The following is a 115,343-nucleotide window of genomic DNA, read 5'->3' on the forward strand; positions in this document are numbered from 1 at the left end:
GTTGATAGGTTCGGTGTGGAAGCGCGGTAACGCGTGGAGCTGACGAATACTAATCGGTCGAGGACTTATCCACACACTCTTAGCAATCATGCGTATTCAGTTTTGAAGGAATAAATCCTTCAACGTTCCTCGGTAGCTCAGTTGGTAGAGCAATCGGCTGTTAACCGATCGGTCGGCGGTTCGAGTCCGTCCCGAGGAGCCATATATACGGAGAGTTACCCAAGAGGCCGAAGGGGACGGTTTGCTAAACCGTTAGTATGCGCAAGCGTAGCGAGGGTTCGAATCCCTCACTCTCCGCCATATGTTTTAATCTCATAGCTTCATGGCGGTGTAGCTCAGCTGGTTAGAGCGTTCGGTTCATACCCGAAAGGTCGGGGGTTCGATTCCCTCCGCCGCTACCATATTAATTGCGGTCGTGGTGGAATTGGCAGACACACCATCTTGAGGGGGTGGCGGGGCGACCCGTGCGAGTTCGAGTCTCGCCGACCGCACCATACTTCATAATCCTGGCCCGTTGGTGAAGCGGTTTAACACAGCAGCCTTTCACGCTGTCATTCAGGGGTTCGAATCCCCTACGGGTCACCTAGCAAAATGCTCTGCGTTAGCAGGGATCCTGGAGGCTTAGCTCAGCTGGGAGAGCATCTGCCTTACAAGCAGAGGGTCGGCGGTTCGATCCCGTCAGCCTCCACCATTAATATCAAAGGGCAAAGAAGGTCAGTTAAAAGCGTCACGTCCTGTGGCAACACTGACACTCAGTAGTCCTGACTATCGCGGGATGGAGCAGCTCGGTAGCTCGTCGGGCTCATAACCCGAAGGTCGCAGGTTCAAATCCTGCTCCCGCAACCAAATATGGAGCTGTGGTGAAGTTGGAGTTCACGCCGGTCTGTCACACCGGAGGTCGCGGGTTCGAGTCCCGTCAGCTCCGCCATTTTTCTTGAAGAATGGCGAAGATCAATCACAAATGGCTCGGTAGCTCAGTCGGTAGAGCAGAGGACTGAAAATCCTCGTGTCGGCGGTTCGATTCCGTCCCGAGCCACCATTAATTAAATTCAACAACGCCGGTATAGCTCAATTGGTAGAGCACCTGACTTGTAATCAGGGGGTTGTGGGTTCAAGTCCTATTGCCGGCACCACCATTGGGGTATAGCCAAGCGGTAAGGCAACGGACTTTGACTCCGTCATTCCTAGGTTCAAATCCTAGTACCCCAGCCATTTGCGAGCCATTAGCTCAGTTGGTAGAGCATCTGACTTTTAATCAGAGGGTCGAAGGTTCGAGTCCTTCATGGCTCACCAGTTTTTTAGCTGAAGAAGCAAAGCTGCGTGATAGTAACAGTAATGCCTTTTCTGTTCTAAGTAAAATGCGGGTGTGGCGGAATGGCAGACGCACCAGATTTAGGTTCTGGCGGGCAACCGTGGGGGTTCAAGTCCCTTCACCCGCACCATACTATGACAGAAAGCTTTGCCCTCAGTACAAACCTCATAAGATGTAACATGCGGACGTAGCTCAATTGGTAGAGCGTCGCCTTGCCAAGGCGAAGGTCGAGGGTTCGAGACCCTTCGTCCGCTCCATTTATTTGTGCCCTTAGCTCAGCTGGATAGAGCGTTTGACTACGAATCAAAAGGTCGGGAGTTCGAATCTCTCAGGGCACGCCATATATCATATGAAACCGAAGAGTAGGAATAGATCCTACTCTTTTTTTTATAATGACTTGTGTATTTTTGCAAATTTTAAGCATTTTTCCCTTGTATCTCCTATTTGCATCCATTACTTTAGAATTACACTGAAAGCATGGAGGAACAGCTGTTACAAACCTGCGGAAGAATATCATGGAACAGGAGTTGTATCAACATGAACCCTATCAAATTGGAACAAGTAAATCCTGCAATAGTCAGTTTAATCGATAATATAGAAAAAGTACTGATTGGGAAACGCTCTGTAATTGAGCTCATGGTAGCGGCTGTTCTTGCGAATGGTCACGTTTTGCTCGAAGATGTACCAGGCGTTGGGAAGACCATGATGGTACGTGCATTGTCCAAATCAATCAGCGGTGACTTTAAACGTATTCAATTTACCCCAGATTTGTTGCCAACGGATGTGACAGGGGTTGCTATCTTTAATCAAAAAAGTCTGGAGTTTGAGTTCCGTCAAGGGCCGATTTTTGCAAATGTCATTCTTGCAGACGAAATCAACCGGACTTCACCGAAAACACAATCCGCACTCTTGGAAGCCATGGAAGAGCGCTCGGTGACAATCGATGGTGCTACGTATCGATTAGCAGAGCCGTTTTTTGTGATGGCTACGCAAAACCCATTAGAGTATGAAGGGACCTTCCCATTACCTGAAGCTCAATTAGACCGATTCTTCATGCAAGTAAGCTTGGGATATCCAACGGTAGAGGAAGAAATGCGGATGCTGTCCAGATTCTCGGCAGCGAATCCATTGGAAGAGCTTCAGCCGGTTATGACTACTGCCGAGCTTGCGGAGCTTCAACGTGAGGTATCGACGGTCAAAGTATCGGAAGGTATAAAAGAATACATCGTGCGTCTATGTCATCGTACGCGTGAGCATCATCATATTTATCTAGGCGTGAGCCCGCGCGGTTCTCTTGCTCTTTTCCGGGCTGTTCAGGCGTTGGCCTTCGTTCGTGGACGTGACTATGTCATTCCAGATGACGTAAAGGAACTCGTTCCAGTAGTGTTTGCACACCGTATGATTGTGAAACCAGAAGCAAGACTGGAAGGAGCAACCGTCGATCGGGTGTTGGCTATGATCTTGTCTGAGACCCGTGTCCCGGTAAGCTAAGGCGGTGATTGCAGATGAGACAGCAAAGGTGGGGTAAGCTCAAGGCGATTGCATTAGTCCTGGTCACTTTTGTATTCGCAAAATTTCAAGGTGGCTTCTCAAGCTGGTTTCTTTTCTATAGTAGTTTGGTGTTTTTCCTGTATGAAATTGTCGCTTATGTACTCATGTTCACGAAGCTAGAAGTCGAGCGTGAACTAGATCGCAACCGTCTACAAGATGGGGAAGATGTCATTGTAACGATACGCCTGCGTCGGAGAATTTGGTTTCCACTCGGCTGGAATATGGTTATGGAGCCATTGCCGGCGAGGCTGGCTGGCGTGTATGAGCCGCATCGACAACTGATATTCCCGTGGTTCAAAAGGGAAGTCGAGTTTCGCTATGTCATACCCAATGTACCACGGGGATACTATCGTCTCGATGAATGTGTAGTGAGCGGCGGGGATTTTTTTGGATTTTTTGAGCGCCGCAAGGTTTATTCGATTTCGCAGGAGTTTCTCGTTTATCCAAAATACAAAGAGTTGACCCATTGGGCCCTGGGTGACGGTAGCTTCAGTGGGACGGTGCATGTTTCCCATCGACACTCTGACGACGTAGCAGCAGTACGCGGCGTAAGAGACTATCATCGGGGCGATCGGTTGAGCCAAATTCATTGGCGAGCTTCCGCACGGGGGACGGGTTTGAAAACGAAGGAATTTGAGCATCAGGCGATGAATCAGGCTGTCTTTTTCCTCGATGTGGAGAAGGCGAGCTACCATGGGAAGCCTGTGCACTTGTTCGAAACAGCGGTAAAGCTAGCCGCGAGTCTGATCGCTTATGCCAATCGGAATCAATACCATTATGGCCTCGTGTACAAGCAAGCAGATCGCATATCGATACCACCAGGTTTGTCCCATGCCCATTTCCTCAGAGTTTTTGATCAGTTAGCTCGTGTCGCACCAGAAGGACAAGAGTTATTTGCAAGAATTGTGGGAAGAGAAGCATTGGAGCAGTCCCAAGGTGTTACTTTGATTATTATTACACCGCATGTAGAAAAAACGTTGATCAGTCGTTTGATCACACTCGCTCAAAAAGGCAGACGGGTGCAGTTGTTTCTCATGCAGAACGAGTCAATGATTTCGCATGAACAAAAGCAAGCGTTGCAGTTGCTTGGCGCAAACAAAGTAACATGTACGTCTATCCACATGGATGATCAAGAGTGGAAACGGATTGGAGGTGCATAGACTCATGAGCGTTTGGAAGCGTCCAACGATTTGGGAATGGGTCTTGGCCCTTTTTCTGTTCCTGATGTTAAGAGAGTGGCTGATTCCTCTACAGACATTAACGGATACGGGCGTTCTGTGGCCGTTTTATGCGATTGTGGGTGGAGTCATTATCATTGACTTGTTGGTCCCTTATCGGTGGTTAACCTTGCCGATCAAGGCCCTGGGGCTAATGGTGCTTTTGCATGCTACTTTATTTGACAAACCGTTTTTTGACTCGGAATGGATTGGCGAATTATACGGGCAGATGATCCATGATCTTCCGTTAGCGTTTCAACAGGATTGGGCCAGCATGTCGATCTTGTCGCGGAATACGATGTTTGATCTCATCCTGGTGTTGTTAGCGACGATGTTAACGTACCTCGTGCTGGAACAACGGCAAGGTTTATGGTTTGTCTTTTTGACGGAACTGTATTTGGCTGTGCTGGATACGTTTCTCCCGTATGATGCCAGTGCAGGGGTTGTACGGACGCTGATTATTGGTTTCCTGATGCTGGCCATTAGCCATCTGATGAAGATGACGAACATCGCAACTCTGGCAGGGAAGAGAAGCCGAATGATGCTCAACTCGCTCCTGGCTTCGGTGTTGGTCATTATGGCTTGCATAGGCATCGGTTATGCTGCACCAAAGTCAGGACCGTCATGGCCTGATCCGATCGCCCTTTTAACAGGGAAAGGAAACGATACTCCTGTTGGCGTGATGAAAAAAGTAGGATACGACAACAACGATGAACGGTTGGGCGGCCCTTTCCTGCAAGATAACACACTCGTGTTTATTGCAAAGACGAACGAGCGTAGCTATTGGCGCGGTGACTCCAAGGACGTGTATACGGGAGTTGGCTGGGAAAAGGGCGATAGAGAGTATGAGTCAATCCTGGACCCGCAAACCTATACATGGGAGAATACCTTGTTCCAAGGACTTGAAACGAAGAAGATTCAAGCTACTTTAGAATTTAAAGGCCCGCAGCAATTTCCGACTGTCTTTTATCAAGGTCAGCTGAAAAAGGTGAGCAACTACGCTCCACCAGAGGCAACCGTTGTTTATGACAAAATGAATCAGCAACTCGAAGTACGGGCAGGAAAGATCAACTTGGTTCAGCTGAGTGAGAAAAACGGCCGGCCAGAGTACGGCCCCAATCCGCTTTTGCTCAAACTGAATCAATACAAGGTCGAGGCAGAAGTACCGATAGTCAGTGAAAAGGCCGTGACGAATGCGGGAACGAACTATCCGGATGATATCAAAGAGCGCTATTTGCAGGTGCCAGCTTCGGTGCCTCCGCGAGTAAGAGAGCTCGCTGCAACGATTACCAAGGATGCGAAGACTCCATATGACAAAGTGAGAGCGATCGAGAATTACTTGCGCTCAAGTGGAAAATATAAGTATGAAACGAAAGACGTTCCAGTCGCTGCTGAAGGTCAGGATTTTGTCGATCACTTCCTGTTTGACAGCCTTCGAGGGTACTGTGACCATTTTTCCACTTCGATGGCCGTTATGCTTAGAACCCTGGACATCCCGACACGTTGGGTCAAGGGCTTCGCACCAGGTGAACGAGTGGGAACGGATGCGTTTAACTACGAGACTGTAGAAGTGCGCAACAGGGATGCTCACTCGTGGGTAGAGGTATACTTCCCGGGGATTGGTTGGGTTCCTTTTGAAGCGACGAGTACATTCATGTCACCTGTTCGGTTTAATTATGATCTGGTCACGTCAAAGCCGGAGATCCCTGTTCCATTGCCAAACATGGCGAATCAAACGGACATCGATCGTGGAAATGGACGTTTCAATGAGCTGGAAGAGGGAGACAACCTAGCAGGTAGTGGGATTAAAATTCCATGGCAAGTAAACGCGGGATTGGCAGTAGTTGCTGTCGTGGCAGGAATTGTCGCGTGGCGTCGCAGACAAGACATCCAGCTATGGTGGATGCGTAGGCAGCTAAATCAAGAGCGAAGCAGTGAGTTCCCGGATCGGTACCATCTGCTGATGCGGATGATGGAGCGAGTCTACACGCGCAGACAGCCAGGAGAAACGTTGCGGGAGTACGTGGGCAGGATGACCCTGCCGGCAGACAAGCGACAAGACCTGCGCTATTTGACGGAGCTGTATGAACGTACCGTGTATGGCTACAAACAAATGGAACAAAATGCGAGAACAATAGCAGAGCAAATACTCGAACGGTTAATCCGTCAATTGAAGCCTTGAACAATGCCGTTCCATCTGCTAGAATGACGATCAATGAGACTCGTATAATGATCAGGAATAGGGCCTGAAAGTTTCTACCGCTAGACCGTAAATTTGGCGACTACGAGGAGAGCACATCGGATTTTTGTACATGCAAACCGCACATGTGTACACAAGCTGGGACGTTGCCTCCGTATTGTTTATCGGAGATAGCAGTCCCGGCTTTTTTGCAAATATGCGACAACTTCGCATGGCATGCCGACACTTGCACGTCCTGTATGTGACAGGAGAAGGGGGATATGATGGACAAGTCAATGGAAATGGTCGTCGTACTCGATTTCGGAGGCCAGTATAATCAGTTGATCGCGCGCCGTGTCCGCGATCTGGGTGTTTACAGTGAACTGATACCGTTCAATACACCTGTTGAAAAGATTAAAGAGATGAATCCAAAAGGGATTATTTTCTCTGGCGGACCTGCTAGCGTATACGAAGAGGGAGCACCAACTGTAGACCCGGCGATTTTTGATCTAGGCTTGCCTGTATTGGGTATTTGCTACGGGATGCAGTTGATGAGCCATTTGACGGGCGGAAAAGTAGAACGTGCGGGTAAACGCGAGTACGGAAAAGCTGAATTGCGTATGCAGCAAAAACACAGCTTGTACGACAAATGGGATACAAGCGAAATCGTGTGGATGAGCCACTCTGACAAAGTAGTGGAGCTCCCAACCGGATTTGTCATTGATGCGGTAAGCGACAGCTGCCCGGTAGCTGCGATCAGCAACCTTGAGCGCCAGCTGTACGGCGTACAGTTCCATCCAGAAGTCGTTCATACCCAAAAAGGAACTGAGTTCATTGGAAACTTCCTGTTCAACATTTGTGGATGTGAAGCGACTTGGAGCATGACGACGTTCATCGAGGACGAGCTGGTTCGCATTCGTGAAACAGTCGGCAACAAGCAAGTACTGTGTGCGTTGAGCGGCGGTGTGGATTCTTCCGTAGTAGCAGCGCTGATTCACAGAGCGATTGGCGATCAATTGACATGCATGTTCGTTGACCACGGTCTTCTGCGCCAAGGGGAAGCAGAAGGGGTAATGGAGACATTCGGTGAGAAATTCTCCATGAAAGTGATCAAGATCGATGCTCGCGAGCGTTTTATGAGCAAGCTCAAAGGTGTATCTGACCCAGAGCAAAAGCGCAAAATCATCGGTAACGAGTTCATTTATGTATTCGATGAGGAAGCAGCGAAGCTGACAGATATGGACTTCTTGGCACAAGGTACGCTGTACACCGATATCGTAGAGAGCGGAACAGCGACTGCACAAACGATCAAATCGCACCACAACGTAGGCGGTTTGCCAGAAGACATGAAGTTCACGTTGATTGAACCATTGAAAGCATTGTTCAAAGACGAAGTACGCAAACTGGGTACCGAGTTGGGCTTGCCAGATGAGATTGTTTGGCGTCAGCCATTCCCAGGACCAGGCCTCGGCATTCGTGTTTTGGGTGAAGTGACGGAAGAAAAACTGAAGATCGTTCGTGAATCCGATGCGATCTTGCGTGAGGAGATTGCCAAGGCAGGTCTTGATCGGGAAATTTGGCAGTACTTCACGGCTTTGCCAAACATGACGACCGTAGGTGTAATGGGAGACGTTCGTACGTATTCTTACACCGTAGGGATTCGTGCGGTAACGTCCATTGATGGTATGACTGCTGACTGGGCACGCATTCCGTGGGATGTATTGGAGAAAATCTCTGTGCGTATCGTGAATGAAGTAGACAATGTAAACCGCATTGTGTATGATGTAACGTCCAAACCACCAGCAACGATTGAGTGGGAATAGGAACAAAAAATGACTCTCTTTTATTTGCGTGATTTGCGAATAAAAGAGAGTTTTTTTATGATCAAGAATTATTTCGTTCCATACATCATGAGAAGCTTTCCATTTTCTTTTGCAAGAGCAATATAAATGACCCCGCCTAGCCATCCCGGAGGAAGCGTTCCTTCAATAATCCAAGCTTCTGCAATAGGGTTGTAGCTAATAGCGAAGGGAGTTTCCTCCAAAAACTGAGAATAGTGCTCCGCTAAATAGGAGAAGATTGCCGTTGCAACTGCATGTTCATCTATAAGCTCACCAAAAGCAAATTCATCTCCAAACCGATCTTGCTGGAGAAGAGTGTCACGATCAGCGAAATAGAGTTCAAACCTCCCAATTAAATTCTCATCATACAAATCACGTTCCACAAAGCCATATTCGATGACTTTTTCCTTTTGATGAACGTTGTGCTTGCTCTTTTTCTTATCGTCGACCTGTACGGTGATTCGATTGACTCGAAGCCGGTCACGTTCTCGTTCCTGCTCCGCTATTATTTTCTCCCAAGCATCCATATAGCTCATTTTGGATCTCCTCCATCTAGTTATGAAGTATAACACAGGCCTTCCAGGGAAATATCCGGATATTAAACTCTTTTTAAAAATGAATGTTCGTATTTTCGTTGACATTCCCTATGTCACCTGATACACTTCTCAATGTGAGCAGGTAATATAGGAAGGTTCGTATATTCTTGAGAATATGGCTCAAGAGTTTCTACATGGTCGCCGTTAACGACATGGCTACGAACAAAATGTCATCGGGATCTGATTTTGTTATTATATTTGGAATTATTCCCGAAGTGTTTTGTTTGACGGCCAGGCGCATGATAAGAGCGTCCGGGCCTTTTTTTTGTGAAAAACGCTCGACGTTTTTCGTTTACGGTCGGCAAAAAACAGTTAGACTATTTTTTGCAACAAGATTAGTATGGGGGGACTTATAGGTGCGGAAGTATTTCGAATTTGACAAGCTAGGCACCAATTACCGACGCGAAATCATCGCGGGTATCACTACTTTTTTGGCAATGGCATATATTTTGGCTGTCAATCCATTCATTCTCAGTGGTGCGGATCTGCCGCCAGATTTGAAAGCAAACTATCCTGCATTTGGGGCTGTCTTTACCGCAACGGCTTTGGCTGCTGCTCTCGGTACACTGTTAATGGGTATTTTTGGACGTTTGCCGATCGGTCAAGCTCCGGGAATGGGATTGAACGCATTTTTTACTTATACCGTCGTTCTGACGATGCAAATTCCTTGGCAACAGGCTTTGGCTGGCGTATTCCTTTCTTGTACGATCTTTTTGATTCTGTCCCTGACAGGGGTTCGTGAAGCGATCATCAAAGCGATTCCAAAAAGCTTGAAGTACGCAGTTTCGGCAGGGATTGGACTTTTTATCGCGTTTATCGGTTTGAAAAACGCAGGTATCATCGTAGCCAATGATGCCACCTTCGTAGCACTGGGACATCTGACCTTCTATCACGAGGGAATGAAGCCGGAAGCAATTTTGGCAGCGAAAAATGCATTGCTTGCTGTGTTTGGTCTGATCGTGACGGTCATTCTGCTTTCTCGCAAAGTCAATGCAGGTATCTTTATCGGGATGTTGATTACGGCGATTACCGGGATGTTTTTCGGACTGGTGAATTTGCCTGAGCAAGTCGTTTCTGCACCACCTAGCCTTGCTCCTACATTCGGTGCTGCGTTCGAATATCTCGGTAATCCATCCGCTTTGTTCACCGTGAACATGCTGATTGTTGTGTTGACATTCTTGTTTGTAGACTTTTTCGATGCCACAGGTACGCTCTTGGGTGTAGCGAGCCAAGCTGGATTGCTCCGCGAAGACGGCAACTTGCCACGTCCAGGAAAAGCACTCGCATCCGATGCAATTGCAGGTATGGCAGGTGCGGTACTCGGTACATCTACCACTACAGCTTACGTTGAGTCGACAGCAGGGGTAGCGGCAGGCGGGCGCTCTGGATTTACCGCAGTTGTCACAGGTATTATGTTCCTGCTGGCGTTGTTCTTCTCACCGCTTCTTGCGATTGTCACACCTGCGGTTACGGCACCAGCGCTCATTATCGTCGGTGTTCTGATGGCTTCTCACATCGCAAAAGTGGCATGGGATGACCTGGATGAAGCGTTCCCTGCGTTCCTGACGATTTTGTTGATGCCATTGACTTACAGTATTGCAACAGGTATTGCGACAGGCTTCATCGTTTATCCGGTGATGAAGGTAATGAAGGGCAAGGCTCGCGAAGTGCATCCCGCGATGTATGTGCTGTTCTTCGTCTTCCTGGCGTACTTTATCTGGTTGCGCGAATAGGATTATTTGGGAATGAGGCTCTTCGTCTACTGGACGGGGAGCTTTTTTTGCGCTATGATAGGAAAAATCTTTTTTCACGGAAGGATGGACCGATTCCCATGAAAGGTCTTAACATGTTCCTTCAACAGCATCACCACACGTAGAGCGTTTGTATCTTCGGAAATTTTTCCGCAGGTGCAAGCGCTTCTTGTGCTTCGTGCCTGCGGTGGTGTATTTAGGAAGCCATGCGGGCAGGAAGTTGCCTTGCATGGCTTTTTTGATTTTCTCTATCTGATAAAAGAAAGGATGTTCCTCATGGAAAACGAAGCATTAAAAACGGTAAAAGGGACAAAAGATTTCATGCCGCAGGAGCAAATGCAACGAAACTGGATACGAAGGACGCTTGAGGCTGTATTCGAGGCATACGGCTGCAAACCATTGGAAACGCCTATGCTGCAGCACTATGAATTGCTGGCATCCAAGTACGGCGGCGGGGATGAGATCTTGAAGGAAGTGTATCGCTTGAGCGACCAAGGAGATAGAGAGCTCGGTCTGCGCTATGACTTAACCGTTCCGTTGACGAAGGTAGTGGGGATGAATCCTGAGATGCGAATGCCGTTCAAGCGGTATGAGATCGGAAAAGTATTTCGGGACGGTCCAGTAAAAACCGGACGTTTGCGCGAATTTATTCAATGCGATGTCGATATCGTGGGAACAACATCGGTGCTGGCTGAAGCAGAATTGCTCAGTATGGCGTTTGAGGCATTCAAGCGGTTGGGGCTCGACGTGTACATTGAGGTCAACAACCGCAAGTTGTTATCTGGGGTGCTTCAGGAGCTGGGAGTTCCCGTAGAGCGGGCCGGGGATGTCATGCTGTCGCTGGATAAGCTCGAGAAAATCGGCGTGGACGGAGTGCGTGATGACTTGCGGGAAAGAAACGTCGAGGAGTCACTCGTTTTGGCGATTACCTCTTTCCTGCAAGAAGGGGTGATTACTCTGGATCTGTTGACAGAGCGCTTTACATCCCCGCTAGTTCAGGAAGGGATTCGGGAGCTCCGTGAAATGCTTGCCTATGTAACAGGAGCGGGTGTGGACGGGGAGCTTCGTTTCTCGCCATTTCTGGCAAGAGGCTTGGGGATCTACACAGGAATTGTGTATGAGATCTTTTTGCAGGATGGAAGTATAACGTCTAGTATCGGCAGTGGGGGACGTTACGATCAGATCATCGGTCGGCTTTTGGATGATGGAAGAGAGTATCCCGCTGTAGGGATTTCGTTTGGATTGGATGTCATTCTTGCAGCGCTGGCAAATCGCAACACGGAAGAACAAAAAGCTGCCGATGTGCTCGTCATTCCCCTCGGGACAGAAGCATCCAGTCTTGGTCTGGCCAATCGATTGCGCGATAGCGATATTAGAGTCGAGCTGGAGCTGACAGGTAGACGGCTGAAAAAAGCACTTGATTATGCAAACAAGGAAGGCTTTGCTTTTGCACTGATCTACGGGGAAAACGAAGTGAACAGCGGGCAGGTCGTCGTCCGAGATATGCGAGAGGGAACGGAACAGCCGGTTCCTTTGGAGTTGGTTGAAAAGTGGCTGTCCGACAAGCTGTCAGGGTAAAGAGGAAAGATAGTCTTTCTCTTCCATTTTTTGTACAGTAGAGAAAAGGGGGAGATGGCGTGAAGAAATGGGTCTCAATGGTTGGTGGTAGCTTATTGTTTTTGACGTGGATGTTGCCTGTAAATGCTGAGGAGGGTACTGCGCTTACGCGTAAACCGCTCTATCAGGCTGATGTGCGAATTGATCCAATCAAGAAAGAAGTGGCAGGAACCGTAACGATTACCTTTTGGCCAAAAGACCCTTCTCGTGCCTATCTCCATCTTTACCCGAATGTATTTACAGAAGAGCATCAAGGCATGCTATGGGAGGAACTTTTAGGCAATGGCCCAACGCTTGGAACATACACTAATAAAAAGCTAATGGTCGATGGTGTCGCGGTTGTCGGCAAAAAGACGAAAGACCTGAACATACTCGAAGTACCGCTAGAAGGACAGGCGGGGCTACGAAAGATTGTGATGGAGTTCGAGATGACTCTTCCGCGAAACGACGGCAGGATGTCGTACGATGACCAATCAATCTGGCTGGGGAACTGGCTCCCGGTTCTTGCGGTGTACGACAAGGAAGGATGGCATCTCGATTCGTACGAGCCTGTCGGTGATCCATTCTACAGTGAGAACGCAGATTATGAGGTAAACGTGACGCTGCCAAAAGACTATCAACTGGCGAGCACAGCGCCAGACAAGGCTGCGAAACAGGTTTCTACTGGTGAGGGAGAAAAGACGATACAGCTCGGTGCAGAAAACGTGAGGGATTTTGCCCTCGTTGTTATGGATGCCTCTTATCAGCGAACGGAAACGAAAGTGGGCGAAACAATCGTTCGAACATGGTGGCGGAAAACAGATGATCCGGCATCTGCTGAACAGATTCATGAAGCAGCAGCGAAGTCTCTCGCCTATTTTCATCATCAATTGGGTGCCTATCCATATACCGAATTCGATGTGGTAAGGACTGGTGGCGCGATTAACGGGATGGAGTATCCGGCATTGGTTTTTCTGGACGGGCGTCATTTCCTTTCTGGTGAAGAAACAGGTATCGTCACGGTTGTCCATGAGACGGCACACCAGTGGTTTTACGGCTTGCTCGGAAATAATCAGGTAAAGGAAGCATGGCTGGATGAGGGATTCACGGAGTACGTGACGCTCTCGTATTTATCTCAGCAAGACCCGCTGGTGGGAGCGGAACGGGTGCGCAGACGGCTGGAGCAGGGTACCTCTGTTCAGTATTACGTGGCAGAGGAACTGCGCTCTTGGCAAGCGCTGTCTGCATTTCCTGATAATCAGAGTTATAGCGATCTCGTTTATTCCCGTCCGTCCTCGATGCTGTGGCTGTTGCAGGGAGCCTGGGGAGAAGAAAGGGTACATGACGTGTTGAAGCAGTACGTCGAGAAGTACCGTTATCAGGTGGTGACCGGAAAGGAATGGGAAGCATTTTTATCTGAGATGGCGGGAGAAGATGCGGGCGCTTTCTTGGATTATTGGTTGAAAGTAGACATGTCCCAGCAGGAACAGGCAGCAGCTTGGCTGGAGCGCCAACGTCTCAAGCACCAGAAGAAGTAATCGAAGGCAGGGGATCACGATGTGGCGGAAGCATTGGGTGGTCATCGTGGCAGTAGGAGTCGTTTTGACTGTATTCTTGACCGTCCGGCCTTGGACAGGGAAGGCTGGCTTAGATGCTCACGAGATTGTGCCGATTGTTCACAGTCAGGCTGCAATCACTTACAAGGCCGATGTTCAGATCGATATGAACAACCACGTGGTGAAAGGCATGCTGACGGCTCGTTTTGTCCCAACAGATGACCAAGCTTTTTTTCATTTATACCCCAATGCTTTTTCAGCGAATGCCGCTCTCAGTGGAGAGAACTGGGAGTTTTTGCTGGGCAAACAGCGTGAGCCTGGTGGTATCAAGATAAGCGCTGTACGGGTAAACGGAAAAAGTGTTGGCGTACAGTATGCGGGAAAGGCGAATACGCTTTTACAAGTGCCTCTCCCTGGAAGAACATCGTCTGTCGAGACGGTGGTAGAGATGAATTTTCAGCTCGAGGTTCCTTATAACAACGGGCGAATGTCTTACCATGATCATGCGATGTGGCTGGGGAACTGGCTGCCGATTCTGGCGGTCAAGGATGCAGGAGGCTGGCGGCTTGATCCTTATTCCGCGATTGGCGATCCTTTTTACTCGGATGTGGCAAATTATCATTTGCGTGTGCAGTTATCAGAGGGGTACCAGCTTGCTACGAGCGGATTGGAGAGCGTGGCTGTCATCACCGAGACGAGACCGCAACGGCAAAAGATCTATGAGGTGGACGCATGGAACGTTCGGGATTTTGCTCTTGTCGTCATGGACGATACGTACCAACCCATATCTGGCAAGGTCGGAGAAACCATCGTACGTACATGGGTGCAGAAAAGCGATGACCCGCAAAACGTAAAACGAATACATGAGACTGCCAGAGAGTCCCTCGACTATTACGGAAAACAGTTCGGGGTGTATCCATATAAGGAATACGATGTTGTCAAGACAGGCGGCTTCTTTGGCGGAATGGAATACCCGAGTCTTGTCTTTATTGCCCAGGAGTATTTTGACCGTAGCGATGCCATGGGGGAAGCGGTCGTAGCGCATGAAACGGCACATCAATGGTTTTACGGGTTGGTTGGAAACGACGAGGTGCGAGAGGCTTGGCTGGATGAGGGACTGACGGATTATGCGACGATGGCATTTTTGCAGCAAAAGTCCCCTGTACGCTCACAGGCGTATATTCAGATGCGGCAAGGCCAAGCACGTGCAGCGGAAGGATATGCGAACCAAGGAGTCACTGCAAAGTCGTCCGTGGATGCTTTTCCAGACTGGAGGAGCTACAATGACCTCGTCTACGGACGAGCGGGTGCCATGTGGTGGAACTTGAAGGAAAAATGGGGAGTCGAACGACTGCATCAGATGTTGCGTCAATATGTACGGGATCATCAATACAAGCAGGCGAATGGGGAGCAAATCACAGCGTTATTGACTGCAGCTGCCGGGGCGGATGCCAGTCCCTATTTGGATTATTGGCTTCAGGTCCAGCTAGAGAAAGCCGAAGCGGCAAACAATTGGGTAGAAAAAGGCAAACACGAATAATTTTTGACCCATCATTTTTAAATGTTCGGAAACGAGGTTGACAGGCAAACTTTCTCCCTGCTACACTGAATACGTTGAGTGAAAACGAGTTCGAATAGCCCAGGCGATGAGAGCGGTGCGAAAAGCCGTTAGTCGGTTGGGTTTTCTTCTGATGTTACAAAACGTAGGGGGCGAATGGTTCATGCTACAGCCTTTGGTAGGAGTCATTATGGGCAGTACGTCAGACTGGGAAACAATGAAGGAAGCTTGCGCAATTTTAGACGAATTGCAGGTACCGTATGAAAAGAAGGTCGTGTCTGCACACAGAACGCCAGACTTGATGTTTACGTATGCCGAGACTGCTAAAAGTCGCGGCTTGGAAGTCATTATTGCGGGTGCGGGCGGGGCAGCTCATTTGCCAGGAATGGTGGCTGCCAAGACAGAGTTGCCTGTCATTGGCGTACCGGTAAAATCATCCAACTTGAATGGTCTTGACTCGCTTTTGTCGATTGTGCAAATGCCAGGGGGCGTGCCTGTGGCGACAGTTGCGATCGGAAAAGCTGGAGCCATCAATGCAGGGTTATTGGCTGCGCAAATTTTGGGGATCAAATATCCAGACGTACAAGAGCGGTTCGTGCAAAGACGTGATGATGTACGCAATAAGGTGCTGGAGGCTAGTGAACTCGAATGACAACCAAAGACCGTAAGCAAATCAAACCAGGATCGACCTTAGGAATACTCGGCGGAGGACAGCTTGGACGGATGATTGCTCTTGCGGGACGAGCTATGGGCTACCGCTTTGTCACAATGGACCCGACAGCAGACGCACCATGCGGCCAAACAGCTGATCGGCAAATTGTCGCCAGCTACGATGACGTAGAAGCAGCGATGCAGCTTGCCTCGGTCAGTGATGTCATCTCTTATGAATTTGAAAATGTCGATGCGCAGGTGGCTGAAGTGTTGGAGAGCCGCGCTTATGTACCGCAGGGAAGCCGACTTTTGCGTATCACCCAAAACCGAATTCGGGAAAAGACCGCTATTCGCGAGATCGGAATCCCGGTTGCTCCGTTTTGTGTCGTGAATAGCTTGGGAGATTTGCAGAACGCCGTGCGTGAATTGGGGCTGCCTGCTGTCATGAAGACAGCAACTGGTGGCTATGACGGAAAAGGACAATGGGTATTGAGAAGTGAGGCAGAGCTGGCGGAGGCGTATGAAACGTTGTCCAGAGCAGGTACAGAGCTGATCGTGGAACAATTTGTACCATTCCAAATGGAGCTGTCTGTGATTGCTGCACGCAATCCTGCGGGAGAACTGGCTGTTTTTCCTGTGTCAGAAAATATTCATCAGGAAAACATCCTGCACCTGAGCATTGTTCCAGCTCGTATTTCGGCTGAAGTAGCCGCTCGCGCGGAAGAAATTGCTCGCACGATTGTAGAAAAGCTGGATGTGGTCGGGCTCATTGCAGTTGAGCTTTTTTTGACTGAAGATGGTCAGCTGTATGTCAATGAATTGGCGCCGCGACCGCACAACTCCGGGCATTTTACCATGGATGCTTGTGTGACCTCGCAGTTTGAGCAGCATGTTCGGGCGGTTTGCAATTTGCCTTTGGGATCTACAGAGTTGCTCTCGAGCGTCGTGATGGTTAATATTTTGGGAGAGCATCTACAGCCTGTCATCGATCAGATCGACAAGCTACCGCGCACAGCCAAGCTCCATTTGTACGGAAAAGCAGAGAGTAAGGCCAAGCGAAAAATGGGGCATATCAACGTGCTCGCCCCTACTGTAGAAGAAGCGCTCACCCTGATTGATGAGCTGAAAATCTGGACGAATACATCGGAGGTATTATCATGATCGAACGTTATTCCCGACCGGAAATGCGCGCCATTTGGACGGAAGAAAACAAATTCAAAGCGTGGCTGGAAGTAGAAATTCTCGCGTGTGAAGCATGGTCCAAGCTGGGCGTCATTCCTGAGGAAGACGTGAAAAAGCTGTGGGATAAAGCTACTTTTGACATTAACAGAATCTATGAGATCGAAGAGGAGACACGCCATGATGTGGTGGCGTTTACCCGTGCGGTATCGGAAACCTTGGGCGAAGAAAAGAAGTGGGTGCATTACGGACTGACTTCTACCGATGTGGTGGATACTGCGCTGTCATACCTGCTGCGTCAGGCTAATGAGATTTTGGAGAAGGATATCGAAGACTTCATCGAGATTTTGGCAGACAAAGCTCGAGAGCACAAGGATACGGTTTGCATGGGCAGAACGCATGGTGTGCATGCGGAGCCTACGACTTTTGGCTTGAAGCTGGCCCTGTGGCATGAAGAAATGAAGCGCAACCTGGCGCGTTTTCAGGCTGCGAAAAAAGAAGTGGCGTACGGCAAAATCTCTGGCGCAGTTGGAACATACGCAAACATCGATCCGTTCGTGGAAGCGTATGTATGCGAGAAGCTGGGGCTGTCTGCAGCACCTATCTCTACCCAAACCTTGCAGCGTGATCGCCACGCCGAGTACATGGCGACATTGGCACTAATCGCAACTTCTTTGGAGAAATTCGCAACAGAAATTCGCGGTCTGCAAAAGAGCGAAATGCGCGAGGTGGAAGAAGCATTTGCCAAAGGTCAAAAAGGTTCTTCGGCAATGCCACACAAGCGCAACCCAATCGGAAGCGAAAATATTTGCGGACTGGCTCGTGTCATCCGTGGTCACATGCTCACTTCCTATGAAAATGTTTCCCTCTGGCATGAGCGGGATATTTCCCACTCCTCTGCGGAGCGCGTGATTTTGCCAGATGCGACGCAAGCATTGAACTACATGCTGCGCCGTTTCATGAACATCGTGAAAAACTTGACGGTGTTCCCAGAGAACATGAAGCGCAATATGGACCGTACCTTTGGATTGATCTACTCGCAGCAAGTGATGCTCAAGCTGATTGAAAAAGGCATGAGCCGCGAGCAAGCCTATGACACGGTACAGCCTCGTGCGATGCAGGCGTGGGAAGAGCAACGCTCCTTCCGTGCGATTGTCGATGAGGATGCGACTGTCAGCTCTACACTATCCAAGGAAGAGCTGGATGAGTGCTTTGACTACCGTTACCACTTGAAGCATGTAGATACGATTTTCCAACGTCTTGGATTGATTTAAATGCAAGTGCCCTCGAATTTTTCGGGGGCTTTTTTTTATTAAGAAACCGTAGTGGGGGAGAAGCGCATTTCCAGTCTACGCTTCGGCCTACGCCCTGCTGGGGGATTGACTGTCCGCTTCGGAATAAATGGCGGGAGCGCTTCAAACGTAGAAATTTCAATGAAGGGTTTCATAAGTGAAGCTGAAATTCCCCGCCATTTATTCCGAAGCTGGGGTGGGCTCCAGAGGCGCTTGGACTGGAAATGCGCTTCTCCTGCGCAGTTTTTTAAAAATTGCTTGAAAGTGAATTCAAAGTGTGAAAGTGCTACTAAGCAGACACACCATGTAGCAGGAAAACTGCTTTGAAATGACACGCAAAAACGGTTTTAAAGACAACTTAAAAAATTCCTTAAGAAATTTTTAAAGATTTCTTTTGAAAGTTGTAACCGAAATGAAACCTCTTCCGTACCTACTTGTGCGAGCTTACAACGAGCCCATAAGTACCTTACAAAAGTGTAATCTTCCTGAAATATAACTCGATGGTTCCTGCTTCGTTTCGACCGTACAATGAAATCAATTCATACGGATCACGAAACGGGAGATCGATTATGACGACAGCAATCATGTATCCAAAATTAAGTCACCAACAAATTTACGAAGATTACTCTGCTAAAATATATCGCTATTTCCGCTACCGGGTAAAAAACATCTGGGATGTGGAAGACCTGACAACGACTGTGTTTATTAAGGTGTACTCCAAGCTTGAACAGTACGATGGCCGCCATCCTTTTGGTGCCTGGATTTTCCGAATTGCGCATAATGCGTTGATTGACTACATGCGCAAGAAGCGGGAGAGTCCGGTGGATCAGGACACATTTAGCAATATGGTCGCAACAGATAAGCTGCCGGAGGAGTGCCTTTTGAATCAGGAGACAACCGAGGGTTTATGGGATAAGGTGCACACGCTGACAAAGGATCAGCGCAATGTGATCGCTCTGCGCTATCTCGGAGATTTGCGAATGAATGAGATCGCGGAAATCTTGGGCAAGACAGAGGCTTCGGTGAAAATCCTGCACTTCCGCGGGATCAAGAAGCTCCAGCAATTGATGGATGCTCAAGCATAAAGGGGGGACAACAGTCCTTCCTTTTTTGCTATGTGGCTGTAGTGGAGAGAAGAATATTTCCAGGCTAGGCCCCAGGCTTTGTCCCTCTGGGGGATGAGACTGTTCGCTCCGAAGGGATTCGCGGGGAAACGCAAAAGTGGTAGCCGCTTCGTCGCGAGGGCACGGTTGCGTTTCTTTTGCCCGCGAATCCCTTCTCCGTTCGGTAGGACTCCACAAGTTGCTACGCCTGGAAATATTCTTCTCTGTCGTTACTGACGGCATTCTTACATTCTTTTAAGGTATTTAAAAACCGATTAACACGGAAAGCTCGTAGAGGAAACAGGAGAAATAAGCGAAGATCTTAGGGACACCGACCGAGACGCAATGCAAAAAGCGAAACACGCCCTTAAGCGTCCACCTCTGAAACACATCCTGAAAGGACCACTTTGGACGCGGTTTCGCTTTTTGCATGGAGTCGTGCAGTCAATCCCCTGGGGGGTGGCCCTAGAAGCTGAGCGTTTTTTCCTGTTTCCTCCCCTCCACTACAGCAACGTACAAGTCTTTTTTTCATTCGACTTCTAAACACAAGAAACGCTAAAGACTTGGCGTAGTCTCGTTTTCTAATGGTATAGTAAAGAATAAAATGGAGGAGACTCAAGACGAGAGGAGTATGAGTGATGTCCACAATTATGATTGTAGAAGACGACCCGAAAATCAACCAGCTGCTGCAAGAGCAACTGGAAAAATACGGATTCCAGACAGTCAATGTTGAACATTTCGATAGAGTCATGGAGGTATTTACCCAATCGCGCCCTGATCTGGTTCTGTTGGATGTGAATCTACCGAAATTTGACGGATTTTATTGGTGCCGGCAAATGCGCCAGGAGTCCAACTGCCCGATCCTGTTCATCTCTGCACGAGAAAGTAAAATGGACCAAGTGATGGCCTTGGAGAATGGGGCCGATGACTATATCACAAAGCCGTTCGACTACGACGTGGTTTTGGCCAAAATCCGCAGTCAACTGCGTCGGGCTTACGGACAATATGCTCCGCAAGAAGGGGAGCGTACGGTTGAAGTGGCGGGGCTCAAGCTATTTTTGGAGCGAATGGAGCTGTCCATGAACGATACCAAAATCGAGCTGAGCAAAAAGGAAGCGTTACTGCTCGAAGCCTTGATGAATCAACATCCGCGTGTCGTCAGTCGTGAGCGTTTGCTAGAAAAGCTGTGGGATGAACAGTTTGTCGATGAAAACACGCTAAATGTCTACATCACACGCGTGCGCGGCAAGCTGAAGGACTTAGGCCTAGAGGGAGCTGTCGAGACTGTTCGCGGTTCCGGTTATCGCTTGCGTGCGACTTGGGAGGAGGGGCAATGAAGCTGTTCCTTCGAGATCAATGGCCATTCGCAGCGTTTTTTCTCGTCCAATTGATCTTATTGATTATGATTTTTGCGATGGATGGGTACTGGAATGAATCATTGATGATCTATGTCATGTTTTTATCTGTTTTTTTCGCGGGGGCTTTTCTCGCCATTCGTTACTTGTCTCACCGCACAATCTATCAGCGACTGAGCAAGCCGGTAGAGTCATTAGAAGAGCTGACCCAGACATACGGGAATTCACCGTTGTGTCGCGCGATGGATGACATCAGTCAGGAGCAGTACCGACTCTACAAAGAACAGCTCCATGCCTATGAAAACAAGCAACGGGATCATACGACCTTTATCCAGCAGTGGGTTCATCAGATGAAGACGCCGATTTCGGTCATTCATCTGTTGCTGCAAAATGAAGACGATCCAACAGCTGAGAGCGTCCGTGAAGAAGTGGACCGAATCAAGCGTGGACTGGAAACGGTACTGTACATAGCTCGCCTGGACCGATTTGAACAGGACTTCCTGATCGAGCCCGTAACGCTGCGTTCCTTGGTGCAGAATGTGTTGGCTGAAAATAAGCGGCTGTTTATTCGCAACCAAGTGTATCCAGAGGTAAAAGTGGATGAAAACTGGCGAGTGGAATCGGACGACAAGTGGCTCGCTTTTGTCCTCAACCAATTGTTGACGAATGCCGTTCGTTATTCAGCAGGGAAAAGCAACAAGGTCACTATTCGTGCGTATGAACGCGGAGCACATGCCATACTGGAAGTGCAGGATTATGGAATCGGGATTCCTGCCGAAGATATTCGCCGCGTGTTCAAGCCATATTTTACGGGCGAAAACGGGCGCAAATACCCTGAGTCCACCGGGATGGGGCTATATTTGGTGAAAGAAATTTGCGGGCGGCTCCATCATGGGGTGGAAATGGAATCAGAAGTGGGCGAGGGGACAACCGTGCGTATTGTCTTGTCTGCTGTCGTCCCAACCTTACAAGAAAGTAAGGTAGCTGAAAGTTAATTCGATAGTTGCACTATGCGCACTTTCGTATAGTTGAAGAGATAGTTCAAAAAGTCGTCTTTTGATCACGAAGTAATTAAGAAAGCTGATTCGACATCGAAAGAGGCGTTCACCTTTAAAGTCCGGTGCTCATGTAGGTTCCTACACTCCGCTCCTCCTTTTGCAGGTTCTCGCCTCTTTCTCGGTGCTGAAAAGACGACTTTTTGAATGCACTTGAATTTGGAAGTGCAAGAAAGGGGAATAGCGCATGGAAATGCTTGCTGTAAATAGCTTGAGTAAAATATACGGGGGCAAGGTAACCTACCGCGCGTTGACCGATATCGATTTTTCGATTCGCAAGGGTGAATTCGTCGGTATTATGGGCCCCTCAGGCAGTGGCAAGACTACGCTATTAAACATGATCTCCACTATTGATACACCAACCTCTGGTGCGGTTCTATTGAACGGTACGAATCCGCATCATTTAAAAAAAGATAAACTCGCTCTGTTTCGTCGCCGTGAGCTCGGCTTTGTATTTCAAGATTTTAATCTCTTGGACACGTTGACGATTGGGGAAAATATCGTGTTGCCGCTGACGCTGGACAATGAGAAAGTCTCGGTCATGGAAGAAAAGCTGCAAAGTGTTGCGGAGAAGCTAGGGATTCAGGACATATTGGAAAAGCGGACCTTCGAGGTATCAGGGGGGCAACGCCAACGAACGGCAATTGCCAGGGCGATCATTCATTCCCCGTCGCTTTTGCTCGCTGACGAGCCGACAGGAAATCTTGATTCCAAGTCTTCGCGCAATGTGATGGAGACACTGGAAGCGATCAATAAGAGAGATAATACCACCATGATGATGGTGACGCATGATGCTTTGGCTGCCAGCTATTGCCATCGGGTAATTTTTATTAAAGACGGCCAGCTCCATAACGAGATGTATCGTGGTGAGAGTCGACAGGTATTCTTCCAGAAAATTATTGACTCATTGTCGTTTTTGGGAGGGAACACCTATGACCTTTCGACAATTCGCGTGTAATAATGTTGTACGAAATAAGCGTATGTACGCTGCATTCTTCATGAGTAGCGTTTTTTCTGTCCTCATTTTTTTCGTCTATGCGATGTTCATTTTTCATCCGGAAATTATCGGGCAGGAGATTCATGAATCCGTAGCTACTGGGATGATGGCGGCTGAGTACGTCATTTTTCTGTTCTCTTTCTTTTTTCTCTTTTATTGTGTCGGTGCTTTTCTGAAAAAGAGGGAGAAGGAGTTCGGCATCCTTTTTATCCAGGGTATGACACCGCTACAGCGGAACACGCTGATTTTTATGGAAAACATGCTGATTGGCATCGTCTCGATTGCCATTGGGATTGGCCTCGGACTAGTTCTCGCCAAGCTGTTTTTCCAATTCGCCGGATTTTTGCTTGCTGTAAAAGCACTCGGGTTTTACTTCCCGTGGAAAGCGATCGGTTTGACAGTGGTGGCGTTTCTCATCTTGTATGCAGCCATTTCGCTATTTACGGTCCTCTTGCTGCGAAGCCGCAGTCTGTTGGATCTGTTGCAAGGAAGCGGTCGACCTAAGCGTGAGCCGAGGGCATCGTTAGTGCTGTCTCTGGTCGCGGTAGCTTTGTTGGGCATGAGCTATGCCTTAGCCCTCACTGCTGACGGCGTGAATGTGCTCGTATTGATGCTTCCGGTCATTGCGCTGACGACTGTAGGAACGTACTTGTTGTTTACTCAGCTGAGCGTCATCTTCATCGATTTTCTGAAGAAGCGTCGAACTTTTTATTGGAAACGTACGAATCTCTTGACGCTCTCTGATCTGGCCTATCGGATGAAGGATAATGCACGGATGTTCTTTTTAGTCAGCATCGTCTCTACTGTTGCTTTTTGTGCGATTGGCACGCTGGCAGCTTTGGCTGGGTCGATTCAGATCACGGTGATGAAAACACACCCGTTTGCGTTTGAATACCAGTCCAAAGAAAGCGATGCGGAGAGAGCGAAGCATCTGTCTTTAATTGAAACGAGCTTGCAGCAAAATGGCTTTTCCTTCGAAAAATATCAAGTGGCTATGCGAGTTTTGCCAGAACTAGTTCAGGAGGAAAGGGTCGGAGTAGTCAAGCTGTCTGACTATAACCGGCTGGCCGTAGCTTCCAATTCGACTGTACTCGAAATGACGAATAAAGAGGCCTTCGTACTGCTCAATTGGATTGGTGATTCGGTAGCGAGCAAAACACTGCAAGTGGGGAAGGCACAGCTCGCAGTCAAAACAGATACGAATATGACTCCATTGATCAGAGGGATTGAATTTAAGCGATTGGTTGTCGTACCGAATCAGGTGTATGACCAGCTTCCGAAAATGAAGGAAGAAGAGCGCTTTGTGTACGAGGTGCCAAGATGGAAGGAAACGCAGGATCTTAGTCTCAAGCTTCAGGAAGATATTCGTCATGACGAAGATAATTATTCGTTTTCAGCTCGTGCACCCTACTACCACACCATGAAACAAATGGCGAACATGGGACTCTTTATCGGGTTGTTTGTGGGTGTGTTGTTCTTCGTAGCCGCAGCAAGCTTTCTCTACTTCCGTCTGTACACGGATTTGGAATACGACAAACGGCATTATGGAGCGCTTTCCAAGATTGGACTCACGGATGCGGAGCTGACGCGGATCGTCACGACTCAGGTTGCCCTGCTGTTCTTCGTACCGATTGTGGTGGCCATTATTCACAGTATGGTGGCGTTCGTGTCCCTGCAAAGCTTGTTGAAGCTCATCCTTGTCGCGTCTGTGGTCAAACCGACCGCGATTGTCCTATGCAGCTTCGTCGTTGTTCAAGGTGTGTATTTCTGGATCATTCGAAACCGTTACTTGTTCCATTTAAAGCAATCAATGAACCGCTAGTGACTTTTTCCAGCATGTCCAGATGAGCAGGGACATAGGATAAAAGGAGAAGGATGCGAGGGGGCAAGCGGATGGAACTAGAGACGTGGATGAGGCAAGCCGTACAGATTGCGTTTGAAAATGTCCGTGATAAAACAGGCGGACCATTTGGAGCCATTGTCGTGAAGGACGGGCAAGTAATCGGGCGAGGACGCAATGAAGTGACGGCGAGCAATGACCCTACGGCACATGCCGAAATCCAAGCGATTCGAGAAGCATGTCGTTATCTCGAAACCTTTCAATTAAACGATTGCGACCTGTATACAAGCTGTGAGCCTTGTCCGATGTGTCTGGGAGCCATCTATTGGGCCAGACCGCGCAATGTCTATTATGCTTGCACGAAAGAAGATGCGGCGCATGTCGGTTTTGATGATCAGTTTATTTATGAGCAGATTGTTCTTCCTCTTGAAGAACGGAGTATTCCTTTTCAGAGAATCAATCTTGCGAATAGACGGAGCCCATTTGAAGCATGGTCTCAATCTCTGGACCGTATCGAATATTAATCGAGAGCCTCTCCTGCGGAGTAGGCTCTTTTTCTTTGCTTTATTTATAGTAAGAATAGGTTTTAATATGGAATTTTTTGTAAAAGTATTGCATTGTGTCGAAAATCGTATTATAGTAACAACAATCATCATGAAATTCGACCGGATTTTCTAATATTGAGCTGTGATAAGGTTGAATATTGTTTGAAAAAGACGAATAAAGGTGTGTTTGTATGGAGGAAACTTTCCGAAGATCACTTTATCCTGAATTAGATGACATCGACTACGGGATCATTCGAGCCTTGCAAGGAAATGCGCGCTTACCGTTTACTCAGATTGCGAAGGACCTCGGGGTTACAGAAAAGACGATCCGCATGCGCGTTCAGCAATTACAGGACGAAGGTGCCCTGAGTCTGGTCGGTATTGTTAATCCAGTCAAAGCAGGGTTTCACGTACAGGCGATGATTCAAGTGGCTGTGGATGCGGAAAAGCTGGACGATGTGGTTGCTGCGTTAACGGAAACCGTAGAGATCAGGCTCATCGTACTTACTTCTGGTGAATATCAGCTTTTCACACAGATTCTCGTAACAAGCAATGAAGAATTATCCCAATTTTTGCTCAAAAAGCTTCACAAGATTCCGGGCATCTCCAAAACGAATGTGATTAACGAATTGAAAATACTGAAGTCCAAGTACAACTTTATCCGTTAGCAAGGCCAACTGGTATCCTGTCAATTGGTGCAATCGGGTGAACTTTTTTGCTAGCTAGGCAAGGACGGAGGTACAGCTATGATTTACTGGCAATTATTTCTCGCTTTTTTCCGCATCGGAATCTTTGGATTTGGAGGAGGACCTACGATGGTTCCCCTCTTTTACACCGAATGTGTGAAAAAGTACAAATGGGTGACAGATGAGGACTTTTCCGACAATCTGGCGCTCGGCAACGCTCTTCCAGGGCCCATTGCGACCAAGCTGGCCGCATTTATCGGCTATCGGGTAAAAGGCTGGAAGGGTGCATTGGTGGCAAACATCGCAGTCGTGATGCCAATCGTGCTTGTGATGATCGGTTTGCTGCAAGTGATATATCAATGGAAGGATGCGCCGGGTGTATACGGCATGATCCAAGCAATCGGTCCGGTAATCGCAGTCATGACAGGCGTCCTTACTTGGGAATTCCTTTCAAAGGGGTGGAAGGGAGCATCCAGCAAAGCAGGTGTGAGTCTTTCCCTCGCCCTTTCACTCGTTGCGTTGCTCTTCCTTGATTGGCATCCGGGCATTGTAGTAGGGATTGCGCTTGCCGTTTCATTTGCCTACTCTACTTGGTCTGTCCGCAAGCGCAAGGACAAGGACGGCAAGGAGGGAGTAGCATGATCTACCTGCAATTATTTTGGGCCTTTTTCATCTCCAACATTTTGGGGTACGGGGGAGGACCACCGAGCATCCCTTTGATCCAAAATGAAGTGGTTGACCATTACCAGTGGATGAGTGTACAGGAATTCGGAGAAGTGCTTGCGGTAGCAAATGCGCTGCCCAGCCCAATCGCGACCAAGCTCGCTGGATACATTGGCTATCAGGTAGCGGGCGTACCGGGCGCAGTAGTCGCATTATTTGCAACGGTCGCTCCGACAGCGATCGCTATGGTCTTATTGATGGGTTTTATTAATTTATTCCGCAGTGCTCCACAAGTAAAAGCGATGACCCAATCGGTACGGCCAGTCGTTACTGTCTTGCTCGGAACGATGACGTATCAATTCCTGATGGGCGCAGTAGAGGGAATCGGCTGGATGCAAACAGGGATTTTGACAGTGGCCTCTTACCTTCTGCTCGAAACATGGAAGGTCCATCCCGCTTTTGTCATCGTGGGAGCGATGGCTTACGGGTTTGTTTTCATCGGCTAGGAAAGTTTACGTAAGCTGGTAAGAAGAAAAAGCACAGGGCTCGTAGACCTTGACAACGCCTACCCAGTCGGAACTTCTAAAAGGGGACCCGCTTGTCGAACACGTCTTCCCTGAGAAACCTCCGCCCGTAGGGTGGCTTTGGCTCGACGGTCCCCTTTTGGAAGTGGAGACGGACAGTGAATCCCCCTTGCTGGCGTGTCAGAGTCGAAGAGAACTGTGCTTTTTCTTCTCCTCCACTATGTTGACTCAAACCAAAAGGACGTTCCGTGCTTATCAATTGGTCTTTCTTATCGGCTAAACGAACGATTTAGGAGGCAAAAACCATGGTTAATTACGACGCAATGGAATACCCATACGCATCGAAGCGTGTGACGACTTTTGCCAAGAACGGCATGGTGGCGACCTCGCAGCCACTGGCGGCACAAGCTGGCCTCGATATATTGAAAAAGGGCGGAAATGCGGTGGATGCGGCGATTGCAACGGCTGCGTGCCTGACTGTAGTAGAACCGACCTCGAACGGCATCGGGGGAGACGCATTTGCCCTCGTGTGGATCAAAGACGAGCTGCATGGACTGAATGCAAGCGGGCCTGCTCCACAAGGAATCTCCATCGAGATACTAAAAGCAAAAGGTCTGGAAGAAATGCCGACCTACGGCTGGACACCTGTCACGGTACCGGGCGCACCTGCTGCGTGGGCAGCTTTGTCCAAGCGTTTCGGACGCCTTCCGCTGACAGAGGTTTTGCAGCCAGCGATTGATTATGCGGAGAATGGCTATCCTGTATCGCCCACATTGTCGCATAATTGGAATGCCGCACACAAAAAGTTTTCCCAGCAATGCAAAGGGGAAGAGTTCGCGCAATGGTTCTCCACCTTTACGCCAGATGGCAAAGTGCCAAAAGCGGGCGCCATCTGGAAGTCGCTGGGTCATGCGAAGACGCTGCGTCAAATCGCGGAAACAAATGCAGAGAGCTTCTATCGCGGAGAGCTAGCAGACAAGATCGACGCGTTCTCCCGTGAGTGCGGCGGCTATTTGCGCAAAGAAGACCTAGCTGCCTATGAGCCGGAATGGGTGAAGCCGATCGGAGTCAACTACCGTGGCTACGATGTGTGGGAGATACCGCCGAATGGGCAAGGGATGATCGGCCTGATGGCCCTGAACATTCTGAAGGGCTTTGATTTTGACGCAAAAGACACAACAGAAACGTATCACAAGCAAATCGAAGCGATGAAGCTGGCATTTGTGGATGGATTGAAATACATCACGGAAGAGAGCAAAATGAAAGTTTCCAAGGAAGCGCTGTTGTCAGAGGAATACGCTGCCACTCGCCGTGCACTGATTGGTCATGAAGCCTTGACGCCAGAGCCGGGTCAGCCGAAAACGAGCGGTACGGTCTATTTAGCGACTGCTGACGGTGAGGGCAACATGGTTTCCTTTATCCAAAGCAACTACATGGGCTTTGGTTCTGGGGTAGTTGTGCCGGGGACAGGGATCGCCATGCAAAACCGCGGTCATACCTTCTCGCTGGACCCTGCTCATGACAATTGCTTGGAGCCCGGCAAAAAAACGTTCCACACCATAATCCCGGGCTTCTTGACGAAGGATGGAAAAGCAGTGGGGCCATTCGGTGTAATGGGCGGCTTCATGCAGCCACAAGGACATGTGCAAGTGGTCATGAACACGATCGACTTCCAGCTGAATCCGCAAGCTTCACTCGATGCGCCGCGCTGGCAGTGGGTGGAAGGCAAAACAGTGGAGCTGGAGCGTCATTTCCCGGAGCATTTGGCACAAGCCTTGGAGCGCAGGGGCCATACGATCAAGTGGGCGCAGCTCGGCAATTACTTCGGACGTGGTCAAATCATTTGGCGTGATGAAAATGGTGTGCTAAGCGGTGGTACGGATATGCGGGCAGATAGCAGTATTGCGGCTTGGTAAGGAAAAATTCTGGGGCTGGACTAAGGAAAGGAGGGCTACCATGGAAACTTTACCTCCATGGGTGTGGTATGTTTATTATATATTTATTCTCATAACGATAATTAGTAGTATTGTGTATCTAATTCGAAAACGGCGTACCCTTTTTTCGATGATCACTCTATTTTTTTCTATTTGCGGTCCAATTGTATTCTTTTTGCAGTCTTTGACGCGCGGTTCTGGTACAGAAATTGATAACCTGTTGTACGGCCTTAGCCAAGGGGAAATATGGGCATGGTTTGTGATCCTTGCTTTTATGGAAATAGTTGCGTGGTACCTCGCACTTGCTAAAGATTTTCTTGGTAAAAGGGAACAAAAGAACAATCCTTAGAACGTAAGGACAGTTGTATTACGGCTTGGTAGGGAAAAGAGAACCAAATAGTAGAGTGAGTTGGGCCGAAGCAGATGCTTCGGTCTTTTTATTTGTGCCTGTTTTCTACTTTTGACGATATTCACCTGTTCAGAAGTTGTTTAGATGTTCCCGGTAGAATGTAGAAAATGATCAGATTACGTCGTTTCTGCGTATAGTAAACCCCTTTATGATAGTTCGAAAGTCGTGGTATAAAAGATGGGAGAAAACATTTTGAATGAATAGCATTTTAATTGTTGATGATACAGCGTTTACGAGACTTGTGCTGCGTAACATGTTTGAGAAATTAGGTGTTGAGGTAGTTGCAGAAGCTGATTCAGGGGAGGAGGCTGTTAGAAATTATTGTTTGTATCGACCGTCACTCGTCATGATGGATATTACGATGCCGGGCATGAACGGTTTGGTTGCCTCCCGAAAAATCATGGAGCTGGATAAGAATGCGAAGATCATTATATGCTCCGCAGTTACACGACGCGATACTGTCATCAAAGCGATCCAGGCAGGTGCGCGTGATTTTATCGCAAAACCCTTGCAGTTCGAGAGAATTGAATGGGCTGTGCAACATTTGCTGAAAACAGATTCCAGGTGAATGCGATGGGGGATATGGAGCAGTTCCCGAGTTTGCAGTAGGTTCAGGGACAGCTTTTGATCAATGAGGCCAAGCAGTGAAGAACAGAGATAAGCTGCCGTATAGGTAACTGTCCCTGCTCTTCTTTTTCTCTTGTTCAGAAATTGTTGAGATGATCCTAGTAGAATGGGGAAATCTGCGGATAGAGGGGCTTTGTGCCTATGAAAACGAAGAGTAAGAGGCAATAGTTTTGGTTGGTATTGGTAATGGGAATATATTACTATAATAAAATAGTCCGAAAGAGATAGATGGATAGGATGGGAGACAGCGTTTTTGGATGAATAGCATTCTGATTGTTGATGATACGGCGTTTACGAGACATGTGTTGCGCAACATATTTGAGACGTTAGGACTCCACGTCGTTGCGGAAGCTGCTTCGGGAGAGGAGGCTGTGAGAAATTACTGCTTGTACAAACCATCACTCGTTACGATGGATATTACCATGCCCGGCATGAACGGTTTGACTGCTTCACGTAAAATCATGGAGTTGGACAAGGATGCCAAGATCATTATTTGCTCAGCAGTGTCTAGGCACGATACCGTCATAAAGGCGCTTCAGGCAGGTGCGCGGGATTTCATAGCGAAGCCACTGCAGCTGGAGCGCATCGAATGGGCTGTGCAAAAATTGCTGGGAACAGGGGTAGATGTTCGTCGTGGGGATAGACAGGTGAAACAAATAGCTGAGGTGTTAGTATGAAAGTTTTGATCACAGGTGGTTATGGGTTCATTGGTTCTTTTGTCGCGGAGAGATTTTATAAGGAAGGGTATAAAGTTTTCATCCTCGACAATCTCAGCTCAGGCAATCAGAGGAACGTCACATTTCCGCATAAGGCATACGAGCTGGATGTAGCGGATAAAAAATGTGATGAAGTATTTAAAAGCAACAGGTTCGATGTCGTTATACATTTAGCGGCCCAAGTCAGTGTTGCTGCATCCATGGAAGACCCTTTGCTGGATACGAATACGAACATTCTTGGACTCGTGAATATGCTGAAGCTATCGAGCAAATATGGCGTGTCCAAATTTATTTTTGCGTCATCAGCCGCCGTTTACGGCATGAGTGAAAATACACCGTTACACGAAGATTCAGCGTGTGATCCGGTGTCTGTTTATGGAATAAACAAGCACATCGGTGAAATGTATTGCCGCAAATGGACGGAAATGTACGGCTTGCGAACGGTAGCCTTTCGCCTGGCGAATGTGTATGGCCCCAGACAGAGTGCAGTAGGGGAAGGCGGCGTCATCTCTACTTTTTTAACTCAGATCAACCATGGAAAAGAAATTGTTTTGCACGGGGATGGCAGCCAAACGAGAGATTTTATTTATGTAGAGGATGTAGCTGACGCCATTTTTCGTTCCGTTACCACGGATGATACCAGTGTGATGAATTTGTCTACCAATCAGGAAAGCAGCATTAATGAGCTGATTGACATTCTTGGGGAGAACCAGCAGCTCCAGGGAATAGTGCGAAGGGAAAAACGCCCAGGAGACGTAGAAAAGTCGGTTTTGGACAATACGCGGGCAAAGAGAAGACTAGATTGGATCCCGATGTATACATTGGCGGAGGGGCTAGAAAAAACGGCGCAGTGGTATCAAGAGAGCATCGCAGAGAAAGAACAAGAGCAAGAGAGCGAAGGGAAGAAAACGATCCTTTGGCTACGTTCATGGGATGCAAGGCCGTACATAGAGAACATTCTTGCGTTTCTTCTGGTGATTTTCGCCACAGTTGGAACGGTTAATAGCGGTGTCTTTGATCTCAAGCTGATTTACATCGTGTTGATTGGCGCCATTTACGGAACGAAGCAATCCCTCTTGTCTGTTATCCTGGCTTGTGGACTTTTTATCGGGGAAAGCCTGCATAACGGACGCGATGTCGTATCGCTTTTGTATGACGCAAATGTTCTGTTTCATATCGCTGTCTATTTTATTATCGGGATTGCTGTGGGCTATTCGATCGATAAACGCAACAGGGACGTACTGTCCAAGGAGCTGCAAAAGCAAGCCCTGGAAGACAAATATGATTTTTTAAAAGACATTTATAACGATGTCCTGATGGTAAAGCAAGAATTGCAGCAGCAGATCGTCAATTCGGAAGACAGCTTCGGGAAAATCTACAGCATCACCAAAGAGTTGGACAGCCTCGAGCCGGAGCGCGTATTGCAGAAATCGGTCAAGGTACTGGAAAGAATCATGAAGTCCGATGAGATCGCAATTTATACGATGAATCAAAATGGTTCCTTCTTGCGATTGATGGCCAAATCGAATAAAGCGGGTTTTGATCTGCCACGCTCGCTGAAAATGAGTGAGCATGCTTATCTTACTGAATTAATGACAATGAAGAAGATCATCGTGAATAAAGAGCTGCGTCACGACATGCCTCTTATGGCAGCCCCTATTTTTGACAAGGGAAAAATGGTTGCCGTGGTCACATTGCAACAGCTCGGATTTGAAAATTTTACAATGTACACCCAAAACCTCTTCCAAGTCGCCGTTCAATTGATCTCATCCGCTTTGTCCCGTTCTCTCCGATACTTAAACTCCACACAAAAGGACCGCTACCTGGAAGATACCTCTATCCTGATTCCTGCTTATTTTTCAGCAATGGTGAAGAACAAAAGGGATGCCAAACAACAGTTGAACACTGACTTTACCCTCCTGGCAGTGGATTCTGCGCAAATGGATCATCATACCCTTTCTACCTATGTCGCCAGTTCTCTTCGCGAAGCAGATTATATGGGAATGGACGAAGCCGGAGATGTCTATATCATTCTCTCCAATTCCAACGAGCAAGAAGCCCGTATCGTGATTGATAGGCTTGGTAGACTCGGTATTGCATCGAGAATTGTGCAGGAAAAAGACCAGGATCGCTTCTGGCTGAAGGATGGCGCCTATGCTTAATCTAGTCCTCCTCCATGTCTTGGTGTCTGTTGGTTACAGTTGGATACAAAGCCGGGGCAAGAACAGGCAGGTGCTTATTATGCGAATGCTTGTTGTTGGCTTTCTTCCCGTTTTTGGCCTCCTGTTATTGGGGATTACGGATACATTCAAACGAACATCGAAAAAGAATGTGAATGAACTGATGCTAGAGAGCGATTTGCTGAAACTAGCTGAGGGATCGAATATTTTCCGAAGAGCGGACATGGAAAAGGAAATGAACATCGTACCGGTTGAGGACATTTTGTTTTTGAACGACACTGGCACACGCCGAAAGATGCTGATCGATGTCTTGAAAGAGCAGACCATTTGGCAGATCGGTACATTGGAGACAGCCTTGCAAAACGAGGATTCGGAAACGGTTCACTACGCGGCAGCCGCTCTAACGGAAATGCAGCGCAACCTTCAGCTCCAACTGCAGGATTTATCAGTGAAATACGAGGAGAACAAGCAGGATCTTGGAGTTTTACGCGCCTACGCAGATGTATTGAAGAAGTATCTGGACAGTTCACTCATTGATCAACGCACTTATGTGAAATACAGCTACACGTATTCATTTGTTCTCGAATCATTATTGGACATTTATCAGGAAGAAGAAAGCTATTTTGTGGACAAGATCAATTGCGAGCTGATGAACCAGTCCTATGAATCAGCCGCACAATACTGTCAATTGTTTCATGAGTATCATCCGGAAAGCGAGCAGCCATATGTCATGTCGCTAAAGCGCTTCTTTACGATCAGAGACTACGCGGGGTTTGTGGCTGAAATGAATCGGTTAAAAAGTTCGTCGGTTAAAATATCCCACGCCACGCTGATGATGATCCGCTACTGGAGCACTTTGGAGGATGTTGAGCAAGACAGCACATGGGGGGAAGTCGCTGCTGCACAGGAAACAGGTCCGAATTTGACAGAGATGAGCGATACAAAATGAGAATGACAAGGAACATGAGAAGGAAAAGAGACAGGGAAAATGACAGAGAATGGAGCAGGTCGAGGTCCAGCGATATTCCCGTGAAAAAAAACATCTACATCATTCTGATCTTTGTGGCGATTCTGGGGATCACCATAGAAGCTACCCGATCTCAGTTCATCCTTCAGGTGAGCAATAATAAGTCAAGAGGCTCGCAAATACAGAATGACGAGCCGAAGCAAAACGCGATCGGTCAGGAGGAAATCGCCAAGCTAGCAAGGGAGAAATTCCTCATTCTGCATGATTCCAAGGATGAGAGCAGCATGGCAATCGCGAGGAATGTGGAGCAAGTGCTGCGGTATATGAAAAAGGAGTACGATCTCGCTGACGTTAAGCAGTTCTCGAAGCCCGATCCCCAATACATGACGGTTATTGTCACCATAGAAAATCTCGGCATGATAGCCAATCTGGATGCGATGATGCAATATGCGCACAATGGTGGAAATGTGTTCTTTTCACGTATGCCTGAATACAATGACAGCTTGTACCGCATATACCGAAAACTGGGGATCAATTCCATCAATTACCCTATCGTGACAAACGGCATTCAGATGACATCCAATCTCTTGATCAAAGGAGAAGATGCAAAAATCGGCGCAGATTCCATTGTGAATTCCTCGATTCCCGTAGAGCTGGATAGGCAAGCGAAGGTTCACGCTGTTTCTGCCGACAATATGCCACTGTTATGGGAGACACAGTATGGACAGGGAAAGGTCATGGTCTATAACGGGACGAATATGCAATCTGCAATGAACAGAGGACTGATTGCTGGTGGCATCAGTTCACTGAATCAAGATTTCATGTACCCCATTTTCAATATGAAAATCATGTATATTGACGATTTTCCGGCCCCTTTTCGTCAGGGGATCGAGCCGAGTATTTACCGCGAGTACCACAAAGATATTCCCAGCTTCTATCGGGATGTGTGGTGGCCGGACATGATCAAGCTTGCTGCCGATTACGATGTGACCTACACGGGAGCTATTATCAAAACCTACAATAACCGGGTTGCCCCGCCCTTCACTGATGAGGAAGGAACGGATTCAAACAATCTGATCACGTACGGCAGGGATTTGTTGAAATTGGGTGGCGAATTGGGCATCCATGGATACAACCATCAATCGCTGGTAGCCGATCAGGCGACGGCGAGCCATTACGAGTATAAGGCTTGGCCTGATGAAGCAAGCATGGCTGAGTCGCTTGCGTACCTGGACGATTATATCAAGAAGGTTTTCTCGTCGTATGACATACAGGTGTACGTTCCGCCTTCCAACGTGATGGGAGAGGAAGGGCGTCGAGCGCTGAAAGAATCCTTCCCTGATCTGAGGGTCATTGCCTCCTTGTATGCAGAATCAGATAGTACACACGAATACATCCAGGAGTTTTCTGTGGCTGATGATGGCATGATAGAGCTGCCACGTATTACCTCCGGATACAGTCGCACAGACATTCATGATTGGTACATAACGAATGCGATCACATCCATTGGTGTTTTTTCTCATTTTGTTCATCCAGACGATGTGTTGGACAAGGGGCGAAGCAATAACAAGTCGTGGCCGGAATTGGTAAAAGACTTTCAACTCATGCTGGAAGAACTTTACCAGCAGTATCCATGGTTACGTAGTCAGACTGCTTCCGAAGCTGCAGCAAGTCTTGAGAGCTATGTGCAGACGGATGTGTATATCACGCATACGGATAAAAAAATAACAGGCTACATGAACAATTTCTCCGGCGAAATGTATTACATCTTGCGGACAAACAAAAAAATGACGAGCTTGGTCAATTGTACGGTAGAAAAAATAGAGGAAGGTGCCTATCTCGTGCATGCAACGGGTGCCAAATTTGATATAGGACTGGAAGAGTAAGCGATGAAAATTTGTCTGATTGCCGAAGGATCTTACCCTTTTATCACGGGGGGTGTTTCTAGCTGGATTCATTCCTTAATCACTAGCATGCCAGAGCATGAGTTCATCATTTATGCAATTGGAGCAGAAGGGAAAAACAAGGGAAAATACGTCTACCAGCTCCCCTCGAATGTGGTGGAAATCAAAGAGGTATTTCTGGATGCCTATCTGAAAGAAGAGGCTGCACCGGGCAAGCGTCTGGGTCTTACTGAGGATGAGCGGCAAGCGTTGCTTTCGTTGCTTGATGGGAGCAAGGGTGACTGGCGTGCTCTTTTTTCCGTGTTGTCGGGGAGTAAGGTGCCATCCGTAGCTGAGTTGCTTACAAGCAAGGACTTTTTCGAGGTTATCCAGCGGCTTTGCGAACAAAAATATCCGCAAATCCCTTTTACCGAAATGATCTGGATGATTCGTTCGATGGTCTTGCCGCTATGCCTGGTCATTCAAAACGGCATGCCGCAAGCGGATTTGTATCACAGTGTGTGCACGGGATATGGCGGTGTAGCAGGGAGTCTTGGGAAGTATCTGCATGCAAAGCCGTTTTTGCTGACGGAGCATGGAATCTATACCCGCGAGCGGGAAGAAGAAATTATCAAGGCAAACTGGATCAAGGGTCACTTTAAGGATATTTGGATCGACTACTTTCATAATCTTTCTGCATGTGCCTACTCCTACGCGGATGAGGTAATCACGTTGTTTGAGCGAAACAAGGAAATTCAGATCGAGCTAGGGTGTGATCCTTCCAAAGTATCCGTGATCCCGAACGGTGTAAAAGTGAGTGATTATGCTGACATCGTGGAGGAAAAAAAGAACGACACAATCACCATTGGTGCTGTTGTCCGCGTGGTACCCATCAAGGATATTAAAACAATGCTGCATAGCTTCGGACTCGTCAAAGAGCAAGTACCACACGCACGCTTTGTTATCATGGGCCCGACGGATGAAGATGAGGAGTACTACACAGAATGCCTGCAATTGGTCGACAGCCTGCAGCTGGAGGATGTTACGTTTACGGGTGCGGTCAATGTAAAAGAGTATCTCGGAAAAATGGACATGCTTGTTTTGACCAGCATTAGTGAAGGCCAACCGCTCGTTATTTTGGAAGGAATGGCATGCAGAAAGCCCTTCGTCACAACGGATGTGGGAAGCTGTCGGGAATTGTTGTACGGCAATGGTGACAACTATGGCAACGCAGGGATAACGGTACCCGTCATGCATTTTACCCAAATTGCCCAAGCGATCATTACGTTGTGTCAAAACGAGCCATTGAGACGGCGTATGGGCAGATGCGGTTTCCAAAGAGTATCGGATATTTACACACATGAGAACTTCTTGGCGGGATATCGCAATATGTATCGGAAATACGAGGTGTAAGAAACATGGCGGGCATTGGCTTTGAACTGAAGAAAATGTTTCGGAATAAAGGGTATTTGTCCAGTGTGAAGGCGTATGCATTTTCTTCGCTGGTCACAGTCGGACCGATGCTGATTTGTATGGTCATGATCATGGTGCTACAGCAGGTCCTTCTTCAATTGAATGTCAGCTATTTGGAAAGGATGTCTTTTTTAGCAGCTGTTGTTTATGCGTTTGTGTTTTCCCTGTTGGTTACCTGCGGTTTTTCCATGGTCATTTCTCGCTATATTGCAGACAAAATTTACTTGCGCGAGTATAACGACATCATTGCTTCTTTGTACGGAGTTATGGCTGTTTGCCTGGGCTTGGGGGGAATTCTCGGCGGTGCATTTTATTGGCTGGCTCCTTTGCCGTCTGGCTTTAAGCTCGTAGCCTACCTTCTTTTTGTGGAACTGATCGTCGTATGGCTGCAATCTGCCTATTTGTCCGCATTAAAGGATTATATGCGAATTATTCGCGGGTATTTGGCGGCTGTTGCCGTTACACTTCTGGCTGCGTTTTTGCTGGTGAATCTGACTGAATTGGAAAAAGGAATCGCAATGCTGATTTCTTTGGATCTTGGCTTTTTTATCATGATCGTTCTGTCGATGATTCATCTGGAGAGCTATTTCCCGAAGCGGGAGAGGAACTACTTTGATTTCGTGAAGTACGTGAAAAAATACCCAAGTCTGCTGGGCGTTGGTCTCTTTTGCTCTCTCGGCTTTTATGTGCACCATTTTATTTACTGGCTGGGGAGTCCCCTTCAAGAAGTTGTGGCGGATACTTACGTGATTGCGCCGTTTTATGACGTGCCTGCTTTCTACGCCTCCTTGAGCATATTGCCTACGATGGTCATGTTTGTTGTATCTGTAGAGACCGCTTTTTATGAGAAGTATCGAGCGTATTACGGGACGATATTGGGCACAGGCTCGGTGCAGGATATCAAGCGGGCAAAAACTGACATGGTTCAAACATTGATGCAAGAACTCAGCTTCATGATGGAAGTGCAGCTGTTCTTTTCCTTTGTTGCATTGGCTCTGGGAATTACGCTGCTTCCGCACATCGGTTTTACGTCCGAGCAGATGGAGCGGTACAACATCCTGGTTATCGCAGGATACCTGTACGCTGTTATGTTTGTGATCGTGCTGATGCTGCTCTATTTTGACGATCGGAAGGGAGCGCTTGCGGTGACGACCTTATTTCTCATCAGTACGGTTGTCATCACCATAGCGATGCTGCACCTTCAGAACTACGGTTTTTCATTTTTTATTGCTTCGTTTCTTGGTCTGGTAGCCGGTCTCGGCAGGCTGATCTATTACCTGAAAAATATCGATTATTACACCTATTGCCTACAGCCGCTCTTTGTCAAAGGAAAGCGAATGGAATAGATGGGGACTGATGGATTGGGGAGGACTTAGGGTGAAGAAAAAACGATTCATACTGAGCCTGCTCGTAGCATTAGGAGTTGTATCGACTGGTTGTACACAGAATGTACCTGAACAGCCAGTGTCAGATACCCCGGCAGCAACGAGCCAGGTGGCACCAACTCAACAGATGAATGAGGGACTGATTGAGAATAGAAGCGTATACGATCAGGATGTGGATGGGAGCATCGTCCATTTATATGTGACGGTAGTCAACGAAGAAAATTCCAAACTGAAGACAACCACCTTTACGGAACTCAATCTGGCTCCTAGCGGACGGAATGAAAAGGGAGAAGATCTCCAGGCCAAAGTCATTATGCAGGAAGGGACGGCGGAGGGGCCGACCCAGGGCTACTTTGGTTTTGGAGAGACGAGAGCAAACGGAACGATTGAGCTACGAGGGGAATCGAGCAGGAGAGCGGAACAAAAATCGTACAAAATCCGTTTGTTCGAAAGTGCCGGATATTGGCGGGATCAGCGCAACATCAACTTAAGCAAGCACAAGTCTGACATGACACGTGTTCGACAAAAGCTAAGCTTTGATTATTTCGAGCAGATGCCGAATATGACCAGCTTGCGGACGCAGTTCGTTCAAGTAAAAATCAAGGATTTGACCAAAAAAAATCCAGACCGGGACTTTGTTGATTACGGTTTGTTTACTCAAATTGAACAGCCAAACAAAACATTTTTGCAGGCGCACGGGTTGGACCGGAACGGAAACTTGTACAAGGCAATTGATTTCGAGTTCCATCGCTACGAGGATCAGATCAAGCTGGCAACCGATCCTACCTACGACAAGAAAGCATTTGAAAAAATTCTGGAGATCAAGGGCAGCGAGAACCATGAAAAGCTCATTGCCATGCTGGAGGATCTCCATAATCCTGCAATGAATACGCAGGACTTTTTGGACAAGCATTTTGATCGGGAGAACTATTATACATGGATGGCAGCCAACCTGTTGATGGGGAATCACGATACGGCTGTTCACAATTTTTATTTATACAGTCCAAGCAACTCGAACAAATGGTATTTCCTCCCGTGGGACTATGACTCAACATGGGGATTTTTCGAAGAAGAGCTCAAGCGCAGTCCAGAAAAAGGGCTCGGCCAATGGCAGTTTGGTCTCTCCAACTACTGGGTGTCGAACCTGCATCGCCGCATCTTCAAAGACCCGGAAAACATCAAGGCGCTAAACGAAAAGGTTGAGGAAGTCAGCAAGATCATTACGAAAGAGCAAACGGAAAAATACTTGAAGAGCTATTATCCGATTGTGAGCAAATACGTTCTGCAACAACCTGATTTATATAATTTGCCGTTGGATGTCTCCTATTTTCACAATGAGCAAGCACTTCTCTCTGGTGAACCGGAGCGAAACAAAAAGAGATACTATGAGCGCCAAGAGAATCCAATGCCCTTTTTTATGGGAGATCCAAGAAAAGAAGGAGACAAGCTCATTTTTTCCTGGGACCATTCCTATGACCTGCAAGGAGACGATCTGACCTACGATTTTGCTGTCAGTTACGACCCTGCATTTACGAAGATACACGCGCAGGCAAAGGGACTGACAGGAGTCCAATACACGATAAACGATCCGGGAAAAGGTCGCTTTTTCTGGAGGGTGATTGTCCGGGACAGCAAAGGGAACACACAGACGGCATTTGACAGAGTAGAGCCGGAGGATGCGATTTATCACGGGGTGAAGGAGTTTGTGTTGAAATGAAAGGAATACAGAGCACGGGCATCCAGCTCGGCAACAAGCGATTGCGGCATGAGTTGAAGTATTATCTTCGGCTGACCCATTATGAGCCGCTCCGGCAGAAATTGCGTCTGATCGCGACTCCTGACCCTCATTCTGTAAGTGAGGAAGGCTATCATATTCGCAGCCTGTATTTTGATGACTATCACGACACGGCTCTCTATGAAAAAAACTACGGGGTTTTTCAAAGAAAAAAGTATCGCATCCGCATTTACAACAAAAGTGATGCGGTCATCAAGATGGAGCGAAAGAGCAAGTTTGGCGGATACATTTGCAAAGAATCAGCGTCGATTACGCGAGATGAGTATGAACGAATTTTCGCAGGCGATGTTGAGTTTCTGCGGGAGACGGAAAGCGCTGTGCTGCGAGATTTTTATTTGTCGTGCAAGAATCATCTGTTTCGGCCTCGTGTCATTACGGATTATGTTCGAGAGGCGTATTTGGTGAGAGAAGGGAATGTCCGAATCACGTTTGATAAGTACTTGAAGGCAAACGTCAATACGCTTGATATTTTTGACGAACACATCATGATGGTCAGAGCGATTCATCAGCCCATGATGATCATGGAAGTGAAGTACGATCAATTCCTGCCATTCAATATTAGACATTTGCTGCAAAACCTGAGTAATCAGCGGTCGGCTATCTCCAAATATGTCATTTGCAGAGAGGAAACCAAAAAGTACTATAATCTTTAGTGTGAGGAGAAGTCGAGAAACTATGGACACGACCAATACGATTAATTTTCAAGATATCATCAAAAAAAGTGTCTTAAAAATGGACCAATTCGCCAGCATCTCGATCATCGATACCATCATAGGTCTTGTGTTGTCGGGATTGCTTGGTTTGTTTATCTACTATATTTACAAGAAAACGTTTCGTGGCGTCGTCTATACGCACACCTTTAACATCACGCTGGTGGCCATGGCAATGCTTACTTGCCTGATTATCATGACGATTAGTACGAATATCGTGCTCTCTCTCGGGATGGTTGGTGCGTTGAGCATTGTGCGGTTCCGTACCGCCATCAAAGACCCGTTGGATATTGTCTTCATGTTTTGGTCGATCTCGGTAGGTATTGCGACGGGAGCAGGTGTATACCCGGTTTCCGTCCTGGGATCTCTGGTGGTGGCGGCTGTCATTGTCGTATTATCCAAGCGGCAAATGAGAGATGTTGCCTATCTGCTCATTATTACCTATCAGGATCAAGCCAATGACGGGATCAAATACCAGCTGAACAAGCTAAAATACACCCTGAAATCAAAGACAGTCAACAAAGAGATGGTGGAATTGATTGTAGAAGTAAAAATCAAGGGAGATAATACGGCATTTGTTCAGGATATTTCAGAGGTAGAAGGTGTGAAAAACGTATCATTGGTCAGCTACGATGGCGATTATGCACCATAAATGATTCAACAAAAAATCCCTTTCTGACGACGCCTTTACAGGCTGTCAGGAAGGGACTTTTTCTTTGATGATCAGTTCCGTACTTGAACCTTGCCTAGTGTGTATCTTCCGTCCGCTCTTTTTCCTTCCATGGCAAATTGAATGCCCGGTTCTTCTGTATGGGGATCGAGGATAGCCACACAGAGTGTGTATGTTCCTTCTGGTAAATCATCCGGGATTTCCAAGCTCTGCTTGACAGTTTTCTTGCCGGGAAGCCATTTGCGGATGTCTTCGTCCGTTTTGGTCTTGGTTACGATCTCGCCATCTTCATCCATGAGTGACAGCTCGAGAATCCACGGGAAATAAAAAGGAGCGACACCGAGGTTTTGCCAATCCATCGTTACAGCGAGGCTTTCTCCGGGCTCGACTGTTTTGGCATGTGTCTCTTTGGTGATGGTGAAGCGGTAGCCCATCGTGTTTAAAAAGCGGTTCAAATATTGTTGTTGCTTGCCATCTTTTTCGAACTGTGCAGGTGTATTGGGGCCAAGCCAGCTAATATGCGAAGCTTTGGCTTGTGAGATTACCTGGTTTATCGAGGAGCGAGTAAAGTAGCTAGTTAACGAGTCGGATGGGGAGAACTCTCCACCGCTTGGTGCGTACTTCCAAAAGTCAGGCATGGCAGGCATTTTCTCTTTGGTCAGCCAGGATACATAGCCCTTCTGTATCCAGGACAGGTAGCTGTCTGTATCATCTTTGTTGCCGAACATGTCGTTAAACAGGCCTAGTTTGTACTCCTTGGCGACTGGATGTGGTCTTCGCATCAGTAGCATGGAATCAGGGAAGTTATCCAGATACGGTTGGACGTACTGATCCGTGATTTCTGTCGCAGGGAAAGGAATAGACGTATCGGTATGCCATTCTCCCCAGTGACCGACGCTTCCTAGTTGTATAAAAGCAATGCGGGGATCGTCCTTGTAACGCTCTCCCAGAGCGTCAATCAACTGTTTGTGGTATGTAATGATCAATGGATTGCTGTAGTTGGGACTGTAGCCTTTGCCATAGTCGTTTCGATACCACTCGCCATCTTCAAAGTTGTCATTGTCCCCGCCGATCTCGTTGTATAGCCAATCCGGTATCTCCATGTCCGATTTGTTGTGAGGAATATCCATAACGATACGGAGGATGAACTTGACATCTTTTTCTGTCCATTCCTGAAACCGGATCGCATCTTCGACCTCATCAAATGCATATTCTCCTTTGGTGGGCTCGAGCATCCTCCAGGTAAGATTGGCATAGACGAGGGTATGTGGTTGTTCAAGATTACCCGTCTGTGAGTCGGGAGCCAGTCCCATATACGGGTTTTGGAGCACGTCTTGGGTTTGTTTTGGTGAATAGGTCGCCGTTCCATAACTGGAGGCGGCGGCAGAGGTAGGTAGAATGCAAAAAGCAGCGAGAAGTACGCTGTATAGACCACTTCTGAACTTCATGAGTGCCCCCTAGATCTAGTGAGAGAGTATCATTACTTTTCTTCTGTTTCCTGTTTCCATATGTGATACCACTTGGTGATATGTTCGTTTGCAGCAGAGCCGAGTTCAGTCTCCCACCGAGAGGTTAAGAGTTGATATTGCTCTTCGACTGCCGAATGATCGTCCAAGGAAGCGTACAGCTGCATCAAGATCATGTAGCTGTCTTCTTCAAGCGGGTGCAAATTCTGAATGCGTTGGTTGACGTTGATCGCCTCACGTACTCTGCCATGTCCCAAATAAAAGCTGCTCATTGTTTTGGCGAGCTGCAGCCACATTCTGCGGAGTCTTTCCCGCTCGTACTCTGCCCACAGATAGTCGTAGTCTCCGAAATAATCACCTGTATACGTCGCGAGCACTTGCTCATACTCCTGTATATTGGCAAGAGAGAGGGGGAGTAATTGTTTGAGACGATTCTCCCATTCCTCCACATCGATCGTAGCCGAATCAATCGTCAGCTTATAGCCGCCTTCTAAATTGCCTTTGTTAATCGATATCGTTTGGAGACCATAGCGTTTCAAGGTTTGCCGGATGAGGTAAATCGTCGTATATAGCTGGGTTACGCCTTTGCTCCCATCATAGTCCGGCCACAAAAGCTCGATAAGCGAATCTTTGTCAATCATCTTGTTGCGGTAATGCAATAAATACGCGAATAGCTCACGAGCTTTATTCGTGCGCCACTTGATCTCTTGCGGCTCCTGATTCGGCTGGTGAAACAAAATACTATTGAAGCATTGGATGGAAACGACTGATTCTTCTTTGACAGGCGCGGCTTCTTTCGCGGACTTGATTCGCTCACGAAGACGGTCCATTGTCTTTTGCAAGCGTTGAAGCTGTACGGGTTTCATGATGTAATCCAGCGCGCACAGCTCAAAAGCATCAACGGCGTACTTATCGTACCCTGTGACGAATACAATCTCCGGGGAGTTATCGATTCCTTGCAGACGTTCTCCGATCTCCAGTCCACTGATGCGCGGCATATTAATATCTAAAAAAACGACATCTGGTTGAAGGGATACTGCTTGATCGATCGCTTCGAGAGGATTGGTGTAGGCTCCGACTACCTTAACGCCGCCAACATCTTTTTCCAGCAATCGTTGCAGATGCATCAAGGGTAGTTGCTCGTCGTCTACCAATAAGGCTCTCATCCACTGTCTCTCCTTCAAAAAACGATAAAATACAACAGATTGTCTTACGAATCTGATTAATTCATACTCTCTACTCTATCATCAAAAGAGAGGTTATCCAAACCTTTACAGTGATAGGAAATGTGAATTTTTAGCAAGTGATGGAGGTCAAAACACGCTCTAACTCATCAAATGATACAAACCGGGCTTGCCGAAAAACTTCTTTTCCGTCCATAAACAGCAGGATCGCTGGAGCAGTAAATACGAGAAACTCACCGGAAATATTGGGTGTTATCTCCATGGATACCACTATACTTTTCACTTGTGGATATTGTTTTAGCAATTCTACAGTTCTTGCGTAGGTGACATCGCAAACGCCGCAGTTTGCCGTTTTAATAAACAACAGACTAGTCGGATGACGTTCAATCTCTGCAAGTAGTTCAGTCAGTTCGAGATACTCCTGCACGGTTCGGTATTCCCACCTTTTCTCGCCGATTTTTTACTAGAATAGCACAAAAAATGTTTGCCGCACGGAACGACAACGGATGTACTCTCGAACAAAATCAGTACAAAGTTCGACAAACCTCGTGTAGTTTTGGATTTCAGAAGTTTAGGCGAGAGAAGGAAAAATGTCCTGTGCAAAAATCCATAGAAAGAGGCAATGAAAGCGTTTTTTCAAAAAAATATACAAAAAACATGGATGTTTTTGCAACAAATTTCTCTAATATACAGTCTGTAATGGTGAAATTTTCCTCAAAAAGCAGGAAGGAGGACATATGGTGTTATCTTGGTATGTCATCATTCCCATTCTTTTCGTAATGGCAGTCGCTATGTATACCGACCTACGCCGCCGTCTCATTTACGACTGGCTGACGCTTCCGGGAATTGTGTATTTTCTCGTTCTGCATGCGTATCTTCATCCAGAGAAATGGCTGACTTATGCGATGGGAGTTATTGTGCTGGGAGGAATTTCATTACTCATGGCGGTGATCAGCAACGGTCAGATGGGCGGAGGGGATATTAAGCTGCTCGCTTTGGTCGGTGCAGCGGTTGGATGGCAAGCGGGGCTGGTCGTGCTCGTGCTTACATATTTGCTTGCAGGAGTCAGCGTGCTTCCTATGTGGGCCATCGCCAAAATGACAGGCAGGACGAAGCTCGAGCGAGAGATCCCGTTGGCCCCCTTTGTTGCGGGTGGGACCAGTCTCATGCTGGTCATGGTTATGTATTCCTAGTGCCTTTCTCATAAGTTTGTTGATTGGCAATCTTGGCAATAAAACGACAAAGAATTTACATGAATGGATTTTTCAAAAAAGAGAGGGAATCTTCTGATGTTGGAATCAAAACGTAGGGCAATCATTTTCCTTGTATTATCATTCCTACTTGCTGCACTTGCGGGCTTTCTGTTTCTGCAAAAAATCAAGGATTTGAATGCGCAACTGGGTGAAATGGTGGAAATATACGAAGCAAATGCAGATATTCCATCTCGGGCACTGATTCAACCCGACCAATTGACGGTAAGGGAAATCCCCAAAAAGTACGCGGATGATTCGTACGTCATCGATAAAGCCAGTTTGAAAAATCAAGTCACGATTGTCCCTTTGTCGAAGGGGGATATCATTACGAAAAACATCATGAAGCCAGCGAACGTTGTTCGAGACGAGAACAACAGGCTCGTGACAGTATTTTCATCGAATAATATCGTCTTCGATCAGGAGTTGGAAGCGCTAGACCGGGTCGACATCATCATCTCGCATGAGGTGAGTGGAAAACCCGTAACGGAAGTGTTCATGAAAGACGTGCCTGTCGCCATGGTAGCGAAATCGGAGAACAGCTTTAAGGGCGTGGCTTTGGAACTGCCGTTTGAGGAAGCGCCGAAATTCATTCACCAGCAGCATTACGCCCAGATGGTTCGCATTTTGAAAGCGAATGTGGGCAAAGGAGACTTGGGCATTCCTGATCCGTTTGTGGAGCCTGCGCCGGAACAGACGAAACCGCCTGGCAAACCAGCCGACGCCAAGCCTGGGACACCAGCCGTAACGCCACCTGCGGCACAGCCTGCCGGACAGCCCGCCGGACAGCCCGCCGTCCAGACACCACCAGCGGCTCCGGTTCAGCCACAAGGCAAACCAACTTCGGTACCACCGCAGCCAACTAATCAACCACCGAAAACCGGAGGGTAAGTCATGAACAAAGATATGAAAATTCTCGTCGTTGCGGATTACGACTCTGTAAAAGACATGCTGAGGGAAATTCTGTCCGTTTACGAACAAGTACGATACACGACTTCCAGCGAAGTAAAAAAAGAAATTGACCGCATTGGGCCCGATGTCGTTTTGCTCGTGCAACCGGAAGACGGAGCAGGAGTAGAGCTGGTGCAGTATATACAAGGCGAGCTGCCGGAGGGCATTGTCATTTATCTCACGGAAAGACAGGATTTTGTCTTGCTGCGAGATGTCGTCCGTGCGGGTGCGGTTGAATACATCGTCATGCCTGATGAGCTAAACCTTTTGTCTGATCGTCTCGACAAAATATCCGATCTATCTCTAATCAAACAGAGAAAAAAGGGCGCGGATGTATCCGGCAAGGCTTTTGTGCGAGGACGGGGGAAGGTGTACTCCTTTTACAGCGGAAAAGGGGGAAGCGGGCGAACACAGCTGGCAACAGGCTTTGCGCAAGCATTGAAGCTGGAATCTACGGCAAGTGTGCTGCTCATCGACCTCAATCTCCAATACGGCGGTGTAGAAACCTTCTTGTCGTTTGAAAACAACCGTACATTGGGCGATCTGATGCCGGTTATGGACGAAATCAACGAATTTCATATTCGCAACGTGGCGCAGAGGGAGAACTATTCCAAGCTGGAGGTGCTGGTCAGCCCGCGGGATGCCGAGACAGCCGAGAATATGTCCGAAGCCTTCGTCACCAGACTGATCCGCGCCAGTCGCCGCAGTTATGATTTTGTCATTCTCGACTTGCCAACGCATATGAATGAGCTAACCTTTGCCGCTTTGTCGGAGTCGGACATGATTTACTACGTGATGAATCTGGACACACCGTCCGTGCAAATTTACCGACTCGTGGAAGACTTGTTCAGACGTCTTCGGATTGATACGGCAGGCAGGCTCGAAGTGATCGTCAACCAGGTGGGACGGGATAACGAACTGAACGTATCGGATTTGAAAGGATTATTCAACGCTCCGATTACTGCTGAAATCAGCAGAGATCATCAAGGGGTGCAAGCGGCCGTCAATCAAGGCCGACCATTGCAAAAAGAACCGAATGAGAAGAAGCTCTCTCCGGCTGCGAAAGACATCAGAAAATGGGTACTCAAGAAACTGTCATAAAGGTGGGAGTTAGATGGCTTTATTCCGACGCAAGCAAGAGCAGACAGCGCCAGGGGATGAGGCAAAGCAGACGACACTCGCTGCCACACTAGCAGCTCCTTCCTTCAATCCGTATATTGACGAACTGGCTGAGCATTACAAGACCCGACTCTTGCGTGAAACCAACCTGGAGAGACTGACTAGTCTACGTTCAGATGAGATGCGTCTCGCGATCGAACGTCTCGTATCACAATACATGTCGGAAGAGAAAGTAGTCATTCCACGAAATGAAAAGGACATACTGCTGACTCGTCTGATCAATGAATCAGTGGGGCTTGGGCCGCTCGAACCGCTGCTCGCAGACCCGGAAATCACGGAAATCTCGATTAATGGGCATAGCCTTGTTTACGTCGAGAAGCGGGGAAGGCTCGAGTTGACCGATTTGAAATTTCGCGATGAGGAACATTTGCGGCATATTGTAGACAGGATTGTCGCACCGCTCGGCCGCCGAATCGACGAAAGCTCACCGATGGTCGACGCCCGATTGAAGGACGGAAGCCGCGTGAATGCGGTCATCCCTCCGATTAGTCTGAATGGGACGCTCGTTTCAATTCGTAAATTCCGCAAAGAGCCGTATTTAATGGATGACCTGATGCAGTTTGGTTCCTTCAGTGAACCGATGTCCCAGTTTATTCAAGCCGTAGTGGAAGCCAAAATGAACGTCCTGATCTCAGGCGGTACGGGGAGCGGTAAGACGACGTTGCTCAATGCGACAGCAAAAGCCATTCCTCACTATGAACGTGTCATTACGATTGAGGATTCGGCCGAGCTGAAGCTGACTCACCCCAACTGTATTGGGATGGAGGCACGCCCGCCCAATATGGAGGGAACAGGAGAAGTCACCATCCGTCAGCTCGTGCGAAATTCCCTGCGGATGAGGCCAGACCGAATCATCGTCGGGGAGGTACGGGGTGCGGAAGCATTTGACATGCTACAGGCAATGAATACGGGACATGAAGGGTCGCTAACAACGGTACACGCCAATTCACCGCAGGATGCCTTCAACCGTTTGGAAGGGATGGTTGTCATGGCAGGGATGGATTTGCCATCCACAATCGTCCGTGAATATATCGTCAGTGCGTTGGATATCATCGTCCAGGTCACACGCCTGTCAGACGGGACACGTAAAATCGTTTCGATTTCGGAAGTAGCGAAAACGGAAGACAAACGTGTGGAGGTCAACGAGATTTTTCGTTTCCAGAGGAAGGGAATCGGCGAAAAAGGGGAAGTGCTAGGTTACTTTACGGCAACCGGGGTAATCCCGCGGTGCTTGGAGAGGCTCCAAGTTTTTGGAATCAATCTGGATGAATCCATTTTTAGGGCGGAAGGAGGGAAGCAGCGTGACCATGCCTATTCTGTTTAGTCTTGCGGTGTTGTTCGGCATCTGGGGCATCTACGAGTATCTCGGTTATAGGGCCAAGAAGACCGAATGGAAAAAGAAAGCGGAAGAATGGTTCGAGGTAAAGGGGAAACGAAAAAGTGTCGTCATCGTTTGGGGAGACAAATTTGACCAGACGCCCTATGCCAAGGAAATCCAAAAAAAGCTGATCAAAGCGAACTTCCCGCTTGCGCCCTCGGAGTTTTACGGAATTTTGATTGTAGGTACCATGGTGCTCGCCTTCTTGCTCAGCAACATCGTGAATATTTCTTTTCCTTTTAACATCATGATCGGGGCAGTGGTGATGTACCTCATACAGAACGTGCTGTTCTTTGTCCGACGCAACAAGTACCAGGAGCGATTGAATGAACAGCTGTCCGAAGTGTGTCGACTTTTGGCCAACTCGCTGCGTGCAGGCCTTACGCTCTCACAGGGGATCTCACTGGTAGCCAAGGAGATGAATTATCCCGCTGGTGATGAGTTTAGCCGCATGGCACGTGAGCTGCAGCTAGGCGTCAGCTTTGACCGGGCGCTCTCTGACATGGAAAAACGAATACCGACGCGAGAATTCCGTATCTTTACTGCTACCCTGTTGATTCAACGGCGCGCAGGGGGGAATTTGAGCCAAGTGCTGCAGGAAATGGCGGAGACATTGGAGGATCGCCGCATTGTGAATCAGGAGATTAAGACGATGACGGCAGAACAGCGATACGTCTCCATCTTGGTGCCGATTATGCCGATTGCCCTGGTACTGATGATGAACATGATGAACGAAGGCTTTATTGATCCGTTGTTTTCCGGATTTGGTCTTTTTCTTCTGGGGTTGTTCGTAATCGGAACTCTTCTGTCCTATATCCTCGTAAAGAAAGTGACCAACATAAAGGTGTGAAAACATGGATGCTCTCATAATTACATGCGTGTTCTTGTTTCTCTTGCTGTTCGCCATCTGTCTGAAGGAGTGGTATCGCTACTCCATCGAGAAGCAAAAACTGCTCACACATGTCCATGAGGTGACCGGACACAAAAACTACGGGGTACGCAAGAAGGAAACCTCATCCGAACGCCTGGTCAAACGCCTGCTTCGGTATGGAGACGACTATGCAGTCATGGGTCAGCGCATCAACTTTTTTAGTGAGTCACATGAGGTTGAGGACTGGCTTCTGAAGGCTGGACGCCCGTTAGATTTGACAGTTGCCCAATTTCAAGGAGTCAAAATATTCATGGCTTTGCTCGGCATCATTGCCGGCGCGTTGTTTTTCATTCTAGGCTTTCCCTTGTCGCATCTGGGCCTGATCGGATGGCCGTTGATTGGATACTTTCTGCCCATCCTTCTGCTGAAGAACAAAGCCCGTGATCGTCAAAATCAGCTTCGTTATGACCTGCCGGAATTTCTCGACACCGTGAGCGTCACCCTGCAAGCGGGGGTAAGTCTCGATCAGGCATTGCGCGAAGTCATCAAGTTTTTTGACGGACCGATTCGGGAAGAGTTTTCCCGTTTCAATCAAGAGCTGGATCTGGGTGTACAGAGGGAAAAGGCGTATGAACAACTGCTTCGACGCAACGATAATCCGGAGTTTCAAATGCTGATCAAAGCGCTCATTCAGGGGATGCGCCTGGGAGTACCGATTGCTGTCACGTTCAAGGCACAGGCCGAAAACATGCGAAGAATCCGTAAAGAGCTAATCAAGGAAAAGGCGGCCAAGGCGTCACCGAAAGTAACCCTGATCACCACGTTTGTCGTGACTCCTACAGCGATTATCCTGATTGGCGGTTTGATGGTATTGAATATTTTAGAGAACCTCGATTTGTTCTCTGGCATCATGCCATAATGTATGTTTTGACTTTATGGGAGGTGATGCCCGTCACAAAGATGGGATGAGTAGTAATGTGAATCATTTGTCTTATCAAATTCATTTTAACCATGAGGGGAGAAGATTTTTTATGAAAACCATGATGCAAAAACTGTATGTAAAAGTCCAAGGAACCCTGCAAAATCAGAAAGGTGCTCAAGCCATTGAATGGATCGCGCTGGCAGGTGTGGTGATCGCCGTATTCGGAGCAGTAATTACTTACTTCAAAGGTAATCCTGACGGTGTGGGAAAATCAATTGGTGAAACGCTTGGCAATATCATCGGAGACTTGGATGGGAAGTAATCTGAGTGAATGCTGTTTGGTTACAAACATTGGAAAAGTTGGCGGTGAAGGGCTTTCCTTCACCGCCACACATACATAGTAAATCTGTAGGAAACAGGAGGTAGCAGTCGATGAGATTTGTGAAGGGAATTGTTGCGGCCATCCTCCTTTTTAGCCTGCTAACGGCGTGTTCTCAAGAGGCAGGAAATCAACCGGAAACTCCACAGACCACGGATGGGCAGCCACCCTCTATTCCATCAGGCACAGAAACACAACAGCCTCCAGACAAGACTGGTGAAACGAACACCGAGATGAGCAGAGAAGAAAAAATAAAAGCGCTGGAGGCAATGGTAAAGGCTGGCCCCCTGCTAAAACGGGAAACAACAGAGGATTTTTTGAACACTCCTCCTGGGCTTTTTGCGGGGAAGTCGTATGACGACAATAAGGAAGAGATAGAAACGGAATTAAAGAAATTCCCTTATATTGAAAATCCAGACGAAGAAATCGCGAATCTGTATTACCTTGCCCTCTTGGGGTTGTTCGCGGAGAGCTATCCCGATCCGCAACAAATTATTGATGATATGAAGCTGGATTATTTCGGAAGTCCGGAAATCGAAGATCCTCGCTACCAGTACAAGGAAAACTACAATGTGGAGATTATTCTTGACGCAAGTGGCAGCATGGGTGCAATGGCGAACGGCAAGACAAGGATGGAGGCTGCCAAAGATGCCATCAGAGCCTTTGCTGAATCATTGCCGCCACAGGCTAATGTAGCTCTGCGTGTATACGGACATAAGGGTAGCGGGAAAGAGTCCGATAAAGCGCTCTCCTGCGGCAGCAGTGAGTTGGTATACGGAATGCAGCCTTACAACAAAGAAAAATTGCAGAGTTCCTTGAATCAGTTTCAGCCTGCGGGATATACCCCGATTGCCTACTCCTTGCAGGAAGCAATGAAGGATTTGAGCAAATTTTCAGGGGACAAAAACACCAATATGATTTACCTGGTTAGCGACGGTATCGAAACATGCGGCGGAAACCCAGCCGAAGCAGCAAAACAACTTTCCCAATCAGCGATTACTCCGATTATTAACGTAATTGGTTTTGGCGTGGACGGCCCAGGGCAGCAACAGTTAAAAGAAGTGGCCAAGGCAGCAGGAGGTCGCTACGTCCTGATTCAGGATCAAAAAGAACTGCAGGAAGAATTCAATCGTGGGAAAGAGATTGCAGACAAATGGAAAAAGTGGAAAGCAGATGCGTCCTATCAGGCTTTTGACACGCGCATATCACGTAAGACAGACATCAGTTCGTTCGCAGCAGACTGGAGAATCATTGCTGGCGATGAAAGCTACAATATGAATTCTGCCATTACGACCATGGGTGCGGATGACATGATTCCAGATGAACTGGCCAATCGTCTCCGAACCATGAAGGACGAACAGAAGGATATAGCCAAGAAAAAGGCGGACGAATTGGAGGACTTTCTGGATTCCTTGAACGATAAATCCTATAAGGAAACCGTGAATGCGATCAACAAGAAGTTTACGCAGAATACGAAAACGAACTAATGTCGAAATCTCCAAAAGGAGGTTTGTGAAGTGAGGAAATGGATTAGAGGCCCAATTGCAGCGGCTACCTTTGCTTTTCTGATTCTTATGATGAATCTGCTTCCGCTTGCGGCTCTGGCATCATCTGTTAACCTGCAAGCGCCGAATTACAATGCGCCAAATTGGCAGCAACCGAACATGCAGGCACCAAATTGGGAACAGCCGAACATGCAGGCGCCCAATTGGGAACAGCCGAATGTGCAGGCTCCGAACTGGGAGCAGCCGAATCTGCAGGCACCGAACATTCAAGCACCGAACTGGCAGCAGCCAAATCTGCAGGCTCCAAACGTCAATCAACCGGACCTGCAAGCGCCGAATGTCAATCAACCGAACCCGCAAGCGCCAAACGCAACCGCCCCGACAACGAATATAGAAATGCAGGCACCCGGCGCAAACTCTGACGGTTCGAAGCCGATGACGGAGACGCTGGGATACGGTGCAGTCAAATGGACGTTCAAAGACGTAATGGGCGGTACGCTGGCATACAGCGCTGATTTGCTGATGAACGGCGAAGTAGATATGGCAGCGGGACTTCGGGGCAAAGGCATGTTAATGGGAGACCTGGCCATAAAAGGCCTTGATCTTGCTTTCAAGAATACGCCGTATGTAGGTACTGTAACAGGCATGGGTGTTGATACACTCGACGGGATGAACGCTTGGGCCAACTATCAGTTTGTGTTGGCGCAATTGCCGAATAACAGCTTCCGGGATATTTTCCAAGGCGGTCAGCTAACGAATTCGGCAAATCCATCTGGCGTCAGAATGCCGGGGATCGTGAAAGGCTTGAATGTTGGCATAGCAGCCATCAGCCTTCCGTTTGATGTTATTGATACATTTGGAAGCTTTGGAATGGCGTTTGATCCAAGCCAGAATGAAGCTACACAAAATGAAAAATTCGTGGATGGAGTCGGTAATTTCGGCAGTGTGCTGATGGACGCAGGGGTCATTGCTTCCGTCATACCAGGCGGGCAGGCAGTAGGTGGTGTGCTTGTTGTCACTGGTGCGGTTTTGTGGGGATTGAGCAAACTCGTGAAGTACGCTGACAAGCTAGCCGGCGGCGCGATTACTCGTGGAATCCGGGATGGGGTCGGCAAAGCTGTTGGCTGGGTGAAATCCTTATTTGCGTAACGGAGGTCCTTTGCTATGAAAGTCGTGAATACACCACAGATACAGGCTCAAATCGAGCGGCATAAGCGTTTTTTAGAGAGGACGGAGCTGTACAATTACCCAGCCTACGTAAACGGACAATATTACTACCATGTAGCGTACTGGAAATGGGGGAAAAAAGACGCTGTCGGGTACTTGGTGCTGCGACCGGATGGTGAAGTGGTTCACCGCAATGAAGCAGAGCCTGTTGTGAAACTGTTTTTGGTGCATGCACATGCAGGGCGCAAGATTAAGAACAATCTGGCCATTGATAAAGAGAAGCCGATCGAGATGTACGAGCAAAAATACGAGTATCTGAGGGCGCTTTTGCCCAGCTGTCAGGATAAGATGGACACGGTGCTTCGGCAAGATGCAGAGAAGCTGATCGACGTTTGCAAAACCATGATGGAAAGCCGGGACCAGTTGCGTGCCATTTATGCTCGAGGGATGGACCTGCTCAATCAATTTTTCGCGCGCAATTACGTCATCGCCGGAGAAGAAACGGCATTGCGGGATGTGTTATTTGAATCCGACTACATTTTGTATGATCGCATTCGCAGACAAGTGCTGATCAAAGACTCGGTGGATCGGCTTTACCAGTTTTTCCAATCCAATCGAGTAGAACTAGACCGGGTACAGGAGCAGAAACGAAAAAAGCTGAGCGACTTGCTCTCTGTATACAAAGACAAAACACTGCGAAATATTGCCGATGAATCCGTGAAAAGCTTTGAGACGCATACGACAGGGAAACATGAGTCTTTCCATTCGGTTGAACAGTTGCGGGAGGCCCACGAGAAGCTTAATATGACCATCTTGGAAAACGGGCTGATGGATAAACTGAGAAACCCTTAACAGGAAAGGTGAGAGAAACCCATATGCATCCCTTCAAAGAAAGCATTCGTTTTTATGCACGGAATATCGAGTCTTTGTTGCTCTTGTCCGCCGTGCTCGTGGTTCCGTTTTTTATCATCCACAACTTTACGCTGAACTACCTGAATTTGATTGCGGCGATTACGGGCGCCAAATTCGTCGCAAGCTTTTTCAATCTGTTTTTACTTCTTCTGTTTTTGCTGATCCTCCAGATTCCTTTCGCCCAGTATGTCCAAAGCGATCTGGACGGCGATGAGCGTCCGATTCGAAAGGCATTTCGGACTTTTTTTGAACACAGCTTTTCCGTATTCGTATTTGGGATCGTGTTTAGCTTTCTTGTCTCTTCAGGAATGATGCTGTTCATGATACCTGGGTTGATTCTTATGGTCTTGTTCTATTTGACACCGTTTTTTGTGGTGCTAAAAAAACAATCGGCTTGGCGCTCTTGGCGGGCTGCCATGGAAATGGGCAAAAAGCATTTCTTCCAAATCTTTGGCCTGTTGCTAATGGTGAGTGTGGTGGAATGGCTAATCAGTTTGGCGGGCTTGTTCCTCGTCACGTCTATTACGGTAACCTTCGGGGCGGTTATGTTTATTGAGTTGTTGCTCAATGTGATTGTTCTTCCGTTTTTTGCGGTCATGTTCATGATGTACGTGAATAAATGGAAGGATGAGGCGGCAAGAGCGGAAGCAGCTGTAGCAGGGGGAATGCTGCTCGATGAAAGGTAGCTTGCAAATAAGTTCGAGAGGAGATGAGCGAAGAATGCGCCTGAAGAAGATCGTTTCCAATGAAAAGGGCTCGGTCACCGTAGAGTTTATCGCCATACTGCCGTTCGTCTTTCTGATCATGCTGATTTGCTGGCAGTTTCTTGTGGGCGTCTACGGCGTAATTATCTCGCAGTCGGCGGCAAATGAGGCGGCGAAGGTGTACGCCATAACGGGGAATTCGGGAGAAGCCATGCAAGCTGCCAAAAACGTGGTGAACGCGGCAGGAGGCTACATTTCCTTCAATGATTGTGATATCACGGGGAATGGTAGCGGATATTTTACCGCCAAGGTCGGCGTACAGATGGAACTGGCGTTTCTCCCTGACTGGCTATATATCGAGAAGGAAGACCGATATATCTCCTTCGATCGAGAAATGAAGAGCAGGGTGATGAACTAGATGGTACGTATACTGCGTCACTTGCAAAATGAACGTGGAAATATGACGATCTTCACCCTGACGATTTACTGGTTTATGTTCATGCTGGTATTTGTTGCGCTTTTCAACTTTTCGACCATTTTTGTAGACAAGGAGCAGGCGTCGAACAGTGCGCAACAGGCGAGCATTGCGGCGGTGAAGGATATTTATGATGAGATGGATGCGGCTATTAAAATATATGATTTGTCACCCAAACGGTATTATGACGAAAATTATCTCGATCCCAGACTAGCAGTTGCCAGGAGCCAGCTGAGAGCATCGCACCCCGATTGGTCTCATAGCGAGATTGAATACGGTGCGATTGACTCGGTATTAAGCAGCGCATTGCCAGGCGATGTTGAGTTGCAGACTTATGTCTACGCTGGCTTGCAAACGGCAACAGCAAAAATTCCTGGAGTGGTTGCTAAAGTGCTTTCGGATAACAAGGCAACGCTCAGCGGATCGTCCGTCAAATTGTTCAACAGTGACAATCGGATTGAAGTAAAAACTTCTGTAAAGTACGAATCGGAATCGATGGGCTTTGAGTTCATTCCTGCCTATTCCGAGCAAATCTACCAGACAGGTGAAAGCAGACGGATCGGTTTTATTGATGAAGTAAGCGGATGGGTGAATCCGCATATTCCTATGTAGGAACGGCGAACATTGGAGGAAATGGCATGACAAGAAAGCTACAAAAAATGCAACTGCCCATCCGAAAGAAAAACGCGGCGATCTGATTAACAAGGCAACATGGCAACTAGGCAAGGAGGATATGACCGAATGCGTAACACCAAAATACGGATGGCGCTCTTGATCAACAGCATCTTGATCATGCTTCTGCTAACCGGCTGTTCTCTGGGGGCAGTAGGAGCGGGTGCAGGGCTCGGAAAAAATCAATGGCCGCAGACGACACAGGAATTGATTGCTTCACAGCCCGGACCGCTTGCTGGCACGCAATTTTTCCACGCAGCTTATCCGCATCGAGCGCAGATCATACAGATTTTGGATAAAATGCCTACCCTGGTCGACGGGATGAATGATGCTTACTTGGATTTGTACTGGAATCAATTGCTCACCCTGTTCTCCGAAGATTACCTCAGTCCCCAAATGGTTGTAGACCGCTGGAGAATGGCTTCGTATGGAAGTCCGGACATCGAGGACGCCCGCTTTCAGTTTCGGGAAAATTTCAACGTAGAAATCATCCTGGATGCAAGTGGCAGCATGGCTGGGAAAATTGGGGACAAAACGAAAATGCAGCTCGCCAAGGAAGCGATCCAGGAATTCGCGGAAGCACTGCCTGAAGAGGCGAAAATCTCGCTGCGCGTGTATGGACATAAGGGCAGCAATGCAGATGAGCATAAGCAGCTTTCCTGCGGCAGCAGTGAGATGGTCTATCCATTGCAAGCCTACGATGCAAAAGGTCTTGAGCAAGCACTTGACATGTTTGAGCCGACAGGCTGGACATCCATTGCGCACTCCTTGCGTCTCGCTCAGGAGGATTTGGCGGGATTCGAAGCGGATAAAAATACGAATGTCATCTATCTGGTCAGTGACGGTATCGAGACATGTGATGGCAATCCAGTGGCAGTAGCCAAGGAATTGTCCCAGTCCAAAATCATGCCGTTGCTAAACGTCATCGGCTTTGACGTGAATGCAGAAGGGCAGAAGCAGTTGAAAGAGATTGCCCACGCTTCAGAAGGTTTGTATGCAAATGTGACGAACCGTGAGCAGTTCAAGCAAGAGCTGGAACGTGCGAAAGAAATTGCCCAGAAGTGGGAGCAGTGGAAACGGGATGCTTTGACGGAAGCAGACGCTGTCTTGATCGACCGAAAAAAATGGGTGGATGCTTACGACCGGGACTGGTACGAGAAAAACTGGCGGGAGAGCCTGAACATCGGAATGGCGATCGAGTATTTGTCTGCAAGTGGCAAGATTGGCAATGAAGCGAGGGAGTATCTTACTGGGAAAAGGCAAGAAAGAGAAGCGTTGGCGACACAGTCCAAGGAAGAGCTGACCAATTACTTGGTGAGTCTCACAACCGAGACCTATCAGGAAATGAGAGAGGAAATTGAGGATAAATACAGTGGAAACTAACAGCAATGGGTTCTCCGTTACAAAAGCGACTGCTTGTCGCAACGGAGAACCCATTGTAAATGGAAGGGGTGAGGGTGCGTCAATCATACGTGAACGTAACGACCTGTTTCAGGCCAGGGTCCACTCCGATTGCCACGTCTTTCAGGCCATCTGTGTAATAAAAGTAACGCTTGGCGTCATTGGAATGAGCGTCAGAAGCTTTCACCAATTGGAAGTCGTTTGAAGCAAGCAGGTTTTTCGAGCGGATAAAATCAGATGCCGTCTTTTCCAAATCTGCTTCTGTCATCGTTTTTGTCGCCACTTCTCCGTTTATTCCAATAACGTCAATCGACAGGGAAAGAATTTGTTTTGATCTCGGTTCGATGATCGCGTGAAACCCATGGACATCACCGTTCACAGGTTCGCGTTTCAGTATGGCGTGAACAGGGACTCCTCTGTATACCGAATTGGTTGGGTCCTCCAGCGTGATTTCCCGATCAGTCGTATCGACATCCACCTGATAATATTGTCTAACAGCGGCTGCAGCGATTTGCGCCGCTTCGTCTTTTCCGAGACCTAGCACTGCATCTGGTGAGCTGGAGGAGCATCCCATTAACAGAAAGACGAGAAGCGCCGTGCCCAGCCATGCGAACTTTTTCATTGTGAACCCTCCAGCCATCCCAAGTAATACGTGTAATCTTTTTTTATCCTAACAGGGATTGTTTCGACTCCCTATCGATAAACCTTTCCATTACCTTACGATGTTGTAAGCTTTGAGAAAAATGTAGGGAGTGACAGGACTTTGGGTAAAAAAGACGAAAAATTCGGAGTATGAACATTGTATATGAAAAACGAGGGGGCAAATGGAATGAACACCATCGAGCTGAATCAAGCGCTTCAAATGTATGTGAGGACAGAGACCTTTCCCGTAGGAGTTAGCATTCGAAAAGAAGAAGCCGCTCTGCCGTCAAAGGCAAAGCGACCTGTCCGTGATCTGGGTTATCCGATAACCATTTGCCAAGCTGTCGGTTTTTCACGGCGTTATGGTTGGAGCATCGCAATGAATGGAGCCGATCTGTCCTGTCCAATCGCCCAGGTGGCTTTTGGCTATGAAGAGCAGCCAGCATTTTATACAGAGGGATATCTCGCCTGTGGAATGTATACAGATTCATTGGAAAATGGGGCGAAAAGTGAGCAGGATGTCCCGAAATTTTCAGCAGAAGAAAGCGGCTACTACGTATCGTTTCCGCTGGATCGGGCAGAAATTGAGCCAGATGTCGTCGTGATTTACGGCAATGCGGCTCAGGTCATGCGATTGGTGGCGGGGATGCTGTACAAGCGCGGTGGATCGATTCCGTCCACCTTTTCCAGTCGGGCCGACTGTGCGGACATTGCGATCAAGCCGATCCAGACGGGACAGCCGCAAGTGATCGTACCGTGTTATGGCGACAGATTGTTTGCCCAGACACAGGATCATGAGATGGCCTTCAGCTTTCATTTCCGCGATGCCGCCGAGCTGGTGGAGGGATTAGCGGGAACGCAAAAAGGCGGAATCCGTTACCCGATCCCGTCCTTCTTGCGCTATCAGGCTGAGTTTCCGCCGACCTATCAAAAGCTTGCTGGGATGTTTGGAGAAAAAAACTAACCCTTCAGTCGGTTGAGCTGGAGCAGATGATGGCGATAGTGCATTTCTACCACGGCAAACCATTCCTTTGCGGTCAGCGAACCGAAGGCTGGGTGAGCCACCGTGTGATGCACAGGAATTTCGTCCAGAGTCGGTTCCAGCTCTTTCATTTGTGCGAGCACGCTGATGAGTCCATCACGCAATTGCTCCTTACTCTCTGGTTGTGCAGGTGTGTACTCAGGGGAGGCAGGGACTTTCACGCGAACGGGAAGCAAGGAGCCTTGAGCAAATATCGTCTGCCCGATTTCAGATTTTTCGGTACCTGCTTCGGTGACAGCAGGTCCTCCTTGTCTGCACTTCTCGACATTTCCCAGATGAAAATACCGGGCAGATTGGATCAGGTGAAGGTACATTTGACCGATCGACCATTCCTCTTCACTTGGTTTTTGCAAGAGTTGTTCCATGGTGAAGCCTTCTAGTTCATGCAGATAGTGGTTTGTCACGTCTTCGAATTTGGTTACGATTTCTTTTGTATTCATGGGCGAATCAGCTCCTCTTGGTTTTCTTGCTTTTATCATATAAAAACGCTACTGACAGCAGTATGTCAGTAGCGTTCGAATAATTTTTTGGCTTCTTCGCGTATTCGGCTGCGCAAGGATTCAGGCGTAAGAACAACCGCATCTGCCCCCAACCCAAGTACCCAAGACAATATTTCTTCGATTTGTCTGACGCGCAATCTAACGAGAATGCCGTCCGGATGCTCCGTAATCTCTTCTATAAAAAAATTGCCCGATTCTTTTACCCGATCAGCGATAGCTGCGCTGATGACGATCTGCACCTCCAGTGACCGATCATCGAGAGGCTGGTAATCAGCAAAATGGAAATGGTCAGGGAGGATAAAGCGGTCTTCCAAAACGATCAGGCCGCTCATGCGTGACAGGCGGAATCGACGAATATCCTGTCGCAGATCACAATGAGCGAGCAGTATCCAAGAACCACGAACCAGCACGAGACCATATGGAGCAACATCACGAACTGTTTCACGATCATCACCCTCCCCAGGCGTGCCCCTCCGATAGCGGAACCGCACCTTCTGCTCACTAATGATCGCATCGTGGAGGAGCTGCGCATGCGCTTTTTCCTGTTCGCGCAGATCGTTTGCTCTGGGGCTTACGAGGCGAAAGGTTGAACGGATACGTCTGGTTTGTTCGCCTACATCCTCCGACAGGATCGCTTCGACTTTGCGTTGTACGGCTCTTGCGCTATTTCCAAAGTTTTGGTCAAATGCTTGCTCGACCAAGTCTGCTCCGATTAAGAGTGCAACGGCTTCTTCTACGGAAAAGCTGACGGGCGGCAGAAAATACCCTTCCATTAACGAATATCCCTGACCCGGTGCCCCAACGATGGGGACGCCGGCTTCGCTCAATGCTTGCATATCACGATAAATCGTCCGGACGCTCGTCTCGAAAGTCGCGGCCAAATCTTCTGCGCGTAGCGTACCTTTTCGCTGCAGTTCCAGAACGATCGCCAACAGACGGTCTGTTTTATTCATGCTAGGCTGCTGACCTCCTCTCTATCCAGCTAAGCAACTTTATAAAAATGATTGGACATCTTTAAAATTATTTTAGATTTACCCTACTTTTTATTTTAACAGTTTTCCCTATCCTACATGTGTAAGTGAAGGAGGAAGCTGTCAATGAAAAAGAGGGTTTTTTGGCTTGTCATTTTAGCGCTGTTTGGATATATCGTTTTTCAAAAAATAACAGAAGGACCACCTAATGTTGGCGGACATATCGAAACAGTGGGAGAGGCTACCGGTGTGGAGTACCAATCGATACAAATAACAAAAGATCAAATTTATCAGGGAGACCTTCTCTTGGTTAATAAAGACTATCCGGTTCATGAGGCAGGGGTAAAAAACGATGTGGTTCGGTTGTCTGAGCATGAAGAACTGTTACAAGGCTATACTTTGCTCGACCATAGACTCGAAGTGTCGGAGCGTGTAGCCAAAGAATTTTTGGAGATGGTCAAAGCTGCGCAACAAGATAACGTGAGTCACTTTATCCTGAACAGCGGTTATCGAGGTAAGGAAGAACAAGAGAAGCTGTATGAAGAAATGGGGCCAGCGATCGCGATGCCAAGCGGTTATAGCGAACACAATGTAGGTTCCGCGCTGGATATTGGATCGACGCAAATGAAAATGGAGCACGCCCCTGAAGGCAAGTGGTTAGAAGATCATTCTTGGAAATACGGTTTTATTTTGCGCTACCCAAAGGACAAGGTAGCCATTACAGGAACGGTATTCGAGCCTTGGCACTTCCGATATGTCGGTTTGCCGCATAGCGCGATCATGAAGCAGAATAACTTTTCGCTGGAAGAATACCTGGATTACCTACGAGAAAAAAGAAGTATCTCCGTGACAAACGATGGGAAGATCTACGAAATTAACTACTACCCTGTCGATCAAGAGATGACGATCAAAGTACCGATTTCGAGCAACTATGAGATTTCGGGTGACAACATGGGCGGCGTGATTGTGACAAGCTACGTGAACTAAAGAAAGAAGGAGTGAATCTAATGAGGAAATTGACTGTCGCGATTTTGTTTGGGGGATGCTCCTCGGAGTATGAAGTATCCCTTAAATCTACGAGTTCGGTGCTGGAGAGCTTGTGTTTGGAAAAATACGAGGTGATTTTGTTAGGAATTACGAGGGAAGGGCAATGGCTTCGATATACCGGCAACATCGAAAGCATTCGGAATGACAGTTGGCATCAAAGTGAGAAGTGTGTGCCTGCCTTTCTCTCTCCTTGCAGACAAGTGCGGGGAATTGTTGCACAGGAGAACGGCGCCATGACGGTCACAAAGATTGATGTGGTATTCCCGATTTTACATGGCAAAAACGGAGAGGATGGAACGGTGCAAGGGCTATTGGAACTCGCTGGAATTCCTTTTGTCGGTTGTCACACGCTATCCTCCGCGATTTGTATGGATAAGGATATCGCCCACACGCTGGCGGAAAGCTCCGGTATCAAAACGCCAAGATCCGTTACCGTTTATCCAAATACGGACCTTGCAACTGTTCAAGCTGCCACCGAACCACTGGGATTCCCTTTGTATGTCAAACCGGCAAAGGCAGGGTCCTCCATTGGGATTACGAAAGCATACAGCCCATCAGAATTGTTCTTCGGGATAGAAAACGCCCTTTTGCATGATGAAAAAGTGGTCATCGAGGAAAACATCGCGGGATTCGAGGTGGGCTGCGCGGTACTCGGAAATCGTGAGGTCATTGTGGGGGAAGTGGATGAAATCGAATTGTTCCAAGGCTTCTTCAATTACACAGAAAAGTACTCATTGGAGACTGCCCATATCCATGTCCCAGCAAGAATCGACGACGAACTCGCTCATAAAATCAAGCAAACAGCCACCCATCTCTATCAGGTTTTTGGCTGTCGTGGCTTTGCTCGCGTGGATATGTTTGTCACACCAGACGGAGATATTGTGTTTAACGAAGTGAATACGATCCCGGGCTTTACCTCGAAGAGCAGGTATCCAAGCATGCTGCGTGCTGCGGGGATTTCTTATAGAGAGCTTCTTGATACGTTGATTATGCTAGCGTTGGAGGAGGACTAACCGATGACACAATCTCATGTCTTTACGGTTACGTTGAACAGCGACAATCTGCATCACGGCCATCTGATATTGGTGAATCGCCAGTATCCGATCCGCTGGCAAACAGACGACGGTATCCTGCTGAACTGCATGCGGCTGATTGACGGAGCACACAGCAATATGATGATGGAAAACACGGCTGCCCAGATGTTTGCCAAGCTGCTGAAAGCCTGCAACGCAGAGCATACGATTGTGCCGGTCAGTGGTTTTCGCAGCAAGATGGAACAAAAGGATATTTATGATCAATCCCTGCTCGAAAATGGACAGGTGTTTACCAGTCAATATGTAGCGCGCCCGAATGAAAGTGAGCATCAGACAGGGCTTGCGATAGATGTTGGGGAGAAAAAGGAAGTAATCGATTTTATCTGCCCTTCTTTTCCCGACCATGGCGTATGCCGAATGTTTCGCCAACGTGCCAGTCAATATGGGTTTATCAAACGCTACGACAAAGACAAAGAGCAGCTAACAGGGATTTCGGATGAGCCTTGGCATTTTCGGTATGTGGGCTATCCGCATGCTGTTTTGATGGAAAAGCTCCAGCTTTGTCTGGAAGAGTATATCGAGTATGTGAAAAACTACGAATTCCATCAGAAGCATTTGCTAGTAGATGATGAGAGCATTGAAATCTACTATGTAAAAGCTACCGATACAGTTACGCACATCCCAGTTGTGGCTGGTGAGAGCTACGAAATATCGGGCAATAACGTGGATGGCTTTATCATTACGGTGTTTCATCAGGAGGCACGTAATGAACGCGGGTAATGAAAAGCAGTATGGTGGGCTGGATCAATTCCGAATCATTGCGGCGATTCTTGTCATCGCAATCCATACTTCTCCGCTACTGTCTATAAGCGAATGGGCTGACTTTACACTGACACGAACAATAGCCAGGGTGGCGGTTCCGTTTTTCTTTATGTGCACAGGATTTTTCTTTCTGCAAAAGCTTGGCACAGATCGCGACAGAAATGCGTCTATGCTAAAGCAGTTTTTATGGAAAGTAGGAAAGCTATATTTGTTTTCGATCCTTCTCTATCTTCCTGTGAATGTGTATGCGGGGTATTTTACAGATGGATTTACCGTATTTTCAGCAGTGAAAGATCTCTTGTTTAACGGGACCTTGTATCATCTGTGGTATTTCCCTGGCATCATGCTGGGGGTGTGTATCAGTACTTTTTTGTATACAAGAATGTCGACATGGAATACGTTTTGGGTGACCTTGCTACTGTATGGCATCGGGCTGTTGGGAGACAGCTACTTTGGCTTGGCACAGATGAGTTCGTATGTGGATAGCATTTATCAATCAATGTTTACTTTGTTTGATTACACGCGGAACGGCATATTTTTTGCTCCAGTGTTTATTGTCATGGGAGGCATGATTGCCAATACCCGCAGACGGAAAAAGAAAAAGGTCGCACCGTATGCCATCGGGTTTGTTTTGTTCGGAAGCATGCTGGTAATGGAAGGCTTTCTTTTGCATGCTTATCAGCTGCAACGTCATGATAGTATGTATATTTTTTTGATACCGTGCATGTATTTTCTCTTTCAACTTTTATTGTTCTGGAAAGGCAAAAATCGCCCAACGTTACGAAAGCTGAGCCTGTATGTTTATGTCATCCATCCGCTGTGTATTGTGCTCATTCGCGCAGCAGCCAAAGTAACGGGACTGACAGGGCCGCTTGTTGATAACAGCTTGGTGCATTTTACACTGGTCACAGTGCTGTCGTTTGTTCTCTCGGTGATGGCGATTAAGCTGATGAAGGTGATTCGGCGCTTTCGAGTTGGGAAACCGGATCAAACCGGGCGAGCATGGGCTGATATCCATCTTCCTCATCTCCAGCATAATGTCAGGGAAATCCAGCGGGTTCTTCCCAAGGATTGTTCGATGATGGCAGTCGTAAAGGCGCAGGCATATGGCCACGGCGGTTGGCAAATCGCGAGGTTCTTGAACAAGCTCGGGATTGATCACTTCGCAGTTGCCACAATCGATGAAGGAATCGAACTACGGAAGAAAGGCGTAAAAGGGGAGATTCTGGTGCTTGGCTATACCGATGAGTGTCGGATACGCCAAATCGCCCGTTTCAAACTGACGCAAACCGTAGTAGATGACGAATATGCCCAAAAACTGAACGGCTACAACGTGAAAATCTCTGTTCATGTCAAGATCGACACGGGGATGGCAAGACTCGGGGAATCTTGGGAACACACGGAAAAAATAGCGGCCATGTATCGATATAAAAATTTGCAGGTATGCGGTACCTTTACGCATCTGAGTGTGGCTGACAGTTTGGAAGCTTCGGATGTCGCATACACGAAAAATCAAATCGCCCGTTTCCAAAAAGTGATCGAACAGCTGAAAGAAAAAGGGATCGATCCACAGAAGCTGCACGTTCAAAGCAGTTACGGCGTGCTGAATTATGGGGAGCTGCAATACGATTATGCTCGGATTGGGATCGCTCTCTACGGAATGTTGAGCAAGCAGGGAGACAAGGTGAAAACGAGCATCGACTTACGACCTGTGCTATCACTGAAAGCCAGAGTTGTGCAGGTGAAACAAGTGGAAAAAGGAGCATCCGTGGGTTATGGACGCGCCTATGCAGCGCAGAAAGACAGTAAGATTGCCATCGTATCCATCGGATATGCAGATGGGGTTCCACGCATGCTGTCACAGGCGGGGGCTACCTGCTTGATCAAAGGAAAAAGGCGACCGATTCTTGGCTTTGTCTGCATGGATCAGCTTATTGTAGATATTACAGATATGGAAGCAGTGCAAAAAGGAGATATGGTGACCTTTATCGGCAGAGATCAAGAAGAGGAGATCACTGCTGAGGAAATGGCCCAACAGTGCAAAACCATTACGAACGAGCTGGTCAGCCGTTTGGGAGAACGTGTCAAAAGAGTCTATCATGATTGAGCCTTGGACGAAAACGAGTATAGGGAGTGGTTCATTTTTCCATGGTGAAGAGGAGACATAGTTTTCGTGCCAAAATGCTTGGGCTTCTTGGGCTTGGCATGCTTCTGGCCGGTATCGTAACCTATCTGCTCTATAAAGTGCTCCAGTTTTACTATAAGGCGGGGGTTAAGTACGAAGATCGGCTCGCCCAGGTTCGCCAATTCATCAGGGAGATGGGGGATATCAATTTCTTTTTGATTGTCTTTGCTCCCATCGCGATCTTGTTTTTCTATCTCCTGACCAAACGATATGCTGGCTACTTTCGGGAGATTTCTACGGGCATTCATTTTCTCGCGAGTGGAGACTTTACAAGGCATGTCCATATTCCATCCAATGATGAGTTCGCAGATATTGCCAAGGATATCAATCAAGCAAGCGAGATGCTGCAAAAGGCGGTAGAAAGAGGAGATTTCGCCGAAAGCAGCAAGGATCAGCTTGTTTTGAATCTCGCGCATGATTTGCGTACACCACTGACATCCGTACTGGGTTATTTAGATTTAGTTTTGCGAGATGGGCAGATGTCACAAAAACAGATGCGGCATTATGCGACGATTGCTTTTACCAAGTCGCAACGATTGGAAAAGCTGATTGATGAGCTATTCGAAATTACGAGAATGAATTATGGCATGGTCAATATCGAGCAAAAGGTCATTGATTTGAGTGAATTGCTTGTTCAGTTAAATGAAGAGATGTATCCCTCTCTTGAGAAAAATGAGCTGGTCTCGCGGTGTACAATTGCGGCTCAATTAGTGATCGTGGGAGATGGGGAGCTTTTGGCGCGCGTATTTGAGAACATTCTGACCAACGCGATACGCTATGGGGGCGATGGTCACTTTATCGATTTGAATGCTTATCGTGAGGGCGATGAAGTGGTTGTGCAAATCTTGAATTACGGTGACCAAATACCTGAGGAGGCGCTGCCGCATATTTTTGAAATGTTTTTTACGGGCGACAAAGCCCGAACGCATCAAGGGGGAGGCACAGGGCTCGGCTTGTATATTGCCAAAAATATCGTCGAGAAGCATCGGGGAACGATTTCTGTTCAAAGTGATTTGATTCGTACATGTTTTGAGGTCAGGTTGCCAAACGGAAGCAAGGGCTATCCAGAAAGTCAGTGAGTACGACTTTCTGTAGACCAAGTAAGAGCCGTAATTCCATTTATCACGTGTCACGTTAATGATTTGTTTGTTTTTCACAGAGATAGATAGAAATGGGCTAGGGAACCTCATTCCCTAACCCATTTTTTCATTCACTGCACTTAAATCAAATTCTCCGGGTTCAAGCCTTCCAGCTCTGGCAACACGAAGCGCCCATCTTTTCTGATCAGCACATCGTCAAACCAGATTTCGCCGCCGCCGTATTCAGGGCGTTGGATTTGGACCAAGTCCCAGTGAACGGAGGAGCGGTTGCCGTTGTCTGCAACTGTGTAAGCATTTCCTGGCGTGAAGTGGAAGCTGCCCGCGATTTTTTCGTCAAACAGGATGTCCAGCATCGGGTGGAGGATGTGCGGATTGAAGCCGATCGCGAATTCTCCGATATAGCGTGCGCCCTCGTCCGTGTCGAGGATGTCGTTCAATGCTTTGGTATTGGAACTGGTCGCTTCCACGATTTTGCCTTCTTTGAAAGTGAATTGCACATCATTGAAGGTAATGCCGTTGTAGATTGATGCCGCGTTGTAGAAAATCGTTCCTTCTACGGAATCGCGCACAGGAGCGGTGTATACTTCGCCATCCGGGATATTGCGTTTGCCGTCGCACTTGATGGCATTGATTCCTTTAATGGAGAAGCGCAGGTCTGTTTTTGGACCGACGATGCGTACGCGATCAGTGCGCTCCATCAGCTCTTTCAACGGAGTCATAGCAGCGGACATTTTCGCGTAGTCCAGATTGCAGACGGAGAAGTAGAAGTCCTCAAAGCCCTCGAGACTCATTTTGGACAGTTGCGCCATCGACTTGTTCGGGTAGCGCAGTACAACCCAGCGTTTGTTCGGAACGCGCTCGTTCGTATGTACAGGTTGATACAGGATGCGAGCGTAAATGCCCATTTTGTCTTCTGGTACGTCGGCATACTCGTTGATATTGTCGTAAGCGCGGATGGCGATGTAAGCGTCCATGTCCTTCATCCGGTCATACTCGTATTTTGCCATCAGAGCCATGTGTTCTTCGCTCGTACCTTGATAGAGTGCACGCATGACTTCTTGGTCTTTCAAGGTGACCAAAGGCAGAGCCCCAACTGCAAATGATTCACGCACAAGTGCACGAACGAGTTCAGGCTGCAGGCCTGTATTTTCGATCAGAACTTTTTCGCCTTTTTGCAAATTGAGCGAGTAACGGACGAGACGGCTTGCCAGTTCATTAATGCGTGGATCTGCCATGGTGGTAACCTCCGTAGTAAAATAATTTTGATTAATGATTAATTTGTATTATTACATAACTGAACGTAGGCTCGCCAGTGTGTTTGATGCTCAATTACAGGCAAGCCTCGTAGATCGCGATGACATCGGCTTCATTCAATTTTCGTGAGCTAGGCAGATACCCGATTCCGCGTCCGCCGATGCGAACCGCTTCTTCGGCCATTTGGGCCAGCGATTGTTTGGTCACACCGAAGTCAGACAGACGCTCTGTGATTCCCATGCGCTCATACCAATGGCGAACGGCTTCAATCGTTGCTCGTGCTGCTTCGCCTTCGTCCTCCACGGTAATGCCAAAGCAATGACGTCCCATACGGGCTAGTCTCTCGGGACGATCTTGCAATATCACTTGTTCGAAATATGGAAGGGACAGGATCGCCAGTCCGCGACCGTGAGCCATATCGTAGATTCCGCTCAGCGGATGTTCAACTCCGTGCAACGGCATGCCAGCACCACGACCGCCAGCAGCGAATGGACTGATGCCCAGCGTACTCGCCCACAAAAGGGTTGATCGTGCTTCTGCGTTGTCTGGTTGCTGGATCGCTGTGATGGAGTGCTCGACAACGAGACGAATGAGCGTTTCGGAAATACCGTCCTGAACGTGGGTTCCTTCCGCGCTGATCAAATAGTTTTCAAACAGATGGGAAAAGATATCCGCGCAAGATTCCGCTGTGACGCGAGCTGGAACGGTAAAGGTCACAGACGGGTCAAGAATGGCAATCTTCGGGTAAAGTGCTGGACCGTTGATCGAAGATTTTTCATGCGTATCCCAATGAGTCAGGACGCTGATATGGTTTGCTTCCGAACCTGTAGCGGCTACTGTCGGAACGGTCATGATCGGCAGTGCTTCCTGAACAGGTACCAGCAATTGACCAGAGCCGCTCGGATTTCCCCGCATGTAATCGTAAATCGGGCGTCCGGAAACGGCTGCTGCCGCAATCGCTTTGGAGGCATCCATCACGGAGCCGCCACCGATAGCGAGGATGAAGTCACACTGATGCTCACGAGCAAGAGCAGCTCCGGCATCAACCGTTGCCGTACGCGGATTCGGTTCGATTTTGTCAAAAACAAGATACGCCACTTGAGCTTCCTGCAACAGAGCCTTGGCGCGGTCCAAAAGTCCTGTACGTTTGGCCGCATTGCCGCCTGTGACGAGCAATGCTTTTTGGCCCATCGATTTTGCTTCTTGGCCCAAACGCTCCAGTTCGCCTATCCCAAAGTAAATTTTGGTAGGAAAAGACACTTCAAATGGAAACATCTGAAATTCCTTCTTTCACGTATTGGTTGTACCACTGACAAGTTTATCATAAACAAAAGAAAAGAGCCTGCCCGGAGGGGAAGGCTCATCTTGTTCAGGCAACGCGAAAGCGATCACTGATCTCTTGCAGCCGCTCAGATAAGGATAGAAGCTCCGTTGCCAATTGACGAGATTTTTCAATGGAGGTGAGCTGTTCGCGCGAGGCGACCAGCATTTCTTCTGTGCTGCATTTGGTCTCTTGTGAAATGGCAACAAACGCATCCAATGCCATGTCTACGGTGTGCAAGCCTTCCGTTATGTCTGATAACCCCTCATTGGCTATATGCAGCTCTCCCGTAGTCTGATCGACAGCTTGTCGAAGCTCAAGAAAAGCAGATGCAGCGTCTGAGAGTTTTTGCAGGCTTTGCTGAAGTTGTTCGGATGCTTGTGAGGTTTCGGAGGAAATCTCATGGGTTTGTTCCTGAACAGCGTCCATCATGCGCGTAATTTCTAATGTAGCGGTTTCCGACTCGCTGGCTAGCTTGGCTACCTCGTTGGCCACGACAGCAAATCCGCGTCCGTTTTCTCCAGCACGGGCTGCTTCAATACTGGCATTTAAAGCGAGAAGCTTGGTTTGTTTCGCCACGTTTTGAATCAGATGAACAACATCTCCAATGGATTCTGATTGTCGACGCAGTTCAGTCATGCGGGTGTCGACCTGTGCGTACGTGTGGGAGAAGCGATTGATCATCGTGTTCAAATCATCGATACGATTTTGTCCATGATGGGTGACTGTCTGCATCTTTTTACCCGCTTCAATCACAGAGAAAATACGCGCAAACAGTCCATCCATCGATTGCTTGATGTGCTGAAAGGAGGCGCTGGCGCCATCTGTTGAGGCAGCCGTTTGTTCGACGCCTTGATTGACTGTATCGAGACGCAGAGACAGCATCGACGAACGATCGCCTGCTTCATCGGCTGTTTGCCTGATTGCGATGCCGCCTTTGTTCAGTTCCACAATCATGAGTTGGATCTCGGCAATAATCTCGCACATTTGTTCTACCATATGGTTGAAGCTGTTAGAAATCCCGCGAATCTCTGGACCCTCGTTTTGCAAAAGGGCACGATGGGTGAGATCGCCCGAGCTGACCTGTTGCATGGCCGCAATCAACGTCTGAAACGGCGCGGTTATCCCCTTCACAACCAGCAAGCACAGCAACAAGGAAAGGACCAGACTAGCGAGAATGGTCATCACGATGATTTTGGTTATCTCATAGAGAGGACCTAGATAGGACTCCTGCAAAACGTCTATGACGTATATGTAGCTCTCCTCAGGAGAATGGGTAAAGGCCAGTGTATGTATGTGGTCAGCGACAGGGACGTGAATCACGCCGAAGCGCTCCGCTTCCATCCGTTTCGCAATATCTTGCGGGATTTCAATAGCGCCCTTTGTCACTTTTTCAATAGGATAAAAAGCTCCATTTTTGACCAAATATTGCTGGAGTATCAAGCCTTCTTGAGACAGATTACTTTCTTGCTGTTGCAATTCGTATTGAAGACGCTTTTGATAAGATTGATCGTCGCTAGCGAAAGTGAACTTCAAAAGCGAAATTTTTTCGGTGGTCTTGTCCGTCTCTGAGTCAAGGCGGGACTCCATTTGTGAAATCATCACCTGTTTTGCCTGGGTGTAAAAGATCCAGCCAATCATGCCAGAGGAAACGAGCAGGATGAACAGTAGTGGGATCGTCAGCTTGGTACGGAGCCGCACTTGCCTGTGTAAGCGAGAAAAGGGAGTGAGTAAATGGCGAAAGATAGCGTGCATCTCCAGTTGCCTCCTGATAAGTGGATGGTCGAAAAGTCCCGAGACTAAGGACTATTGTAATCAGGAGATGTAAAGCCAGTATGGAGAACATGTAAACGAATGTTAACATCTACCGTTCGAAAAACATACAGTAATTCCCGAACGTTTGTCGAAGTCTATTCCAGCATTTTTCGTTGATAAATGCGTATGTTTGTGTTTTAATGTATTTGAAACGTTCGTGAATTAACCTAAACTCAACCTTTTTGACTGGGAAGGTGACTCCTACAGTGGAAAAACAGGAACAACTCTACGAAGGTAAGGCAAAACGTATTTATCGGACATCTTTGCCTGATCAGTACTGGGTAGAGTACAAAGACGACGCAACAGCATTCAATGGAGAGAAACGGGCGCAAATCACCGGAAAAGGCGAGTTGAACAACCGCATTACGGCAATCTTTTTCACCATGCTGAAGGAGCGGGGCATCGACAACCATTTTGTCCGTCTGCTGTCCGCCACAGAGCAAGTTGTTCGCAAAGTGGAGATTATCCCTTTGGAGGTAGTCGTTCGCAATATCGCAGCAGGCTCATTGGCCAAGCGTCTTGGCATGGAAGAAGGAACTGTGCTTCCGCAGCCCGTTGTCGAGTTTTACTACAAGGATGACGCACTGGGAGATCCATTGGTGAATGCCTCCCATATCAAAGTGTTGGGGATTGCAAGCGAGAGTGACCAAGCGACATTGGAGCGCATGGGTCTTGCTGTAAACGAGGTCCTCGTGCCTTACCTACGCGAGCGCAACATTACTTTGGTCGATTTCAAACTGGAATTCGGAAAAACAGCGGACGGGGAGATTCTCCTCGCCGATGAAATATCCCCGGATACATGCCGTTTCTGGGATTCGGTAACGAATGAAAAGCTCGACAAAGACCGCTTCCGCCGCGATTTGGGTAATGTGGAGGAAGCTTACAAAGAAATGCTTACGAGACTAGGAGGAGACGTACATGTTTAAAGCTGTTGTTTATGTAACATTGCGCGAGAGTGTTTTGGACCCGCAAGGACACGCTGTAAAAGGTGCTCTGCACACCTTGGGTTTTGATGAAGTAAACAATGCGCGTATCGGGAAGTACATGGAGTTGGAATTGAACACTTCTGACCGTGCGCAAGCAGAAGAGCGTGTACGTGAAATGTGCGAAAAGCTGTTGGCCAATACGGTGGTAGAAGACTATCGCTTTGATATCGTGGAGGGCTAAAGATATGCGAGTAGCCGTTATCGTCTTTCCAGGCTCGAACGCCGACATTGATTTGTTTAACGCAGTTGAAGACGTAATGGGAGTGCCTGTGGATTACGTATGGCATTCCGATACGGATCTTTCTAAATATGATGCGATTCTTTTGCCAGGTGGATTCTCTTATGGAGATTATCTGCGCTGTGGCGCCGTCGCTCGTTTTTCACCCGTCATGGAGCAAGTGGTGAAAGCAGCAGAAGAAGGCAAGCTGATCATGGGAATCTGCAATGGCTTCCAAATCCTGACCGAAGTCGGGCTGTTGCCAGGAGCACTCTTGCGTAACCGTTCACTGAAATTCCGTTGCAAGCTGTCCGAATTGCGTGTGGAAAACAACGATACCTCCTTTACCCGAGATTTCGCGGCAGGGGAAGTCATCCAAATTCCAATCGCGCACGGCGAAGGAAACTACTACTGTGATGAAGAAACGCTGGCGAAGCTTAAAGCGAACAAACAGATCGTTTTCCGCTATCATGGCGAGAATCCGAATGGTTCACTGGAAGACATCGCGGGCATTTGCAACGAACGTGGAAACGTACTTGGCATGATGCCTCACCCGGAGCGTGCCGTCCATTCTTGGATGACTTCCGATGACGGACGCCGCATGTTTACCTCGATCCTGAAGACTTGGAGGGAGCAGAACAGTGTCACAACTCACGCATAAAGAACCGACAGCCGAACAAATTGCCGATCAAAAACTGTACAAAGAAATCGGTCTGACTGACGAAGAATACCAGCGTGTCGTAGAAATTCTCGGCCGCAAGCCGAACTGGACGGAGACAGGTTTGTACAGCGTCATGTGGTCGGAGCACTGCTCTTACAAAAACTCCAAGCCTGTCCTGCGTCGTTTCCCGACAAAAGGACCTCGCGTTTTGCAAGGACCAGGGGAAGGTGCGGGTATTGTCGACATCGGTGACAATCAGGCGGTTGTTTTCAAAATCGAAAGCCATAACCACCCATCTGCGATTGAGCCGTACCAAGGAGCTGCGACTGGCGTGGGCGGTATCATCCGTGACGTATTCTCGATGGGCGCGCGTCCGATTGCGCTGCTCAATTCGCTTCGATTCGGGGAGCTCAAGTCTCCTCGCGTCAAATATTTGTTTGAAAATGTAGTAGCTGGTATCGCAGGCTACGGGAACTGCATCGGGATTCCGACTGTGGGTGGCGAAGTGAATTTCGACCCTACGTATGAAGGCAATCCGCTTGTTAACGCCATGTGTGTCGGCTTGATCGACCACGAGAAGATTCAAAAAGGGGTAGCGTCCGGTATCGGCAACCCTGTTATCTACGTTGGTTCCAGCACAGGGCGCGACGGTATTCACGGGGCGACCTTCGCATCCGAGGAGCTCACGGAAGAGTCGGAGAAAAAACGCCCGGCAGTTCAAGTTGGCGATCCATTCATGGAAAAGCTCCTGCTGGAAGCGTGCCTGGAGCTGATCGACACAGGTATCGTCGTCGGGATTCAGGACATGGGAGCGGCAGGCTTGACGAGCTCCAGCTCCGAAATGGCCTCCAAGGCGGGCAATGGTATCGAAATGAATCTGGACCTGGTGCCACAGCGCGAAGCTGGCATGTCTGCATACGAAATGATGCTGTCTGAGTCACAGGAGCGTATGCTCGTCGTCGTGGAAAAAGGCAAAGAGGCAGAAGCGATAGCGATTTTTGACAAATGGGGTTTGGCGTCCGCTGTCGTGGGCAAAGTAACCGAAGACAGCAAGCTGCGCTTGTTGCACCAAGGTGAGGTAGTAGCAGAGGTGCCAGTAGACAGCTTGGCAGACGACGCACCTGTGTACCATCGTCCATCTGCGGTGCCTGCTTACTACGAAGCAAATGCGAATGTAGATGTGTTGGCAGCCATCCAAGAACCGAAAGATCTGAATGGTACGCTGAAAAGCTTGCTGGCTCAGCCAACAGTGGCGAATAAAGCGTGGGTATACGAGCAATACGATCACATCGTGCGTGCAAACACAGCTGTAAAGCCTGGTTCTGACGCTGCTGTTGTCATGGTGCGCGGTACTCGCAAGGCACTTGCCATGAGTACAGATTGCAACGGTCGCTATGTGTACCTCGATCCAAAAGTAGGCGGTGCCATTGCGGTTGCAGAATCTGCGCGCAACGTCGTCTGCTCCGGTGCAGAGCCGCTGGCGATTACGGACTGCTTGAACTTCGGAAGTCCGGAAAAGCCTGAGGTGTTCTGGCAATTTGAAAAATCGTGCGAGGGCATGAGCGAAGCGTGCGTAGCACTCGATGCTCCGGTTATCGGCGGAAACGTATCTTTTTACAATGAACGCAGCGGTGACGCGATCTATCCAACCCCAACGGTGGGAATGGTCGGTTTGATCACTGATGTTGACCATATTACGACCCAGGATTTCAAAAACGAAGGCGACGCGATCATCCTGTTGGGCGAGACCTTCGCTGAGCTGGGCGGCAGTGAGTATCAAAAGATGGCTACGGGCAGCATTTCCGGACGTCCTCCGCAAATCGATCTGACCAAGGAAGCGGCAGTACAAAAGCTGGTTCTCACAGCGATTCGCCAAGGTCTGGTGAACTCCGCACACGATCTGTCCGAAGGTGGTCTCGGCGTCGCACTGGCTGAATCTTGCTTCGGCAAAGGCGTCGGTGCGCAGGTGACTCTTGCGTCCGAGCTGCGTGCTGACGTGCTCTTGTTCAGTGAATCTCAATCGCGCATCTTGCTCAGTGCATCTGGAGAGCATGCGGCGGCGATTCTCGCATTGGCAGGTGAACATGGCGTACCTGCTAAAAACATCGGTACGGTTGGCGGTGATCGTCTGGTAGTGAACGTGAACGGTACAGAAGCGATCAACGCTTCGACTCAAGAGGTGAAAGCAGCCTGGAAGGATGCGATTCCATGTTTGATCGGCTAATCTGGGACAAATTGAACGAAGAATGCGGCGTCTTTGGCATCTACAACCACAAAGAAGCATCCCAATTGACCTATTTGGGTCTGCACGCCCTTCAGCATCGCGGTCAGGAGAGCGCAGGTATCTGCGCCTCCGACGGCGAGAAATGGTATAAGCACCGCGGAATGGGTCTCGTGTCAGAGGCTTTTGGCAAGGGTGATTTGGAGAAGTTTAGCGGTCATATCGCGATTGGTCATACCCGTTATACGACTGCTGGCTCGAGCAAGATTGAAAACGCCCAACCGCTCTTTTTCCGCTATGCACAAGGCAGCATGGCAGTTGCCCACAACGGGAATCTCGTGAACGCTGCTGTGCTTAGAAAAGAGCTGGAAGCAAAAGGCTCCATTTTCCAGACGACCAGTGACACAGAAGTGATCGCACATCTGATTGCTCGTTCCGAGAGCAAGGATTTGCCGGGAGCGGTGAAGGACGCTCTGCAATACATCAAGGGAGCCTATGCACTTCTCGTCATGAACGAGAATCAGCTCGTGATCGCTCTCGATCCGAATGGCTTGCGTCCTCTGTCATTGGGACGACTCGGAGATGCGATCACTGTCGCGTCCGAGACTTGTGCGTTCGATATCATTGGCGCGCAGTACTGGCGTGATGTGCAACCGGGTGAGCTGATCGTCATCGACAAGAATGGCATTACCGAGAGCAAGCATACAGAAACGACACAGCGTTCGATTTGTACGTTTGAATACATTTATTTTGCCCGACCAGATAGCGACATTGACGGAATCAACGTCCACATGGCGCGCAAACGTCTCGGCAAGCAGTTGGCATTGGAATCCGCGATTGATGCTGATGTCGTCACAGGTGTACCGGATTCGAGTATTTCTGCTGCTATCGGATTTGCGGAAGCGACAGGAATTCCGTACGAAATTGGCTTGATCAAAAACCGCTATGTGGGACGTACCTTCATTCAGCCGAGTCAGGAGCTGCGTGAGCGCGCTGTCTATCTCAAGCTGTCTGCGGTTCGCAAAGTAGTGGAAGGCAAGCGCGTCGTGATGATTGACGACTCCATTGTACGCGGTACGACGAGTAATCGGATTGTTCGCATGCTGCGTGAGGCTGGCGCCAAAGAAGTGCATGTGCGTATCAGCTCTCCGCCTGTTATGAATTCTTGTTTTTACGGCATCGACACCTCGTCGCGTGAGGAACTGATTGCGTCGACCAAATCGGTAGAGGAAATTCGTCAAATCATTGAGGCTGATTCGCTGTCGTTCTTGTCTATTGAAGGAATGATCGATGCAATTGGCCGCAGCGATTCGGCTCCCAATAGAGGACACTGCCTCGCATGCTTTAACGGAGAATATCCGACAGAGATTGAGTTCGAAGAAGCGCTACCTGCGCTTAAATGCTAACAGTGCTACTTATGAACAACCGCTAATACAAGCACCTCTTGCTAGGGGGAGAAACGATGAGTGAAGCATATAAACAAGCTGGCGTAGACATCGATGCGGGCAACGAAGCCGTCGAACGCATGAAAAAGCATGTCAAACGAACATTCCGCCCCGAAGTTATGACTGATTTGGGTGGGTTCGGAGCGCTGTTTCGCCTGGATACCAAAAAATACGAGAAACCGATTCTCGTTTCTGGCACAGATGGGGTAGGAACCAAGCTGAAGATCGCTTTTGCCATGGACAAACACGATACAATCGGTATCGATGCTGTTGCTATGTGCGTCAATGACGTAGTGGTCCAAGGGGCAGAGCCGCTCTTTTTCCTCGATTATCTGGCAGTAGATAAGGTCATTCCGGAAAAAATCGAAGCGATTGTCAAAGGGATCGCGGAAGGCTGCTCCCAGTCTGGCTGCTCGCTGATTGGCGGGGAGACTGCCGAGATGCCTGGCATGTACGCAGAAGGCGAATACGACATCGCGGGCTTTACCGTAGGTGTCGTGGACGAGAGCAAAATGATTACGGGAGCAAACGTGGCGGCAGGCGATGTGCTGATCGGGCTGGCTTCCAGCGGCGTGCACAGCAACGGTTTCTCGCTCGTTCGCAAGGTTCTTTTGGCAGACAAAGGCATGTCCCTGCATGATCATGTTGACAAATTGGGCAAAAAGCTCGGCGAAGAGCTGTTGACACCGACCCGCATTTACGTGAAGCAAGTGCTATCCGTTCTTGCGTCGCATGAAGTGAAGGCCCTGGCACACATCACAGGCGGCGGCTTTACTGAAAACATTCCACGCGTGCTTCCAGAAGGAATGCAGGCTGTGATCAACGTTGGTTCCTGGCCGGTGCTGCCGATCTTCGAGCTGGTACAAGAGTCGGGTAACATCTCTTACCCGGATATGTACAAAACGTTTAACATGGGCATTGGCATGATGCTTGTCGTGAAGCCGGAAGACGCAGTGAGTGTTATGGAAAAGCTGCAAGAGCTGGGTGAACAGGCGTATTTGCTCGGACATATTCAAGCGGGAGAGCGCAAAGTCGTATACAACGGGGTGGAATGGTGAGAAAGCTGGCCATTTTCGCCTCAGGCAGCGGCTCCAACTTTGAAGCGATCGTGCAGGCTGTACAGGACGGCAGGCTCACAGGTGTAGAAGTTGCCTTGCTCGTGTGCGACAAGCCCGGCGCCAAGGTTTTGGAACGTGCAGAGCGTTTAGGGATCGACACCTTTGTTTTTCAACCGAAGGAATACGCAGACAAGGCAGCTTTTGAGCAGGAAATAGTGGCGCAGCTCCAAAAACGTGAGATATCGCTGGTTGTGCTGGCAGGCTACATGCGGTTGGTGGGCGACACGCTTTTGTCATCCTACGAAGGAAAAATCATCAATTTGCATCCGTCGCTTTTGCCTGCTTTCCCGGGAAAAGACGCGATTGGTCAGGCACTCGCTTACGGGGTAAAGATAACAGGGGTAACGGTACATCTGGTTGATGCCGGTCTGGACACAGGGCCGATCATTGCCCAGATTCCCGTAGCGGTGCAAGAAGCAGATACGGCTGAGACTTTGGCGGCTCGCATCCATTCGGTGGAGCATGAGCTTTTGGTGAAGGTCATTGGCTTTTTAGCAGAAGAGAGAGTGAAGCTGGAAGGAAGGCTCGTCCAGCTGACGTAAATCGAGAGATAAAGTAGAAACCGACATCCTTTTACGATGTCGGTTTTTTTGTCATCCGTTTTAGAAATACTTCTTTCTCCAAAACAAGAGAGCTGTTACAGACGTAATGGCGGTGGACATGATCATAATGATCGTGAATGCGTGCGGATGACCCTGAAAAGGAAGCGCGACGTTCATCCCGTAGAAGGTGCCGATCACCATAGGCAAGGTGATGACAATGGTAATGGCGGTCAACAGCTTTAATACGCGATTCAAATTGTTGGAGATGACGGAGCCAAAGCCATTCATGATGTTCCCTAAAATCGCCGTATAGATTTCCGTCATTTTGATGGCCTGCTTGGTTTCGATTTTTACTTCTTCCAGCAGTTCCTTATCTTCTTCGTACATTTTCAAATAACTGCCGCTCCGAAGCAGGGAGATCAACAGACTGTTCGTTTCCAGGGACGTCGAAAAATATACGAGACTTTTCTGCAATTCAAGCAAGGTAAGCAGTTCAATGTTTTTCGTCGATTGTCGCAATGATTTTTCCAGTGTTTCTGTCTGCTTGTTGATTTTTTTCAAGTAATGCAAATATTCATGCGACGTATTCGATAAAATTTGCAGAACGAACCGGTTGCGCATATGCGTGTGAAAACTTTTCACTTTCCCTTGGACGAACTCATTCATGACAGCCGTTTCTACCAGGCAAACGGTTAAGATGTAATCTTCCATCACCATGATTCCCAACGGAACCGTCGTATAGTTGTTCTTCGTCCCTTCCTTCGTGGAGACTGGGATGTCCACGTAGAGCATCACGCGGTTTCCTTCCTTGTCGATCCGTCCGATTTCTTCGTCATCAAGGGCATCCTGCAAAAAATGAAGGTCAATCGCCAACTCCCTGACGACTTGTAGCTTTTCTTGCTCAGAAGGATCTGTCAGATGGATCCAGCAGCCTTTTTCAAATTGTTGCAGTTCTTCTATTTTTCCCATGGCATTCGTTTTGTAAATGTTCAACATGGTTTTCTCATCCTTTCGCATATAAGGATCGGAGGGATACGACCATGTTGCGCAAGCATGTCTACATAATAACTACTTACATACACTCGTCCCATAAAAAGGGAGAATGTCAAATAAGGTATGGGGAACATGCCGCAGCGCCACAAGGCCGTAAAACTCTCCGTACACAATCTTGATTGCAGGTATTCATTCGGCAACTTGGACTACTGTCCATCAAAACGTTCCCCCCTTTCGAAAATGAAAACCCTCTAGCGGGAATCCAGAGGGTTAGAAAAGTGCACAAAATAACACCGTTTTTCTCCCCTACCAGAGCTTTGGCACTATACAACGTAAAGGAAACATTCCTTAGCCACCTTAAGAAAAGCCTTAGTTCGGCAGTTCCTGTTCTACCCATTGGCATCTTTCGATATTTCCGGGCAGTGGCCTATTTTTGTATAGGAGCCTCACCTAACGAGGATGAATGATTGACTTTGCCAATCACGTTTTCTCGTCCTACATGCATGTTATTCATGTCCTATCAGACGGTGTCGGCTTCTAACTATGACCAACTTACCCTATTTTGCTGCTATTCTTCCGCGATTCATGACAAACCAAATTGGTCCGTGTGACATACAGTAAGAGAGGGATATTCCCACAAAGGGAGGGGCCGACTTGAGCGGAGATTTTGTTTCGAACTTGCTCGATAAGCTAAGCCAAAAAACAGGGCGGCAATGGACGCTTAACGATATTATGAAGCTCGCGGAAAAAATGCCGAAGGGCGGAGCCAATGTAGATGCGCTGCTCGATGAGCTGGGAAATATGGGATTCGAAGTGCCAGAGGAGACGAAAGAGCGCGTCAGGGATCGTGTAAAGGACGGCAACTCCATCTCCATGGAAGAGTTAGGGAACTTAATGCCCAAAGAAGTAAAGGCGAAGAGCCGCAAGTCGAAGAAGCCGATCAAGCCAATCAGGGCGACTGCCAAAAGCAAAACAGTCTTACTGTCAGATCGCATCAAAAAGCTATCAGGCAAAGGCAAGAAAAAACGATAATATCATCCAAGCAAATGCAGATGCATGCAGTCGCAAGTGCCGAACAGGCACGGGCGGCTGTGTTTGTTTTCCTGACGAAGTTATTGATAATAGCGTACAATTATTTTATAATATATAAGTATTGTTCGTGTTTTGGTCATTAGTTACTCATGTTTTCACTAAAATTCAGGAGGTTCTATCCGTGAGTGTGAAAAAAGCGTTGATCAGCGTTTCTGACAAGACAGGATTGATTCCGTTTGCCCGTCGATTGGTAGCCGCCGGGGTACAGATCATTTCTACCGGGGGTACGGCTTCTCTTTTAAAAGCAGAGGGAGTTCCCGTCATTGGCATTTCTGAAGTGACCGGATTTCCAGAAATTTTGGACGGTCGCGTCAAAACGTTGCATCCCAATATCCACAGCGGCCTCTTGGCTGTAAGGGACAGTGAAGCACATGTGCAGCAACTAAAAGACCTGGGGATTGAAACCATTGATCTGGTTGTCGTGAACCTTTATCCTTTCAAGGAAACGATAGCGAAGCCAGACGTGACATATGAAGACGCCATTGAGAATATTGATATTGGTGGACCAACGATGCTGCGTTCTGCTGCGAAAAATCACGCGTTCGTCAGTGTAGTGGTCGATGCAGCCGATTATGAAAAAGTAGCAGAAGAAATTGAAGCAAATGGCGATACTACGCTAGAAACCCGTCGCAAGCTGGCTGCAAAAGTTTTCCGCCATACAGCAGCCTATGATGCCTTGATCTCTCGCTATTTGAGTGAGCAGGTGGGCGAACTGCTGCCTGAGAGCTACACGGTGACTTACGAGAAAGCACAGGATTTACGCTATGGGGAAAATCCACATCAACGTGCGGCATTTTACCGTGAGCCGTTGTCCGATCAGTTGAGCATCGGGAATGCAAGCCAACTGCAAGGAAAAGAGCTTTCCTATAACAACATCAATGACGCAGATGCAGCGTTGGCGATTGTACGCGAATTCGCTGAACCTGCTGTCGTTGCGATCAAGCACTCCAACCCGTGTGGAGTAGGGATCGGCACTGATATTCGCGCCGCTTACCAAAAAGCGTACGAAGCAGACCCTGTCTCTATTTATGGTGGGATCGTGGCAGCAAATCGCCCGATTGACCGTGACACCGCACTCGCGATGAAAGAGATTTTCTTGGAAATCATTATCGCACCGGACTTCACCGACGAGGCGTTGGCTGTTCTGGCTGAGAAAAAGAACCTGCGTCTGTTGCGTATCTCGGCGCTGAATGAACCAGCCAAAAAAGTGGACAATCTGTTCCGCGTGGCTCCTGTAGCAGGCGGGGCACTCATTCAAGACTTCGACTACAAGCAGCTCGAAGAAAGCGAGATTCAGGTGGTCACAGACCGCAAGCCTTCGGAAGAGGAACTGGCACAGCTGAAATTCGCGTGGAAGGTCGTCAAGCACGTCAAATCAAATGCGATTCTCTTGGCAAAAGACAATATGACCATCGGCGTGGGTGCAGGCCAGATGAACCGCGTTGGGGCAGCGAAAATCGCCATCGAACAAGCAGGTGCATTGGCAAGTGGCTCGGTTATGGCCTCGGATGCGTTTTTCCCAATGGGAGATACCGTGGAGGCGGCAGCTAAAGCAGGGATTACTGCTATCATCCAGCCAGGCGGCTCCATTCGCGACCAAGAATCGATTGATGCTTGCAACCGAGCGGGTATTGCGATGATCTTTACCGGCACGCGTCATTTCAAGCACTAAAAGAGGCTATTCGGGAGTAACTTTCGCTTTTTTAACACGTATGAAAGAGTGGATTACCTCTCACACAGGAGGAAATACGATGAAAATATTAGTGATCGGTGGCGGCGGTCGAGAACACACGATTGCCTGGAAGCTGTTGCAGAGTTCTAAAGTGACGAAGGTATACTGTGCGCCAGGAAATGGGGGCACCGCCCAAATCGCGCAAAACGTACCGATCGGCGTCCATGATTTTGCTGCACTGGTTCAATTCGTCAAGGATGAAGGAATTGATTTGACTGTCGTTGGCCCGGAAGATCCTTTGCTGGCGGGGATTGTTGACTTTTTCCAGGAGCGCAATCTGCCGATCTATGGCCCGAATCAAAAAGCGGCAATGATCGAGGGAAGCAAGTCTTTTGCGAAAAGTTTAATGAAACGCTACGAGATTCCGACGTCTGCCTATGAATCGTTTCTGGATTACGAATCGGCGAGTGCATACGTGAGAGAGCAGGGCGCTCCTATCGTTGTCAAAGCGGATGGCTTGGCAGCGGGGAAAGGAGTCGTTGTCGCAGAGACGGTGGAGGAAGCAGAAGAGGCACTCCGTCAGATTATGCAGGAAAGCGTCTTTGGTGAAGCGGGAGCTCGCGTGGTCATTGAGGAGTGCATGTTCGGCGAAGAGCTGTCGCTGTTGTCTTTCGTCGATGGAGAGACAGTTAAGCCGATGATTACTTCTCAGGATCATAAGCGAATCTTCAATGATGACCGCGGTCCCAATACAGGCGGCATGGGAACATACGCCCCGGTACCGCAAATGTCTGCTGAGCTGGTGGACGAGATCGTCAAAACGATTGTCCAACCGATGGCGTCAGGGATGGCCAAGGATGGCATTCCGTTCAAAGGCATTCTCTACACAGGTCTGATGATTACGGAGCAAGGCCCGAAAGTCGTGGAGTTCAATGCACGTTTTGGCGATCCGGAGACACAGGTGCTCTTGCCGTTGCTCGAAACAGATTTGCTCGACATTTTTGTCGGAACAATCAATGGCGAGCTCGATGCAGTCGATGTGACATGGAAAAAAGGAAGTGCTGTCTGTGTCGTCATGGCAGCGCCGGGTTATCCTGGAGAATATCCAAAAGGTACGTTGATACACGGACTGGGTCAGGCAAACGAGGGAGCTACGGTGTTTCACGCAGGGACGAAGGAAACCGAGGAAGGCATCGTTACGAGCGGTGGCCGTGTGCTTGGCGTCGTGGCAACAGGAACGGATTTGGCGCATGCACGTGAGACAGCGTACGCGAAGGTGCAAGGGATCTCGTTTGATGGGGCGCAGTATCGCACGGATATTGCGGCACGAGCGATGAAGTATCAGCAAAAGGGATAAAAAAACAAGCTGTTCCTTCGGTAGAAAATTCTACTTAGAGGGAACAGCTTTTTTGGTTATTACATACCCACGTTTTCACTAGCGATTGCCGCTTTTTCCGCTTTGGCCGCAGCCACCTGCGAAAGGAAATAAACAATCAGAAACAGCAGCAAGCAAGCCGCCGACCAGCGGTACATGACAGAGTAGCTCGAATGTGTCGCGATGACGCCGAGGAGCATTGAGCCGACCGCAATCCCCAGGTCGATGGAATTAAAGAACAGTCCATTCGCCATGCCGCGTTGCTCAGGCGTGACGACCTTCACCATCCACGCCTGGATAGATGGCTGAATCATGCCATAGCCAAGGCCGTAGAAGGCAGCAGAGACGAGAAGCAAGGACTCTGTCGTTGTCAGGGACAGGAGCAAGAGGCTGACCCCGACGAAAATCGCACCGGGAGGCAGGACGGCGATGTGCCCTTTGCGATCATACAGCTTGCCGGAAAACGGACGAATCAACACCATCGCCAGTGCGTTCGTAAGGAAAAACCAGCCGACATTCTCAATGTGGGCTTCTTTTCCGTACAAGGCCAAAAAGCTGAGAATCCCGCCATACGTAATGGACAAACAAAAATTCAGTCCAGCTGGAAGCAGCAGCTTTTTATCATAAAATCGGCGAATGCCTGTGACAGTTTGTACGTTCCCGGACGACACAGGAAGCTGATTGTAGGCACGGATAAAATGCATCAGCGGAAAAATAATAGCAACTAACAATACGAGAACCATGAGCATCGAGCCGAACCCAAACCCATTTAACACTCCAAGTCCAATCAACGGGCCGAGTGCCATAGCCAAGCTGGTCGATAAGCCGAAATACCCCATGCCTTCACCGATTCGTCTGGCAGGAATCACATTGGAGACAATCGTCGGAAAGGTCGTGCTGCCCATCCCAAAGCCAATGCCGACTAAAATTCGCAGCAGAAGAAAGAAAACAATGCTTCCCGCCCAGTAATAGCCTGCGCTAAAAATCGCGACGAATCCAAGTGCTACGATTGCCAAGAGCTTACTGCTTTTCGTTTTCAATGCTTCTCCGGTAAACACCCTTGCGATCACTGCTGCAAGTGAAAACAAGCTAATAACCAGGCTGACGACAAAATCATTGGCCTGATACGCTTCCTTCACATAAGCAGGGAATGTTGGGGTCTGCATTTGAACGGTGAGAAACAACAACAAATTGCATACAGTTAACAGGACAAAATCTCTCGTCCACAGTCTCTCTCTACTCTCTCCCAATGCTGTCACTCCTAGTCAGTCGTTTTTCTATTGATGTTCTCGTTAATCTCCAGCAAGATTTCTCGCAAGAAGGCCAGCTTTTCAGGAGAAATCCCCTCCAAAATGTCTGCAACGGCCTGAGCCTCTACAGGAATCGCTTGCTCAATCCATTCTCGTCCTTTCGGGGAAAGCGTAATGATGTACGCACGGCGATCTTGTTCGCTCAAAGTCTTTTCGATAAAGCCTTTTTTGGCGAGTGTGTCTAAAATGCGTGTCATGGAAGGTTGATCCTTGGCAGAGCGCTGGGCCAGCTCTTTTTGATTGATGCCCTCTTCTTTTCGTAGCCGATACAGGACGGCAAACTGCTCCGTGGTCAAATCAAACTCCTTTAAAAAAAGGGAAACATAATGAATCATTCTCCGGTATGTATTTCCGATAAGAAATCCAACCGGTTCTTTTTGCCAATGATCGATCAGGGGAATGACCCTCTTTCGTTCAAAAATACTTGCAATGACAATTATATGTATAACAATTATTTTTGTAAATGGAAAAAACCGCCCAATGACAGGCGGTTAGTTGCTGCTCCTTTATTGACGATATCTTCCTCTTTTTCGCGAGGTGCGAAAGAAGTAATAACCCATTACGCCGATGACGCCAATGATCGTGGCAATAACAAAGAAGTTATGGGACATCCATTCATACATCTGGGAGCCGACAAGCATATGCGGTGCCTCCTCTCCTTACGTGTACGTGGGGTAGCGAGTGTTGCTGTTGTTATTTTCCTGGGAGCGAAATGAAATGATCTCTCTTGCCGCTTTTTCGAGAAGTTGATCCTCGGGAGTAAGCTTCATGTTTTGTTGATTGTTGATTGAATGTTTTTCCTGGTTCCTCGATAATTGTGGGCTTGCAGAATACTGTATGTTTGCTTTATTCGTTGTGGCTGAAGTGTTGCTCTCGTCGTCTTGGCCGGTGTTCGAGTCTTTGATGGGGGCAATATTCATGGAGCGGGTAAACTGGTTGACTGCCATCTGTACGCCTTTTTTCTTGAGCTGATCCATCATGCCTTGAATGCCATTTCCCTTTTTCGTATTGATGCCCATCGCTGCGTACATCGGACAAAAGCGAGTAGCTCCTTCTGCTACTTTCATTGCTGAAAAAGCCATGAGCAGCCATGGAGTGTTGGATGGGCGACGGCTCATTCTTCCGATGCCGTACGCCAAGCCCAACAGACCGCCAGTTATTCGAATCATGGCATCAGTTCTACCTACGTTTTTATGCATGAGAGTTGTCCTCCTGTCGCTATTACGTCTATTCCCTAGTGTGTAATAAAGGGCGACAAGACACCCGTGGGAATTGTTACTACCATCATCAAGCTTGCAGGGGAATGAATGATGGGCGGAGAAGGTGTAGAGAGCGATGAACGACCGTTCATTTTGGAAAAACATCGGGAGACCAGCGAGGAGAGAAGAAATGATGCGTGTACGAGCCCTATCAGATCGTGATTACTTGAACATGATTCGCGTGAGCAGACGTCAAGCACCGGCAAGCCTCTGGATAAAAGGCGCAAGCGTTCTAAATGTGTACACAAAAGAATGGCAAGAGCATCACGTCGTAGTGGCAGGAGAACGTATAGCTTATGTAGGAGAAAAAGAGCCGCTGGTCGATGACCAGACCGTAATCATGGAGGCGGCTGGGCAATATCTCGTGCCGGGTTACATCGAGCCTCACGCGCATCCGTTTCAATGGTATAACCCTTACACGTTGGCTGACTTTGCTTTGCAAACGGGGACGACTGGAATGGTGTCGGACACGTTAATGCTCATGCATCTGCCCTTTTCGCAAACGGCAGCGATCATGGATTCTTTGGCAGCACATCCCGTGAAGCAATTTTTCTGGGGTAGACTCGATCCGCAGACAGGGAAAGCTCATCCGTCGTTCACGAAGGACAATTTGGCGCGAATGCTGGAACATCCACGCGTGATCCAGGGTGGGGAGTTGACAAATTGGGGCGGCGTTTTGCAAGAGGATGAGACGCTGCTTTTTGGTTTGAAGCATACGCGGGACTTGGGCAAAAGGATGGAGGGGCATCATCCGGGAGCTTCTTACGAGACATTGAACATTGCCGCAGCATCCGGCATAACAGCTTGTCACGAGGCTATCACCGCAGCCGATTTGCTGTCGCGTATCCGTTTAGGCATGTATGCGACACTGCGCCATTCCTCTATTCGTCCTGATCTGCCGGAGCTGGTGAAGGGCTGGCTGGAGTTGGGGGTGCCGTGGTCTTCACGAATGATGCTGACATCGGATGGAAGCACGCCCCCGATGCATCGTGACGGGTTCATGGATAGTACGATCCGTGTGGCCATGGAAGCGGGGATGCCGCCAGAGGAAGCGTATGTCATGGCGACGCTGAACCCGGCTGTCTATTATGGGCTGGACGCGGAGATCGGAGGAATTGCGCCGGGTCGAATCGCGGATATGCTGTTGTTGACGGCAATGGATCAACCGACTCCATCCATCGTGATTGCGAACGGACAACGAGTAGCAGAAAAAGGAAACCTGCTCGTCCCAACCGTTCAGCCACAATGGGAGGAAGCTTCGTTACGTTTGACAGATCCATTGAAAAAACAGGCACATCCCGATTGGTTCCGTTTGCGCCCAGATGAGGACGGCAAGGTACCTGTGCTACAGATGCTGAATGCCGTTATAACCCGGCTGTCGATGGAGAACATGCCCGTTGATCAGGATGGATACGTATCCTTGCAGCATGATCCGCAGTTGGCAATGATCGCTATTATTGATGCGACTGGAGGCAATCGAACAATGGCAGTGCTTCATGGCTTCGGTGAGCATCTCGAAGGGCTGGCCAGCACCTATTCAGCCTCTGGGGATTGGATCGTAATCGGACGCGATCCCCAAACGATGGCACAAGCACTGGAACGTATTCGGGAAATAAAAGGTGGAGTCGTCCTGATCGATAAAGGAAAAATTATTTGCGAATGCCCATTGCCTCTTGCTGGAAAATTCGCGTCTGCACCGATGGAAGAAGTAATCAGCATGGGTGAAAATTTGGTAAATCAGCTTCGTTCCAAAGGACATGTCCATCTCGATCCGATTTATTCGATTTTGTTTTTTACGGCTACCCACTTGCCCTATGCACGTCTAACGGCAACAGGCATTGTCGACGTGAAGAGTGGGCAAATCGTCGTTCCGGCACTTCCTCTACCTTGAGGGAGTGTTTATTTTTTTGTTTGTAAATAAATGATATATGAATATAAAATATATTTTACTTCTTGTAAATTATCAGATTTATTTTAAAATAAAAACAACCAAGCCTCATCTATCTTTATCCCCAAAGAGTCATCGTTTTTGAAAGTCGCAACCTGGCTAGCAAGGTAGATGGACTGGGTAACAAGAAAAAAGAATGATAAAAGGGGGATTCATTCTTAATGAAAAAGCGTTCTTATGTGGGGGTTTTATCTGCGGTATTGGCTGCGAGTATGGCATTAACAGGTTGCGCAGGAAACGGTAATTCAAGCGGCGGAAGTAACGCAAGCGGGGGGCAAAGTCAGCCAGCTCCAGGAAACAGTGGTGGAGGAACGACCGAGGGTGGCCTCATCAAAATTGCCACACAATCCCCTCTGTCCGGGAGCAATTCTGCTATCGGTGATGCGATTAAGACAGGAGCGGGTTACGCTCTCGAACAGCGCAAGGAAGAGTTTAAAGCACTTGGCTTTGATCTCCAGCTTTTCCCTCAGGATGATCAAGGCGACCCGAAAATCGGGGTATCCAATGCGGAGATGCTCATCTCTGATCCCGATGTGTACGGTGTAGTTGGGCATTATAACACAGGGGTTGCGATTCCATCGTCTGTAAAGTACGAGGAAGGCAAGCTGGTCATGGTATCCCCGGCAAACACAGGCGTAAAGCTCACGGAGGAAGGCAAGAAAACCGTTCATCGAATCTGTGCTCGCGATGATGCACAAGGACCAAAGGCTGCTCTATATGCAAAAAATACACTTGGTGTAAAAACGGCCTATATTATCCATGATAAGACAGCATACGGCCAAGGTCTGAGTGATCAAGTGAAGATGCAATTCGAAAAGGACGGGGTTCAAATCCTTGGCTTTGAGGGCATTACCCAGGGCGAAAAGGACTATAGCGCGGTACTTAACCAGGTAACGGTGAAAAACCCGGACATCATCTTTTTTGGCGGTCTTTATCCAGAAGGTGGAATTTTGATCAAGCAAGCTCGTGAAAAAGGATTTAAGGGTTATTTTATGGGTGGCGACGGCTTGGATTCTTCTGATATGATAAAAATAGCCGGTAATGCCGTCGAAGGAGTAGTCTTTACGTCAGTAGCTGGAGACGTAACGCAAACCGAAGAGGGCAAGAAATGGGCTGAAGAGTACAAGAAAGCCACAAACAAGCCTCTGGAAACCTATTCCGTCTATGGTTTCGACTCCATGAACGTCATCCTCAATGGTGTCTTGGAAGCTGCCAAAGCGAACGGAGGCAAAAAACCAACCCGCGAGCAAGTCCTCGATGCAGTCCACAAAACCAAAGATTTTCAGGGTCAATTCACCAAGGTTACCTTTGATGAAAAAGGTGACAACACAAATGCAGATGTATTCATTTACAAGTTTGACAAGGACAAATCCATTTTCGTAGGCAAGGCCGAGTAATCACACCACACAACGCGCACACACTCCCATGCCTCATACCAGGATAGGGGGCTGCACGCCGGTGTTGGCCCCTTTTCCACGAGAAAATAAGTCCAGTCAACGAAACGAATGCAGAAAATTTGTACAAGTCTACAAGGGAAATGAGGGATGGGAAAGCATGATCAATATTTTGCCTCAGGTGTTGGTTGACGGATTGACACTTGGATTTATGTACGCAGTCGTGGCTTTGGGCTACACAATGGTTTACGGGATTTTAGAAATTATCAACTTTGCCCATGGAGACATTTTCATGGTCGGAGCCTTTATCGGTACAGAGGTATTATTGATCTCTGATGCACTAGGGGCACTTGAAGGTATGAATCCATTTGTCGCACTTTTCATAACACTCATAATTGCCATGGTATTAACTGGTGCTTTGGGGGTAGGGATTGAGAGGATTGCCTATCGACCATTGCGCGGAGCACCTCGTCTTGTGCCGTTGATTTCGGCGATTGGCGTATCATTTTTGCTGCAAGACCTCGTACGTTTTACAGAAGCACTGGCTCGCAATGAGTTTTATCTGAACAGTCCCGCTCTTTTTACAGGATCGATTCCATTAGGAAGTATTGCTACGATTCCAACAAAAGGCTTGATCGTGATTGTAATTGCGATCGTCATGATGATTGCATTGACGTTGTTTGTGAATAAAACAAAGTGGGGAATCGCCATGCGCGCCGTCGCACAGGACCAGAGTACGGCTTCGCTGATGACCATAAATGTAAACAAAGTAATCATGCTTACGTTTTTGATTGGCTCCAGCCTGGGTGGCGCGACAGGCGTTCTGTTTGCCCAAAACTATGGGACGATCGATCCGTATATCGGTTTTATCCTCGGTCTAAAAGCATTTACAGCTGCCGTACTCGGCGGGATTGGGAATCTGCGTGGTGCGATGATCGGTGGCGTACTCCTCGGTCTTCTTGAATCCTTGTCCGGTGCCTTTATGGGGCCGTTGACCAACGGTGCCTTTGGTGCAGAGTACAAAGACGTGTTTGCGTTCAGTATTTTAATTCTCGTGCTTCTCTTCAAGCCAGAAGGACTGTTTGGCGAAGCTGTAAAAGAGAAAGTGTAGGTGAAATAAATGGCAAATTTCGCTTGGAAATCGTTCAAAGGCATTCCGCTCGTATTCACGTTGATTTGGATTGTAGCCTTTTCGGCTGCATTGTACTTGATGGATAAATCAGTCATTGCGTTTCTCGGCATTCTTTCTTCCATTGTGCTTGTCTATTACACCAATACCTCCAAATCGATCAAAATGACGATTGGGGCTATTGTTCTCCTCCTGATCATTCCATTGGTAGCAGGTGAAAACCGATACTACATGGAAGTAGCTTCACAGGTAGGCATCTACGTAGCGATGGCTCTGGGCTTGAATATCGTAGTAGGCTTTGCTGGTCTGCTTGACTTGGGTTACGTTGCGTTTTTTGCTGCTGGGGCTTATGCGTATGCGATTTTCTCGACCTCGCAAGCGAATGAGTTTATTGCAGGGAATCTGTTCCCGCTCTCCGGTGAGTGGTTTTGGCCATTTCTTATAGTTGGCTTGATTGTGGCTGCTGTTTTCGGAATATTGCTAGGATTGCCAGTTCTCAGAGTAAAAGGCGATTACCTCGCAATCGTGACTTTGGGCTTTGGTGAAATCATTCGCATTGTTTTCAATAACCTGGACAAGCCCATCAACATCACCAACGGTCCGCAGGGAATCACGCCGATTCCGTCTCCTGAGCTGTTTGGGATCAAAATGGGGACGCCATTTTACTTTTACTTCATTGTGTTGTTTGTGATTGCCTTTATCGTTTTGGCGAATATACGCTTTGAACATTCCCGTTTGGGACGTGCATGGATTGCGGTGCGCGAGGATGAGCTGGCTGCCCAGTCTATGGGGATTTCCCTGTTGAATACCAAGCTGGCTGCATTCGCATTGGGTGCCTCCTTCGCTGGTGTCGTGGGTGTTATCTTTGCAGCCAAGCAGACGTTTATCGATCCGACTTCCTTTACGCTGATGGAATCGATCGGGATATTGGTCATGGTTATTCTGGGTGGTAGTGGCAGCATTCCAGGGGTTGTGCTCGGTGCCGCTTTTGTCACGATCTTGCAGGTACAGCTGTTAAAAGAATTCTCCAACTTCCTGCACGGTCTGCAAAATTCGGGAATCATCAGTTTGCCGAACCAGCTGGACCCATCCAAGTTCCAGCGACTCATTTTCGGAATTATGCTCATTCTCGTTGCCTTGTATCGCCCTAACGGATTGATTCCGGCCAAACGGAAGAAAAACGATCTCGATGCGATCAAAAAGAGTGAGTTTGGCAAAGAAAAGCTGGGGATTCTCGGCAGACTGTCCCAATTGACTTCTGGAAAACAGTCGTAGCGGACGAGGAGGGAAATGAGCATGGCATTGTTAGAGGCAAAAAATTTAACGAAGCGCTTTGGTGGCTTGGTAGCCAATCAAGACGTCTCGATTGACATCGAAAAAGGAAGCATTACGGCGGTCATCGGTCCGAATGGGGCTGGAAAAACGACTTTTTTCAATATGATTACCGGATTTTACGAGCCAGACGAGGGAGAAATTCTTCTGAATGGCAAAAGCATCAAGAAGCTTCGTCCTGATCAGATCGCGAGTCGCGGTATCACCCGCACCTTTCAAAACATTCGTCTGTTCAAGGAAATGACGGCATTGGAAAATGTCATGGTGGGTGTGCATAGCCGTTTATCCGCTGGAATTCTCGGAATCTTGTTCAACTCCAAACGTGTACGCCAGGAGGAAGAGCGGACGCGCGTTGAGGCTTATCAGCTCATGGAGTATGTCGGGATCGCGCATATTGCCAATGAAGCGGCTGGGAGTCTGCCTTACGGACTGCAACGACGCTTGGAAATTGCCCGGGCGATGGCGACAAATCCACAAATCATTTTGCTCGATGAACCAGCGGCAGGGATGAACCCTCGCGAAACGGTTGAGATGACGGATTTTATTCGTCGGCTGAAAAAAGAGCTCGATTTGACGATTATCTTGATCGAGCATGATATGAAGCTGGTCATGGGACTAAGCGAATACATTCACGTGCTGGATTACGGGAGAAAAATTGCAGAAGGAACACCCGAACAAATCCGCAACAACCCTAACGTCATTGAGGCCTATCTCGGAAAAAGTGCGTCGGACGTGTCGTAGAAGGAGGAAAATCGATGGCATTGCTAGAGCTGACTAACGTTCATACGTATTACGGCGGCATCCACGCATTAAAAGGATTGAGTATAACGGTAAATGAAGGTGAAGTGGTGACGCTGATCGGTTCCAACGGGGCAGGTAAATCGACCACGTTGAAAACGATTTGTGGGCAGACTCGGGCCAAAGAAGGAAAAGTCATCTTTAATGGCAAAGACATTACGCAGCTGCGTACACATGATATTGCCTTAGCAGGAATCGCCCACGTTCCGGAAGGCCGCCGCATTTTTCCAAAGCTGACCGTACGCGAGAATTTGGAGATGGGTGCCTTTAGTGTATCCGATAAAAAGGTGATTGAAGAAGGAATCGAGCGTGCCTTTGCTTACTTTCCACGTCTGAAGGAACGGGTCAATCAAAAAGGTGGCACGATGTCCGGGGGCGAGCAGCAAATGCTGGCGATTGCTCGTGGACTGATGATGAAGCCAAAAATTCTCATGCTCGATGAACCATCGATGGGATTGGCGCCGATTTTGGTGGAGCAGATTTTTGACATCGTTACGGAGCTGAACAAGGAAGGCATGACGATTCTCTTGGTTGAACAAAATGCGAATCAAGCGCTGTCTGTCGCCCATCGCGGTTATGTGATTCAGACGGGCGAAATTATTTTGCAAGACGATGCCCAGACATTATTGATGAATCCGCAGATAAGAGAGGCGTATTTGGCGTAATATTGGTGTAATAGAAACGTGAGTACCGATGGGGATTTTTGCTCCCGTCGGTTTTTCATTTATTCAGCGAGGAGGATGTGGCTTGCTAGATATTAGTCCCCGCTTTGTAGAAGGGAGCGAGCCTCTCTATTTACAGCTTTATCGCTATTTTTGTACAGAAATCCAAGGGAGGCGCTTAATCTCCGGGACGCGTCTGCCTTCTGTTCGGGCATTGAGCGGATTTTTGCAGGTGAGTAAAACGACTGTCGAGAGTGCCTATCACCAGCTCATGGCAGAAGGCTACATCGAGAGTCGGGAGCGCAGCGGATTTTATGTAGTCGATGTGGACTGGGATGGGCCTATACCTGCACCTATAGGGAAAGGGCAGCAAGCAGCTAAAACAGCTTACGTCCAACCCTCTCTGCCTACGTCCTCAGCAGTTCCGATCCAATATAATTTTCACCAAGCGCGCGTTGATGCCGAGCATTTTCCTTTTGACCGTTGGCGCAAGTACACCAACCAGTGCATGCAGGAAGAAAATAAGCAAGTGCTCTACTACGGCGACGGACAAGGCGAGCCGCAGCTGCGGGAGGAGCTCGCACGCTATCTCGGACGTGCTCGGGGTGTGCAAGCTACGCCAGAACAAATTGTGATCGGTGCGGGGACGCAGGTGATGATCAGCTTATTGGGGTTCTTATTCGGGACGCGGGGACAGGCTGTTGCGATGGAAGAGCCGGGCTATCACGGTGTTCGTGTCGTGTTTTCCCATTTGGGCTATGATGTGCGCCCGATCAAGCTGGCGGAGGATGGAATCGATTTGGAAGCGCTCAGTGAGAGTGGAGCGCAACTGGTTTATATAACCCCGTCTCATCAGGACCCGTCTGGAATTGTCATGCCGTATGCCAAACGGCTAAAGCTGCTACACTGGGCGAATCAGACGGGGAGCTACATCATGGAGGATGACTACGATGGTGAGTTTCGCTATCATGGCAAGCCGATTCCTTCGCTTCAAGGGCTGGATACACAGGGACGCGTTATTTATCTGGGGACGTTTTCCAAGGCGTTGCTGCCGTCGATTCGCATTAGCTATATGGTTTTGCCGCATGCGTTATTGGCGGTGTATCAGGAGAAAATGGCTGACTTTGACCAGTCGGCATCGCGTATTCATCAGGAGACGCTGGCCCTGTTCATGAAAAATGGCGATTGGGAGCGGCATATTCGCAGGATGCGGACGCTTTACCGCAAAAAGCATGGGGCACTGCTTCAGTGCTTACAGGAACACTTTGGGGCGTACATCCGGATTAAGGGTCAGGATGCCGGGCTGTCTGTGACGGTAGAAGTGAAAAGTGAGAGCAGTTCGCAACAGTTGACGCAAATCGCGGCTGCATCAGGCGTTCGTGTCTATCCAACCGCACATAAATGGGTCCATCCGCAAGAAAATGGACTGCCGGCCTTTCAGTTTGGGTTCGGGGGGCAGACCATCGAGGAGATTGAGGAGGGCATTCGTCTGTTAAAACGTGCATGGGAGCCTTATTTGCACAAGGATATGGGCTAGTAATTTTAAAATCACCACGGCACTCAGCATGATTTGAGTGCCGTTTTATATAGTCCTTTAATGTTTGGCTGGCGGGATGCTCTGTCATAAATGAATTTTTTTAATTAATCGGTGTGATAAGCAAAATGATCATTCCAATGAAAAGACAAGAAATCTTGGGAATTTACTTTTCCATAACGGCTTCATCGAAGATTTTTCTGTAATGGTGCAAATCAAATTGAGAGGCTAATGCGTCGACTCTAGCCCAAAATTCATCTTCATTGAAGCCAACAAAATCTATAACGATAAACTCTGAGAGATTAGGGAAAGCATGGGCTATACGGAAATTTCTATAAAAGGTAGCCTCGTCAAAAGTACCACTGTTTTTTAGGTCTAGGAAAGCTTGATGAATTAATTTCTTATAAGCGATCTTCTTTACCTCAGTCATTAGATCAACTCCTTTAAACAAGCGAATACTACAGTTTGTTGGGGAATCCTGCAAAAGGATGAACAGTTGATTTAACAAACCACACGTTGAGTTGAATGGAACGAGTGGTAATAAGAGGCTATTCACGGAAGAAACGGAGTGCAGCTTTGTGATAAAAGCAAAAAATGAAAAGCAGCATCCCAAAAAGGGAGTGCTGCAAATAATTAAGGGACGTACTGTTCTGTAACTTTTGTGATGACTCCATTCTTTACTTCAACGTGGAACGGTATCTGATAAGGAATCCCCTTGGAAAGCACAAACTTTTTAAAAGTATCGGCGTTTACTGCTTCATTCCAATGGAAATTCCCATCTTTTTGTGTAGAGTTGGTTTGAAGAGTAAACGAAGCCTTCGGAGAAACTTCAAACGTTCTAATTTTAAGATTGCTATTACGAATGTAATATGGCATTGGATAGTCCTCTTTTTCCAATGGATGATCTTGGCGATAAGCTTTTACTGCTGCCTCACCGAAAAACCATTGAACATAGTCAAGCGAAACGATTAACTTTCCGTTTTTCACTTGTAACGTTTTCACATAGGCCATTGATTTTTCAAGGGTATTTCCTTGTTTATCCTTGATGCTTGTTGGAACAATTACTTGGGGAGGAACAGGCGCAACTGTTCCTTGCTGTGAAGCTGCATGCGCGTCAGGAACAAGCAAAGCACAGAATAACAAAGAAGAAAGCAGCAAATATGTTTTTCTCATAGGGTGTCATTTCCTTTCTGTTTACACGTAATACGATTCACAATTAGTAGGACGAAAAACAAACGAGACCGTTACTCCTCAAGATGAAAAATTTAACATAACTATATTGAGTGTAAAATAGGTGAACGGATTGAGCAAAGAATTTGACCTTATATCAGACATACATCTTGATTTTTGGATGAAAGTTGAAAATCCACTACACAAGATGGTGCCTCAAATCAAGAACTTGATTAAAAGAATCTTACCTGATATTCACCCATAAAGTGCTTATCATTGCTGATGATCTAGGTCATTACACTTGGCAAATCAGTGTAAGTGATTCGAGATTAACACAGATTAATAAAGTTGTGGGAGAGTATGACGTTTGGGTACATGTGTTCCTTCCATTTTCCCAAGCTGAAGGTAAAGATCAAAGAAAGCAGCAAAGGCGGATTCACGGGTCAGGTAGATGTTGCTTTTAAATCGCGTACTGACGGATCATCAGATTGGATTGTTGGTTTTGGAAATACTGCTGATGAAGCTTTAGAAGATGCAATTAAATCCTTTCTCAACAGTGTCCCGGAAAATGAAAGTCTAACGGAAGATGACTTTGAGTGGTCAGAGTCAAGTAATTGGAACTGATGCTGTATATCTAGTTGTGATGGACATCTGCATCAAACAAGTGTCTTAAGATGGTTCTCAGTAACAGGCTCGAAAACAAAAGCCACCATGACTTATCAAAACAAACGGAATGTTTCAGGTAATGGAAAGCATCGATCCTCCAGCAGTAGTTGAGAACGAAGACGGGTCTCTGACTGAAAAGCAGAGGCTTTTTTGTTATGGAGTACCTTCGAGACTTTAATACTACTAGAGCTACAATGGCTGTCGGCTACAGTAAGATAACAGCTTATGCCATCGGGTGGGAGAATTTGAGGAAACCTCAGATTCAGGCAGAGATCAAGCGATAGAAATAAGCAACGACAGTGAGCTGGGAATGAGTGAGCAGCGAATTGTGGCCGAGTACATGAAAATTGGCTTTGCTGACATTTCAGAGTATGTGGAGTTTGGACAGCAGGTAATTACCGGTATCTAGTATCCAGAGGATACTACTGGTGCCATTGAAAGAAAATGACTACTCATTAGACGGACCTTGGTAACAGGTTGGAATAGCAAAGTATTTCAGCTGATCGGTCGGTTCAAGGTCATCCCGTGGAAAATTACAAATATAAGGGGTGTTGCTGAGGGGATTATCAAATTTTGTATTGGAGGTGCAATTCTATCTATTTCATAAGTGAAATTAGTCTTTTTGCAGATTCACTATCTGAGGGGTTAGCTGATAAAGCTTCGACACATTTTATAAACTCCTCCAATTCTTGGGGATTGTTATCGATCGTTGCATGTTGAGAATTTTGAAAGTAGTTTTCAAGCATGTATCCGTAACTAAGTACGTTCTTGGCTTCTTCAGTTGTACCTACAGTAAATGATGTACTATCAACAAGGATTTGAACTTTACTCGCATGGGAAAGCGCTAATTTAAATTTTGTATCCCAATCAGTGCTTTGACTTAATGATGTAGCGATAGACTTTAAACTTCTTTGAAAATCAACATCAATGCGCTCTTGGTAAAGTTCTAAATGACTTCTGCTTTTTACCAATCCCCAAATAGTTAAGACATTAGTTACTACTAATGCAGCAATTAATGTAGAGAAAAAGTATTTTTTACCAAATTTCAATGTAACCTCACCTTTTCGTTTTCTTTTAATTATATAACAAGGAGTGTAAGAAATGTTAAAAAAAGCAAAAGTGTCCATATCGGCAATGTTGCTTGCATCCATATTTTATATGGATACTACTACGATTTTGGCAAAATCCAACGACAATTTGAGTCAAGCTGAAATGAAAAAACTAAAGGAAATCTTTAAATTCTCTGATCAACATATAGAGGATTTGATAGAGGATGGATTTGTTCAAGATTATTTATCTATGGAAAAACCAGTAGTTAGTAAAAAAGAAGAATACTATGAGCTAACAAAAGAGCCAAATGGTAAAGTCGCAGTCGAGCAACTTACAAAAAAAGAGTTTGATATAAAGGTAACTGAAAACCAAGAGACCAACGAAGAGAAAGAAAAAGATGCAGAATCAGGTCTAATTTCGACACTAGGGCACGATATTGAAGATCGTCATGATTATATAACTTTAGAGACATGGTTTATATATGACGAAGTGGACTGGGACGCACAAGCTTCAGCACGTTTCGAATTTGCAGATAATAGTTCTACATATGGCTTTACAGAAGCAGATCTTTATGATGATATCCTTGCCATTGGTGTTAGCGAAAATGCTCGACTAATGCCTGGGACTGAGGATTTTTCTCTGAAATATCGTTTATATGGATTCAACGGTGAATATGATAAGTATGGAGAGCCTATTAATGAGTGGTACTCTGATAGTAAGACCGATAGTAAAGCAGATTTGCGGGACGCAGGTGGTTACGCATTTAACGTGAACTTCCCTAGTTTAAATAATAATAAAAGACAGTATATAAAAAATATTAGAGGCTACATGAAAGTCGATGTAGAACCTGAGGGCTCTTCTTGGTGCGGAGAGAGATATGATGTATTTAGCCATTATCTGCATACACAGTACAAAATACATTGGTCAGGTTCTGTCTCAATTCCTTTAGGTGGAAGTATTGCATTTGAATACGAAGATGATGTACAAAAAATTACAGGACACACTTCAGAGCGGATTCGCGATTAATAATTAGTATTTATTTTATCTGACGTTTAGTGTAACGATTAAAATTAATTGCATAACACTAAAAACACAGAAGACATGTCGAGTGTATCGATAATGTCTTCTGTGTTTTTAGTAAAGATGCGGTAGGGAGGTGAATGTCTTGCAAAAGATGCTCATGGAGCACTTTCATGAAGAGGACAAAGCTAATAATTCGTGACGTAAGGGTAACTTCGGAACTTCATATATTGCCAGTAGCTTTATTCGCTACTCTCCCAATGAATTGAGATTTGCAGCAATCAGCTTGAATTCCCAAGGAATCATGAGCTGGTCTATCTCGTCTCGCCGCTACGGCCTGGTATTGAACAGCAGAGGATGCGCAGGAGTCCACTGTCCGTTGAGGACTTTCATATACAGCAGAAGCTGGGTGAGATAGCATAAACAGAAACCTCCTGTCATCAGAGCAGACTGATAAACAGGAGGTTTTTTCATGGCAACTCAATCTAGCTTCAAGACATTCGATACCCTAACTGAGCCGACATCGCACGTACCGTCGCTAGCGTTTCTTGTAAAATCTCTTCTTGTTTTGGCATTACGCGGTCGGAGGGACCGATGACACTGACGGATGCAGTGACGTGTCCAGTTGAATCAAAAATCGGGGCAGCGATTCCGGTCACACCTGTATTGCGTCGATTCGAGCTGATTTCATAGCCTCGCTTGCGGATTGTCACCAAGTCCTCTTTGATTTCCTCAACCGACGTGTACGAATGAGGTGTGTAACTTTTCAGTGGATGTTCCTGCAAAATCTCATCCTGAAACTCCTCTGGCTGATAGGCAAGCAAAACCCTAGCAGCGGAAGTAGAGTAAAGAGGAAAACGCCGGAAGGATTCTACGGTAAAGCGAATGGGATGAAGCGAATCCTCTTTGGCTACATAAATCGCGTCCTTGGAATCTTGTACACATAAGACCGCCAATTCGTTTGTCCGTGAGACAAGCTGTTCTAAGAACGGCTTGGAAAAATCAACGATATCGTGATTCGTGAGCACCTTAGTGCCCAGCTCCAAAAGCGTGTAGCCAAGCGTATACTGCTTGGTTTTTTCATTTTGGCGGATAAAGCCTTCAGACTCCAGCGTGGACAGGAGCTTGTGAACGGCTCCCTTGGACAGCTGGAGTTTTTTGCTGAGCTCGGTTACCCCGAGTTCCTTTGGCGAATCGAGAAATATTTTTAACAGCCGACAGCCATTTCGAACAGAAGACAATACTTGGTCCATACAAACGTCTCCTTTAACGTACAGTAGCCCCTCTAAAAGAAGAGTCTCGATTGAAGTAATTTTACCATTAGAAAGAATGCTGGCAAGCCTGTAATTGGGGCAATGATGCTTCTAGTACGACTACCTTGAATAGTCAGTATCTTTGTGCTAGTATAACATTATCGTTCCCAAATAGGAAACGCCGTTCTCTATTTGTGAACAATACAGACAATCGGGGGTCGAACTTACATGAAGAAAAAGGCATTATCCGTCTTGTCCATTTTCGCTTTGACTGGTTCCTTGCTGGCTGGATGTGGCTCCTCCACGCCGCAAACATCTGCTCCTTCACCGGCTGCTGGCAACAATAGCGGCACCGAGGCACAAGCTCAGCTGGAAGACACACTGGTAGTAGCAGGGAACGGCGCGACCGTTGAAAAGATGATGAAGGATGAAGTGTTCAAGAAGTTTAACGAGAAGTATCCGAATGTAAAGCTGACCTATGTTTCTGGTGTTTCTACGGAGATCGTAGCGAAGGTTAAGGCACAGAAAAATGCTCCGCAAATCGACCTGACAATCGTTGAAGGCGGCGAACAAGAGAAGGGACGTCAAGAAGGCTTGTGGGAAACGGTATCCGCAACAGATATCCCGAACATGAAAAACGTACCGCAAGATTTGCGAGTGACGGAGGATAGCGGTGTAGTTGTAAACTTCACACCGATGGGGATTTCCTACAATGCGGACCTGGTAAAAGAAAAAGGCTTGCCTGTACCGAAGTCCTGGAATGACCTGGCCAAGCCTGAAGTGAAAGGCTACATCACGATGACAGACGTAGCGAGCAACTTCGGACGCTCTGCAATGATCATGTTGGCGTACGCAAATGGCGGGTCTGAGAAAGACATCGAACAAGGTTTTAAAAAAATGGAAACGATTGCAGGATACATGCCGACCTTTGCGAAGAGTGCAGCACAGCTTCAGCAAAATCTGCAAAACAAGAGCGCAGCCTACACTACTTGGACAATGGCGCGTAGCTTGACACAAAAAGAGGCAGGCGTACCATTGGAGTTCGTTTTCCCTGAAGAGGGCGGAAACATCGTACCGAACGTAGCTACGCTGGTAAAAGGTTCGAAGAGTCCAAAAGCGGCAAAAGCATTCGTTGATTTCCTTTTGACGGATGAAATTCAAACGATGTACGCAACGAAGCTGTACTACAATCCGGCAACATCTGTGAAGCTGCCGGACGATGTAGCGAAAACATTGGAATTCGATCGTACAAAGGTTGTCAACTTCGACTATAGCGTAGTGAGCAAGGAAACATCTGCTTGGCTGGATCGCTTTAACAAAGAAATCGCACCTAAAACAGGAAAGTAGGTATTTACGTGACCAAGGTGATTGATGTTGAACTGCGCGGCATCATGAAAAAATTTCAAAGCAATGTCGTGGTTCAAAACTTCAACCTGCAGGTGGAGCAAGGCGAATTCATTTCATTCCTCGGCCCATCTGGTTGCGGTAAGACCACGACCTTGAATATGATTGCCGGTTTTTTGGACCCGGATGGCGGGGACCTGTTGATCAAAGGGCAGCGAATGAATGGCGTGCCTCCGTACAAACGGGAGCTGGGCATGGTGTTTCAGACGTACTCATTGTTCCCTCATATGACCGTAGCGGAAAACATCGCCTACGGCTTGAAATTGCGCAAAGTGAACAAGCAAGAAATGCAAGAGCGTGTGAATCGTGTACTTGGGCTGGTCAAGCTGCCAAATGTAGCAGACCGCTATCCGAAACAACTCTCCGGCGGACAACGCCAGCGGATTGCGATTGCACGGGCGCTTGTTATTGAACCGTCTCTCCTGCTTTTGGATGAGCCGCTCAGTAACCTGGATGCCAAACTTCGTGAAGAGCTGCGCGATGAGTTAAAGCGCTTACATCACGAAATTGGGGTTACAACCATTTTCGTTACCCATGACCAAGAAGAGGCGCTAGCACTCTCTGATCGCATCGTGGTCATGAATCACGGATTTGTGGAGCAAATCGGTACACCGCTGGAGATTTACAATCAGCCCGCATCTGAATTCGTGCATACTTTCATCGGTAAGACGAACCGTTTGGAAGGGGAAGTCATCGGAATGGACGGGGATGTACTCACGCTGCGGACGACTGGTGGGATGCTCGTAAAGGCGGCAAAGCAACAGCGAACCGTGGCACTCCATGAAAAAGTGATCATTTTTATCCGACCAGAGAAAATCAAGCTGACCGATACAATAGTCAGTGAGGAAGCGAATCGGGTAAAAGGACATTTGCAGCTTGCCTCCTTCCTGGGCTCGTACACAGAATGTGAGGTCAAGGTCGGGGAGCATACGCTTTCGGCAAAAGTCCAAATGACCGATAGTTCGGTGGACCGCCAAGAAGGTCAAACGGTTTACTGTCAATGGAACGCGGACGACGTACTGGTCATGCCCGCGGGAAGGGGATGACGGATGAGCAAGCGTCTCTCGGTTACATTGTTGACAGCACCTGCGATGATTTTGCTGCTTGGCGTATTCATCCTCCCCATGCTGATGATGCTTTTGCTCAGCTTTCAGGATGAGAATCAGGCGTTCTCTTTGCACAATTATTCATTATTTATACAAGATCCGTACTACTTGGAGATTCTTTGGCGGACGATTCGCGTGAGTCTCTGGACGGTTCTGGTAAGCCTCTTGCTCGGATTTCCTGTAGCGATGTACATGGCGCAGGCTACAGGGAAAATGCGTGGAATCGTCACGATGCTAATCCTGGCCCCTCACCTTATCAGTGTGGTTATTCGCAACTTCGGTTGGGTAGTGGTTTTGGGGGAGAAAGGGTGGATCAATGAGACGTTGATCAGTCTGGGTCTGATCGATCAACCGTTGCGGCTTTTGTATAACGAGCTGGGTATTGTGATCGGTCTGACGGATTCCTTCATTGCCTACATGGTTCTGGCGATTGCAACCAGCTTGTATGCCATTGATCCGTCCTTGAATAAGGCAGCATCGATTTTGGGGGCTTCCCGCGTACGTACGTTTTTCAGTGTGACATTGCCCTTGTGCTTGCCGGGGATTATTGCCGGGACGACACTGGTGTTCAGCTTGTCGATGAGTGCCTTTGTGACACCTGCCCTGATGGGGGGAACGTCCGTGAAAGTCTTGCCTGTCATTGCCTATGAGCAAATCATGGCTACACTGAACTGGCCTTTGGGTGCGGCACTTGCCTTCCTGCTCTTGGGCAGCACCATCCTATTGGTGACTTTGTATACAAAGCTGATTGAAACCAAGCGGTATAAAGAGGTGTTTGCGTCATGAAAAAAATAAACGTACTTGGACTCATCACGTTCTTTGTGCTTGTTTTGGTCAATCTGCCATTTCTGGTCATCATCCCGAGCTCCTTTACGGCAGCCGGATACCTCGCTTTTCCGCCCGAAGGATTTTCGTGGCAGTGGTATGAAATGATTTTGGATCGGCCGGAGTTCATCGATTCGTTGTGGATCAGTCTGAAGCTAGCTACGATAACGGCGATTTTGGCGACTTTTTTAGGGACATTGGCTGCATTCGCGCTGTCCAAATACAAGTTTCGTGGGAGCGGCATCATCAACGCACTGATGCTTTCACCACTTACCGTTCCTTCGCTGATTATCGGGATTTCCGCGCTGCTGTTTTTCACGCGAATTGGTATCGCGGGGACGTTTACAGGACTTTTGCTGGCGCACATGCTGATCTCGATTCCGTATGTCGTTAGGCTGGTGCTCACAGGGCTTAGCTCGTTCGATTATACGTTGGAAAAAGCGGGATACATGCTGGGTGCCCATCCGTTTCGGGTGTTCTGGGATATTACGTTGCCACTGTTGCGTCCGGCTATCGTGTCGGGGATGATCTTTTCGTTCTTGACGTCGTTTGACAATGTGACGGTTTCTTTGTTCTTGGTGGCACCGGATACGACGACGCTGCCACTCGCGATTTTCACCTATATGCAGGAAACACTTGACCCGTTGGTGGCTTCGATTTCCTCGGTGGTCATCCTGCTGAGTCTGGTGTTCATCGTCTTGTTGGAAAAAGTGTACGGACTAGAGCGCCTGTTCGGACTCAATTCACAATCTCACTAAGGAAGAGGCACTATGTCAATCCACACTTATGTACAAGAGAATATGCCCCACTATCTACAGCTACTCGAGGAGGCAGTCAACATGGACTCGCCTTCTCGTGACAAACAGCTGGGCGACCGGATGGCGGGCTGGTTCGCTCTGCAGTTTCAACGGCTGACAGGGGGAGTAGCAGAGCTAATCCCGAATAAGACGTATGGCGATCAGGTGCGTTGTACGCTAGGCAACGGGGAAAAACAAATCCTCATCATCGGCCATTACGATACCGTATGGCTAGAAGGAGAGGCGGCTCGCCGACCGTTTGCGATCCGGGATGAGAAAGCGTACGGGCCGGGCGTATACGATATGAAAGCGGGCGTTTTGCAAGCAATGTTTGCCATGCGGGCATTGGTAAAGCTGGATCGCCTGCCAGCAGATAAAAAAATCGTGCTCTTATTAAACAGTGATGAGGAGATCGGCAGCCCGACTTCTCGCCGACTGGTAGAAGAAGAAGCCGCGCGTTCGGTGGCGAGCTTTGTGTTGGAGCCGCCGACCGAACCGAGCGGCGCACTCAAAACATGGCGGAAGGGAAGCGCCCATTTTACCTTGGCAGTCAGCGGAATTTCCTCACACGCGGGCGTCGATCATCAAAAAGGTGTCTCTGCTATTGAAGAGCTGGCGAGACAAGTGCAATTTCTGCATGCCTTGACCGATTATGAAAAAGGAACGACCGTCAATGTGGGCGTCATCAAGGGCGGTATTGGCTCCAATGTCGTAGCCGACTCAGCAGAAGCAGAAGTAGACGTGAGATTTATCTCGATGGAAGAGGCATTACGCATTGAGAAGGTAATGAGCGAGCTCACGCCAGTGCTCGTCGGTACAAACATCAGTGTAAAGGGAGGCATTCGCCGACCACCGATGGAACGAACCGAAGAGACAGGCAAATTATTTTCCCTTGCACAATCGATTAGCATCAATGAACTAGGGATGGCTTTGGAAGAGTCGGGGACAGGTGGAGTCAGCGATGGCAATTTCGCTGCTGCTTGCGGAGTCCCGACGCTGGATGGACTTGGTGTAAAGGGTGGCTACGCCCACTCGCCGGATGAATGGATCGAACTGGGAGAAATATCGACGCGCGCTACGCTGTTGGCGCGGTTGATAGAGGAAGTATAGAGAGAAGCAAGAGAAAAAGAGAAGAGGCACCTGCCTGATGCGTAAGATGGTTGCATCAGGCCAGGTGCCTTTTTGTGCGGACAAAGAGGAGATTATTGTTTCGAGGATGTATTCAGCTTTTTCACAAAGCTGTTGAGGTAGTTCGCCCCGCGGCTGGTGAGGATACCAGCCAGCACGGCAGAAACGTAGTAGCCGCTGCCCTCAAGACCAAAGGGGTTGACTTGTAAAGCGAGGGAGAGCGAAATGCCAATGAGGATAGAGAGGATATAAGTGAAGCGGTCTTTTAGTACGGGGAAGGCATTCTTTAAAATTTCGGTTACGGCTTCAATCAAGATCGCCATAAAAGTAAGCAGACTCAGGCTGTGAATGAATTGGTCAATGTCAATCAAAGGTTGATCCTCCTTTTGCTAGTAGAGCGGGGCGTACTTCGGGGAAAACATCCAGCCGTCATTCATTTGTGAGGGAGTTAATTCGCGAGGCGAGATTTCGCCCAAAGGCAGGTAGGTGTCACTTTCGTGGATGATGACTTGTGGAGGAGGTACGGCTGGATCGGCAACATCTAGGAAATCCTTGCTTGCATGTAGGTTTTGAGTTCGGTTTCCAGTTCTTTTACACGAAACTCCAGCTGTTGCCTCTCTACTACCAGTGTCGTGTATTTATCTCGCCACTCCTGTACGATGGTTTCAAGCTCCATGCAACGGTTGCGCCAAACATGGAGTTCTTCCCGAAGCTTGTCCATTTCCTGACGAAGCTCCTGGCGAATTTGCTGGTTCTCCTGCGAGATTTGTTGCCTGTCTGTTATCATCAACTCTTTCTTGTTGTTGTGGCGAGCAACCAGATACGTAACGATTGCGGTCAGTACACTGGATACTACCAAGGGGAGAGTGGAAGAGTTGAGTAGTGTTTGGATCATCCGTTTATTCACCTGCTTTCTCTTGTGAGGTCTATATATAGAGTAGACAGTTTGGGGAATTTCTCACGGTGGTTTGAGAGCTTGTCTTTTACCATAACTGCTTAATTTGGAAGTAAGTATAAGCGGGGAGGGCTTCTATGACGCTGTTGGCAAAAAAAGAGTAGCCGAAAAGCTCTACGTAGTCGCCGGGCTTTAGCTGAACGATGCTTGAACCGTTTAAACACCAGGAATGGTTGGAATAGGAGACGATGCTGCTGAGTACTTTATGGAGTTCACCATTGATTCGTACTTCTAGTTGTAGACCATTTGGTGAGGTGGTTGGGCTTTTGATTCGTGCTGAGCCAACGATTAAGTAGTCGCCAAGTGCTTTTGCAACAAAGCGGCTTTGGTTTTTATCGAACTCTTGGAGGGCGTCGTGGGTGGTTGTATTGAAATTGATTTTAGTGAAGGTGTCAGCTGCGTTTAAGATCTGGTCGGCGGACATGGTGGCGGTTAGGCTTGTGCCTGTTTTAGCTGGATTAAGTAACAGGTTGGAGCTGGTCAGGGTATAACCAGAGATGGCAGGGGATTTCACGGAGCCAGAAGGCGAGGTAATGACTGCTTTTACCCGTAAATCAGCATAAAGAGGGTTCTTAAAGGAATGTTTGCGTCCGAGGACTGCTGATTCCCAAGTAGCGCCGCCGTCGTTGGACAGATACCAGTCTATCGAGCCTTCTTGAAGGGTTTGGTCAGCGGTAAGCGAGGCATGGGCAATGGGAGATACGGAAGGGAGCTTGGTGCTTACAAACTCTTGGATGACTTCCCCTGAAAGAGTTCCTGTAACTATACGATAACCATACAATTCAGGAGTTAGATTTATAGTTGGCGAGTCTAGTCTGGCTCGTAAAAGCAGGGAGCTAGAGAGGGTTGGGAATGTAATTTCTTCTCCTGGTATAGCATTGAGCCACTCTAGTCCGTTGTTGTTGGTTACCTCTAAAGTCACAGTGGATTTGGACGCTCCGAAGGTGTACTCATCGATGGCTTGGTTAGTGTCGTACCTGGAGGTTAACGACAGTGTTCGTAGGACTCCGTTGCTGTCTTTGAAGGGGAAATGCTTGCCTGCAAAGGCCGAAACGGTTACTGAAGTATCGATGATGGATAAGTCGGAAGCTTTGAAGGTAGCGAGATAGTATTTGTTTAGCTCTGCATATGAGGAGTAAACAAAGTGGTAATTGGGGCCGTCAGCGATAAGTCTGGAAACCCAATTGGCGTTGATGTTTATCGCTGAAGTGGACTGAACAAGCGTTTCTGGGTGAAGGGAATACAGTTTAACTGTATAGGAATTAGTACTGCCCGTATAAATAGTTTGTATGGCGATGTACTTATCTAAGGCGGGGTCATACATCATGTCAATCGAGATGTCTTTTCCTCCGTGTGCTAGTTGTATATTTCGAACGTTCCGAAATGAACTGTCGAAAAGAAATACTTTGAAATAATTTCCGTTTACCATACCTAGAGCAACTTGGTTTCTTACTGGGTCATAGGTTGAGCACAAGTAATCCGTTGGACCTGTTGAAAGAATATTAATCAAATCAGTAACTAAAAGACCATCACTATTAAAAACATGGAATCTCGTATAAGAAGAAACTGAATGAAAGACCCATACCCTATTCTGATTATCTAGAGTCAGTGATGTTGCAATAACTGTTCCAGCGCCCAAATAAATGGAATACCAATCCCTGAAGGTGGAGCCGTCGCTATTTACAACACCGACTGCACCGTCTAGTGATGAATGTGAAATAGAGAACCAGACACGATTGTTATAGTCTACGACGTAATCTATCGATTGGAAAGGAAGAGTATGGGTAGTTCCAGTAAAGGGCAGGATCGTTCTCTCGAAAGACAGACTGCCATCAGGATTTGTTACTCTTGCATGAATCCCTGTACCGTTTACAAGTGCGACCTTCCAAGTACGATTCGTGCGGTCTGTAAATCCCATTGGCTGTGAAAAGATACTTCCAGAATAGGAAAAGCGAGTAGCTTCTGAGAAAGCGTATGTGCTGGGTTCGTTAACTACAGCGTTAATGGTTACTTTGTTTGTACTTGGGATAGTAATCGGTTTTGAATAAAAAATACCGTTTTTAATCCCAGATGAATTTCTGATTAGACGGTTAGTTGTATCTACCGTGACTCCCATAGAATTTACGTCGTCAAAGTAGTTCGTGGTGCTGAAGTCTTCGGTAAAGTCAGGGGTAACCGTAGGAGTTACTCTTCCCTGTACAACTCCAGCTGTTGTCTTTTCAGAGTCGACATAAGTTAATGTATCAAATTCTTCAGAGAAGGTGCTGGAGACAGTACTTCTGTGCATTTCAAGTTCTTCTACTCGATTTGCAAGAGCGGGATCAGATGCTGTGATTGGGACTACACTTTCACCTGTTCCGACAAAAAGTTCATGGGTATCGGTTGTAAAAAGAGGCTCCCCCGCTGATGCAGCGAAGGGGAGATTGGCTTTTAAACCGCGTTTTAGTTTAATTGGTAGTGTCATTAGAATGTACCTCCATCTACTTCGGTGATCGGGGAGCCACTGCTACCGCCAGAGCCTACGTTTATTTTGTAATCTCCATCTGAGAATAAGAGGACTCGCAGATTGGTATTTCGGTTATACCCGTATTTGTAATCGACTCCGGGCATCGCCATGTCCCACGAATCTAGTAAGTCTACATCCATGGTAAGGGAGTCTAGGCTTGTTTCATCAGTGGATGATGACTGTTCGAAGTAGAATGCGCATCTTAAGTTTTTAGCTTGGCCGATCTTTTCGTCCCATTCAGAAATGTTGTTGAAATCGTCTATTGTCATTGCTTTTGCTTTGAAATCAATGGTGTTAGTAATATCAACAGTTGTCCACGAGCCATTCTTTTGTTTTGCTTCCCATGTTGTTCCACTGTCTGTACTTATTGCAACTCTTAGGACGCCTTTCTCTGTACCTGATAAGGTTAAAGAGTTGATTTTTGATGTGTTGAGAAAGCTTACATCATTTTTCATTTTTATGATCTTTGGTACAGGAACTCCAGTAAGGTGAGCAACCGTGGGCTCTCTTTTAGGTTTCGAAACAAGAATTTTGAGGTTGGATTTTTCTGTTAAATCTTTCAAGTATGGGGCGCATGTAGAGAGGTCGAGCATGCCTTTATTTTGAAACATATCGTCTGTAGGGGGAGCAGCACCGACGGTTTCCCAGCCGGAAGGAGTGTATGTTTTCACGTCTGTACCGTCTAGTATGAGAAATCGATTATTGTTGAATGACTCAATCAGCAGAGCCGGACGGAAGCCTCGGCCTGGAGTTGTTAGATCTGTTGAACCAGATGTCCAGTTTTTGAGACCGTTATAACCTCGAATCACACGGGCCTTTGAATTGGATTGATCGGTCGTACTGGTCCATGAACCGTGATTTACATTATTCCAGATCTGGTCATCGGTAATGTACTTATCCCATTCGTTGTCTTTATCCGATGAGTTTACTCCGCCTGTCGGTAGTCGCAATGCTATTTCTCTATCAGAGGATGTGAACAATTGGACAGTATAAAAGCCCACATAATAAAGTCCGTTCCATACGTAACGTTCTGATATTCTGATGCGATATTGTGTATAAGTTTTATCATTTTTGAATGAGAAGGTCTTTTTAAGACCGTGCCAGCTTGATACTTCATTTCCATTATGCAAGATATCCCAAGAAGTTCCGTCGTTAGAAGCTTCGAAGAACCATTTTTTCGGACTATATATGGCATATAGATAATACGAAGTAATTTTTGTTGGTGTTGAATACTCGATCTTTAAAATCTCTTCTGTTGTTTCAGTAGCAGCAGTACTTGTCCAGTACGTTGACTCTGATCCGTCAAAAGCCTTCCATGCATGATAATTTGCTGTGTCATACTCTGTTGAAGCAGATACTTTACACGCTGCAGAAGAATACCCAGACAATCCTGGAATGGTGTGAAGGTTTTTAATTGGCAGTCCGCTTCCACTTGCAATCCCTGCTGTATTTAAGGCATCCCATGGAATGGTTTGGATATTGCGGTCAGCCATCAGCAACTTATCACCCTTGTGATTTGTACCGTACATGATGAAATACCCATCACCATTTGCACTTGTTGCAGGAGCATTGGGAAGAAGTCCTGCCATTTCTTTTCCGATAGATATGGTTCCAAACGTACCAGCAGGTGCCAAGTAGTTAAAACGAATACGTTTTCCTACAGTTAAATCTTTTACATCTACTACTTCATCAGGGTGGAGAATCCTACCATCGGCATCAATATCAATGGCATCAATCTGTATGTTCTTCACGTTCACGTTATTTGGGTCAAAACCAATACTTCCTGCATATGAAGGAACTGTAATCTCTACAGTATGCATTTTATTCTCTAACCCTATCTTTTCGTACTGTAATGCTTGAAACTTTAAATCCCCATACTGACTGAATGTTTCAGTGGTACCATCAATCGTTATTGGAACATTAGGGAATTTATTTTGGTACATGTTACCTATTATTCTGATTTTAGTGCCAATAAAATTAAATTTAATCTTAAAATCTGCACTTGTTGCATAGTTGGAGGCTCCTCCATAAAAGCTTTGATTTGATTCTCTTACGAAAGTTCCAAAGTACTTTATAGCTGGATTACCGTCGTCATACCTTTTCCACCCTTGAGCTGGTGCAGTTAATTGCCCCCCGATAGGAAATTCAATAGATCCTGTATCATCTATATCAATGGCATCAATTCCAAGATAATCTGTCCCAGAATTCAATTTCAGCTCAACACGGTGCTTGCCTTCAGACAATCCCATTTTTTCAAATACGATGACTTGTGGAGTATTTGAAGTACTTGAAGTACTTCTTTCACTAAATGTATGGGCGACCCCATCAATCGTGATTTTCGCATCTGCCGTGAAGTTGTTCCAGAAAAAAGATATGATACGGATTTTTGTTCCTACAAAGTCAAACGTTGCTGTGTCTCCTGCTGTTGAGGTGTAGGTATCTGTTAATTCATAACTACCTGCATATCCTGTTCTTTTCGCCCATGTTCCGTTATATGCAATAGACGGATAAGTGTTATCATATCGCTTCCATCCTGCCTCTGGTGCAGCTAATTGATCTCCAATTGTAGCCATGTATTACACCTCCCTATATTCAAACACTGGTCGAAAACCTGTACTCTCATAAGCTATTGATGTTTTACTCATCCCTAAGCCTTTCCATATCGGAAAATTATCCTCACTTCCCCTTCCAACTCGCCAAGTATTGTCTTGAACTTCAATAGTTCCTGTACTTGATATACGAGAACCTGTCATAGTGGTATCTTGCGTAATTGTAAAACGTACTTTGTAATGAAATACATCATCTACTGTATATCCATCTTTTATCATGCTTTGAGGAAATCCCATTAAGTACTTATCATATTCGTTGTTCACAGGAAAGCATGTTCCATTGCTCAATCTGGCATCTAAGGTTTTATTTTCATTTGCATCTGCATAAGCTACTCCACCTGTGAGAGATCGGAGTGTACCTGAAATATTCTCACTCGAAGCATAGCCTTGTGAGATATTCGAGCTTGTACTAAACGAATAGGGATTCCCTTGTATCACCTTCCCTGCATTCAGGGCATCCCAAGAGATGGAGTGTTGACACACCCTATCAGCGATCAGCAATCCTTTGGCAACTTTCACAAAATAAAATAATTTGGAGTTGTTAGTAGTGGACTCTCCTGTTACTGGCTTTTCTTCAGCCGTAGAGAATGTATCTGTCCCTAACCCAACTAATATCCCTGCTGGACTATCAGACAGGCTCCCGCTACTTCCATGGAAGGAGTACCAACACTTTACATAGTCACCGATCTGCATATCTGAAACTTTTGATCGTAACTGTCCGGTTGTTGCTGGAATGGGCATTTTTTTCACCTCAACAATTCATTGAACTTTTCGTAATACTAAACTGAGCTCTCATCGTATTCATATTCAATTCACCTTGATTTTCTCAATACTCGAATATTGATTCATATCAAGAGTCAATGAGTACACACTGTTACCAGACGGAAGCACAACGTCTTCTGTCAATTCAATCGAGTACTCAGTTTTAAGCCGTAATGTACCATCTAGCTCCATATAGTTGTCATGATCAAAGTTAGGGGCTTCGTTACTAGAAAAGGATGCAATCCCGAGAGAATAATTGTGTTCACCGGGGGCAAATTTCAAAACCTCAATAGGGGGTATTTTATAATCAGTAGTGTAGGGGATGGTGATATTTACTTCTGAGGGAGAAATAGGTGAGGCGGTAACTCCATACTTTTCTACTTGAATCATTGAAACACCGTTGCCAGGTACGTTACCCCCTGAACTACCGCCTACCGTATCTGTATAGGTGGGGAGAGTGTCTTTGTCATACCAAATGCAGCCGATGCTGTTAAGGACTGCTTTATCACTAAGGTTGGCTCGAATGACAAGAGAATTACCTGGCAAGAAAGTGTTTAAATCAACTAGCTGATTCAATGGAACACCTGCTGTGAACGTGGTTCCTCCATCGAGTGACAAATCAATGCGGATATTGCCCTCGTACTCTGCATCCAGCACAAGATGGGTTGGCGCCTTTGCCAATGGAATCGGTTTGGAAACCATGACAGGATTTTTATCAGATGTTTGCAGTATTTGTATTTCAGTAACGGTCATGTATGTGCTTTTATTCCATACGGTTACTTTAACTTCATTAATTAGATAGCCCAGGTTGACAGGGTAGTGCCATGAACCGTCACCATGTACTCCTGTATCGTTATTTGAAGCGAGATTAATTCTTGGGGTAACTGCTTCCCATTGACCTGTTGATGGATTTTTGACAAAAATTTGATGATCGCAATAATCGTGTCCGCTCTGTCCTGAACTACCATTCATCCAAAGTATGATTTTATATATTTCTACGGGTGTCACCCATTTCATGAATAAGTCAGCACTTGTACCACTCTGAAGCCAGCAATCAGTATATCCACCTGATGTTGCAATGGCATTATCATCTGCAATTTTTTCAACAGAATAGTTAACTGTCGTGCTATTTGCTTTGAATGGTCGATAGGAAGAATTGTTGTTATTATAATCTCCAACGGAAGAAGCGGTCTGTACACCAAGTGTTTGCCAGCTATAAATAGCGCCTGCAGATTTGATGACAGTTCCATTGGTTATTTGAAAGGATTCTGACTTAGATTCATCAATTCCCGACGTATCCTTAAAACAATCTGCATACAGATTGTGCCGAATAGATGCCCCTTGATTTTCCTTTTCCAAAGTACGATAAGCATTACGCAAAATATTAGTAGCAGCAACAACGTCTACTAACGGTTTGGTACTGCTACGATCCCCGCCTCCCCCTTCTTTGCTTGGCATCTCAACAAGCATACTATCGTCATACCAAGTAAATCCTAACGATTTTAAACTGCCTGTAGACGGAATGTTAGCTCGTAATTGGAGGTTTGTACCTTTTAGTGAAGAGGTATCGATTAGCTTGTTTAAATCGATGTTGTTTACCCAAGTTGTTCCATCAAGGGTCAGGTCGAAGGTGACCGCGTCAGTATACTCCGCAGTTGTAATAATCTTCTTTGGAGAGCGGCCAACATTAACTGCCTTAGTCACGAGCGTAACAGCGTCAATAGCTTCATAGAATTTAATCTCGTGCCAACCGGTATAAATCACTGGGTATGCCCTGAGATAACTGCGAAGCTTGGCCAGGCGGTAATAGCGGTATGCAGAAGTATTGGTGAAGTTGTGTTCTGTTTCTGAATCAGTGTTTACAGGAGATCCTGCGTATATATCTGTCCAATTCGTATCATCGTTTGAACCTTGAAGCGTAAACGAGGCAATACTGTACTGTCCACTGGAAATTCGAAGAGGTTTAATTGCGAGCTTAGTAATAATTTTGGGGACGAAAAAGTCAATTTGCCACCAATGACCTTCTGCCGGAGGAGTCGCTCCATTTGAATAATAGTAATCAGTTACATTTCCGTTGATTCCCATCCATCCAGGGTAAACAGATGTTTCACTAGACGAGGTTACGTGATAAGGGGTGGGTTCAGTTGGACTGGACATGATGATGTTTGTATCGTAAAGCCCGGGTGAGACAGTACCATTTATAATGGCAAAAGAAGATGACTTTTCGGTATCAATTCCTGAGGAATCGCTAAATACATCTACATACATGTTGTTTTGACGATAGGCGGGTCTGTTATGTGTTTCCGCATCACGGAAGGTATTCAGCAAAATATTGATTGGGGTCTGTAAATCAAAGGAACTGCTTGATGCTCCCCCATTATTTCCCCCCCCACCGCCAGAACCAATCCTCCCCTGCATATCATCCAACCGAGCTTTCAGACTAGGAAAAGTTCGCCCAT

General features: G+C 47.5%; 104 protein-coding genes, 15 tRNA genes, 1 rRNA gene and 3 riboswitches (2 of these 123 cut by a window edge). Of the genes, 94 read left to right on the forward strand and 26 right to left on the reverse strand.

Translation table 11 applies throughout. The annotated features are described in order from the left end of the window. The 20 genes from FO446_RS03030 to guaA form a co-directional block, all read left to right on the forward strand. Positions 1 to 73: ribosomal RNA gene (locus FO446_RS03030) — 23S ribosomal RNA — on the forward strand (it extends 2,856 nt beyond the left edge of the window). Between the two features lie 53 nt (positions 74 to 126). Then, positions 127 to 202, forward strand: a tRNA-Asn gene (locus FO446_RS03035). A 7-nt stretch (positions 203 to 209) separates the two neighbouring features. Beyond that, positions 210 to 300: transfer RNA gene (locus FO446_RS03040), tRNA-Ser, on the forward strand. A 24-nt stretch (positions 301 to 324) separates the two neighbouring features. Further along, positions 325 to 401: transfer RNA gene (locus tag FO446_RS03045), tRNA-Met, on the forward strand. An 8-nt stretch (positions 402 to 409) separates the two neighbouring features. Beyond that, positions 410 to 494 (forward strand) — tRNA-Leu (locus FO446_RS03050). 14 nt (positions 495 to 508) lie between these two features. Further along, positions 509 to 582 (forward strand) — tRNA-Glu (locus FO446_RS03055). A 33-nt stretch (positions 583 to 615) separates the two neighbouring features. Continuing rightward, positions 616 to 691, forward strand: a tRNA-Val gene (locus tag FO446_RS03060). A 78-nt stretch (positions 692 to 769) separates the two neighbouring features. Next, a tRNA-Met gene (locus FO446_RS03065) sits at positions 770 to 846 on the forward strand. Positions 847 to 851: 5 nt separating this feature from the next. Then, positions 852 to 928 (forward strand) — tRNA-Asp (locus tag FO446_RS03070). Positions 929 to 963: 35 nt separating this feature from the next. Then, positions 964 to 1,039 (forward strand) — tRNA-Phe (locus FO446_RS03075). An 18-nt stretch (positions 1,040 to 1,057) separates the two neighbouring features. Beyond that, a tRNA-Thr gene (locus FO446_RS03080) sits at positions 1,058 to 1,133 on the forward strand. A gap of 4 nt (positions 1,134 to 1,137) precedes the next feature. Continuing rightward, positions 1,138 to 1,212: transfer RNA gene (locus FO446_RS03085), tRNA-Gln, on the forward strand. 5 nt (positions 1,213 to 1,217) lie between these two features. Next, positions 1,218 to 1,293 (forward strand) — tRNA-Lys (locus FO446_RS03090). 67 nt (positions 1,294 to 1,360) lie between these two features. Beyond that, positions 1,361 to 1,442 (forward strand) — tRNA-Leu (locus FO446_RS03095). A gap of 51 nt (positions 1,443 to 1,493) precedes the next feature. Then, positions 1,494 to 1,569 (forward strand) — tRNA-Gly (locus FO446_RS03100). A 7-nt stretch (positions 1,570 to 1,576) separates the two neighbouring features. Continuing rightward, positions 1,577 to 1,653, forward strand: a tRNA-Arg gene (locus FO446_RS03105). A gap of 196 nt (positions 1,654 to 1,849) precedes the next feature. Further along, the gene (locus tag FO446_RS03110) at positions 1,850 to 2,803 is read left to right on the forward strand and encodes an AAA family ATPase (RefSeq protein ID WP_173610746.1); all 954 of its coding nucleotides are present in this window, start codon (positions 1,850 to 1,852) and stop codon (positions 2,801 to 2,803) included. Between the two features lie 14 nt (positions 2,804 to 2,817). Then, positions 2,818 to 4,023, forward strand: a complete 1,206-nt coding sequence (locus tag FO446_RS03115) for a DUF58 domain-containing protein (protein ID WP_237899876.1) — start codon at positions 2,818 to 2,820, stop codon at positions 4,021 to 4,023. A 4-nt stretch (positions 4,024 to 4,027) separates the two neighbouring features. Continuing rightward, positions 4,028 to 6,262, forward strand: a complete 2,235-nt coding sequence (locus FO446_RS03120) for a transglutaminase TgpA family protein (protein WP_237899878.1) — start codon at positions 4,028 to 4,030, stop codon at positions 6,260 to 6,262. Between the two features lie 20 nt (positions 6,263 to 6,282). Beyond that, a riboswitch (purine riboswitch) is annotated at positions 6,283 to 6,385 on the forward strand. 158 nt (positions 6,386 to 6,543) lie between these two features. Then, entirely contained in the window at positions 6,544 to 8,082 is a 1,539-nt protein-coding gene (gene guaA, locus FO446_RS03125) for a glutamine-hydrolyzing GMP synthase (protein ID WP_237901040.1), read from the forward strand. 68 nt (positions 8,083 to 8,150) lie between these two features. Here guaA and FO446_RS03130 read toward each other — a convergent pair whose 3' ends face one another. Next, on the reverse strand, positions 8,151 to 8,636 hold the full coding sequence (locus tag FO446_RS03130) for an NTF2 fold immunity protein (RefSeq protein WP_237899880.1): 486 nt from the start codon (positions 8,634 to 8,636) through the stop codon (positions 8,151 to 8,153). Positions 8,637 to 8,773: 137 nt separating this feature from the next. Then, positions 8,774 to 8,875, forward strand: a riboswitch (purine riboswitch). 177 nt (positions 8,876 to 9,052) lie between these two features. Here FO446_RS03130 and FO446_RS03135 point away from each other — a divergent pair. From FO446_RS03135 to FO446_RS03270, 28 genes are all read left to right on the forward strand, one after another. After that, the gene (locus FO446_RS03135; protein WP_199928850.1) at positions 9,053 to 10,429 is read left to right on the forward strand and encodes an NCS2 family permease; all 1,377 of its coding nucleotides are present in this window, start codon (positions 9,053 to 9,055) and stop codon (positions 10,427 to 10,429) included. Positions 10,430 to 10,723: 294 nt separating this feature from the next. Next, positions 10,724 to 12,025: a histidine--tRNA ligase gene (locus tag FO446_RS03140; protein WP_173610741.1), complete on the forward strand. Its 1,302-nt coding sequence runs from the start codon at positions 10,724 to 10,726 to the stop codon at positions 12,023 to 12,025. A 59-nt stretch (positions 12,026 to 12,084) separates the two neighbouring features. Beyond that, on the forward strand, positions 12,085 to 13,581 hold the full coding sequence (locus tag FO446_RS03145; protein WP_221866751.1) for a M1 family metallopeptidase: 1,497 nt from the start codon (positions 12,085 to 12,087) through the stop codon (positions 13,579 to 13,581). A 19-nt stretch (positions 13,582 to 13,600) separates the two neighbouring features. Beyond that, positions 13,601 to 15,139, forward strand: a complete 1,539-nt coding sequence (locus FO446_RS03150) for a M1 family metallopeptidase (protein WP_232774433.1) — start codon at positions 13,601 to 13,603, stop codon at positions 15,137 to 15,139. A gap of 181 nt (positions 15,140 to 15,320) precedes the next feature. Beyond that, positions 15,321 to 15,809, forward strand: a complete 489-nt coding sequence (gene purE, locus FO446_RS03155; protein WP_012684280.1) for a 5-(carboxyamino)imidazole ribonucleotide mutase — start codon at positions 15,321 to 15,323, stop codon at positions 15,807 to 15,809. Beyond that, positions 15,806 to 16,969: a 5-(carboxyamino)imidazole ribonucleotide synthase gene (purK, locus tag FO446_RS03160; RefSeq protein ID WP_173610738.1), complete on the forward strand. Its 1,164-nt coding sequence runs from the start codon at positions 15,806 to 15,808 to the stop codon at positions 16,967 to 16,969. Before purE ends, purK begins: the two co-directional genes overlap by 4 nt. Next, positions 16,966 to 18,261, forward strand: a complete 1,296-nt coding sequence (purB, locus tag FO446_RS03165) for an adenylosuccinate lyase (protein WP_173610737.1) — start codon at positions 16,966 to 16,968, stop codon at positions 18,259 to 18,261. The genes purK and purB overlap by 4 nt, the downstream gene beginning before the upstream one ends. 587 nt (positions 18,262 to 18,848) lie before the next feature. Continuing rightward, positions 18,849 to 19,364, forward strand: a complete 516-nt coding sequence (locus FO446_RS03170) for a sigma-70 family RNA polymerase sigma factor (RefSeq protein WP_173610736.1) — start codon at positions 18,849 to 18,851, stop codon at positions 19,362 to 19,364. Between the two features lie 656 nt (positions 19,365 to 20,020). Next, positions 20,021 to 20,719 (forward strand): response regulator transcription factor, encoded by a 699-nt coding sequence (locus FO446_RS03175; RefSeq protein WP_173610735.1) that lies wholly within the window; start codon positions 20,021 to 20,023, stop codon positions 20,717 to 20,719. Beyond that, positions 20,716 to 21,732, forward strand: coding sequence for a sensor histidine kinase (locus tag FO446_RS03180; protein ID WP_232774435.1), 1,017 nt, complete (start codon positions 20,716 to 20,718; stop codon positions 21,730 to 21,732). The genes FO446_RS03175 and FO446_RS03180 overlap by 4 nt, the downstream gene beginning before the upstream one ends. 247 nt (positions 21,733 to 21,979) lie before the next feature. Further along, positions 21,980 to 22,750, forward strand: coding sequence for an ABC transporter ATP-binding protein (locus FO446_RS03185; RefSeq protein WP_007729857.1), 771 nt, complete (start codon positions 21,980 to 21,982; stop codon positions 22,748 to 22,750). After that, on the forward strand, positions 22,725 to 24,611 hold the full coding sequence (locus FO446_RS03190) for an ABC transporter permease (RefSeq protein ID WP_173610733.1): 1,887 nt from the start codon (positions 22,725 to 22,727) through the stop codon (positions 24,609 to 24,611). Before FO446_RS03185 ends, FO446_RS03190 begins: the two co-directional genes overlap by 26 nt. 71 nt (positions 24,612 to 24,682) lie before the next feature. After that, complete coding sequence (locus FO446_RS03195) at positions 24,683 to 25,153, forward strand: nucleoside deaminase (protein WP_237899882.1); 471 nt, start codon at positions 24,683 to 24,685, stop codon at positions 25,151 to 25,153. Between the two features lie 212 nt (positions 25,154 to 25,365). Further along, positions 25,366 to 25,842 carry an Lrp/AsnC family transcriptional regulator gene (locus FO446_RS03200; protein WP_173610731.1) on the forward strand — a complete coding sequence of 159 codons (477 nt, stop codon included), beginning with the start codon at positions 25,366 to 25,368 and terminating at the stop codon, positions 25,840 to 25,842. A gap of 78 nt (positions 25,843 to 25,920) precedes the next feature. Further along, entirely contained in the window at positions 25,921 to 26,502 is a 582-nt protein-coding gene (locus tag FO446_RS03205) for a chromate transporter (RefSeq protein WP_048030999.1), read from the forward strand. Then, entirely contained in the window at positions 26,499 to 27,029 is a 531-nt protein-coding gene (locus FO446_RS03210) for a chromate transporter (RefSeq protein ID WP_173610730.1), read from the forward strand. Before FO446_RS03205 ends, FO446_RS03210 begins: the two co-directional genes overlap by 4 nt. A gap of 323 nt (positions 27,030 to 27,352) precedes the next feature. Then, on the forward strand, positions 27,353 to 28,963 hold the full coding sequence (gene ggt, locus FO446_RS03215; RefSeq protein WP_221866753.1) for a gamma-glutamyltransferase: 1,611 nt from the start codon (positions 27,353 to 27,355) through the stop codon (positions 28,961 to 28,963). Between the two features lie 40 nt (positions 28,964 to 29,003). Continuing rightward, complete coding sequence (locus tag FO446_RS03220) at positions 29,004 to 29,330, forward strand: hypothetical protein (RefSeq protein WP_221866754.1); 327 nt, start codon at positions 29,004 to 29,006, stop codon at positions 29,328 to 29,330. A 256-nt stretch (positions 29,331 to 29,586) separates the two neighbouring features. Continuing rightward, a complete protein-coding gene (locus tag FO446_RS03225) occupies positions 29,587 to 29,958 on the forward strand; it encodes a response regulator (protein ID WP_173610727.1) in 372 nt (123 codons plus the stop codon). Positions 29,959 to 30,274: 316 nt separating this feature from the next. Beyond that, positions 30,275 to 30,694, forward strand: a complete 420-nt coding sequence (locus FO446_RS03230; RefSeq protein ID WP_173610726.1) for a response regulator — start codon at positions 30,275 to 30,277, stop codon at positions 30,692 to 30,694. Then, positions 30,691 to 32,895, forward strand: a complete 2,205-nt coding sequence (locus tag FO446_RS03235) for an NAD-dependent epimerase/dehydratase family protein (RefSeq protein ID WP_237899884.1) — start codon at positions 30,691 to 30,693, stop codon at positions 32,893 to 32,895. The genes FO446_RS03230 and FO446_RS03235 overlap by 4 nt, the downstream gene beginning before the upstream one ends. Next, positions 32,888 to 33,862, forward strand: a complete 975-nt coding sequence (locus FO446_RS03240; protein ID WP_221866756.1) for a hypothetical protein — start codon at positions 32,888 to 32,890, stop codon at positions 33,860 to 33,862. Before FO446_RS03235 ends, FO446_RS03240 begins: the two co-directional genes overlap by 8 nt. A gap of 80 nt (positions 33,863 to 33,942) precedes the next feature. After that, a complete protein-coding gene (locus FO446_RS03245; RefSeq protein WP_237899886.1) occupies positions 33,943 to 35,766 on the forward strand; it encodes a DUF2194 domain-containing protein in 1,824 nt (607 codons plus the stop codon). Positions 35,767 to 35,769: 3 nt separating this feature from the next. Then, positions 35,770 to 37,176, forward strand: a complete 1,407-nt coding sequence (gene pelF / locus FO446_RS03250; RefSeq protein WP_173610722.1) for a GT4 family glycosyltransferase PelF — start codon at positions 35,770 to 35,772, stop codon at positions 37,174 to 37,176. A 5-nt stretch (positions 37,177 to 37,181) separates the two neighbouring features. Beyond that, the gene (pelG, locus tag FO446_RS03255; RefSeq protein WP_237899888.1) at positions 37,182 to 38,582 is read left to right on the forward strand and encodes an exopolysaccharide Pel transporter PelG; all 1,401 of its coding nucleotides are present in this window, start codon (positions 37,182 to 37,184) and stop codon (positions 38,580 to 38,582) included. Between the two features lie 31 nt (positions 38,583 to 38,613). After that, entirely contained in the window at positions 38,614 to 40,338 is a 1,725-nt protein-coding gene (locus tag FO446_RS03260; protein ID WP_173610720.1) for a CotH kinase family protein, read from the forward strand. Continuing rightward, a complete protein-coding gene (locus FO446_RS03265) occupies positions 40,335 to 41,069 on the forward strand; it encodes a polyphosphate polymerase domain-containing protein (protein ID WP_221866757.1) in 735 nt (244 codons plus the stop codon). The genes FO446_RS03260 and FO446_RS03265 overlap by 4 nt, the downstream gene beginning before the upstream one ends. Positions 41,070 to 41,091: 22 nt before the next feature. Then, positions 41,092 to 41,778, forward strand: coding sequence for a DUF4956 domain-containing protein (locus tag FO446_RS03270; protein ID WP_173610718.1), 687 nt, complete (start codon positions 41,092 to 41,094; stop codon positions 41,776 to 41,778). A 71-nt stretch (positions 41,779 to 41,849) separates the two neighbouring features. Here FO446_RS03270 and FO446_RS03275 read toward each other — a convergent pair whose 3' ends face one another. From FO446_RS03275 to FO446_RS03285, 3 genes are all read right to left on the reverse strand, one after another. Then, positions 41,850 to 43,244 (reverse strand): DUF4832 domain-containing protein, encoded by a 1,395-nt coding sequence (locus tag FO446_RS03275; RefSeq protein ID WP_221866758.1) that lies wholly within the window; start codon positions 43,242 to 43,244, stop codon positions 41,850 to 41,852. 32 nt (positions 43,245 to 43,276) lie between these two features. Beyond that, positions 43,277 to 44,428 carry a response regulator gene (locus tag FO446_RS03280; protein ID WP_221866759.1) on the reverse strand — a complete coding sequence of 384 codons (1,152 nt, stop codon included), beginning with the start codon at positions 44,426 to 44,428 and terminating at the stop codon, positions 43,277 to 43,279. Between the two features lie 130 nt (positions 44,429 to 44,558). Continuing rightward, a complete protein-coding gene (locus FO446_RS03285) occupies positions 44,559 to 44,873 on the reverse strand; it encodes a thioredoxin family protein (protein WP_221866760.1) in 315 nt (104 codons plus the stop codon). A gap of 310 nt (positions 44,874 to 45,183) precedes the next feature. Between FO446_RS03285 and FO446_RS03290 the strand changes: the two genes are divergently transcribed. The 14 genes from FO446_RS03290 (at position 45,184) to FO446_RS03355 (ending at position 58,194) form a co-directional block, all read left to right on the forward strand. Then, positions 45,184 to 45,639: a prepilin peptidase gene (locus tag FO446_RS03290; protein ID WP_173610714.1), complete on the forward strand. Its 456-nt coding sequence runs from the start codon at positions 45,184 to 45,186 to the stop codon at positions 45,637 to 45,639. A 96-nt stretch (positions 45,640 to 45,735) separates the two neighbouring features. After that, complete coding sequence (locus tag FO446_RS03295; protein ID WP_173610713.1) at positions 45,736 to 46,587, forward strand: CpaB family protein; 852 nt, start codon at positions 45,736 to 45,738, stop codon at positions 46,585 to 46,587. Between the two features lie 3 nt (positions 46,588 to 46,590). After that, positions 46,591 to 47,748 carry a CpaE/TadZ family protein gene (locus FO446_RS03300; protein ID WP_173610712.1) on the forward strand — a complete coding sequence of 386 codons (1,158 nt, stop codon included), beginning with the start codon at positions 46,591 to 46,593 and terminating at the stop codon, positions 47,746 to 47,748. A gap of 13 nt (positions 47,749 to 47,761) precedes the next feature. Continuing rightward, positions 47,762 to 49,150, forward strand: a complete 1,389-nt coding sequence (locus tag FO446_RS03305; protein WP_173610711.1) for a TadA family conjugal transfer-associated ATPase — start codon at positions 47,762 to 47,764, stop codon at positions 49,148 to 49,150. Then, a complete protein-coding gene (locus FO446_RS03310) occupies positions 49,128 to 50,054 on the forward strand; it encodes a type II secretion system F family protein (RefSeq protein ID WP_173610710.1) in 927 nt (308 codons plus the stop codon). Before FO446_RS03305 ends, FO446_RS03310 begins: the two co-directional genes overlap by 23 nt. A 4-nt stretch (positions 50,055 to 50,058) precedes the next feature. Beyond that, positions 50,059 to 50,994, forward strand: coding sequence for a type II secretion system F family protein (locus FO446_RS03315; RefSeq protein ID WP_173610709.1), 936 nt, complete (start codon positions 50,059 to 50,061; stop codon positions 50,992 to 50,994). A gap of 112 nt (positions 50,995 to 51,106) precedes the next feature. Further along, positions 51,107 to 51,319 (forward strand): hypothetical protein, encoded by a 213-nt coding sequence (locus FO446_RS03320; protein WP_173610708.1) that lies wholly within the window; start codon positions 51,107 to 51,109, stop codon positions 51,317 to 51,319. A 110-nt stretch (positions 51,320 to 51,429) separates the two neighbouring features. After that, the gene (locus FO446_RS03325) at positions 51,430 to 52,863 is read left to right on the forward strand and encodes a vWA domain-containing protein (protein WP_173610707.1); all 1,434 of its coding nucleotides are present in this window, start codon (positions 51,430 to 51,432) and stop codon (positions 52,861 to 52,863) included. A gap of 30 nt (positions 52,864 to 52,893) precedes the next feature. Then, positions 52,894 to 54,030 (forward strand): hypothetical protein, encoded by a 1,137-nt coding sequence (locus tag FO446_RS03330; RefSeq protein ID WP_232774443.1) that lies wholly within the window; start codon positions 52,894 to 52,896, stop codon positions 54,028 to 54,030. A 15-nt stretch (positions 54,031 to 54,045) separates the two neighbouring features. Beyond that, complete coding sequence (locus tag FO446_RS03335; protein WP_221866766.1) at positions 54,046 to 54,900, forward strand: hypothetical protein; 855 nt, start codon at positions 54,046 to 54,048, stop codon at positions 54,898 to 54,900. Between the two features lie 23 nt (positions 54,901 to 54,923). Then, complete coding sequence (locus FO446_RS03340) at positions 54,924 to 55,646, forward strand: hypothetical protein (RefSeq protein WP_221866767.1); 723 nt, start codon at positions 54,924 to 54,926, stop codon at positions 55,644 to 55,646. Between the two features lie 34 nt (positions 55,647 to 55,680). After that, positions 55,681 to 56,082 (forward strand): TadE/TadG family type IV pilus assembly protein, encoded by a 402-nt coding sequence (locus FO446_RS03345; protein ID WP_173610703.1) that lies wholly within the window; start codon positions 55,681 to 55,683, stop codon positions 56,080 to 56,082. After that, positions 56,083 to 56,751: a Tad domain-containing protein gene (locus FO446_RS03350; protein ID WP_237899890.1), complete on the forward strand. Its 669-nt coding sequence runs from the start codon at positions 56,083 to 56,085 to the stop codon at positions 56,749 to 56,751. It abuts the gene before it with no gap. A gap of 129 nt (positions 56,752 to 56,880) precedes the next feature. Beyond that, on the forward strand, positions 56,881 to 58,194 hold the full coding sequence (locus FO446_RS03355) for a VWA domain-containing protein (protein ID WP_232774445.1): 1,314 nt from the start codon (positions 56,881 to 56,883) through the stop codon (positions 58,192 to 58,194). Between the two features lie 79 nt (positions 58,195 to 58,273). Here FO446_RS03355 and FO446_RS03360 read toward each other — a convergent pair whose 3' ends face one another. Next, complete coding sequence (locus FO446_RS03360) at positions 58,274 to 58,834, reverse strand: hypothetical protein (RefSeq protein WP_173610700.1); 561 nt, start codon at positions 58,832 to 58,834, stop codon at positions 58,274 to 58,276. Between the two features lie 207 nt (positions 58,835 to 59,041). Between FO446_RS03360 and FO446_RS03365 the strand changes: the two genes are divergently transcribed. Then, a complete protein-coding gene (locus tag FO446_RS03365; protein ID WP_237899892.1) occupies positions 59,042 to 59,818 on the forward strand; it encodes a DUF169 domain-containing protein in 777 nt (258 codons plus the stop codon). On the opposite strand, the gene FO446_RS03370 is transcribed toward FO446_RS03365, so the two are convergent. Both FO446_RS03370 and FO446_RS03375 read right to left on the reverse strand, forming a co-directional pair. Continuing rightward, the gene (locus FO446_RS03370; protein WP_221866772.1) at positions 59,815 to 60,336 is read right to left on the reverse strand and encodes a DinB family protein; all 522 of its coding nucleotides are present in this window, start codon (positions 60,334 to 60,336) and stop codon (positions 59,815 to 59,817) included. The two genes, FO446_RS03365 and FO446_RS03370, sit on opposite strands and share 4 nt — an antisense overlap. Before the next feature lie 65 nt (positions 60,337 to 60,401). Next, the gene (locus FO446_RS03375; protein WP_173610697.1) at positions 60,402 to 61,349 is read right to left on the reverse strand and encodes a helix-turn-helix transcriptional regulator; all 948 of its coding nucleotides are present in this window, start codon (positions 61,347 to 61,349) and stop codon (positions 60,402 to 60,404) included. A 144-nt stretch (positions 61,350 to 61,493) separates the two neighbouring features. Between FO446_RS03375 and FO446_RS03380 the strand changes: the two genes are divergently transcribed. The 5 genes from FO446_RS03380 to FO446_RS03400 are packed head-to-tail and all read left to right on the forward strand — an operon-like array spanning position 61,494 to position 67,534. Further along, positions 61,494 to 62,354, forward strand: a complete 861-nt coding sequence (locus tag FO446_RS03380) for a M15 family metallopeptidase (RefSeq protein ID WP_221866774.1) — start codon at positions 61,494 to 61,496, stop codon at positions 62,352 to 62,354. Positions 62,355 to 62,374: 20 nt separating this feature from the next. After that, on the forward strand, positions 62,375 to 63,427 hold the full coding sequence (gene vanG / locus FO446_RS03385; RefSeq protein ID WP_237899894.1) for a D-alanine--D-serine ligase VanG: 1,053 nt from the start codon (positions 62,375 to 62,377) through the stop codon (positions 63,425 to 63,427). Positions 63,428 to 63,430: 3 nt separating this feature from the next. After that, positions 63,431 to 64,228 (forward strand): M15 family metallopeptidase, encoded by a 798-nt coding sequence (locus tag FO446_RS03390; protein ID WP_237899896.1) that lies wholly within the window; start codon positions 63,431 to 63,433, stop codon positions 64,226 to 64,228. After that, entirely contained in the window at positions 64,215 to 66,377 is a 2,163-nt protein-coding gene (gene vanT / locus FO446_RS03395; RefSeq protein WP_237899898.1) for a serine racemase VanT catalytic subunit, read from the forward strand. The genes FO446_RS03390 and vanT overlap by 14 nt, the downstream gene beginning before the upstream one ends. 41 nt (positions 66,378 to 66,418) lie before the next feature. Then, positions 66,419 to 67,534, forward strand: a complete 1,116-nt coding sequence (locus FO446_RS03400; RefSeq protein WP_237899899.1) for a sensor histidine kinase — start codon at positions 66,419 to 66,421, stop codon at positions 67,532 to 67,534. Between the two features lie 140 nt (positions 67,535 to 67,674). Here the strand turns inward: FO446_RS03400 and FO446_RS03405 are convergent, their stop codons facing one another. From FO446_RS03405 to FO446_RS03415, 3 genes are all read right to left on the reverse strand, one after another. Then, on the reverse strand, positions 67,675 to 68,790 hold the full coding sequence (locus tag FO446_RS03405) for an aminopeptidase (protein ID WP_237899901.1): 1,116 nt from the start codon (positions 68,788 to 68,790) through the stop codon (positions 67,675 to 67,677). A 94-nt stretch (positions 68,791 to 68,884) separates the two neighbouring features. Continuing rightward, positions 68,885 to 70,084 carry an iron-containing alcohol dehydrogenase gene (locus tag FO446_RS03410; protein WP_237899903.1) on the reverse strand — a complete coding sequence of 400 codons (1,200 nt, stop codon included), beginning with the start codon at positions 70,082 to 70,084 and terminating at the stop codon, positions 68,885 to 68,887. A gap of 94 nt (positions 70,085 to 70,178) precedes the next feature. Beyond that, entirely contained in the window at positions 70,179 to 71,885 is a 1,707-nt protein-coding gene (locus FO446_RS03415; RefSeq protein ID WP_237899905.1) for a methyl-accepting chemotaxis protein, read from the reverse strand. Positions 71,886 to 72,151: 266 nt separating this feature from the next. Between FO446_RS03415 and purC the strand changes: the two genes are divergently transcribed. The 7 genes from purC to purN are packed head-to-tail and all read left to right on the forward strand — an operon-like array spanning position 72,152 to position 79,135. Beyond that, positions 72,152 to 72,871 carry a phosphoribosylaminoimidazolesuccinocarboxamide synthase gene (gene purC / locus FO446_RS03420; RefSeq protein WP_012684340.1) on the forward strand — a complete coding sequence of 240 codons (720 nt, stop codon included), beginning with the start codon at positions 72,152 to 72,154 and terminating at the stop codon, positions 72,869 to 72,871. Further along, positions 72,864 to 73,112, forward strand: a complete 249-nt coding sequence (gene purS, locus FO446_RS03425; protein ID WP_007717324.1) for a phosphoribosylformylglycinamidine synthase subunit PurS — start codon at positions 72,864 to 72,866, stop codon at positions 73,110 to 73,112. The genes purC and purS overlap by 8 nt, the downstream gene beginning before the upstream one ends. Before the next feature lie 4 nt (positions 73,113 to 73,116). Further along, positions 73,117 to 73,809: a phosphoribosylformylglycinamidine synthase subunit PurQ gene (gene purQ, locus FO446_RS03430; protein WP_017249709.1), complete on the forward strand. Its 693-nt coding sequence runs from the start codon at positions 73,117 to 73,119 to the stop codon at positions 73,807 to 73,809. Then, complete coding sequence (gene purL, locus FO446_RS03435) at positions 73,790 to 76,033, forward strand: phosphoribosylformylglycinamidine synthase subunit PurL (RefSeq protein WP_173610686.1); 2,244 nt, start codon at positions 73,790 to 73,792, stop codon at positions 76,031 to 76,033. Before purQ ends, purL begins: the two co-directional genes overlap by 20 nt. Next, complete coding sequence (gene purF, locus FO446_RS03440; RefSeq protein WP_173610685.1) at positions 76,018 to 77,436, forward strand: amidophosphoribosyltransferase; 1,419 nt, start codon at positions 76,018 to 76,020, stop codon at positions 77,434 to 77,436. Before purL ends, purF begins: the two co-directional genes overlap by 16 nt. Positions 77,437 to 77,492: 56 nt before the next feature. Continuing rightward, a complete protein-coding gene (gene purM, locus FO446_RS03445; RefSeq protein WP_237899907.1) occupies positions 77,493 to 78,533 on the forward strand; it encodes a phosphoribosylformylglycinamidine cyclo-ligase in 1,041 nt (346 codons plus the stop codon). Further along, on the forward strand, positions 78,527 to 79,135 hold the full coding sequence (gene purN / locus FO446_RS03450) for a phosphoribosylglycinamide formyltransferase (protein ID WP_173610683.1): 609 nt from the start codon (positions 78,527 to 78,529) through the stop codon (positions 79,133 to 79,135). The genes purM and purN overlap by 7 nt, the downstream gene beginning before the upstream one ends. A 60-nt stretch (positions 79,136 to 79,195) precedes the next feature. Here the strand turns inward: purN and FO446_RS03455 are convergent, their stop codons facing one another. Beyond that, positions 79,196 to 80,131 carry a magnesium transporter CorA family protein gene (locus tag FO446_RS03455; RefSeq protein ID WP_173610682.1) on the reverse strand — a complete coding sequence of 312 codons (936 nt, stop codon included), beginning with the start codon at positions 80,129 to 80,131 and terminating at the stop codon, positions 79,196 to 79,198. Positions 80,132 to 80,425: 294 nt separating this feature from the next. Continuing rightward, a riboswitch (M-box (ykoK) riboswitch) is annotated at positions 80,426 to 80,593 on the reverse strand. 189 nt (positions 80,594 to 80,782) lie between these two features. On the opposite strand from FO446_RS03455, the gene FO446_RS03460 reads away from it, so the two are divergent. The 3 genes from FO446_RS03460 to purD all read left to right on the forward strand — a co-directional run bounded on the left by FO446_RS03460 (position 80,783) and on the right by purD (position 84,249). After that, complete coding sequence (locus FO446_RS03460) at positions 80,783 to 81,160, forward strand: hypothetical protein (RefSeq protein ID WP_173610681.1); 378 nt, start codon at positions 80,783 to 80,785, stop codon at positions 81,158 to 81,160. Positions 81,161 to 81,341: 181 nt separating this feature from the next. Then, the gene (purH, locus tag FO446_RS03465) at positions 81,342 to 82,892 is read left to right on the forward strand and encodes a bifunctional phosphoribosylaminoimidazolecarboxamide formyltransferase/IMP cyclohydrolase (protein WP_173610680.1); all 1,551 of its coding nucleotides are present in this window, start codon (positions 81,342 to 81,344) and stop codon (positions 82,890 to 82,892) included. Between the two features lie 79 nt (positions 82,893 to 82,971). Continuing rightward, positions 82,972 to 84,249 carry a phosphoribosylamine--glycine ligase gene (gene purD / locus FO446_RS03470; RefSeq protein ID WP_232774457.1) on the forward strand — a complete coding sequence of 426 codons (1,278 nt, stop codon included), beginning with the start codon at positions 82,972 to 82,974 and terminating at the stop codon, positions 84,247 to 84,249. Positions 84,250 to 84,308: 59 nt separating this feature from the next. Here the strand turns inward: purD and FO446_RS03475 are convergent, their stop codons facing one another. From FO446_RS03475 to FO446_RS03485, 4 genes are all read right to left on the reverse strand, one after another. Continuing rightward, entirely contained in the window at positions 84,309 to 85,517 is a 1,209-nt protein-coding gene (locus FO446_RS03475) for an MFS transporter (protein WP_173610678.1), read from the reverse strand. Positions 85,518 to 85,528: 11 nt separating this feature from the next. Further along, positions 85,529 to 85,912 carry a MarR family winged helix-turn-helix transcriptional regulator gene (locus FO446_RS03480; RefSeq protein ID WP_173610677.1) on the reverse strand — a complete coding sequence of 128 codons (384 nt, stop codon included), beginning with the start codon at positions 85,910 to 85,912 and terminating at the stop codon, positions 85,529 to 85,531. A 171-nt stretch (positions 85,913 to 86,083) separates the two neighbouring features. Then, entirely contained in the window at positions 86,084 to 86,218 is a 135-nt protein-coding gene (locus tag FO446_RS28915; protein WP_012684353.1) for an EYxxD motif small membrane protein, read from the reverse strand. An 18-nt stretch (positions 86,219 to 86,236) separates the two neighbouring features. Next, entirely contained in the window at positions 86,237 to 86,776 is a 540-nt protein-coding gene (locus FO446_RS03485; protein ID WP_237899909.1) for a YgaP family membrane protein, read from the reverse strand. 193 nt (positions 86,777 to 86,969) lie between these two features. On the opposite strand from FO446_RS03485, the gene FO446_RS03490 reads away from it, so the two are divergent. The 7 genes from FO446_RS03490 (at position 86,970) to FO446_RS03520 (ending at position 95,636) form a co-directional block, all read left to right on the forward strand. Further along, positions 86,970 to 88,727, forward strand: coding sequence for an adenine deaminase C-terminal domain-containing protein (locus FO446_RS03490; protein ID WP_237901041.1), 1,758 nt, complete (start codon positions 86,970 to 86,972; stop codon positions 88,725 to 88,727). Positions 88,728 to 88,945: 218 nt separating this feature from the next. After that, positions 88,946 to 90,181 carry a branched-chain amino acid ABC transporter substrate-binding protein gene (locus FO446_RS03495; RefSeq protein ID WP_173610675.1) on the forward strand — a complete coding sequence of 412 codons (1,236 nt, stop codon included), beginning with the start codon at positions 88,946 to 88,948 and terminating at the stop codon, positions 90,179 to 90,181. Between the two features lie 61 nt (positions 90,182 to 90,242). Then, positions 90,243 to 91,289, forward strand: coding sequence for a branched-chain amino acid ABC transporter permease (locus FO446_RS03500; protein ID WP_082910039.1), 1,047 nt, complete (start codon positions 90,243 to 90,245; stop codon positions 91,287 to 91,289). Positions 91,290 to 91,298: 9 nt separating this feature from the next. Further along, positions 91,299 to 92,582, forward strand: coding sequence for a branched-chain amino acid ABC transporter permease (locus FO446_RS03505; RefSeq protein WP_232774459.1), 1,284 nt, complete (start codon positions 91,299 to 91,301; stop codon positions 92,580 to 92,582). A gap of 21 nt (positions 92,583 to 92,603) precedes the next feature. Beyond that, complete coding sequence (locus tag FO446_RS03510) at positions 92,604 to 93,380, forward strand: ABC transporter ATP-binding protein (protein ID WP_007717354.1); 777 nt, start codon at positions 92,604 to 92,606, stop codon at positions 93,378 to 93,380. Positions 93,381 to 93,394: 14 nt separating this feature from the next. Beyond that, on the forward strand, positions 93,395 to 94,102 hold the full coding sequence (locus FO446_RS03515; RefSeq protein WP_237899910.1) for an ABC transporter ATP-binding protein: 708 nt from the start codon (positions 93,395 to 93,397) through the stop codon (positions 94,100 to 94,102). A gap of 82 nt (positions 94,103 to 94,184) precedes the next feature. After that, positions 94,185 to 95,636 (forward strand): MocR-like pyridoxine biosynthesis transcription factor PdxR, encoded by a 1,452-nt coding sequence (locus tag FO446_RS03520; protein ID WP_173610672.1) that lies wholly within the window; start codon positions 94,185 to 94,187, stop codon positions 95,634 to 95,636. Between the two features lie 163 nt (positions 95,637 to 95,799). Here the strand turns inward: FO446_RS03520 and FO446_RS03525 are convergent, their stop codons facing one another. After that, positions 95,800 to 96,063, reverse strand: coding sequence for a hypothetical protein (locus FO446_RS03525; protein ID WP_173610671.1), 264 nt, complete (start codon positions 96,061 to 96,063; stop codon positions 95,800 to 95,802). Between the two features lie 203 nt (positions 96,064 to 96,266). Next, positions 96,267 to 96,806 (reverse strand): hypothetical protein, encoded by a 540-nt coding sequence (locus tag FO446_RS03530; RefSeq protein ID WP_173610670.1) that lies wholly within the window; start codon positions 96,804 to 96,806, stop codon positions 96,267 to 96,269. 357 nt (positions 96,807 to 97,163) lie between these two features. Here FO446_RS03530 and FO446_RS03535 point away from each other — a divergent pair, with 357 nt between their 5' ends. From FO446_RS03535 to FO446_RS03540, 3 genes are all read left to right on the forward strand, one after another. Further along, on the forward strand, positions 97,164 to 97,427 hold the full coding sequence (locus FO446_RS03535) for a hypothetical protein (protein ID WP_173610669.1): 264 nt from the start codon (positions 97,164 to 97,166) through the stop codon (positions 97,425 to 97,427). Between the two features lie 197 nt (positions 97,428 to 97,624). Further along, positions 97,625 to 97,753: a terminase small subunit gene (locus tag FO446_RS29065; protein ID WP_173610668.1), complete on the forward strand. Its 129-nt coding sequence runs from the start codon at positions 97,625 to 97,627 to the stop codon at positions 97,751 to 97,753. Then, positions 97,705 to 97,878 carry a terminase small subunit gene (locus FO446_RS03540; protein WP_221866902.1) on the forward strand — a complete coding sequence of 58 codons (174 nt, stop codon included), beginning with the start codon at positions 97,705 to 97,707 and terminating at the stop codon, positions 97,876 to 97,878. The genes FO446_RS29065 and FO446_RS03540 overlap by 49 nt, the downstream gene beginning before the upstream one ends. A 187-nt stretch (positions 97,879 to 98,065) precedes the next feature. Here the strand turns inward: FO446_RS03540 and FO446_RS03545 are convergent, their stop codons facing one another. After that, complete coding sequence (locus FO446_RS03545; RefSeq protein WP_173610667.1) at positions 98,066 to 98,518, reverse strand: hypothetical protein; 453 nt, start codon at positions 98,516 to 98,518, stop codon at positions 98,066 to 98,068. Between the two features lie 52 nt (positions 98,519 to 98,570). On the opposite strand from FO446_RS03545, the gene FO446_RS03550 reads away from it, so the two are divergent. Then, the gene (locus tag FO446_RS03550; protein ID WP_237899911.1) at positions 98,571 to 99,545 is read left to right on the forward strand and encodes a hypothetical protein; all 975 of its coding nucleotides are present in this window, start codon (positions 98,571 to 98,573) and stop codon (positions 99,543 to 99,545) included. A gap of 217 nt (positions 99,546 to 99,762) precedes the next feature. Here the strand turns inward: FO446_RS03550 and FO446_RS03555 are convergent, their stop codons facing one another. Then, on the reverse strand, positions 99,763 to 99,960 hold the full coding sequence (locus FO446_RS03555) for a hypothetical protein (RefSeq protein ID WP_237899912.1): 198 nt from the start codon (positions 99,958 to 99,960) through the stop codon (positions 99,763 to 99,765). Positions 99,961 to 100,030: 70 nt separating this feature from the next. Then, a complete protein-coding gene (locus FO446_RS03560; protein WP_106785379.1) occupies positions 100,031 to 100,792 on the reverse strand; it encodes an IclR family transcriptional regulator in 762 nt (253 codons plus the stop codon). Positions 100,793 to 101,020: 228 nt separating this feature from the next. Here FO446_RS03560 and FO446_RS03565 point away from each other — a divergent pair, with 228 nt between their 5' ends. The 5 genes from FO446_RS03565 to FO446_RS03585 are packed head-to-tail and all read left to right on the forward strand — an operon-like array spanning position 101,021 to position 106,034. Further along, positions 101,021 to 102,139 carry an ABC transporter substrate-binding protein gene (locus FO446_RS03565; RefSeq protein WP_173610664.1) on the forward strand — a complete coding sequence of 373 codons (1,119 nt, stop codon included), beginning with the start codon at positions 101,021 to 101,023 and terminating at the stop codon, positions 102,137 to 102,139. 8 nt (positions 102,140 to 102,147) lie between these two features. Further along, entirely contained in the window at positions 102,148 to 103,242 is a 1,095-nt protein-coding gene (locus FO446_RS03570; protein WP_221866791.1) for an ABC transporter ATP-binding protein, read from the forward strand. Between the two features lie 3 nt (positions 103,243 to 103,245). Next, the gene (locus FO446_RS03575) at positions 103,246 to 104,088 is read left to right on the forward strand and encodes an ABC transporter permease (protein ID WP_173610662.1); all 843 of its coding nucleotides are present in this window, start codon (positions 103,246 to 103,248) and stop codon (positions 104,086 to 104,088) included. Then, positions 104,085 to 104,885, forward strand: coding sequence for an ABC transporter permease (locus tag FO446_RS03580; protein WP_173610661.1), 801 nt, complete (start codon positions 104,085 to 104,087; stop codon positions 104,883 to 104,885). The genes FO446_RS03575 and FO446_RS03580 overlap by 4 nt, the downstream gene beginning before the upstream one ends. A gap of 12 nt (positions 104,886 to 104,897) precedes the next feature. Then, positions 104,898 to 106,034 (forward strand): M20 family metallopeptidase, encoded by a 1,137-nt coding sequence (locus FO446_RS03585; protein WP_173610660.1) that lies wholly within the window; start codon positions 104,898 to 104,900, stop codon positions 106,032 to 106,034. A 92-nt stretch (positions 106,035 to 106,126) separates the two neighbouring features. Here FO446_RS03585 and FO446_RS03590 read toward each other — a convergent pair whose 3' ends face one another. The 6 genes from FO446_RS03590 to FO446_RS03615 form a co-directional block, all read right to left on the reverse strand. Continuing rightward, on the reverse strand, positions 106,127 to 106,423 hold the full coding sequence (locus FO446_RS03590; protein ID WP_237899913.1) for a hypothetical protein: 297 nt from the start codon (positions 106,421 to 106,423) through the stop codon (positions 106,127 to 106,129). 170 nt (positions 106,424 to 106,593) lie between these two features. Continuing rightward, positions 106,594 to 106,947: a hypothetical protein gene (locus tag FO446_RS03595; protein ID WP_047072301.1), complete on the reverse strand. Its 354-nt coding sequence runs from the start codon at positions 106,945 to 106,947 to the stop codon at positions 106,594 to 106,596. Between the two features lie 88 nt (positions 106,948 to 107,035). Further along, on the reverse strand, positions 107,036 to 109,471 hold the full coding sequence (locus FO446_RS03600; protein ID WP_232774462.1) for a hyaluronate lyase N-terminal domain-containing protein: 2,436 nt from the start codon (positions 109,469 to 109,471) through the stop codon (positions 107,036 to 107,038). Further along, entirely contained in the window at positions 109,471 to 112,086 is a 2,616-nt protein-coding gene (locus tag FO446_RS03605; protein ID WP_237899914.1) for a hypothetical protein, read from the reverse strand. The genes FO446_RS03600 and FO446_RS03605 overlap by 1 nt, the downstream gene beginning before the upstream one ends. Before the next feature lie 3 nt (positions 112,087 to 112,089). Beyond that, positions 112,090 to 112,863, reverse strand: coding sequence for a hypothetical protein (locus tag FO446_RS03610; RefSeq protein ID WP_173610657.1), 774 nt, complete (start codon positions 112,861 to 112,863; stop codon positions 112,090 to 112,092). A gap of 66 nt (positions 112,864 to 112,929) precedes the next feature. Beyond that, on the reverse strand, positions 112,930 to 115,343 hold the 3' portion of the coding sequence (locus tag FO446_RS03615; RefSeq protein ID WP_221866796.1) for a discoidin domain-containing protein. 409 nt of this gene lie beyond the right edge of the window; 2,414 of the gene's 2,823 nt are visible here — the last part of the coding sequence; its start codon lies beyond the right edge, outside the window; it ends in the stop codon at positions 112,930 to 112,932.

The organism is Brevibacillus brevis (assembly GCF_022026395.1).
Taxonomy (GTDB): Bacteria; Bacillota; Bacilli; order Brevibacillales; family Brevibacillaceae; genus Brevibacillus.

Coding starts and splice junctions, on each gene's coding strand:
- FO446_RS03110 (WP_173610746.1), top strand. CDS start 1,850: ATGAACCCTATCAAATTGGAACAAGTAAATCCTGCAATAGTCAGTTTA.
- FO446_RS03115 (WP_237899876.1), top strand. CDS start 2,818: ATGAGACAGCAAAGGTGGGGTAAGCTCAAGGCGATTGCATTAGTCCTG.
- FO446_RS03120 (WP_237899878.1), top strand. CDS start 4,028: ATGAGCGTTTGGAAGCGTCCAACGATTTGGGAATGGGTCTTGGCCCTT.
- guaA (WP_237901040.1), top strand. CDS start 6,544: ATGGACAAGTCAATGGAAATGGTCGTCGTACTCGATTTCGGAGGCCAG.
- FO446_RS03130 (WP_237899880.1), bottom strand. CDS start 8,636: ATGAGCTATATGGATGCTTGGGAGAAAATAATAGCGGAGCAGGAACGA.
- FO446_RS03140 (WP_173610741.1), top strand. CDS start 10,724: ATGGAAAACGAAGCATTAAAAACGGTAAAAGGGACAAAAGATTTCATG.
- FO446_RS03150 (WP_232774433.1), top strand. CDS start 13,601: ATGTGGCGGAAGCATTGGGTGGTCATCGTGGCAGTAGGAGTCGTTTTG.
- purE (WP_012684280.1), top strand. CDS start 15,321: ATGCTACAGCCTTTGGTAGGAGTCATTATGGGCAGTACGTCAGACTGG.
- purK (WP_173610738.1), top strand. CDS start 15,806: ATGACAACCAAAGACCGTAAGCAAATCAAACCAGGATCGACCTTAGGA.
- purB (WP_173610737.1), top strand. CDS start 16,966: ATGATCGAACGTTATTCCCGACCGGAAATGCGCGCCATTTGGACGGAA.
- FO446_RS03170 (WP_173610736.1), top strand. CDS start 18,849: ATGACGACAGCAATCATGTATCCAAAATTAAGTCACCAACAAATTTAC.
- FO446_RS03175 (WP_173610735.1), top strand. CDS start 20,021: ATGTCCACAATTATGATTGTAGAAGACGACCCGAAAATCAACCAGCTG.
- FO446_RS03180 (WP_232774435.1), top strand. CDS start 20,716: ATGAAGCTGTTCCTTCGAGATCAATGGCCATTCGCAGCGTTTTTTCTC.
- FO446_RS03185 (WP_007729857.1), top strand. CDS start 21,980: ATGGAAATGCTTGCTGTAAATAGCTTGAGTAAAATATACGGGGGCAAG.
- FO446_RS03190 (WP_173610733.1), top strand. CDS start 22,725: ATGACCTTTCGACAATTCGCGTGTAATAATGTTGTACGAAATAAGCGT.
- FO446_RS03195 (WP_237899882.1), top strand. CDS start 24,683: ATGGAACTAGAGACGTGGATGAGGCAAGCCGTACAGATTGCGTTTGAA.
- FO446_RS03200 (WP_173610731.1), top strand. CDS start 25,366: ATGGAGGAAACTTTCCGAAGATCACTTTATCCTGAATTAGATGACATC.
- FO446_RS03205 (WP_048030999.1), top strand. CDS start 25,921: ATGATTTACTGGCAATTATTTCTCGCTTTTTTCCGCATCGGAATCTTT.
- FO446_RS03210 (WP_173610730.1), top strand. CDS start 26,499: ATGATCTACCTGCAATTATTTTGGGCCTTTTTCATCTCCAACATTTTG.
- ggt (WP_221866753.1), top strand. CDS start 27,353: ATGGTTAATTACGACGCAATGGAATACCCATACGCATCGAAGCGTGTG.
- FO446_RS03220 (WP_221866754.1), top strand. CDS start 29,004: ATGGAAACTTTACCTCCATGGGTGTGGTATGTTTATTATATATTTATT.
- FO446_RS03225 (WP_173610727.1), top strand. CDS start 29,587: ATGAATAGCATTTTAATTGTTGATGATACAGCGTTTACGAGACTTGTG.
- FO446_RS03230 (WP_173610726.1), top strand. CDS start 30,275: ATGAATAGCATTCTGATTGTTGATGATACGGCGTTTACGAGACATGTG.
- FO446_RS03235 (WP_237899884.1), top strand. CDS start 30,691: ATGAAAGTTTTGATCACAGGTGGTTATGGGTTCATTGGTTCTTTTGTC.
- FO446_RS03240 (WP_221866756.1), top strand. CDS start 32,888: ATGCTTAATCTAGTCCTCCTCCATGTCTTGGTGTCTGTTGGTTACAGT.
- pelF (WP_173610722.1), top strand. CDS start 35,770: ATGAAAATTTGTCTGATTGCCGAAGGATCTTACCCTTTTATCACGGGG.
- pelG (WP_237899888.1), top strand. CDS start 37,182: ATGGCGGGCATTGGCTTTGAACTGAAGAAAATGTTTCGGAATAAAGGG.
- FO446_RS03265 (WP_221866757.1), top strand. CDS start 40,335: ATGAAAGGAATACAGAGCACGGGCATCCAGCTCGGCAACAAGCGATTG.
- FO446_RS03270 (WP_173610718.1), top strand. CDS start 41,092: ATGGACACGACCAATACGATTAATTTTCAAGATATCATCAAAAAAAGT.
- FO446_RS03275 (WP_221866758.1), bottom strand. CDS start 43,244: ATGAAGTTCAGAAGTGGTCTATACAGCGTACTTCTCGCTGCTTTTTGC.
- FO446_RS03280 (WP_221866759.1), bottom strand. CDS start 44,428: ATGAGAGCCTTATTGGTAGACGACGAGCAACTACCCTTGATGCATCTG.
- FO446_RS03290 (WP_173610714.1), top strand. CDS start 45,184: ATGGTGTTATCTTGGTATGTCATCATTCCCATTCTTTTCGTAATGGCA.
- FO446_RS03295 (WP_173610713.1), top strand. CDS start 45,736: ATGTTGGAATCAAAACGTAGGGCAATCATTTTCCTTGTATTATCATTC.
- FO446_RS03300 (WP_173610712.1), top strand. CDS start 46,591: ATGAACAAAGATATGAAAATTCTCGTCGTTGCGGATTACGACTCTGTA.
- FO446_RS03305 (WP_173610711.1), top strand. CDS start 47,762: ATGGCTTTATTCCGACGCAAGCAAGAGCAGACAGCGCCAGGGGATGAG.
- FO446_RS03315 (WP_173610709.1), top strand. CDS start 50,059: ATGGATGCTCTCATAATTACATGCGTGTTCTTGTTTCTCTTGCTGTTC.
- FO446_RS03320 (WP_173610708.1), top strand. CDS start 51,107: ATGAAAACCATGATGCAAAAACTGTATGTAAAAGTCCAAGGAACCCTG.
- FO446_RS03325 (WP_173610707.1), top strand. CDS start 51,430: ATGAGATTTGTGAAGGGAATTGTTGCGGCCATCCTCCTTTTTAGCCTG.
- FO446_RS03335 (WP_221866766.1), top strand. CDS start 54,046: ATGAAAGTCGTGAATACACCACAGATACAGGCTCAAATCGAGCGGCAT.
- FO446_RS03340 (WP_221866767.1), top strand. CDS start 54,924: ATGCATCCCTTCAAAGAAAGCATTCGTTTTTATGCACGGAATATCGAG.
- FO446_RS03345 (WP_173610703.1), top strand. CDS start 55,681: ATGCGCCTGAAGAAGATCGTTTCCAATGAAAAGGGCTCGGTCACCGTA.
- FO446_RS03350 (WP_237899890.1), top strand. CDS start 56,083: ATGGTACGTATACTGCGTCACTTGCAAAATGAACGTGGAAATATGACG.
- FO446_RS03355 (WP_232774445.1), top strand. CDS start 56,881: ATGCGTAACACCAAAATACGGATGGCGCTCTTGATCAACAGCATCTTG.
- FO446_RS03360 (WP_173610700.1), bottom strand. CDS start 58,834: ATGAAAAAGTTCGCATGGCTGGGCACGGCGCTTCTCGTCTTTCTGTTA.
- FO446_RS03365 (WP_237899892.1), top strand. CDS start 59,042: ATGAACACCATCGAGCTGAATCAAGCGCTTCAAATGTATGTGAGGACA.
- FO446_RS03370 (WP_221866772.1), bottom strand. CDS start 60,336: ATGAATACAAAAGAAATCGTAACCAAATTCGAAGACGTGACAAACCAC.
- FO446_RS03375 (WP_173610697.1), bottom strand. CDS start 61,349: ATGAATAAAACAGACCGTCTGTTGGCGATCGTTCTGGAACTGCAGCGA.
- FO446_RS03380 (WP_221866774.1), top strand. CDS start 61,494: ATGAAAAAGAGGGTTTTTTGGCTTGTCATTTTAGCGCTGTTTGGATAT.
- vanG (WP_237899894.1), top strand. CDS start 62,375: ATGAGGAAATTGACTGTCGCGATTTTGTTTGGGGGATGCTCCTCGGAG.
- FO446_RS03390 (WP_237899896.1), top strand. CDS start 63,431: ATGACACAATCTCATGTCTTTACGGTTACGTTGAACAGCGACAATCTG.
- vanT (WP_237899898.1), top strand. CDS start 64,215: ATGAACGCGGGTAATGAAAAGCAGTATGGTGGGCTGGATCAATTCCGA.
- FO446_RS03400 (WP_237899899.1), top strand. CDS start 66,419: ATGGTGAAGAGGAGACATAGTTTTCGTGCCAAAATGCTTGGGCTTCTT.
- FO446_RS03405 (WP_237899901.1), bottom strand. CDS start 68,790: ATGGCAGATCCACGCATTAATGAACTGGCAAGCCGTCTCGTCCGTTAC.
- FO446_RS03410 (WP_237899903.1), bottom strand. CDS start 70,084: ATGTTTCCATTTGAAGTGTCTTTTCCTACCAAAATTTACTTTGGGATA.
- FO446_RS03415 (WP_237899905.1), bottom strand. CDS start 71,885: ATGCACGCTATCTTTCGCCATTTACTCACTCCCTTTTCTCGCTTACAC.
- purS (WP_007717324.1), top strand. CDS start 72,864: ATGTTTAAAGCTGTTGTTTATGTAACATTGCGCGAGAGTGTTTTGGAC.
- purQ (WP_017249709.1), top strand. CDS start 73,117: ATGCGAGTAGCCGTTATCGTCTTTCCAGGCTCGAACGCCGACATTGAT.
- purF (WP_173610685.1), top strand. CDS start 76,018: ATGTTTGATCGGCTAATCTGGGACAAATTGAACGAAGAATGCGGCGTC.
- purM (WP_237899907.1), top strand. CDS start 77,493: ATGAGTGAAGCATATAAACAAGCTGGCGTAGACATCGATGCGGGCAAC.
- purN (WP_173610683.1), top strand. CDS start 78,527: ATGGTGAGAAAGCTGGCCATTTTCGCCTCAGGCAGCGGCTCCAACTTT.
- FO446_RS03455 (WP_173610682.1), bottom strand. CDS start 80,131: ATGTTGAACATTTACAAAACGAATGCCATGGGAAAAATAGAAGAACTG.
- purD (WP_232774457.1), top strand. CDS start 82,972: ATGAAAATATTAGTGATCGGTGGCGGCGGTCGAGAACACACGATTGCC.
- FO446_RS03480 (WP_173610677.1), bottom strand. CDS start 85,912: ATGATTCATTATGTTTCCCTTTTTTTAAAGGAGTTTGATTTGACCACG.
- FO446_RS28915 (WP_012684353.1), bottom strand. CDS start 86,218: ATGCTTGTCGGCTCCCAGATGTATGAATGGATGTCCCATAACTTCTTT.
- FO446_RS03485 (WP_237899909.1), bottom strand. CDS start 86,776: ATGCATAAAAACGTAGGTAGAACTGATGCCATGATTCGAATAACTGGC.
- FO446_RS03490 (WP_237901041.1), top strand. CDS start 86,970: ATGCGTGTACGAGCCCTATCAGATCGTGATTACTTGAACATGATTCGC.
- FO446_RS03495 (WP_173610675.1), top strand. CDS start 88,946: ATGAAAAAGCGTTCTTATGTGGGGGTTTTATCTGCGGTATTGGCTGCG.
- FO446_RS03505 (WP_232774459.1), top strand. CDS start 91,299: ATGGCAAATTTCGCTTGGAAATCGTTCAAAGGCATTCCGCTCGTATTC.
- FO446_RS03510 (WP_007717354.1), top strand. CDS start 92,604: ATGGCATTGTTAGAGGCAAAAAATTTAACGAAGCGCTTTGGTGGCTTG.
- FO446_RS03515 (WP_237899910.1), top strand. CDS start 93,395: ATGGCATTGCTAGAGCTGACTAACGTTCATACGTATTACGGCGGCATC.
- FO446_RS03525 (WP_173610671.1), bottom strand. CDS start 96,063: ATGACTGAGGTAAAGAAGATCGCTTATAAGAAATTAATTCATCAAGCT.
- FO446_RS03530 (WP_173610670.1), bottom strand. CDS start 96,806: ATGAGAAAAACATATTTGCTGCTTTCTTCTTTGTTATTCTGTGCTTTG.
- FO446_RS03535 (WP_173610669.1), top strand. CDS start 97,164: ATGACGTTTGGGTACATGTGTTCCTTCCATTTTCCCAAGCTGAAGGTA.
- FO446_RS29065 (WP_173610668.1), top strand. CDS start 97,625: ATGGAGTACCTTCGAGACTTTAATACTACTAGAGCTACAATGGCTGTC.
- FO446_RS03550 (WP_237899911.1), top strand. CDS start 98,571: ATGTTAAAAAAAGCAAAAGTGTCCATATCGGCAATGTTGCTTGCATCC.
- FO446_RS03555 (WP_237899912.1), bottom strand. CDS start 99,960: ATGCTATCTCACCCAGCTTCTGCTGTATATGAAAGTCCTCAACGGACA.
- FO446_RS03560 (WP_106785379.1), bottom strand. CDS start 100,792: ATGGACCAAGTATTGTCTTCTGTTCGAAATGGCTGTCGGCTGTTAAAA.
- FO446_RS03565 (WP_173610664.1), top strand. CDS start 101,021: ATGAAGAAAAAGGCATTATCCGTCTTGTCCATTTTCGCTTTGACTGGT.
- FO446_RS03575 (WP_173610662.1), top strand. CDS start 103,246: ATGAGCAAGCGTCTCTCGGTTACATTGTTGACAGCACCTGCGATGATT.
- FO446_RS03580 (WP_173610661.1), top strand. CDS start 104,085: ATGAAAAAAATAAACGTACTTGGACTCATCACGTTCTTTGTGCTTGTT.
- FO446_RS03585 (WP_173610660.1), top strand. CDS start 104,898: ATGTCAATCCACACTTATGTACAAGAGAATATGCCCCACTATCTACAG.
- FO446_RS03595 (WP_047072301.1), bottom strand. CDS start 106,947: ATGATCCAAACACTACTCAACTCTTCCACTCTCCCCTTGGTAGTATCC.
- FO446_RS03600 (WP_232774462.1), bottom strand. CDS start 109,471: ATGACACTACCAATTAAACTAAAACGCGGTTTAAAAGCCAATCTCCCC.
- FO446_RS03605 (WP_237899914.1), bottom strand. CDS start 112,086: ATGGCTACAATTGGAGATCAATTAGCTGCACCAGAGGCAGGATGGAAG.
- FO446_RS03610 (WP_173610657.1), bottom strand. CDS start 112,863: ATGCCCATTCCAGCAACAACCGGACAGTTACGATCAAAAGTTTCAGAT.